This window comes from Novosphingobium sp. SG754 (assembly GCF_013149315.1).
In the GTDB taxonomy this organism is placed as follows: Bacteria; Pseudomonadota; Alphaproteobacteria; order Sphingomonadales; family Sphingomonadaceae; genus Novosphingobium; species Novosphingobium capsulatum.
This window is the reverse complement of the sequence record NZ_JABGCC010000003.1, coordinates 1-115343: the sequence shown is the minus strand read 5'-3', so window position 1 is coordinate 115343 and position 115343 is coordinate 1. Positions and strand designations below refer to the sequence as shown.

Here is a 115343-nt window from a genome sequence, read left to right as displayed (position 1 = left end):
ATCGTGGGATCTACGCCACCGAATTCGATGGCGGGCAGGTCGATATTGTCACCGGTCGGTTCAACTTCACCACGATCGAGGCCTGGCTGGTCGAAAAGGGCCGATTGGTTGTGCCCTTGCGCGGCGCCACGTTGATCGGCGTGGGTCATGAGGCGCTGCGCCACGTCTCGATGGTCGGCAATGACCTCGCGCTCGACAGCGGCATGGCGACCTGCGGCAAACAGAGCCAGTCGCTGCATGTCAGTGTCGGCCAACCTACGCTGCGCATCGACCGGATGATGGTCGGTGGGCAAGCCGGCTGACCTTATTTCCCCCCGAAAGGATCACTTCATGCGCAATGCCAACGAGCAGGATTTCGACGAGATCGTCATGAACAGCGACAAGCCCGTGCTGGTCGATTTCTGGGCGCCCTGGTGCGCGCCGTGCAAGGCGCTCGCTCCGACGCTCGACGAGATAGCCGAGGAATATGCCGAAGAGATGGAGATCGTGAAGGTCGATATCGAGGCCAATCCCGGCCTGGCCGAACGTTTCGAAGTGCGCGGCATTCCGCTGCTGATGATCGTGAAGGACGGGGCGGAAACCGCGCGGACGTTTGGCACCCTGTCGCGCAGCCGCCTCGACGCCTTTGTCGATGCGCATGTGGGGGCAGAGTAAGTGGCGGTGATTGCGTTTCACGGCGACCCCCTGGTCAAGGCGCAGGCGCTCGATCGCCTGCAGGGGCATGTCGCAGCGGGTAGCTTCGTCTATTTCCCGGCCTGGGAAAACGGAAACGCGAACGTTATCGGTGCGGTCGTCGAGGCCGATGATACGCCCGCCTATGCCGAGCGGCTGGGATACCCGCTTGCCTTGGCTGAGACCCTGCCGATGCTGGTCAACGGCTTTCGTCCGCAGCCTGAGGCGGTGCGTTTCGCGCTAGCCTGGCTAGAGCGGACACCGGTGGGCGCCGATCTTACGACGATCGTTTCGCAGCTCGTGCTTGACCTGCTCGCCAACGCGGACCTGGTGAAGCTGACTGAACGATATCCCGATGTCGAGCAGAGCCGGCAGGCGATCATGGCGCTGCACCGCCGCGCGATCGACGGCGACGAACCCGATCGCAAGACGTGGAAAGCCGCGCGCCTCGCCGCCGTGGCTGCGACGGATGCTGTCGATGAAGCGGCGCTGGAACGCCGGGCCGCACAGGTCGTGGAAGCTGCGGCTTGGCCGGGCACCATGCGGACCGTGCTGCGCGACACGCTGAACGGGCTGGGCACCGCCGAACTCCATCTGTCCCTGTCCGAGGCTGGCTGGACCGAGGAAAACGAGAGTCGCGTCTTCCATATTCGCCAGCAGGCAGAGACCGACGGATACAAGGCCGAACTTTCCGGGCTCGACCGCGTGCTGGCGATCCTGGACGCCGATCATCCGGCGCTGGCAGAGCAATTTCGCGTGCGGCTGGATCTCATGGAGGAATCGAGCGCGCGATATCGGGCCCTGGCCTGGAAGGCGATCGAACTGATGGAACAGGCGCCGATCGCCGCAACACGGCTTGCGGCGCAATGACGCTGGAACACGAAATCGCGGGGGTCGCCGAGGTAGACAGCCGGCACAGTAAGGTGCTGATCATCGGCTCTGGCCCGGCAGGATACACTGCGGCTGTCTACGCCGCGCGAGCGGCACTGGCGCCCACGCTGATCGAAGGGCCGCAGCCCGGTGGGCAATTGACCATCACCACCGATGTCGAGAACTGGCCGGGCGACGCCAGCGTGCTCGGTCCCGATCTAATGGCGCGGATGGGTGAGCAGGTGCGCCACGCGGGGGTCGACGTGGTTGGCGACGTCATCGTCAAGGTCGATCTGGGGCGGGCGCCGTTCCTGGCAATCGGTGATGGCGGCGTACACTATACCACCGACACGATCGTCATCGCCACGGGTGCGTCAGCGCGCTGGCTGGGGCTGGCCAGCGAAGCCGAATTTCGCGGGCGCGGCGTATCGGCCTGCGCTACGTGCGACGGATTCTTTTATCGGGGGCGGATTTGCGCGGTCGTCGGCGGCGGCAATACGGCGGTCGAGGAAGCACTGTACCTGACCAATTTCGCCGAGAAGGTCTATCTGATCCACCGCCGCGACACCTTGCGGGCCGACCGGATTAACCAGGCACGTCTGCACGCCAATCCCAGGATCGAGATGGTGTGGAACGCCGAAGTGGTCGAGGTGCTGGGCAACGGCGCTGGTGTAACCGGCGTGGCCCTGCGCGACACGCGTGATGGCGCGGTGTCGCAGCTGGCGGTGCATGGGCTGTTTGTCGCGATCGGCCACGATCCGGCCACTGCCCTCTTCCAGGGGCAACTGCACATGGACGAGGAGGGCTACATCCTCGTCACCCTCGGTTCCACCGCAACCAGCGTGCCCGGTGTATTCGCGGCGGGTGATGTGCAGGACAAGCAGTTTCGCCAGGCCGTTACGTCTGCCGGCATGGGCTGCATGGCTGCACTGGAAGCCGAGCGCTACCTGGCCGGGCACAATAGCCATGCGATCGCAGCCGACGGCGCCGACACCGGCCTGACGGTCTGAAAGGGACATCGATGACACCGAACCCGCTGCTCGACACGCTGGCACTGCCGCGTTTTGAGGATATCCGACCTGAGCACATCGTACCCGCGCTTGATCAGGCGATTGCCGAACACCGCGCAGTGGTTGCCAGGATCGTCGAGACCCGGCCGACCCGATTTGCCGAGGCATGGATGCCATTGGAACGCGCCGACACGGCGATTGCGGGCATCTGGTCTGCCGTGTCGCATCTTCACGGCGTTGCCGACACGCCTGATCTACGCGCGGCCTATGCTGCTGGCGAAGTGCTGCTGGTGGAAAACCACCTCCAGATCATGCAGAACGAGGCGCTCTATGCTGTGCTGGTCGCGCTGACCCGGACCGGCGAGTTTGCCGGGCTTGCCGATGCGGATCGCGCCGCCGTGCTGCACAGGGTCCGCGACTTCACGCTCGCCGGCGTGGCCCTCCCGTCTCAGGATCGCGCACGCTTTGCCGCGCTTTCGGTGGAACTGTCGCAGCTCTCGACCGCGTTCGGCAATGCCGTGCTCGATGCGACCGACGCCTGGTTTGAACATATCGCGGACGAAGCGCTGCTCGCCGGGCTTGCGGATACGGACAAGGCGATGTTCGCCGAGGCGGCGCGGGCCAAGGGCCTTTCGGGGTGGGTCGTCACGCTGCAGATGCCGAGTGTCAGCGCCGTCCTTACTTTCGCGGCAAACCGCGACCTGCGCGAGCGTGTCTATGCCGCCGCCGGCACGCGCGCCTCGGACCAGGGGCCCCATGCCGGGCAGTTCGACAATTCGCAGCGGATCGCCGATATCCTCGTGCGGCGCCACGAGGCTGCCCGGCTGCTCGGCTTTGCCGACCCGGTCGAATGGTCGCTTGCCACCAAGATGGCGCCGGGCGCAGGCGAGGTCATTGCTTTCCTTCGTGATCTTGCTGACCGCGCGAAACCTGCCGCAACGGCAGAGATCGCTGCGCTGGCCGGCTATGCGGCGGCATATCTGGGCATCGCCGACCTGCAACCGTGGGACATCGCTTATGTCGGCGAGCGGATGCGCGAGGCGCAGTATGCGATCGACGAGCAGCAGGTGCGCGCCCATTTCCCGGTGGAGCGCGTCGTCGCGGGCTGGCAGCGGCTGCTCTGCCGCTTGTTCGGCATTCGCCTGACTGCGCGGCCCGACATTGCCGTCTATCATCCCGATGCATGCTATTACGACGTAGCCGACGAACAAGGGACGGTCTTCGCGGGCGTCTATGTCGATCTGCATGCCCGCCCGGGCAAGCGCGGTGGCGCCTGGATGGCGCAGGCGCGGCCCCGGCTGAACGACGGCAATGTCCGGCGCGTGCCGGTTGCCTACCTCGTCTGCAACTTCGCGCCGAAGACGCACGATGCGCCTTCGCTGCTCAGCCACAAGGAGGTAGTCACCTTCCTGCACGAGACCGGGCATTGCCTGCATCACCTGTTCACGCGCGTTGACCGCCCCAACATTGCCGGCACCAACGGGTTCGAGTGGGATGCAATCGAACTGCCCAGCCAGTTGATGGAGGATTTTGCGTGGGATCGCGCCACGTTGCGCGACATGTCGCGCCACCATGAAACCGGTGCGTCGTTGCCCGATGCGGTGTTCGACACGCTCGTTGCCGCGCGTCATTTCCTGTCGGGCATGTTCATCGTGCGCCAGGCCGAATTGGCGCTGTTCGACCTGTTCCTGCATCTCGGAACGCTGGGAAGCGACCCGATCGAGGTGATCGCGGCGGTGCGCGACGAGGTGGCCGTGGTGCATCCACCGGCCTGGCACCGCTTCCCGCATGCCTTCACCCATATTTTCGCGGGCGCCTATGCATCTGGCTATTACAGCTATCTCTGGGCAGAAGTGCTGGCTGCCGATGGGTTCCAACGCTTTGCCGAGGCCGGCACGATCGATCGCGCCACGGCGGAAAAGCTGCGCGACGACATCCTCGCACGGGGTGCCAGCCGTTCGGCAGCGGAAAGCTTTCGCGCGTTCCGGGGGCGCGATGCACAGCCGCATGCGATGCTGGCGCGGCACGGACTGGTCCGTGTGTGATTGCCGATGCGGGCGGCGTCCTTGTGGGCGTCGCCACGCATTGGCCTTCGCCACGCGCGCTCCAACTTCCCTCCACATTTCCTCCATTGAAGCTCGGTACGGCGGGCCGGCTCAACGCGAGGAAATCCCATGGCGACAAGAGAAGGCCCGATAAAGTCGACACGCACGCCGATCTGGATCGGATTGGGCGGCGCCGGCGCAGCCTTGCTGGCCACCGTCATCAACCCCCTGCTCGGCTCGGAAGCCAACGAGCAGGTGCAGATCTTCTTTAGTGAAACCGCGAAGTACATCGCCTTTGCGACTACCTTCTTCGTGGTGTTCTGGGTGCTGCTCGACAAGCCCCTGAAGAAACGCAAGCTGTCGCGCAAGCCTTGGCCCAAGCCCAGCCAGGTGTTTCGCGAGGCGCTGTTCAGCACCTGCACGCAGGTGATTTTCATTGCTGTCGATATCTGGACGGCGTTTCTCGTCCCGGCATCGGAAAAAAACAGCTATAGCGACATCGCCACCCACGGGTGGGCCTATTACGCGATGATCCTGTTCTTTGTGTTCGTGATCCACGATGCGTATTTCTATTGGATGCATCGCATCATGCATCACCCGAAGCTGTATGATCGGGTGCACAAGGTTCACCACGAGAGCACCGACCCGACGCCTTACTCGGCGTTCCACTTCCACCCGCTGGAGGCGCTGGGCGAAGCAGGCGCGGCGGTGGCCATGCTCCCCCTGTTTCTCCTCTTGCCATGGCACGTTTCGATCCCGGTGGTCTGGGGGCTGGGCCAGCTGGCGTTGAATGTGATCGGCCACCTTGGTTATGAGGTCTATCCGTCCTGGTGGCTCAAGGTTCCGGTGCTGAAGTGGAAGAACACCGCGATGCATCACTACATGCATCACCAGATGGTCCGCGGAAACTATGGATTGTATTTCCGCTGGTGGGACAAAATCTGCGGGACCGAGTTCAAGAACCTCGAAACCAAGTATGACGCCCTGTTCAAGGACGCCAAGGTGGCCGAAGTTCCAGCCGGCCAGCCGGCGGGCCAGGCCTGATCGATGCTGCTCGCTGCTTGCTTGCCCGACGGAAGGCAGCAGCAGCGAGAGGTCTAATTTGGGTTGGTCACTGGCGGGTCGTAAACCAAGTGCAACCCCAGCGCGGCGCCCAGCCCGCGTGGACAAATCCAGCGCTTCTGGAACGACCGAAACTGGTGGCTGGCTGCCGAATGCGCAATGACGGCAGCCAAGGTGCAAGTTATCAAGCTGGACCCCGGATCAAGTCCGGGGTGACGAAGAATTTGAGAGAATATATGTACTTATCGTCACCCCGGACTTGATCCGGGGTCCAGCTGTTCTGCTTGTGTAAAACGCCAGCATGGCCGCAACTGGCGTTTCCGGGCATCGCATTCGTCCACAGACCCTAGTCGTCCTGCGACAGTCTCACGACGACCTTGCCGATGGCCGAACGGTTGGCCAGCCGCGCGATCGCGGCGCCGCCTTCGGCGAGGGGGAAGACGCGGTCGATCCGTGGCTTGATCTGTCCGTTCTGCCACCAGTGCAGCAGTTCGCGCACATGGGCGCGATGGCGTTCCGGTTCGCGGGAAACGAAGCCGCCCCAGAAAACGCCGCGCACGTCGCAGGCTTTCAACAGCGTCAGGTTGAGCGGCAAATGCGGTATCCCCGCCGGGAAGCCGGTGACGAGGTAGCGACCTTCCCAGGCAATGCTGCGGAGCGCCGGCTCGGCATAGTCGCCACCCACGGGATCGTAGATCACATGCGCGCCGTGTGGGCCCACGGCCGCCTTGAACGTTTCGGCCAGCGCCTTGGACGCGGCCTTGTCCAAGGGGCCTGACGGATAGATCACCGTGCTGTCGGCCCCGGCCTGGCGCGCGGCGGCGGCTTTTTCCGCGCTGGAAACGGCAGCGACAACCGTGGCGCCAAGCGCCTTGCCGATCTCGATCGCAGACAGGCCGATGCCGCCCGCCGCGCCCAGGACCAGCAGCGTTTCACCAGCCTTGAGTTGCCCGCGATCCTTCAGCGCGTGGATCGTGGTGCCATAGGTGAACACGAGCGCGGCGCCTTCGACCGGATCTGCGCCGTCGGGCAGGCGGATGGCCGAGGCGGCGGGAACGATGACCTGTTCGGCCAGCCCGCCCCCAAGCGTGATCGCGATCAACCGATCGCCGATCGCCCAATCCTCCACGCCCTCGCCCAGCGCATCGACGACACCGCAAACCTCCGATCCCGGTGCGAAGGGGCGGGTTGGCTTGAACTGGTACTTGTCCTCGATGATGAGCACATCGGGATAGTTGATGGCGCAGGCGATGACGCGGATCCGCAGTTCCGATCGACCGGGCTGCGGTGTTGGCAGCTCGGCCAGTTCCAGCGTTTCAGGGCCGCCGGGCGCGCGCGAGATGAGCGCCTTCATCACAGCACCTCGAACAGGCCGGCCGCGCCCATGCCGCCGCCCACGCACATCGTCACGACAACGTGCCGCGCACCGCGCCGCTTGCCCTCGATCAACGCGTGACCGACCATGCGTGCGCCCGACATGCCATAGGGATGGCCGATCGAGATGGCGCCGCCATTGACGTTGAGCCGGTCATCGGGAATGCCCAGCGTGTCGCGGCAATACAGCACCTGCACGGCAAAGGCTTCGTTAAGCTCCCACAGCCCGATGTCGTCCATGCCAAGGCCGAACCGTTCGAGCAGCTTGGGCACTGCAAAGACGGGGCCGATGCCCATTTCATCGGGCTCTGTGCCGGCCATTGCCATGCCGACATAGCGGCCGAGCGGCGTGAGCCCGCGATCGGCAGCCAGCCTGGCTTCCATGACCACGCAGGCCGAAGCGCCATCGGACAGTTGCGATGCGTTGCCCGCGGTGATGACACCGCCTTCGACCACCGGCTTGAGCGCGGCGAGCCCATCTGCCGTGGTCTCCGGGCGATTGCCCTCGTCCTTGGTCAGCGTGACGTCGCGGTGCGAAATTTCGCCGGTGGCCTTGTCGGCGACGGCCATCGTCGCGGTTACGGGTACGATTTCCTGGTCGAAGGCCCCGGCGGCCTGGGCCCTGGCCGTCTGTTGCTGCGAGCGCAACGCATAGGCATCCTGCGCGGCGCGCGAGATGCCATAGCGCTTGGCGACAATCTCGGCGGTCTGAAGCATCGGCATGTAGATGTCTGGTACCATCGCGAGCAGCGCGCGATCGGGCTCCACCCGCATTTGCGGCGTCTGCACCAGCGAAATGGATTCAACGCCGCCGGCAACGACCACGTCCATGCGATCGACGATGACCTGCTTGGCAGCCGTGGCGATCGCCATGAGCCCGGAGGAGCATTGCCGGTCGATGGTGAGGCCCGAGACCGTTACCGGCAGGCCAGCGCGCAAGGCGGCGGTGCGCCCGATCGTGTGCTGCACGCCCTGCGGCAAGGCAGAGCCGATGATGCAATCGTCAATTTCGGCCGGGTCCACGCCGGCCCGCTCGACGGCGCTGCGGATCGCATGCGCGGCGAGCGTGGGGGAGGGGGTGGCGTTGAACGCGCCGCGATAGGCGCGGCCGATCGGGGTACGGGCGGTGGAAACGATGACGGCTTCGCGCACGAGAATCTCCTGATTTTTTAAATCGTGAATTGGGTGAGCCACATGGCGGCAAGAGCAGGCTTGGCGTGCCCCTCGATCTCGATCGAGACATCGAGTGTCTGCTGAAAGCGGCCGGGCGCCTTCTCGGTGATGTCGACAAGTGTCGACGCCAGGCGAATCCGGCTGCCAGAGCGAACCGGCGAGATGAACCGCACGCGGTCCAGCCCATAGTTCACGCCCATCTTGACAGGCGGCATGGCGGGGCGGGTGATCGAGCCATCGAGCCAGGCGAGCAATGACAGGGTGAGGAAGCCGTGCGCGATCGTGCCGCCGAACGGCGTTTGCGCCGCGCGCGCCGGATCGACGTGGATGAACTGGTGGTCGTGCGTCGCTTCGGCGAAGAGATCGATCATCTTCTGATCGACGATGACCCAGTCCGAATGGCGGGTTATGCCGATCTCTGCCTGGATGGCAGCGGTAAAATCGGTCATGCGAATGCCTCTTCCGGCAGGTTGCGCACCAGATCGCTGTGCGTGTCGACCACGCGGAGCCACGCCAGCGCCTGTGGCAGTTCGGTTTCGGCCATGAAACGGCACGCAGCGAGGATGCCGGGGCGCAGCGGACTATCGACGGCGGCCTTCCCGGCCTGGTCCAACCACAACCACATCACGACACCGTGGCCGAAGGCGCGCAGAAACAGCGTCGCATCGTCAAAGGTGTCAGCGCCGCTGCGCTTCTGCAGCCCGGCAATGGTCTGTGCCAGTCGGTCCCAGAAGGCAGTCAGGGCAGTGGCGCAACCGGCCAGGGCGCTATCCGCGCATACCGCCGTGGCGGTGATCCTGTCGCGCAGCATGGCAAGGCCGCGCCCGTCGGAAAACAGGATCTTGCGTCCCAGCAGGTCGATCGCCTGGATGCCCGTGGTGCCTTCGTGGATCGGGTTGAGGCGGTTGTCGCGGTAGAGCTGCTCGACATCGAAATCGCGCGTGTAGCCGTATCCGCCCAGAACCTGGATGGCGAGGTCGTTGGCGGCGAGACCGAACTCGGACGACCACGTCTTGGCCACCGGGGTGAGCAACGCGAGCAGCGCCTCTGCATCCTCCCTCGCCTGATCGACAAGGTGCGCGCAATAGAGGCAGAGCGCGATCGCACCCTCGGCATAGACCTTTTGCCGCAGGATCATGCCGCGAACGTCGGGATGGTCGATAATCGGCAGCGGATCGCCGCCCTTGGTGCCGACAGCGCGGCCTTGCACCCGTTCGCGCGCATAGCGCAGCGATTGGCGATACCCGCGATAGGCCAGGGCGGCCGCGCCCATGCCAACCCCGATCCGGGCCTCGTTCATCATCATGAACATCTGGGCCAGCCCCTGGCCCGGCGCGCCGACGCGCCATCCGATCGCGCCCTCGCGCTCGCCGAAATTGAGCAGGCAGTTGGACGTGCCGCGAAAGCCCATCTTGTGGTTGAGCCCGGCCACGACGACATCGTTGGGCGATCCATCCGCAAGCCATTTGGGCACGACGAACAGCGAGATGCCCTTCGATCCGGCCGGAAGCGCGCCATTTTCGTCGGTGATCTTGGCGAGGACGAGGTGGACGATATTCTCGCTCACATCCTGGTCGCCGCCCGAAATCCACATCTTGTTGCCGGTGATCCGATACCGGACGCCGTGCTCGTCCTCGCCATCGGGGGCGGCGCGGGTGCGGATATCGCCCAGGCTCGAACCGGCTTGCGGCTCTGACAAGCACATCGTGCCAAACCAGCGCCCTGCGATCTGCGGCCGCGCGAACCGCGTGATTTGCGCGGGCGTGCCGAACGCGGTGATGAGACGGGCATTGGCCGTCGTCAGCATCGGATAGGCAGAGGTCGACACATTGGCTGCGGCAAAGACCGCATACAGCGCCAGCGATGTCGTCGTGGGAAGAGCGAGCCCGCCCAGCTCTTCGGGGAAGCTGATGCCGAACAGGCCGAGTTCGGCATAGCGGGCCAGGGCCTGCTTGATCGCGGGCAGAATATGCACGCCATCGGTGTCGAGCGTTGGTTCCTGGAGGTCGGCCTGGCGATAGTGCGGCATGAATTCGTCTGCCGCGAGCTTGTGCGCCATTTCCAGCATGGCGAGGAACGTGCCATGGTCATCCCCGCCCAGTGCATCCAGCCAGTCGCCCAGCTGGAAGGCAAGCAGTGCGGCCGAGGGCAATGCGTCGCTGCTCATCAGGCGTGCCCCAACGCGATGAAGCGGCCAAGATGATGGTCTTCGTCGCCGAGCTGGTGGCCAATCATCGTCAGCCGCTTGGCGTAGTGCGAGAGTGGCAGCTCCCACGTCATGCCGATGCCGCCGTGCATCTGGATGGCTTCCTCAGCCACCAGCGTGCCGACGCGGCCGATCGTGTACTTGGCGGCCGAGACGGCACGCTCGCGGGTGCGCCGATCCTGGCCCAGCGCATCGGCGGCGCTGATCGCGGCGGAGCGCGCCAGCTCGATCTCCAGCGCCACGGTGGCCATGCGATGTTGCAGCGCCTGGAACTTGCCGATCGGCACGCCGAACTGTTTTCGCGTGCGCAGGTAATCGAGCGTTGCGGTCTTGAGCACGTCCATCACCGCGACGGCCTCCCAGGCAAGCGCGACGATGCCGGCGGCGATCGCCTGCTCGATGAGGGGGAAGCCGTCCTCGGCCACCAGCGTGGCAGGCGTGTTATCGAGGACCAGCTCGCCGCCGCGCCCACCATCGACCATGGGATAGCCGCGCACCTGGGCCGCCGCCTTGTCGAGAAGGAACAGGCCGATGCCGGCTTCATCGCCCGGTGCGCCGGCGATCCGCGCCGAAACGAGAATGCGATCGGCCGCCTCGATCTGCGGTACGACCGCCTTGCGACCATGGAGCGCCCAGCCCTCGCTGTTGGGCAAGGCATGGGTTTCGACGTCGTGGAGATCGTACCGGCTCTGCGGCTCTTCATGCGCAAAGGCGATCAGGGTAGTCCCGGCGATCACCTCGGCCAGCACCTCGGCCAGCAGCGCGTCCTGCCCGCCCGCTGCCTTGGCCAGTGCCTGGCCGGCGATCAGCGTGCCGAGGAACGGCTCGACCACGAGTGCCTTGCCCAATCCTTCGAACACGGCCGCAATGTCAAAGCCGGTGCCGCCAAAGCCGCCCGCTTCCTCGCCGAACAGGGCGCCCACGACACCCAGTTCCGCCAGTTCCGCCCAATGCGTGCGTGACCAGCCTTCCGGCGACGCGCTGATCTTGTTGCGGATGTCGAACGGGTAACGCTGCTGGAGGTAGCGGCCGAGCATGTCGGCCAGCATCTGCCGATCTTCGCTGTGGTGGAAATACATGGCTCAGAGCTCCAACAGGGCTTTGGTGATGATCTCGCGCTGCACTTCGTTGGAGCCGCCGAAGATCGAGAGCTTGCGGTTGTTGAAATAGTCCACCGCTACTGGCGCGGCATAGTCCGGCCCGATCGGCGCGCCGTTGAAGCCCTCGTCCAGCGCCTCGCTGACAAAGGGCTGGGCGTATGGCCCCAGCGCGCGCCGGGTGAGGCTGGTGATCTCCTGGCGGATCTCGGTGCCGCAGATCTTGAGCATCGCGCTCATTTCCAGCGGCGCCGACCCGCCGCTTCCCGAAGCGGCCAGCACGCGCAGGTTGGTGAGCTTGAGGTTCTCGAGGTTGATTTCCAGCCGGGCGAGACGCGCGGCGAACAACGGGTCTTCCGCGAGCGGCCGGCCCCCCTTGCGCTGGCTCTGCGCGATTTCCTTGAGGTGGTTGAACGCCGCCATCGAGCCGCCAACCCCGGCCAGGCCCGCGCGCTCGTAAGTCAGCAGGTATTTGGCATAGGTCCAGCCCTTGTTCTCCTCGCCAACCAGGTTTTCCGCCGGCACGCGCACATCGGTGAAGAACACCTCGTTCACCTCGTGCTCGCCGTCGAGCAGGATGATCGGGCGAACTTCGACGCCAGGCGTTTTCATGTCGATCAGCAGGAACGAGATGCCCTCCTGCTTCTTGCCCTCGGTCGAGGTGCGCACCAGGCAGAAAATCATGTCGGCATACTGGCCAAGCGTGGTCCAGGTCTTCTGGCCGTTGACGACGTAGTGGTCGCCATCGCGCACCGCGCTGGTTTTCAGGCTGGCAAGGTCAGAGCCGGCACCAGGTTCGGAATAGCCCTGGCACCACCAGTCGGTACCGTCGAGGATACGCGGCAGCCAATGATCCTTTTGCGCCTGCGAACCATATTTGATCAGCACCGGGCCAAGCATCGAAACGCCGAACGGGACGATGCGCGGTGCGTGGGCCAACGCGCTTTCGATGTCGAAGATCGCCGCTTGCGCCACCGACCAGCCGGGGCCGCCATATTCCTTGGGCCAGTGGTTGGCATACCAGCCGCGCTCGTTGAGGATGGCGTGCCATTCGACCATGTCCTGCTTGGTGAGCCGCTTGCTGGTGCGCACCTTTTCGGCGATGCGGGTGGGCAGCCGATCCTTCAGGAAAGCCCTGACTTCCTCACGGAAAGCCATTTCCTCGGGCGAGAAGTGGAGATCCATCAGATCAACCTTTCAAACAGGCCGCCATGCGGCTGGCGGGGGGCAGGGGCAGGGCGGAGGCCGCCGCGACAAGCGGAGCAGGGCATCAGGCCACGCCCGCCTGGGCGTTATCGGCATGGGTGGCACGGATGAGCTTCTTGTCGATCTTGCCGACGCTGGTGCGGGGCAGGCCCTCGACCACGGCAAAGCGCTCCAGCTTGGCATAACGGGTGATGGTGCCTTGGCTGATCGCTGCCTCGATCGGCGCGTTGAGCGTTTCGAGCGTCAGCGCGGCGCCGGGCCGTACGACCACGACCGCCAAGGGCCGCTCGCCCCATTTGGCGTCTGGCATGGCCACCACTGCCACTTCCACCACACCTTCGGCAGTGGCGACGAGTTCCTCCAGCTGGATGGAATCGATCCATTCCCCGCCGGTCTTGATCACGTCCTTCAGTCGGTCGCGGATGCGGATGTAGCCATCGGGATCGATCGTCGCGATGTCCTGCGTGTGCATCCAGCCGCCGTGCCACAACGTTTCCGAGGCCTTGGCATCGCCGGTGTAGCAGGGGGTAAGCCAGGGCGCGCGCAGCACCAGTTCGCCGCGCGTCTGGCCGTCATGCGGCAAATCATTCATGTCATCATCAACGATCCGCGCAGAAATCAGCGGGGCCGGGACCGTTGCGGTCAATGCCTGGATTTCTGCCGCGTCATCGCCTTCGGTGCCGGGGCGGATACGCGCGACCGAGACCAGCGGCCCGGTTTCCGACATGCCGTACCCCGCGATCAGACGCATGCCCTTGCGGCGCCCTTCGGCGCAGAGTTGCGGCGACAATGCCGATCCGCCCACGGTGATCGTCCAGCCGCTGACATCGGTGCCGGTCTTTTCGGCCGCATCGAGCAGCATCCGCAGGATGGTCGGCACGCAGTGCGAATAGGTCACCTTGTGCTGCGCGTGCAGCCGGCACAGCATCTCGGGCTCGTACCGACCCGGATAGACTTGCGTCATGCCCAGCATCGTCGCGACATAGGGCACGCCCCAGGCATGGACGTGGAACATCGGCGTCAGCGGCATGTAGACGTCTTTGTAGGCAAAGCCGGTGCCGTCGGCCGCGCCGAACGGCGCGTTGCACGCCAGCGTGTGGAGCACCAGCTGGCGGTGGGTAAAGCACACGCCCTTGGGATTGCCGGTGGTGCCGGTGGTGTAAAAGGTGGTGGCAACGGCGTTTTCGTCGAAGTCCTCGAACGGATAATCCGGCGAAGCTGCGGCCGACAGCGCTTCGTACTCGCCCTTGGCATAGGCCGGCAGCGCGCCTTGCGTGCCATCCATGATGGCGACCACCGCCTTTACGCCGGGCAGCGATGGCAGCACGGCTTCAACCAGCGGAAAGAAATCATGGTGGACGAGCAGGATCTCCGCCTTGGCGTGGTTCAGCGTGTAGGCAACCTGCGGCGCGGGCAGGCGCACGTTCACCGTCTGCAGCACCGCGCCCATCATCGGAACGGCGAAATAGGCCTCGAGATAGCGGTGGCTGTCCCAGTCCATCACCGCGATCGTCATCCCCTGCTCGGCACCCAGGTCCGCCAGCAGCGAGGCGAGCCGGCCGACCCGCCCGGCAAACTCGCGATAGGTCCAGCTGCCCTGGTCGCGATAGACGATCCGCCGGTCGCTCGCCGTGGTCAGGGCACTATCGAGCAGGTGGCGGATGGTCAGCGGGAAGCGATAGGCCTCGGTCGCCGGTTCAGCGAAGCGTAGCGGCATGATGCTCTCCTCTTGTCTTGTCTTTTTTGTGCGTCGCTTATCGGTCGAGCGGCTTGCCTTGCGCGGCGCAGTCCAGCAGCAGCGGCGACAGCATGAATTCGGCGCCCAGCGCTTGTTGGTAGCGTGTCAGGGCCTGCGCGATCTTGTCCAATCCGACCGTGTCTGCCCAGAACATCGGCCCGCCCTTGTGACGCGGCCAACCATAGCCATAGTTCCACACGACATCGATGTCCGACGCGCGTTGGGCGATGCCTTCTTCCAGGATCTTGGCGCCTTCGTTGACCATCGAGTACAGCGTGCGCACCATGATCTCCTCGTCGGAAATATCGCGCGGGACGATCCCGGCCCTGGCGCGGAAATCATCGATGATCGTCGCGACGACCGGCGATGGCGTCGGCCGCCGCTTTTCGTCGTAATCGTAGAAGCCGGCCTGCTTCTTCTGGCCCCAGCGCCCCTCGGCGCACAGCGCGTCCTGAAGGCTTTCGATGCGGCTGGGATCGCGATGCCAGCCGATATCCACGCCGGCGAGATCGGCCATCTGGAACGGCCCCATCGGCATGCCGAAGTCGGTATGCACGCGATCGACCTGTTCCGGCGTCGCGCCTTCCAGCAGCAACGCGTTGGCGTTGGCCTGGCGCGGGATCAGCATGCGATTGCCGATGAAGCCATAGCAGACCCCCGCAACCACCGGCACCTTGCCGATTTTGCGCGCGATATCCATGCCAGTGGCCAGCGCATCGGGCGCGGTTTTGGCGCCGCGTACCACCTCGACCAGCTTCATCACGTTGGCGGGCGAGAAGAAATGGAGGCCGAGCACGTCCTGCGGGCGCGTCGTTGCCGCCGCGATTTCGTCGATCGAGAGATAGGAGGTATTTGACGCAAGCATCGCGCCCGGCTTGGCGATGCCGTCGAGCCTGGCAAAAATCTCCTTCTTCACGTCCATGTTTTCATAGACCGCCTCAATGATGAGGTCGCAGTCGGCAAGCGCTGAAAAGTCGAGCGTCGGGGTGACAAGGCCCATCGCCTTTTCGACCTGCTCGGCGGTGAGCCTGCCCTTGGCGGCAGTCGCCTCATAGTTCTTGCGCATGACGCCGATGCCACGGTCCAGCGCATCCTGCGCCATCTCGACCATGGTTACCGGGATATGCGCCGAGAGGAAATTCATCGAGATGCCGCCGCCCATCGTGCCCGCGCCGATCACGCCGACCTTGGTGATCGGGCGGAGCTGGATATCCTTGGGCAGGCCATCGATCTTGGCCGCGGCGCGCTCGGCGAAGAAGACGTGGCGCAGCGCCTTGGACTGCTCGCCGGCGACGAGTTGCTGGAATAGCGCGCGTTCCTTTTCCTGCCCTTGGTCGAGCGGCAGTTCGGTTGCCGCCTTCACCGCCGCGATGCAGGCTTGGGGCGCGTCGAGGCCCTTGATCTTGCGGGCATTTTGGGCCGCAAACTGTTCAAACACTGCCGGATCGGCCGAAACCGAACGATCGCCGGTGCGGCGGGGCGCAGTGAGCGTGCGGGCATAGGCGATCGCCTCGGCGGCAAGGCTTTCGTCACTTTCGGCCAGTTTGTCGACGAGCCCGGCCTGCGCCGCCTTGCTCGCCGCGATCGGCGTGCCCGAGACGATCATGCCAAGCGCGGTTTCCACGCCGACGAGGCGCGGCAGCCGTTGCGTGCCACCGGCACCGGGCAGGATGCCAAGCGAGACTTCGGGCAGGCCCAGCCTGGCCTTGGGGCTGGCGATCCGGTAATGCGCGCCCAGCGCCACCTCCAGCCCGCCGCCCAGCGCCATGCCATGAATGGCGGCGACCACCGGCTTGGCGCTCGCCTCGATCGCATCGACCACCTGCGGCAGCCAAGGATCGACCGGCGGCTTGCCAAACTCGGTAATGTCGGCGCCACCCGAGAACATCTTGCCGGCGCCGCGAATGACGATCGCCTTGATCGCCGGATCGCCCTGCGCATCGGCCAGCGCCTTGGCCAGCCCCTGGCGGACCTGCGCGCCCAGTGCATTGACCGGCGGGTTGGCCATGACAATCTCGAGGACGTCGTCGTGAAGCTTGGTCTCGATCATGGGATATCTCTCGTCAGAAGGACGTCTCGCCCAGGCCGCGCGGCCGGGCGAAGGGATGGGAGGAGGAGAGGCCGGCATCGACGACCAGGGCATGGCCGTTGACGTAGCTGGCTTCGTCGGACGCGAGGAATGCGACCGCGGTGGCGATCTCGATGGGCTGGCCGCCGCGCTTGAGCGGGTTGAGTTGCCCCAGTTGGTCGCTTTTGCCCTTGGCGCGGGCGCGTTCGTAGAATGACTGGGTCATGCCCGTCTCGATCAGGCCAGGGCACACCGCATTGACGCGAATGCCCGATCCGCTGAGCTGCTGTGCCGCAGTCTGAACAAGATTGATCACCCCCGCCTTGGATGCGGAGTATGCCGGGCCACCCGCGCCGGCCCGCAGCCCTGCGACCGAGGCGGTACAGACGATCGCACCGGCGGTTCCGGCATCGAGCATGGCCTTGGCGCCATGCTTGATGGCAAGGAACGGACCGATCAGGTTGACCTGCAGCAGGGCCTGCCAATCTTCCACCGACTGGTCGAAGATGCCGGCCATGCCGCCGCTGATCCCGGCATTGGCAAAGATCACATCGATCCCGCCATGGGTCTGGATTGCGGCGGCGATCATCGCGATGACATCGCCCTCATTGCCCGCGTCCCCGCGCATCGCGGTAATCGCGGGATGTGCGGCAGCCGTCGCTTCCACGCCATCGGTGAGGTCGACCGCCAAAACCCTTGCGCCTTGTTCGGCAAACAGGATGGCCGCGGCGCGGCCAATTCCCGATGCCGCGCCGGTGACGAGGACACTCTTGCCGGCAAACCGCGCGTTCACAGGCCGCCCCGGATAGTCGTGCCACCGTCAACGACAATGCCCTGGCCGGTGACATAGGCGCCGGCTTTCGAAGCGAGGAAGACCGCCGCGCCCGCGATCTCGTCGGGCTCGCCAATGCGGCCGAGCGGGGTGACGCGCTTGAGCGCGGCCTCTGCCTCCGGGTCTTCCCACAGCGCCTTGGCAAAGTCGGTGCGGATCACCCCGGGTGCGATGGCGTTGACGCGCACGTTGTGCCTGCCAAATTCGATCGCAAGGTTGCGGACCAGCTGGAAATCGGCGGCCTTGGACACGTTGTAGGCGCCGATCACGTCGGACCCGATCAGCCCGCCGATCGAGGAGACGATCACGATTGCGCCGTTCTCGCGCTCGATCATTTCGGGCACGACCATGTTGACCAGCCAGTGATTGGCCAGCACGTTGTTGTCGAAGATCTTGCGGAACTGCTCGTCGGTGATCCCCGCCATGGGCCCGTAATAGGGGTTGGAGGCCGCGTTGCAGACGAGGATGTCGATCTTGCCGAACCGCTGGCGCGTTTCCGAGACCAGCGCCTGCAGCATCGCCTTGTCAGAGATGCTGGCCGCGATGGCGATGGCGCGTTCCTCGCCATGCGTGGCGTTGATGGCGTTGGCAACTTCCTCGCAAGCCTGCTGCTTGCGGCTGGAGATCACCACCTTGGCACCGGCATCGGCATAAGCCTCGGCGATGGCGCGCCCAATGCCGCGCGACGATCCGGTGATGATCGCGACTTTGCCGGTCAGATCGAACAAGTCCATGTTTTTCGCTCTCCTTATGCGGTGGCGCCGGCCTGGCGTGCTTGTGCCCAGGCGGCCTGGGCCAGCGGCCGCAATTTGGCGACGGCTTCTGCGGCCCTGCTGCTCGAGGCATTGCCATCGATCAGACGCTTCTTGATGCCCTGGACGATGCCGACCAGGCGGAACAGGTTGTAGGCAAAATACCAATGCAGATCGGGCAAGGCGTCTCGCCCGCTTGCCGCGCAATAGCGGTCGACCATGGCGCCAAGCGGCGGCAGCCCTTCGGCCGCGAGATCGAGGCCGGCGAGCCCCGACCGCCCGTCACGCGGCATCGCCCAGTTCATCGCGAAATACGTGAAGTCGGCCAGCGGATCGCCGATCGTGGTCAGCTCCCAATCGAGCACCGCGGCCACCTTGGGGGCAGTGGGGTCATAGATCAGGTTGTCGATCCGGTAGTCGCCGTGGATGATCGCGGTGCGGGTCTGCGCGGGCACTGTACGCGGCAGCCAATCGATCAGCTTGTCCACCTCGGCAATGTCGTCCGTCTGCGCGGCGCGATACTGCTTGGTCCAGCGCTGGATCTGCCGCTCGAAATAGTTGCCCGGCGGTCCGAAATCACCGAGCCCGACGGCCTGGTGATCGATCGCGTGAAGCGCCGCCAGCGTATCGACCATCGCCTCGTAATAGGCATGGCGATCGGGCTTGGGGATATCGGGCAGCGTGCCATCCCACAGCGTGCGGCCCTCCACCAGTTCCATCAGGTAGAAGGCGGCACCGATCACGCTCTCGTCCTCGCACAGCGCAATCGGACGGGGCACGGGAAATCCGGTTGGGGAAAGGGCCGAGATCAGGCGAAATTCACGGTCGACCGCATGGGCCGACGGCAGCAACTGGCCAAACGGCTTGCGCCGCAGCACGAAATTTCCGGCCGAGGTTTCGATGCGGTAGGTGGGGTTGGACTGCCCGCCGGCAAACTTCTCCACCGCGCGCAGCTCGGCAGAGGTGGCCTGTTTCAGCCATCCCGCCAGCTTGTCCTGGTCGAGATCGCTCATCGCGCGGCGTCACGGTATTTGCCGAGTTCCGCGCGGGCGATGGCGCGGGCGTGCACCTCGTCAGGGCCGTCGGCAAGGCGCAGCGTGCGGATGTTGGCCCAGTCTGCCGCCAGCTGGAAATCGCCCGAGACACCAGCGCCGCCATGGGCCTGCACGGCATCGTCGATGATTTTCAGGGCCATCATCGGCGCCTGCACCTTGATCATCGCGATCTCGTTGCGGGCGGCCTTGTTGCCGGCGCGGTCCATCATGTCGGCCGCCTTGAGGCATAGCAGCCGCGTCATCTCGATGTCGATGCGGGCACGGGCGACGCGTTCCTCCCACACACTGTGTTCGGAGAGGCGCTTGCCGAACGCGGTGCGCGATACCAGCCGCCTGGCCATGGCCTCCAGCGCCTCCTCGGCGGCGCCGATCGTGCGCATGCAGTGATGAATGCGGCCCGGCCCGAGCCTTCCCTGGGCAATCTCAAAGCCGCGGCCCTCGCCCAGCAGCAGGTTTTCCGCCGGCACGCGCACATCGGTCAGCGTGACCTCGGCATGGCCGTGGGGGGCGTGGTCATAGCCATAAACCGACAGCAGCCTCTCGACCTTCACGCCGGGCGTATCGACATCGACCAGGATCATCGCCTGCTGGCTGTGCGCGGGGGCATCGGGATCGGTCTTGCCCATCACGATCGCCAGCTTGGCGCGCGGGTCGCCCATGCCAGACGACCACCACTTGCGCCCGTTGATCACATAATGATCGCCGTCACGCCGGATCGTGGTGCGGATGTTGGTCGCATCGGACGAGGCGACCTCGGGCTCGGTCATCAGGAACGCCGAGCGGATGGTGCCCTCCATCAGCGGCTTGAGCCAGCGATCCTTCTGCGCCCGCGTGCCATAGCGGTGCAGCACTTCCATGTTGCCGGTGTCGGGCGCCGAGCAGTTGAACACTTCCGAAGCCCAGCCGATGCGCCCCATCTCTTCGGCGCAGAGCGCATATTCAAGATTGCTGAGCTGCGTTCCCTCGAACACGAAGCTGTCGTCCACATGGCTATGGCCCGACGCCGGCGGCATGAACAGGTTCCACAGCCCGGCAGCCTTGGCCTTTGGCTTGAGCGCCTCGATCGTTTGTGATGGCGTCCAGCGATCGCCGGTGTTCACCTCTGCCTCATAGGCTTCGACCTGCGGCCTGACGTGCGCGGCGATAAAATCACGCACCGCGCCTTGGAAGTGCCGCTCACGTTCGGTGAAGGTGAAATTCATGGACCTCTCCAGAGGCTGGCCGACTCAAGGGCCATACCCTAAGTTCTAATTATGCCTGACCATGACGCATCTCTGCAGACCTGTCCAGCAGGACTCGACAAGCAAAACGAGATATATTGCGTAAAATCGGCACGGCTCGTCGCTTTGTCAAAACTGACCCGATATTCGAATCGCAGTTTGGGGTGGTGCAATCTGTGGGTCGACAGCCGCGGCGCGAGTGGCGATAAGGCATGCATGTGCGACACCATCCCCCCCATGCCTGGCGCGGAAACCGGCGCTGTCTTGGTCGATAGCGCGACCCGCTTTGACAGGCAGAAGCAGCGCATCGTCGATGCGGCGACGGCGCTGTTGAACGACAAGGGCATGCGCGGGATGACGCTGTCTGACGTGGCGACCGAACTGGGCCTGAGCACGACCAGTGTGACCTACTACTTCCGTCGCAAGGAGCAGCTGCTGACGGCGGTGTTCGAAGACACGCTCGGCCGGCTGGCAGCGATGGTGGATGCAGCGCAGGCAGAGGCGACGCCCCGCGCGCGCGTTGCCCGCTACGTCGAACTGCATTTCGAGCACTTTGCGGGAACCCTGCGTCAGTCGGAACGGCCGCTGGCAAACCTTTCCGAAATCCGCTCGATGGACGAGCCGGCGCGATCATCGCTGATCGAGCAATATCGCGGCACGCTGCGGGCGATCCGCAGTTTCTTTGGCCCGGCCCGCGATGCCTCGCACCGCGACGTGCTGATTGCGCGCGCGCACATCCTCAACGAGGCGCTGCTATGGCAGCGCACATGGCTCGGGCAGTTCGCGATCGGGGATATGCCCAATGTCCGGCAGCGTTTTTTCCGGATTCTCGACGGCGGTATCGTCACGCCCGGCACGGCCTGGGACGTTCGCGTGTTCACGCCGGGGGCGGTAACCGATGCCGGCGACCAGGAAAGCTTCCTGCGCGTGGCAACGCGTTTCATCAATGCCACCGGCTATCGCGGCGCGTCCGTCAAGCGGATCATGGCGGAATTCAATCGCACCAAGGGCAGTTTCTACCATCATCTCGATTCCAAGGATGATCTGGTCGTCGCGTGCTGGCGGGCCAGCCACCGTCGCCTGGCCGATTTGCAGACCAGGGCCAGGGCCGAGCAGGCATCGGCGTGGAAGCGGCTTTCCGCCACGGTGCAGTCGGCGCTGCAGTTGCAGTTTGCCGACGAGTTCCCGCTGCTGCGCGTGACGGCCTATCAGGCGATGCCGCCTGCGGTTCGCGCGCTGGCGCTGCGCTATGCCCAGCGCACGGCGCTCGGCATGATGGGCGAGCTGGTGGAAGGGATGGCCGAAGGCGCCGTTCGCCTGGTCGATCCGTTCATCGCCGCACAGTTTCTGCTCGCGGCAATCAACGCGGCCTACGATCTGCAGGGGTGGCGCAAGGATCGCTCGCTGGCCGTGGTGATGGATGCCTACAAGTCGGTATTGGGCAACGGCTTGTTCGCCCCGGAGTGAGGGGAGGGCCTTTCCCGCGCCGCTCGGCTGGCTTGTATAATATAGTCAGGGCTATAATACCTGCGGCTATGTCGCAATCGCTGGGCAACAATGCATGACCGAGTCCGGGCCCCTGGTGCTGGTCGTCGAGGACGAGCAGAAAATCGCTGACATTATCCGGGCCTATTTCGAGCGCGAGGGCTACCGCGTGGTCCGCGCCGCAGATGGGGAGGAAGGCGTCCAGAACCACTACCGGCTGGCCCCGGACCTCGTCATCCTCGATGTTAAGCTGCCCAAGCTCGATGGGTTTCAGGCCTTGGCGCGGATGCGCGCGCATTCCGACACGCCGATCATCATGGTAACCGCGCTGGGCGAGGATTACGAACGGCTCGCGGGGTTGCGCATCGGGGCAGACGACTATGTCGTCAAGCCGTTCAATCCGGCCGAACTGGTGGCGAGGTCTGCCGCCGTGCTGCGCCGGGCAAGGTCGCAAAGTGTGCCGCAGCGGCTGCGGATCGGGGTGATCGAGATCGATTGCGATGCGCATCTCGTGTCGGTTTCCGCAGGCGAGGGGCCGCGCCGCCTGATCGAGACGACCATCACGCAATTTCGCTTGCTCGAATATCTCGCCCGCGCGAGCCCGCGGGTGGTCGGTCGCGGCGCGCTGCTCGATGCCTGCCTGCCGGAAGGAGAGGCGCTTGAACGGACCGTCGACAGCCACCTGTCGAAATTGCGGCGCAAGCTGGAGATGGCCGGGGCCGGCGACGTGCTCGAAAGCGTGCGCGGCGTCGGCTATCGATTGTCGGCGCGATGATGTGGCGCACGCTGCGCCTGCGCACGCAACTGGCGGCGGCGATGATCCTGGCCATCCTGCTGGCCATCCTGTTCGGCTATGTCGGGCTCAATCTCTTCGCGCGATGGCAGGAGCAGATGATGCTCAATGCGCTCGATCCGGTTGCGCGCCAGACGCTGATGGAGGTCAACGCCGGGGGAAGACCGCCGGCGGCAGCCGCTGTCGCGCTTTACAAGGAACGGGTGCGGATCGCGCAGACCATCGACCACGAACAGAGCGTGCTGCTGATCGGATTGGCTGCGCTGGCGTCGATGTTCGGCATCGCGGTTGGCCTGGCGCTGGCCACCCGCCTGGCCCGCCCGATCGAGGCAGTGAGCCACGCGGCGCGCGCGATCACCTCGGGCGATCTGTCGGCGCGGGCGGCCGAAGGGCCGCCGGGCGCGGGCGAGCTACGGCAATTGCTGTCCGATTTCAACAGCATGGCCGAGGCGCTGGAAGCCTATGACCGTGATCTGCGCGAAGGCTCTGCCGCCATCGCGCACGAGTTGCGCACCCCGCTGACAATCTTGCGCGGGCGGCTGCAAGGCCAGCTGGATGGCGTGTTTGCCACCGATGGTCCCGCGATCGCCGCGCTGATCCAGGAGGTGGATCTGCTCGCGCGCATCGTTGAGGATTTGCAGACGCTCAGCCTGGCCAATACCGGCCGTCTCGAACTGAATGTGCGTTTGGCCGATATGGCGCTGCTCGCCGCCACGCACCTGCACGCCCTCGAGCCGATCCTGGCCACGGCCGGTATGCGCCTGGAAACGCGCCTCGCGCCGACCCTGGTCGAGATGGATGAGCAACGGCTGGGACAGGTCCTGCTCGCGCTTGTCGACAACGCCCGCCGGCATGCCGCAACAGGTGGGGTGGTCGAAGTCGAAACGAAAATTGACGGCGCCAGCGCCTTGCTGATCATTACCGATCGTGGTCCCGGTCTGCCGTCGCACGAGCCCGATCAGGTTTTTCGCCGCTTTTGGCGGGGTGAACCGTCGCGCAGCCGGGTGCACGGAGGCAGTGGCCTTGGCCTCGCAGTGGTGAAAGCGGTTGTCGAGGCGCACGGCGGGACAGTCCTGGCAGGCGACCGCCCGGATGGTGGCGCGGTGTTCCAGGTACAGTTGCCGCGGCAGCAAAGGCGGGGCAAAGCCTGATACGCTGCCCCGCCGTGGCCAAACCGGCAGGACCTCAGCTGTCGTAACCGGGCAAGCGGCGATCGAGCTGGCGCAGGAAACCCGGCCAAGCCAGCATCGCCGATTTTGCGCGTCCGGTACTCACCTGCTGCCGCACTTCTTCCTGCGCAGCGGCCGGCGCGAGCATCACCTTGTCCCGCCCGATCGACAGCGCAGCCACCTGCTGGGCACATGCCTTTTCAAGGTAATACATGCCGAGCCACGCCTCTGCCGCCGTTTCTCCCACCGCAAGCGTGCCATGGTTGCGCAGGATCATGGTCTTCTTGTCCCCCAGGTCGGCGACGATCCGCTCGCGCTCCTCAAGATTGAGCGCGATCCCTTCATACCCGTGGTAGCTGATCGAGGGCAGCGCGATGAGCGCATGCTGCGTCAGTGGCAGAAGCCCCTCGCTATGGGTGGACACGGCAACGCCGTGATCGGAGTGGAGGTGCATGACGAAACGGGCGTCTTCGCGCGCGCCGTGGATCGCCGAATGGATCGTGAAGCCGGCCGGGTTGACCTTGTATGGCGTCGGCTCGATGATCTTGCCATCCAGATCGATCTTGACCAGCGACGAGGCCGTGATCTCTTCGAAAAACATCCCATAGGGATTGATCAGGAAGTGGTGATCATCCCCGGGCAGTCGCGCCGAAATGTGGGTATAGATCGCGTCATCCCAGCCGTGCAGGGCGACAAGCCGATAGAGCGCGGCCAGTTCTACGCGGATCTGCCATTCCTGCGATGCGGTATCGGTCTGTGCGGTTGTCCGGTCTGCCGGCGCGAGCGTGTCCATTTCAGTTCTCCTGTCCATCAATCGCTATCGTTATTACAACCGCGGCGCTGATCCCGGCTGGGCCTCGCCGCGCCCAGTTTCCGGGCCGCTATGCGTAGTGCGCATGCTACCGCACCGGCTTGACCCAATCAATAGCGATAGCTATTAATATGCGTGCCCGCCGCTTTGCCGGCCCGGAACCGCATTTCACAGGGTTAAGATCGCCGAGGCGCTGGGGCAGGGGTGGTGTTGGGCCACAGCAAAGGACAGCGATAGCATGCGGCTGGGTAACGCAGCGCGGATAATGCCGCGCGAGGACGCGATCGATCCCGATCTGCCGATCATCGATCCGCACCATCATCTTTGGCAGGACCATCCCGAAAGCCACTATGCGGCAAAGGCGGTGCATCCGTTCAACGATATCTTTGCCCAAGACCCCGTGTATCTGCGCGACGAGTTCCTGGCGGACTTGCGCACCGGCCATAACATCATCGCCACGGTCTATGTCGAATGCGGCGCATTCTACCACGAGCACGGATCGGAGAACGATCGCGCGCTGGGTGAGATCGAACGGGTAGAGGAAATCGCACAGGCATGCGCGGGCGATCCTTCGGGAGGTCAGCCGTGCGCGGCGATCGTGGGCTATGTCGATCTGACCAGCGATGATGCCGCTGCGGCGCTGGCGCGCGCGAAAGCGGCCGGCGCGGGCAAGCTCCGCGGCATCCGCAACATCGGCCCGCATGACGACGAACGCGTGCTCGGCCCCGTCGCCCCAGCGCCCCGTGGGCTCTATGGCAGCGACGCCTTTCGGCGCGGCTTTGCCGCATTGGCCGAGGCAGACCTTTCGTTCGATGCCTGGGTATTCGCGCCGCAGATCGGGGAAGTGACGGACCTCGCCCGTGCGTTTCCGCAGGTGCCGATCATGCTGGATCACGTTGGCACGCCGCTGGGGATCGCGCGGCATCGCGGCACGCTGGCAGCGACCTTTCCCGATTGGCAACGCGCCATCCGGGAACTGGCGACCTGCCCCAACGTCCACGTCAAGTTGGGCGGGCTGGGCATGCCCTTCACGATGCTCGACGGCCTCGGACCCACGCAACGCGTTGGTTCTGAGACTCTCGCGCGCCTGTGGCAGCCCTATATCGAAAGCTGCATCGAAGCCTTTGGGCCGGACCGTGCGCTGTTCGAAAGCAACTTCCCCGTCGACCGCTGGGGCGCAGACTATGTCGAAACCTGGAACGCGTTCAAACGTCTGACGCGGTCCGCCTCGGCAGACGAGAAATCGTGGCTGTTCGCGCGCTCTGCTGCCAAATTCTATCGTCTCGACGTTCCCATCGCCTAACATACCGTCGACCGCCAGTAACGGTCCTGTTGCGCGCCCAAATAAGAAGGCCTGCCCCGGCATGCGGTCGGAGCAGGCCTTCTCGCGACGGCGGTCTGCGCGCCTGCGTATCAGGCGGGGATCACGCCAGCCGCAGGCAGAACCGCTTCTGCACCGGTTCGGTCACTTTCCAGGTTCCGGTGAACCCTGCCTCGACCATGAAGGCATCCCCGGCCTTGACGCTGACCGTCTCGCCGCCATCCGCAGTCAGTTCGATCGCGCCTGCGATCAGATAGATATATTCGTGATAGGGCGTGTTCTCGGAATGCCAGGTGCCGGTGGTGGAATGCCAGGTCCCGGTCACCATGGTCTTGTCTGCCGTCTGGAATTCGAGCCACGTCTTCATCGTGGGAGACCCTTCGACAGGTTTCCAGTTGTCAGACGGGTTGGGATTGAAGAGCCCGGTTTCCGGGGCCGAAATTGCAACGCTCATATCGCATCCTTTTCATGCGTGCTTGGGCAGGTCGAATTGGAATTGTGGGAGAAATTATTCAGCGCGGCGCTGCGCCGGTTTACTCCTGGCTGGCGTAACCGAGCACGGCCTTCACCTCGACGAACTCGTGGAAGCCGAAATCGCCCCATTCGCGGCCATTGCCGCTGCGCTTGTAGCCGCCGAATGGCGCCATCAGATCGCGCGCGCCATTGATCGATACCTGGCCCGCGCGCATCCTGGCTGCTACCTTGCGCGCCGTGTCGATATCTGCCCCGCTGACATAGGCGGCGAGCCCATATTCGGTGTCGTTGCCGATTTCGATTGCCTCGTCGAGCGTCTGGTAGGCCATGATCGACAGGACGGGACCGAAGATTTCCTCCCGCGCGATGGTCATGTCAGGCGTCACGTTGGCGAACACCGTGGGCTGGACATAATAGCCCTTGTCCAGGCCTTCGGGGCGCGCGACCCCGCCGGCGACCAGCGTTGCGCCTTCATCGATGCCTGACTGGATAAGCCCGCGAATCTTGTCGAACTGGGCCTGCGAGGCAACGGGGCCGATCTGGGCGTTGCCATCAGGCGGCCCGACCGTGATGCTGCTTGCGGCAGCCCGCGCACTCTCGATCGCTTCGGCCATGCGCGCGGCCGGCACGAGCATGCGCGACGGCGCATTGCAGGACTGGCCGGAGTTGATCATCATGCCCTGCACGCCGCCGGCAACGCTTTGCGGCAGATAGGCATCGTCGAGCACGATGTGCGGGCTCTTGCCGCCCAGTTCCTGCGCCACCCGCTTGACGGTTGCGGCGGCGTTGCGCGCCACTTCGATGCCTGCCCGCGTCGATCCGGTGAACGACACCATGTCGACTTCGGGATGCGAGGAAAGCGGCACGCCCACACCAATGCCGTCGCCATGAACCAGGTTGAACACACCAGCGGGAAGCCCGGCGGCCTCCAGGATCTCGGTGAAGATCTGCGCCGAAAAGGGTGCGATCTCCGATGGCTTGAGCACCATGGTGCAGCCTGTGGCAATGGCCGGCGCCACTTTGCAGGTGATCTGGTTGAGCGGCCAGTTCCACGGCGTGATCAGGCCGCAGACCCCGATCGGCTCGCGCGCGATCAGCGTCTGTCCGCGCTCCTGGGTGAATGGAAACGTCTTGAGAATTTCCAGTGCGGTGGCGAGGTGCGCCAGCCCGATCTGCACCTGGGCATTGCGCGCCAGCGAGACCGGCGCCCCCATTTCCTCGGTCACGGCGGCGGCAAGATCGTCGGCGCGCTTCTGGTATTCCGCCAGAATGCTGCCCAGGATGGCGAGCCGGTCTTCCCGGCTGGTGGCAGACCAGCCAGGAAAAGCGCGCCGCGCTGCGTGAACGGCCTTGTCGACGTCGGCAGCGGTGCCCAGCGCAATACGGCCGGCGACCGCCTCGGTCGCGGGATTGAGGACATCGAGGGTCTCTTGGCCTGCCGGTTCAACCCATTGGCCGTCGATGTAAAATCGTGTGTACTCGCGCATGTCGGCTCCTCTCAAATCGGCGTGCCCGCGGTTCATCCGAACCAGGCGGGGGTGGTTGTGTATAGAGTAGCTATAAATATCGTTGTTAATCGTGCTGGCGCTGCGTCGGCAAGGCGTTGTGCAGTCAGGTTGCTGGCACGAGGCGAAGCGGAAAGCGCTCCATCTGGCCCATGGCGTGCGCCGGAATCCATTGCGGCGCTGCCGTTCCGGGGGTGAGCGTCAGGCCGCGGGCCATTACCGCGTCGAGCAGCACTTCGATCAGCATCACGGCCACATACCGGCCAGGGCAAATGTGCTGGCCACCGCCGAACGTCGTGCTGCCCTTGCGCGAGCGATCGAGGTCGAAGCGCAGCGGGTCGGTCACAGCCGCTGGGTCGAAGCCGCCGATGCCCCACATCAGCGAGACGATCGCGCCGCGCGGTATGCGCACGCCCGCGAAGATGACCTCCTCCATCGCCCAGCGGGGCAGGTGGATCACGGGCGGCTCGATGCGCAATGCTTCGAAGATGGCACTGGTCACAAGTTGCCGGTCAGTAACCACCCGCGCCAGGGCGTCTGGATTTTTCAGTAGCGCGAACAGCGTGTTGGCGGCGCCAAGGGCCGCGGTATGAAAACCGTCGATCAGGTTGCCGGCCAGCATGGCGCCAACATCGCGCGGGACGATTCCCGCCTCGTCGGGATCGTCCGGCAGTTCGATCCGCCGGAGGTCGTCGGCCAAGGCAACGACGAAGAGATTCTCGCCCCGACGAAGGCTGCGCTCGGCCGCTGCCCTGATCACGCGCCAATATCCGCGCATGGCGTTGTCGAGCACGATGTAGTCTTCGGCGTTGCGGTCGAAGTGAAAAAGCCGGGTCAGGTCCTGCGTATAGGCCTGCATCGCCACGATTTCGTCGGCGTCCATCTCCAGCATGCGGCCCCAGAACCCGCAGGTGAGCCGTTCGGCGACGTCGCTCATGACGTCTATCTCGCCAAAAGGCGCAAGATCATCGAGGATTTGCTGTACGGTTTCCTCCGCCACCGGCCGCATCGCGCTCACCTCTCTGGGGCCGAGGCGGGAAACCAGCGCCTTGCGCACCGGCCGATGGATCGGCGGATTGGCGGTGAAGACCTGGTTTGCCACCACGCGCGCGACTTCGGCACCCAATGGCGGCGTGGGATCGTCCATCCGCGTGAGCGATTCGCCAAACAGCACACCGGCGGGAACGTTGCCGATCTGGGGCAGGGCGCCCAGTTTCTGCAAATCCGCATTGCGGAAAACCGCCAGGTTCCCGTCCTGGTCCTGAAGGAAACGAGGCTCCGGGCCGGCAAAAACGCGCTCTGCAAAGGGGCGGATGCTATCGCGGCCGCCGGTGAAACCGAACTCGGCAAGCGTTCCCAGGCTTCCGATCTCGACACTGTCCATTCGTCGCATCCCTTCTCGTCAAGCGCGGCTGCAGCGTAGCGTATGCGGCTGGCATAAACAATAGTCTGGACTATTCTATTGGCTGCGGTATCTGTGCATCTGGATGGAGCGAATCGTGCCTTTGAAAGGCGCTTTCGGCGGCGCGTTTCGCGCAAGGAGGGCTCATGAGCGATCAAACCGAAAAGCAGGCAAGAAACCAGCTGGCAGAGGCTTACCGACGGGTTGTGGACCTCGGCCTGACCGAGCTGTCTTCGGGAAACCTGAGTGTCCGTTTCGGTAATGGCATGCTTATTTCACCGGCGGGCGCTGATGGCGACAATATTTGCGAAGAGAGCATTGTCTATGTCAACGCATCGGGGGACTGGGATAAAAGTCTCAATCCGTCGAGCGAGTGGCAGTTGCATGCCGGCATATATCGCAACGATGTCAATACCACAGCAATCGTGCACACGCACTCCGACAATTGTGTTGCGGTGTCGTGCCATTGCCATTCGTTGCCGCCGTTTCACTACCTTGTCGGCCTGTTCGGTGGAGACGACGTTCCGTGCGTGCCTTATTCGACCTTTGGCAGCGAAACGCTGGCGCAAGATGTCTCGCACGCGCTGATCGACCGCTACGCCTGCCTCATGGCCAACCACGGCATGACCGCGCGCGGGCCTTCGATGCCCATTGCGATGATGTTTGCCCATCGGCTCGAGATTCTTTGCCGGCAATATCTCCTGGCGCAGCAGTTGGGTGAGCCAAACCACCTGTCGGCCGAAGATATGGACGCGTTTCGAGAAAAGATCTCGAAGATTTCATACGGACGATAGGGTATATCTTCTTCAGGCGGAATTTTCCGCAACCGACTGAAAATCATCTGCACCGCCGTCGTTTGTTGAAAGCTGATGAGTGCGTGATTTTATTATGTCGACCGTAGCGGATGATTTCTGTTGCTTCGTTGCAAATGGGGTTGGCCTGGTTCGATATTTCCGGCCTTTGCGGAAAGCGAATTGACAATCTCGCAAACTCAAAATTACATAGTCCACACTATCATTGTCGAGGTTTCTATGGATCGTACTGCCGATCGCGATCTCAAGGCTCGCGCATTCAAGGTCATTCCCAACGGCATGTATGGCCACGAGGCGGTGCATGCGCTGCCTGCCACGTTCCCGCAGTTTTTCGAGCGAGCGGAAGGCGCATACATCTGGGATGCCGATGGCAACCGCTATCTTGATTTCATGTGCGCCTATGGGCCGAGCTTGCTGGGGTATCGGGATCAGCGGGTGGACGCGGCGGCCGCTGCGCAGGCGGCAAAAGGCGACACCATGACCGGACCATCGCCGGTGATGGTCGATCTTGCCGAAGCACTGGTTTCGATGGTGACCCATGCCGACTGGGCGATGTTCTGCAAGAACGGCACGGATGCCACCAGCATGGCGATGGTCGCCGCCCGCGCGCAAACCGGCAAACGGATCGTGCTTCTGGCCAAAGGCGCCTATCATGGCGCGGCGCCCTGGTGCACGCCCAATCCCGTTGGCGTCGTGGCCGAAGATCGCGCCATGCTGCGCTATTACGAATACAACAATGCCGAGAGCCTCGAGGCCGCGGTTCGTGATGCCGGCGAAGACCTGGCCGCTATTTTCGCCACGCCGTTCAAGCACGATGCCTTTTTCGACCAGGCGCTGCCCGATCCGGTCTATGCGCGCCGTGCACGGGAGCTGTGCGACGAAACCGGGGCGATGCTGGTTGTCGATGATGTGCGCGCCGGTTTCCGGCTGGCGCGGGATTGCAGTTGGTCGCTTGTCGGCGTGCAGCCCGATCTGAGCTGCTGGGGCAAGGCCGTGGCGAACGGACAGCCCTTGTCCATCCTGCTGGGATCGGATCGCTGCCGCAAGGGCGCTGGCTCGATCTACGTTACCGGCTCCTATTGGTTCGCGGCCGTGCCGATGGCAGCCTCGCTCGAGACGCTGCGCATCATCCGCGAGAGCGATTACCTTGAACAGATGATCCGCATGGGTGACCGGCTGCGGGCCGGGTTGGCCAGCGCTGCCGAGCGGCACGGGTTCGGCCTGCGCCAGACGGGGCCGTCGCAAATGCCGATCATGCTTTTCGACGACGATCCCGATCTGCGCGTCGGCTTTGCCTGGGCAGAAGAGATGCTGCAGCGCGGCGTCTATATTCATCCCTGGCATAACATGTTCATCGCCGCCTGCATGACGGAAGCTGACGTCGATATGGCGGTTGCTGCGGCGGATGGGGCGTTTGCCGCGACCCGGGAGCGCATGGCCGAGTTGCAACCTTCGCCGGTGATCCTGGCAATGGCAGCAGCGAAAGCTGCGGAAGAACTCCAGGCCCTGGCCTGAACGCAAGCTGCGAGGAACAACCATGGACCAGTCGATTGATCTTCTCACTGTCGGCCTGCTGACAGTCGATATCGCGGTGCGGCCGGTGAACGAGTTGCCGCCGATCGATAGCGGCATGTTGGTGGAATCGATCCTGCTCTCCCCTGCGGGAACGGCCGGCGGGGCTGCCATGGTCGCCGCAAAGCTCGGGCTGAAGGTCGCCCTTGCATCGGCAATCGGTGACGATCTGCAGGGAGTGGCGGTTCGCCATGGCCTGGAAAAGGCCGGGGTCGATCTTCGTTTCCTCGTCACCAACGAGCAGTTTCCCACCTCGTCGACGGTGCTTCCCGTGCGCAGCATCGGCCAACGTTCGACCTATCATATGGTCGGCTCGAGCATGGTCACGCCCCTGCATGAGGACCTGGCAGCGGCGCTGCCCCAGATCCGGGCCATTCATTGGGGAGCGGTAAACTTCCCTGGCATTGGAGAACAGGCTGTCGCGATCCTGAAGGCGGCAAAGGCGGCGGGCGCGTTCGTGACCTGCGATCTCGTTTCCCCGCGTGAGGGGACGATGGAGGATCTTGCCCGCATCCTGCCTTATGTCGATCTCTTCATGCCGAGCCTTGCCGAAGTGCTGCACCTGCACGGCAATGACGATCTGCGCGCGGCAGCCGATCGGTTCATTGCAATGGGCGCGGGGGGATGCGTCTTCAAGCTTGGCCACGAAGGCGCCATCCTGTTGAAGCCGGATTACGCGGTGCAGGTGCCCGCTTTGCCCATCGATCCTGTCGACACGACAACCTGCGGCGATTCCTTCTGCGTGGGGTTCCATGCCGGGCGGCTGCGCGGCCTTGATGAAGAAGCGTCGCTTCGTTTCGCGACGGCAACCGCGGCGCAAGTGGCGATGGGCTTGGGCACGGTCGGCGCGCTGTCCAGCTTTGACGAAACCATGGCGCTGTCGCGGAGTGTCGGCGCGTCTTCCTAGCGATTGCTGGATATTGCCCGGCACTGCGGATAGTGGATCAGGAGGTAATCTGAAAGTTCAAGGAACAGCGATGGCACGGCCGAGAAGAGCAAAGAGCGGGAGCGACCAGGATGTCGAACTCAATACCAAGCTCGCGCCGTCGCAGGATCGCTCCAAGGTCACGTTTGAAATCATTCTCAAGGTCGCCGGCGAGTTGCTTGGCGAGGTGGGCATCGAACGTCTTTCGACCAATATGATCTGCGAGCGTGCGGGACTGACCCCGCCTGCGCTTTATCGGTATTTCCCAAACAAGTATGCCATTCTCAGGGAGATGGGCGATCGGGCGATGAAGGCCGAGGATCGTGTCGTGTTCCGCTCGATCGCGACCGGGCAACTCGGTTTCGATGGTCCGCTCGAGCAGGTTGTCGAACATCGTCTGGATCTTTTGACGAAGGTGCGGCGGGCCGCGCGCAGAGTTCCGGGCGGCGAATGGATCTTGCGGGTCATGCGGGCGGTACCCGTGTTGCAAGAGGTGCGGATCAGCTCGACGCAGGCTGTTTCCGACGTGCTCTTTGCCAAGCTGCACGCGCAATATCCCGGCGTGGACGAAACGCGGTTGAGAGCCGCGACCCTGCTGAGCACGGCGCTAGGCAGTGCGACGAATGATCTGATCTCCGACATGCCCGAGTGGGGCGACGAGATCGGGCGCGAGTACGCGAACATGGTCAGTCTCTATTATCGCAACCTGCTGGGTGTGACCGTCGAGGCAGCAGCAGGCGACGAGAAGGCAAGTTGACCCAGGGCGGCGGTGGGCGTTGCGCGCCACCCGATGGCCATACTGTGTTGCCGATGCCGACGGAGCGAAGTTTGGAATAACAGTACCTTGACCTTGCAAAAAGGAGCGGCACGGTGACAGCAGATAGCCAGGCGAACGCGGGGCGAAGCGCCTCCAGCCGGGGCGCAATGGCAGCGGCGCTCTTGATCGGTACGGTCGGGCTCGTCATTGCCGGCGTCCAGCCGGTCTTCTTCGGGGCGCTGCTCGCCGCTGACCGTCTTTCGGCGGCCCAGGTGGGCCATGTCGCGGCAGCCGAACTGGTCTCGATCGGTATCGGCGTCGTCATTGCCGAGTCGTTTCTCGAGCGCGTTTCGGTCTGGCTTTCCACGCTCGTTGCCCTGGCGCTGGTCGCGTCGCTCAATTTCGCAACGGTTTGGACCAGCGGCTTGGGCGTTCTTTTCGTGCGTGGGCTGGTCGGCCTGTCGGCGGGTGTGCTGGTGTGGATGACCACCGGCGTCATTGTCCGTTCCGCGCGCCCTACGGCGTTGTCGGCTGCGTTTCTGTTGACCCAGGCGATCGTTCAGTTCGCCACCTCCACCGGCCTTGCCATCGCCGCTCCCAATGCCCGCGATGGCGTGCCGGTAACGATCGCCGTCCTGGCGGCTGCCGCGATGCTGCTGGTTCCGTTGCTGCCCAAGCGCTTGAATCCGCTGCCGCGTGATCCCGCGCAGGTATCGGGTCTGCCCCCGCTGCGGGGGTGGGTTGCCCTGGCGGCGTCGCTTTTGATCCAAAGCTGCATCGTTGGGGCATGGGTCTATTTCGAGCCGCTTGGCCGCCAGGCCGGCATGACACCGCAGCAGGTTGCGTTTGCGGTGCCGGCGTCGCTGGGCGCGCAGGTGGTGGGTGGCTTTGCCGCGATATTTCTTGCCCGGCGCCTGCCTTGGTTTGTCTCGCTGATCGTCTCGAGCGTCGCATTGAGCGCCGTGCTGTTCATTTTGTCCACTCCGCCAGGGGCCACCGTCTTTTTCGTGCTCGAAACGCTGTTTGGTGCGGTATGGATTTTCATCACCCCATTCCTGACGCCGTTGTCGATCGAAAACGACCCGACGCGCCGCACGGCACTGTTGGTCCCGTCCGCGGTCCTGGTCGGATCAGGGTTGGGGCCGCTCGCTGCATCCACGCTGGCTGATGATGCCAGCGCGGGCCGCGTGCTTCAGCTGTGCGCATTGCTGGCCATTGGCGCGACTCTGCTCATCGTCGGTCTCTATGTGACGCGATCACGCGTCGCAGGCGGTCAGGCCGCGCCCCATGCATGATCGTCAGGCACGTCGAAAGCGGCCAAAAATAACGATTGCATAGACTATCATAATATAAGGGAATCGGCGGTGCTCGGGGCTGCTTTTCAGCAGCGTCGCGGGCCTGTGCCGCAGCGTCACCGATCCTGCAGCGATCATTCGTGATTCGATTCGCCAAATTTGCGGCGACATCGCCAGGGCGCGCCAGTCGGGCAGCGAGCCTCCAATCCGCAGTGATCATGCTATTGTGCTGTAAATAGACACAAAAAGTGGCGGTTCCCCAGCGATCGAGTCGCCCTTTTGCCGGGTTTGGACGCGGCGTCGGCGGTCCTGCTCCAATCGGGACTACGGCGATAATTGCTGCGTTTGGGCACCGGGAAGGCGATACCGGATAGCTGGATTTTCGGCGGTCTTGTGCGGGTTGCGATGGGTCCAATCACGCTAAATCCGCCGCCCCATTATTCCCCTATTGCCAAGGTATGTCGAACATGTTTCAATAGCACTAGCTATCGCAATGAGGCTGCATTCGCCCACTGCGAAAAGGCCACGGTCCACAACAAAATATGAGGGGGGCTTATGTCCGAGCAGTTGCTAAATCGAACGCTGTTGATGACGAGCGCGATGATGGTTCTGGGATATGCTGGAAGCGCTGCCGCCCAGGCGGCCCCTGCGACCACGGCGGTAGCCGTGGCCCCGGATTCCAACCAGGTCGGTGTGATCGTGGTCACGGCGCAGCGCCGAAACGAAGATATTCAGAAGGTGCCGGTGTCCGTCCAGGCGCTGTCCGGCCAGGACCTCCAGTCGATCGGCGTCAAGAGCACCGAGGATATCGCCCAGGCGACCCCGAACCTCATGATCCAGAGCCCCATGGGGGTCGGCAATCAGCCGTTGATCAGTATTCGCGGCATTGGCCTCAATGACTTTGACAGCAACAACGCTGGCCCCAACGGCGTCTATATTGACGATGTCTATATCAGCGCGCCCTCGGCGCAGAGCTTTGCGATTTTCGATCTCGACCAGGTGCAGGTGCTCAAGGGGCCGCAGGGCACGCTCTATGGGCGCAATACCAGCGGCGGCGCCCTGCTGTTCACGTCGAAAAAGCCCACCGACCAGCTGACGGCCGACGTCCATATCGAGCAGGGCAACTATAACACCACGTTTGTCACCGGCGCGGTCGGCGGGCCGATTACGGACAATCTCAGTGCGCGCATTGCGGTCGTCTACAATCATTCCGATGGCTTCATGCACAACGACTTCTACGGCATTTCCGCCAATGGCACGAACAGCAAGGCCGTGCGCGCACAGTTGCTGTGGAAGCCGACGCCGAACCTGAAAATCCTGCTCAGCTCGACCGCCGGCCTGGTCAACAACGTGCCCAACGAATATCGCCATATCGGCACCTTGAAGCCTGGCACGCAAAGCGATCCGGCGCCGGTGGTGTGCTCGGTCACCGATGCCTATGCCGGCAACTGCGTCGATATGTTCGGCTTCGGCACGCCGTCCAACTTCTATCGCGGCCAATACAACCGCACCCAGTATCTGCGGAACCTCAATCTCAACGAAACCGCCCGGATCGACTACGACCTCGGCCGCGTGACGTTGACCTCGATTTCGGCCTTTCAACACAACGACAAATACTTCCCCGAGGACAGCGACGCCAACCCGGCCAATCTGGTCGAAGCGACATTTGGCGTGAAAACCAACACCTACACCGAGGAATTGCGTGCGGCGTACACCTCCGCAAAATTCAACTGGGTGTTCGGCCTGTACTACCTCCACGAAGATCTCCGGCAGGATCAACCGCTTGATCTCTTCATCGATGGTGATCTCTACGGCGGCTTCGGCATTCCGGCCGGCGCCGGCAATTTCGATGGCATCGCCCAGCGTGCCTATGACCACAGCCATCAGAAAACCGATTCCGTGGCTGCGTTCGGCCAAGCCGACTATACGCTCGGCAACGTGACGCTCACGCTTGGGGGCCGGCTGACTCACGAACGCAAGACGTTCGAGTATGACGCGTCGCGGCAATACCAGTCCGGCGGTCGCGGCAATTTCGGCCCGCTGGAAGGGTTCATTTCTTCGGACCAGACCCAGACCAACACCAACGCCACCTGGCGCGCTGCGGTCAGCTATCGCCCGACCGATGCGATCCTGACTTATGCCAGCGTCGCAACCGGTTTCAAAAGCGGTGTGTTCAACGGCAGCTTCCTGAGCAGCGACCCCGAGCAAGCGCTGTTTCAGCTGCAGCCGGTCAAGCCCGAGCGGGTGACAGCCTATGAAATCGGGGCGAAGACGAGCTGGTTTGATCGCCGGCTGATCTTCAACGTTGCCCTGTTCTACAACGACTATATCGACGAGCAGATCTTCGCGCAGGTTCCGCAGACCGTGAACACCGCGGCCGGGCCGATCCAACAGATCACACAGGTTCTGGCCAATGCCCACAAGGCACGTACCGAGGGCGTCGAGGTGGAACTGACCGCCGCCCCTGTTCGCGGCTTGACCTTCACCCTGGCGCCGGCGTGGCTCAATGCCAAGATCATCAGCGCAGGCTTGCCGATGTTCGAGGGCGCCACGCCGCTCGATGGCAATCGTCTTGCCAATGCGCCCCGGTTCAGCTTTTCCGGAACCGCCAGCTACAAGATTCCGCTCGACGCGTTGAATGGGGATCTCAATTTCCGCTGGAATTCAAGTTATCGCAGCTTCCAGTATTTCGACTCGACCAACGACCCCTATATCACCCAGAGCGGGTACTGGATTCATAACCTGAACATCGTTTACCAGAACAAGCATGGCTTCGATATCGGTGCTTATGTCCGCAACGTTGCCAACAAGAAGTACGCGATCGGCGCGGCCGACCAGACGGCGCCGTTCGGGATGATTACGCAGACGGTCGGGGCGCCGCGCACCTATGGCGTGCAGGTTTCGTTCCATTATTGACCATCGTTGCAAGCATGGGTCGGCCAGGACGTGTGATCCCGCCGGCCCATGCGTGATGGATCTTTTGCAGGAGTGTTCGGCACGATGCCCTGGATGGCTGTTCGCGCTGCTGCGCTGATCGTGGCTGCCTTTGCGGCAGGAGCGCCGGCGGGCGCACAGGTATGGCGGGCGAGTTGGACGGCATCACCCGCGCCGTCGTTGCAGGCGGGCCCGGGTGTTCCGCCGGAAGTCGTTAGTCCGGTCATCGCGAACCAGACGATCGTTCAGGTCATCCGCCTGAGCGCGGGTGGCGATGCGGTTCGCCTCCGCCTGTCCAACGAGTTCGGTGCGGCGCCGTTGCACATTGGTCGCGTGACGGTTCGCCTGCTCGATGCGGCAGGGGCGAAGACGGTTGGCGAGCCGCGGGTGGTGACCGCCAATGGCAACGCCGACTTTACCGTGGCGCCCGGATCACCGCTGGTCAGCGATGCCATCGCGATCCGCGTTCCCGCGCGCGCCCAGCTCAGCGTGGCGATATACGTCGCAGACGAGAAGGTCGCATGCACGTGCCACGCCGATGGGCAGGCCTATACGCTGCTCTCGCCACCCGGCGATTACACCACGCGTGCGTTTACCCCGGCGTCCCGCTCTCCGGCGCGCCCGTTCTTGACGGCGGTCGAGGTGCAGGGCCCACCGGGCCGGGTAATCGCGGCATTGGGGGACTCGATCACCGACGGCTATATGTCGACCCCCGGCGCCGACCGACGGTGGCCAGACTTTTTCGCCGCGAGACTGCATGGCACGGCGGACCTTGCGTCTGCGGCGGTGGTCAACGTGGGGATCAGCGGCAATCGCGTCCTTGCGCCTGATCCTGTGGCGATCTTCGGGGTTCCAGCCCTGGCGCGGCTCGATCGGGATGTGTTTGCCATGACCGGGGTTACCGACCTGATCGTGTTGGAGGGTATCAACGATATCGGCAGCGCGCCCGAAACGCCGGCCGCCGCGCTGATCGCGGCCTATCAACAGATCACCGCGCGGGCCCACGCCCATGGGATCAAGGTTCACCTGGCGACCATACCGCCGTTCGAAGGCGCCGACTATTATTCCGAGGCGGGCGAAGCGACACGCCAGGCGGTGAACGCCTGGATCAGAAACAACCCCGGCGATGGCCCCGTGATCGATTTCGACGCGGTTATACGCGACCCGCTTCGTCCCAAGAGGATGCGAACGGATCTGCAGTCGGGCGACTGGCTACATCCCAACGATGCGGGCTACCAGGCGATGGCCGATGCCATCGCAATAGACATGTTTCGGAAATAGTGGACAAGCCCGGCGCGGCGATCGATCCGCGCCGGGCTCGCGGCCTTATTCGGCAGCCTCGATCAGCCTGGCAACACGGCGGCGGGCCAGCACGGCGCCCTTGTCGATCGGCAGCATCTTTGGCCCTAGCGACCACAGGTCTGGCGTTCCCATCTGCCGCTGGACCTTCTCGATCATCGGTTTGTCCTCGACCTGGAAAGCGTGGATCAGCTGTTCGCGCAGGACAGCGTTGAACGCGGCGTCATTGATCAGGAAATTGCGCGTGTTGCAGCTGAAATAGTGCGTGCTGGTCAGCGTTTCGGGCGTCATGTTGTGCAGGTTGAGCGTGTCGATGCCGCGCTCGGGCTTGCCCACCGGATGCCCGCCAGCGCGCAGGACCATCAGCGCCGGCGCATACCAATCCACCTCGGTCCACAGTTTGGCCGGCGATTCCAGGTTGAAGGCCGGCGGCGCATCGTCGCTGTCCGAACGCCAGGCGATGGAGAAGTGATCGGCATGTTCTTCCACGGTCGACTTGGCCCGCGTGTTGAACCCGCTGCCCAGGCTGCTGGCGTGCAGATAATCGGCGTGGCTCAGATCGAGGATATTGTCGGCGAGCAGTTCGTAGTTGGCCTGGACCGCGGTGTGCAGGCGCAACTGTGCCGTTTCCGGCGCGGCATCGATAAAGGAAAGATCGGGCAGCAGGTTTTCGTCCGGCTCTTGTTGGCCGACCCAGATCCACACCGCCTTATGCCGCTCCAGCACCGGGAAACTGGCGACCGCAAGCGTCGAGGTCGCCGCGCCGTGCGGGTTGCGGACGCATTGGCCGGCGGTATTGAACACCAGGCCGTGATAGGGGCACGCGATGGTGTCGCCTTCCCGCTTGCCTTCGCTGAGCGGCGCAAAGCGGTGGGGGCAGCGATTGTCGAGCACGGCCATCTTGCCGGCGTCGGTGCGGAAGGCGACCATGGGAATATCCAGCACCGTGCGGGTCAGCACGGCACCATCGGCAATTTCATCGGCCCAGGCGAACTGATACCAGCGGTTTTGAACAAAGCGAGCCATCACGTCATCTCCACTGCTGCGTTGGGCGCCTTGTGATCGGCCACGATCGTGCGCTCCTCGACCACGAACAGCGCTTCCTGCCGGCGGTCCAGCAGGCCAGAAAGGTGTGATTGGGGTTCCTCGATCACCACGCGATAGGCATCGATCGCGCGCCACGTGTCATCACTGTCGAACCACAGGCTTTCCACCCCGGCAAAGGGGCTGAGCGGCGCATTGGCGATGAAGTTGGCGGGAAGGTTGGCGTCGGCCTCTCCCGCGATGCTGATGCTGCGGGTCATGCGCCGGAGGAACGGGGCAAGGGCCGGATGATCGGCGATGCGGCCGGCCTCCTGCGCCCAGGCCTGGGCAAACGCGGCAGGCGGCGACGCGTTGTTGCTGGCAATGAACCGCATGAGCTTGAGTGGGGCGGCGCCCGGCACGCGTACCCCAACCTCCTGCGTCCGGGTGGCCAGCAGGATGATGGCACTGTGGCAGACGAAGTTGAGCTCGTCGGGCTGGATGGTTTCGCGGTAATAGGGATCGGCGATCGAACGGGCAAACGCTGCCCCGTCGGGAAAGCTGATCTCGCTGAACGAGTCAAAGTCGGGCCCGGCCACCCATCCTGCCGCATGGGTGCCATAGACTGCATCGAGAACGTGATTCTGGATGTAGCTCGTCATGTAGCCGGGGTTATGCGCCACCGTTGCACCATGAACCTGCTCGGCATAGCGGGAATAGTCGCGGTGAGTCATTCCCGCGCGGCGGCGCCCGCCGATGATCATCTTCAGCATCACGTTCTCTCCGGCTTGATCAGTACTTGTATCCAAGGCGCACGCCATACGTCCGGGGCGGGGCATAGACCGACGACAGCACACCGCCGGCTGGCGCCACGTACTGTGTGAACAGTGGCACCGCCTGGTTCGTGATGTTGCGAATATAGCCGGTGATCGACCAGCGTTCGTCGGTCGATCCGAACGTGGCCGAGGCATCGAATGTCCAGAACGAACCGCTGTTCTGCTGCGCGAGATATTCGAAACCGACGACGCTGTTGGACCGGTAGCGGGCATCGCCGTTCAGCACGAGCTTGCGATCGCCGAGCGGAATCGTCTGCTCGATCCCGCCGTTGAGCGACCAGCGCGGCGAATTGTAGCTGGGCTTGCCGGCGCAATCGATCGCGTAGACAGCCGCGCCGCCCGCAGTTGTCGGCGTTACGGCACAGCCCACGGCCGGCGGGGGTGAAGCCGCATCACGGGGCGTGTTGTAGGTATAGCTGGTGGCCTTGGCGTCGAGATACTGGACCGTCCCGCTCAACCGCGTGTTGCGCGTAACCAGAACCTGCGCTTCCACATCGACACCCTTGATGGTCGAGGTGCCGATGTTCTCTGTAAAGTAGTTGGTGGCGTTGTTGGCATCCAGGCCATAGTGCGACACCTGCTGGTTGCGATAGCGCCAGTGGAACAGCTCGATGTTCAACTGCACGCGGCTGTTGAAGAACCGGTTCTTCGAGCCGAGCGTCCACGCCTCGACATATTCCGGGGCGAAGGTTTCGTGCCCTGGGGCGTTGGAGAAGCCACCCGAGCGATAGCCCGTTTCATAGCTGGCGTAGAGCAGCGATGCGCGCGCGACATCGTATTCGGCGGCCAGGCGATAGGTCACGCGGCCCTTGCTGATCGCGGCATTCACCTGGTTGGGAATGTAGAACAGGATATTGCCGGCCGAACCATAGGGCACCGCGTTGGCTGGCCCGGGCAGGGCAGGTACACCTGGCACCTGGGCAAGGGTCTGGACAACCGGCAGCGATGGCCCGCCAAAGCAGCCGGTGCCGAACGGCGGCGGCGCATTGTTGCACAGTTCGACGAGCGTGTCGGAGCTACCGTTGAACGTCTTGCTGTCGTGCGTGTAGCGCCCGGCCGCGACAAACCGCAGCGCATCGCCAAGATGGGCGGTTACCCGTCCAAAGGTGGCGTAAGACTTGGTCTTCGACGTGAAATCCTGGAAGGAGATGATCTGGTACTGGTTGATGCCATACTGCCCCTTGACGGTTTCGTCGAAGTAGTAGCCGCCGATCAACCAGTCGAACGGACCGACCCGCGGACCTTGGAAGCGCATTTCACCGCTGAACTGGCTGTCGTTCTCGCGGTTGAGCGACCCTCTGAACGACGGGCCGTTGAACAGGTTGTCGAGTTTGGAGTGCCGGTAGGCCGGCACGATAGTGAGCGTGCCGCCGGCCAGATCGGCATTAACCTCGCCGGTCAGGCCCCAGTAGGTGTTGTTGAGATAGGGGCGCACCAGCGGCGCCGGATTGATGAACGTGCCGGGAATGACCGCTTGCGCAAAATAGGCGCTGCCCGAACGCGACAGGAGGCCGCTGTACGGATCGACGTTTGCCGGCGCGAACGTGTAGTTCGCCGGGGATGTCGCGGTTGCGGGCGTGCCCGGCGTGAAGTTTTCCGTGCCGACATAGCTGCCGCCAACGCCCCGGCCGCCCTGATGCGAATAGTCACCGCTGATCCTTACGGTCACGCCGGGGCTCGGGCGGACGAGCAACTGGGCGCGGATGGCCTGGCCCACTTCATCAGACGTGCCGTCCTGGTTGTAGCCGTCCCGGTTCACGATCTTGCCGGCCAGGCGGAACGCGGCATTGTCACCGATCGGCAGATTGGCCGCTGCTTCGACGTCAATGGCATTGTAGTTGCCGAAACCGCCCGAAAGCGAGACGGACCGCTCGCCCAGCTTGGGCTTGGCCGGAATGACGTTGATGGCCCCGCCCGTGGCGTTGCGGCCGTACAGCGTGCCTTGCGGCCCCTTGAGCACCTCGATCCGTTCCAGATCGAAGAACGTGCCGGTGGTCGATGTCGGCCGTCCCAGATAGACGCCATCGAGGTTGAACGCGATCGCCGGGTCGGAATAGCCGTTGTTGGTGAAGTTGCCGACGCCGCGCACGAAGAACGTGGTGTTGGCGCCGCCGCCTTGCTGCACCGTCAGCGCGGGAACCGTGGCGTTGAGCGTCGTTGCCGTCACCACCCCGGCGCGCGTCAGTTCCCCTGGCGAAACGACATCGATCGCCACGGCGGCGCGCTGCGCGTTTTCGACCCGGCGCTGCGCCGTGACGACGATCTCGGCAAGCCCGGTGGTTTGCCCGGATGGTTCGGCCTGGGTAGTGGCTGCAGGCGCCACGGCAGCGCCAGGCGTGGCGACTTGCGCGGCAGCGGTCATGGGAAGCGACACCGCCGCAAACGCAGTGCCGACCAGCAATAGTGCCTTCATCATTTCTCCCCTTCGTGGCTCTCTTGGGCCTTGTTGGGGTGATTAAGCCTGGTTTGCCGGGGTTGGGCAAATTGCATGTTCGCACCACATTATTCGCATAGTGAATGATCTGGGCATTTCCCTCGTTTTCAGTGATGATCCCTTGCTGCTATAGCCGGGGGCATGACGGCTCCGCTCAACCTGGCTTCGCTCGACCTCAACCTGATGGTCATCTTCGATGCGCTGATGAAGGACCGCCATCTCTCGCGCGCCGGCGATCGGGTCGGGCTGAGCCAGCCAGCGATGAGCCACGCCCTGCGTCGCTTGCGCGGGGTACTGGGCGACGATCTGTTTATCCGCCGCGGCGGTGCCATGGACCCAACCCCACGCGCGCTGGCTCTGGCCGACCCGATCGGCGGTGCGCTCGACCGGCTGCGCGCCGCGTTGGACACCGAGCCCGAGTTCGAGCCGGCCACGGCGGAGCGCAGCTTCACGCTTACCATGTCGGATGCGAGTGCAGCGCACCTGCTGCCCAACCTGATTCCCCGCCTGCGGACCAGCGCTCCTGGCGTGGACATCGACCTGCTGGCATCGGGCGCGCGCGAGGGGACCGAGCACCTGCTATCCGGCGCGGCCGATCTTGGCCTGGGCGTATTTCCCAACCTGCCCGAACGCCTGCACTGCGAGCCTGTCCAGACGCTGAAAATGGTCTGCATCGCCGATCGCGCGCACCCGGCACTGTCTGGCGGAATGACGCTTCAGGCTTTCCTGACGCTGCCGCATGTCGGCGTGGATATCGGCCAAGGTACCGGGGCGAATGTCGACTCGCTCATCGAAACCATGGGCCTGCGCCGCCGCATCATGCTGCGCGTGCCGCATTTCCTGATCGTTGCCAGCGTCGTGATCGGGTCAGATCTTCTCGCAGTCGTGCCATCGGCGATCCTGCGCGAGGAGGAGAAGGCCCATCTGACGATCCACGAGCTGCCGGTTGCCCTGCCGGAAATTGCCATCCACATCGCGTGGCGCGCGCGCCAATCGCAGGATCCCGCCCTCCGCTGGCTGAGGAAAGCGGTGGCAGAGGCCATACGTCAGCCGTTCTGGAGAGCCACGCCGATCCAGAATTGCGCCTGCCGCTGATTGGCCGTGGATCAAGGCACTCAAAAACCCGTCTGTTAACAATTCATTCTTGCGGCCGATGTACCCTGAAATGGGAGTTGCTGCGGGCAGACACGGGATGGACGACCTCCACGGCAAGAGTGCGGTCGATCTGCAGTTCGCGCTGATCGATCAGGCGCTGGACAAGAGAGGCTTTGCGCTGCGCTTTCCGCGCGTGCTGGAAGAGCAGTTCGAGCAGGAGACCGGGCCGGTGCGGGTGCGCTGGTATGTGCGCATGGCGCTCTTGTCCCTGGCGCTGTTCGATTCGCTTATCGTGCTCGACTATTTTTCCCTGCCCGATGCATTTGGCTTGGCGTTGGTCCTGCGGTTCGGGCTGGTGACCAGCCTGACGGTCGCGGCAGTCTGGATAACCGCGCGCCATCCTCCCGCCGCCGTGCGCGAGGGGCTGCAGGTGGCACTCTCCACGATCATGGCGCTTTCCATCTATATGCTGGTTGTCGCCAGTGCGAGCCCGCTGCGCGAGAACTATCATCTGGGCATCCTGTTCGTCATGATGTTCACGGTGATGATGCTGCGCCTGCGATGGCGCTACGCCCTCTTGGCAGCGGCCACCACGGTGACTGTCCAACTCCTGACCCTGGCCAGTCTCCAAGACGCCTCGGTACAGTCGAAAGGCGCATCCGCCTTCCTCTCGCTCGCCTTTGCCGGTTTCGCGCTGGTGGCGCTCTACAGCCTGGAAAAGATGGAGCGGCGCGGCTGGCTGCGTTCGGTTCGCGATCGCCTGTGCGCGCAGGTTTTCGAGGAACTGTCGATCATCGATCCGCTGACCGGGCTGGGCAATCGGCGTGCCCTGGAACAGTGGGTCACTATCCAGCGGCAGGTTCATGTCGGCCGGCCGGTATCCGTGGTCATGGTCGATATCGATCACTTCAAGGCCTATAACGATACGTTCGGCCATCTTGCCGGGGACGACTGCCTGCGCCGCATTTCGGGGTTGCTGGTATCCGAGGCGCGCAAGACGGGTGACCGGGTATGCCGGTTCGGCGGGGAGGAGTTCATTGTCTTCCTCATCGACATCGATCAGCCGACCGCGATCCTTGTTGCCGAACGCATGCGGCGCGAAATTGCCGCGCGGCGCATACCGCACAGGGCACCGATCGGGCCGCCCTTTGTCACTGCCAGTTTCGGCATTGCGACAGGCGCATTGACGGATGATTTCGATCTCAATGTGCTGATCGAAGGCGCCGACGCCGCGCTCTACAAAACCAAGCAGCGCGGGCGCAACTGCATCGAGCCGCCGCTGCTGGGCCTGGCCGAGCCCTTGCACGCCACCGGCTAAGTGCTGGCGCTGCCTTCCTTGCCCCTGCGGCGGTCAGCCGACCAGCAAGGCGTCAGGTCGAAGGGAACAGCTCGGGATGGGACAGAAGCCGGCGCTGGCGGGCATGGAGGCCCATGACGATGACCAGGAAGCCGAGAAGACAGGCGCCTGCGACGATCAATGCCCCTCTGCTGTCGGTGGCCGTAACGCTCAGGGCACACAGCAGCGGGCCAAGGCTGGCACCGAGCGCCTGGGCGCCGGGGACGAGCAAGGTGGCCCGCCGGGTGGGATCGACTTCGGCGGTGAAGTTGAGCTGATACGGCATCAGCAGGCCCCAGAACACGCCGAAGCAGACGGCGCACAGCGCAAAGCCGATGGGCCCGGGCAATTGAAACAGGATGACGATCAGCGCCGCGTTGCACGCCACCGAAATGCCGTAGACCCGGAAAAACGAAACCTTCGGCGCGATCGCGGCGGTCAGCAGCGACCCCACGATCGAGGCTGCCACCGTCACTGCAAGGACGAGGCCGATCAGGTCTGATCCGAGGTGGGCTTCCGTGCCGATTTGCCCGAGGTAGGAAAAGAAGCCGAAGACGAAGGCGTAGACCAGCACCACGCCCAGCAGGCTGAGCGCGCCGGCCGGTGGCAGCTTTTGCGCGGGCTCCCCATCGGACTGATCGTCGGCGACGGCGGGCAGCCGGTTGGGCACGCCAAGCACGAAGACCGCCGCGAGCGTCGACGTGCCGGCCAGCGCCAGGAACCCGCCGTTGGCGCCCCAGGCCGGCATCAAGGTGAGCGGCAGGAGCGCCGAAAACGCCACCTGGACCAATCCCTGCAACACCATCAGCACGGCGCCGAGCTTGGAGGGATTGCGCGAGCGCGCCAGCAGAAGCGAAGGGATCGACAGCAAAACCCCCGCGCTGAATCCGGCGATCCCGCGATCGACGTACAGCAGCGGCGCTGCATGGCGCATGCTCATCACGTTGGCAGCGATCAGCGCCATGGCCGCAAGCAGCCCGCGCAGCCGCAGATGAACCGGCTGGAGCCTGGCACTGGCCAGCGCCACCCCGGAGGCAAGAGCAAGGAACTCCACCGTCACCGCGCCGCCCAGGCCCGCAGCCGATATCCGGCCTTCGTTTACCAATGCCCCGAACAGCAGCGGCTGAATGCCGGCGATCACCAGGGCAAAGGTCCCCACCGCCATCACCGCTGCAAGCTCGCGGTGCGACGGCGGATCGAGCAGCCAGGCCTGCCGACGCTTCACCGATGTAGCCATACGCGCTCTCCTCGCCGGTGGACCGCCGACGCATGGAGGCTAGCTAAAACTATACACCTGTCAATGGCGTGTCGCCGCCGTCCGGCTCATGACGTGGTCAAGCGGCTCATGCCGGTGAGGATCAGGGCAGCTTCCTTGAACAGGGTCGAGCGGGCAACCCGGTCTTCTTCGAGAGCCAGTTCATCGACCACGAAGCCGAATTCGGCGCGAATGCGCAGCCTGGCCCACAGCGTTTCATCGGAAAGGTCGGTGATGGCCGGGCGGTAAAACCGGAACATCTGGTCGGTGAACCGCCGCTGCCATTCCAGCCGCACATGGGCAAGATGGGGCAGCGCGCGCATCGCGCGGATGGTCCACACGCCGCCGGGCTGCGTTTCGATGATCTCGGACGCGGTGCGAAACCAGTCTGCCAGCAGGATCGGGTTTTCGCTGGTGTCCAGCGTCGCGCCATTCTTGAAAAGCCAGACGGCAAAGGCATCGAACTGCCGCTTTTGCAGCCGCGTGGCGAGTTCCTCGATGATTTGATACTTGTCATCGAAGTAGCGATAGAGCGCTGGTGGGGTGAGCTGCGCGCGTTCGCAGATCGCGTTGGTCGTCAGCCGCTCGAACCCGACTTCGCCCAGCAATTCGCCGGCCGCGGCGATTAGCTTCTCGTAGGTTTCGATCGCCCTGCGCGAGCGCGGAACCACCTTCGTGTCTTCCAGATCCTGGTTGCGCGCCGCGTCTCGCTTTGGAGTCGCGCGGGGGCGTGCGGCCTTGCTTCCAGCCGACGATGCGCGCGCTTTCTTGAGAACTTTATTCTCGCCTGTCGCTGTGTCTGCGACGGTTTCCGTTTTTCCTGCCATGCCTTCCCCTAACCGAAAAAGCGCCGCCACGCGACAGCTGGCGGTGGGAAATGCATCCATGCCCCCCCTGTCGATCGGCCTATTGCCAAATGGATAGTTTTAGCTAACTTGTCGCAAACAGATGAGGAGCAGATCGATGGGGAGAAGCACCAAGACCAATCGCATGATCGGCGCAGCAAGCGCGACGGCGCCCATGGCACTGATCGTCGCAGCCTTGCTACCCGGCCATGCGCTGGGCCAGACCGCACCGGCTGCTGCGGGCCAAACCACGCCAGTGTCGAGCCAGAGCGGCGCTGTCGGCCAGGGTGATATCGTGGTCACGGCACAGCGTCGTAGCGAGAACATTCAGGACGTGCCGATCACCATCGAGGCGTTCTCGGGTGACTCGCTCAAGAAGCTGGGCGTCGAGGCTGCCGCCGATCTCGGCAAGATTGCGACCAACGTTGTGGTCTCCCTGCCGCAAGGCGCAGGAAACCAGCCCGCGATCACCATCCGCGGGATCGGGCTGAACGTGAACAATTCCAACAATTCCGGGCCGAACGGCATCTATGTGGATGAGTTCTATCTCAGTGCTCCCACCTCGCAGGCCTTCGCGATGTTCGATCTGGATCGTGTCGAGGTGCTCAAGGGGCCGCAGGGGACGCTCTATGGCCGGAATACCTCGGGCGGCGCGATCAACTTCATCACGGCCAAGCCGACGAATACGTTCGAGGGCTATCTCGATGCGCGCTACGGCAATTTCGATACCTCGCAGATCAGCGGCGCGGTCAGCGGCCCGCTGAGCGACACGCTCTCGGCCCGCTTTGCCTTTGTCCGGAACTATTCGGAAGGGTACAATTACAACACGTTCCTCAATCGCCGTCAGAACGGCGCCGATGATGAGTCCTTCCGCGCGTCGCTGCTCTACAAGCCGACGCCGGATCTGCGCATTCTTGTTGTCGGGCATGTCTCCCATGTCGATCGGCTGCCTGACAATTACGCGCATCTTGGCGCGTTCGAGCCGGGCTCGGTCGAAACCGGATCGCCCGTGGTCTGTTCGGTTGCTGCAACCTATGCCTCGCAGTGCGTCGACATCTACAACCAGCCGAGCGACCCCAAGCGCTATTCCATCGCGTCCAGTCGGACAGAGCATCTGAAAGTGACGGACAGGGGCGTTGTCGGGCGGATCGAATGGTCGCCGGGCACGATCACCGTCACGTCCGTGACTGGCTATAATTACAACCAGCGCATCCTGCCCGAAGACAGCGACTCCTCGCCCTATCGCGAGTTGGAGGTGAACTGGGGCAACAACAGCAACGAGTTCACCCAGGAATTGCGCGTCAACCAGACCAAGGAAAACTACAACTGGGTGGCGGGTGTCTATTACCTGCACGAGCGACTGAACCAGAACCAGGATTACGCGCTTCTGCTCGACATCGACCGGTTTTACGGTCCTGGCGCGGGCGATGGTCTGGCCAGCCGGCAGTTTGCCCGCAATACGCAGGTGACAGACGCCTATGCCGCGTTCGGGCAGGGCGAATACAACCTGACCCGCACGCTGCGCCTTGTGCTCGGCGGCCGGTTTACCCACGAGCGCCGTTCGTTCCTGTTCAACAGCCAGGTGCAGTACCAGAGCGGCGGCATGGACAACTTCACGCCACTGGCTCAGGTTGCCGACAGCACGAGCCGCCTGCAGAATTCCGCATTTTCCTATCGCATCGGTCTGAATTTCAAGCCGATGCCTGGCGTTCTTGCCTATGCGACCCTGACGACAGGCTTCAAGGGCGGCGATTTCAACGGCGGCTTTCTCAGCCCCGATCCCGCCCAGGCCGCCTATCAGCAGCGCCCGGTGAAGCCGGAAAAGGTGACAACCTACGAAGTGGGCATCAAGACGACGTTCCTCGATCGCGCCGTCACGTTCAATGCCGCGCTGTTTTACAACGATTATCGCGACATGCAGCTGTTTGCCCTGGTGCCTAGCCCGATCGGGCCGCTCAATCTTGCGGCCAATGCCGAAAAGGCGCGCACCTATGGCGCGGATATCGACCTGACCGTTCGCCCGGTCCGCAACCTGACATTGAGCGCGCAGGTGGGTCTGCTGAACACCAAGCTCGTACGGTTCCTGCTGGTGGCCGATCCCACCGTGCCGGATTATTCGGGCAACCAGCTGGCGTTCTCGCCCAAGTTGAGCACGTTCCTGCAGGCGCAGTACCATATCCCGATCGGCGAAAGCCAGGCGATAGATCTGCAATACAGCGCCACCTACAAGGGCCGGCAGTTCCTGGACGCGACCAACGATCCCTATACGACGCAGCAGGCCTATTGGACGCAGGACGCACGCGTCGCGCTGACCATCTCGCAGCTCGAGCTGTCAGCCTTCGTGCGCAATCTCGGCAACACCTACTACGCCACCGCTGCGTTCAACAGCATCAGCCCGTTCGGCTACGTCCAGCCCAACTATGCGCCGCCGCGCACCTATGGCGTTGGCGCGAAGATAAACTTCTGATCCAGGCATAATCCCTCTTCAGCGAGCGAACCACCATGACCCATACCCTGACGCTGCTGGCCGACGATCTGGCCTTCGGCGAAGCGCCACGCTGGCACAACGGCGCGCTCTACCTTTCCGACATGCACGCCAACCGCGTGCTGCGCTATTCGGAAAGCACCGGGTGGGAGGTTGTGGCCGAACACGATGGTCCCGTCTCTGGCCTGGGCTGGTTGCCGGATGGCGACATGCTGGTCGTGTCGATGCACGACCGCAGGATCCTGCGCCACCGCAACGGCGTGTTCGACGTGCATGCCGATCTTTCAGGCATTGCCACGTGGCACGCGAACGACATGATCGTGGCGCCAGACGGGACTGCCTATGTCGGCAACTTCGGCTTCGATATCGACACTCATCCCATTTCGCCGTGCACCGCGAGCATCGCGCGGGTTACGGCCGATGGCACGGTGTCGACGGCGGCGGCCGGATTGTGGTTTCCCAACGGCATGGTCATCCAGCCCGACGGCGCCACGATGATCGTTGCCGAAAGCGGCACGCGCGTGCTGACCGAACTGACGATCGCAGCCGATGGCGCGCTGGTCGAACCGCGGCTCTGGGCGCGATTGCCCGACGATGCCCTACCCGACGGCATTTGCCTGGATGCCGCCGGCTGCGTCTGGGCTGCCTCGCCTACATCCCGCGAAGTGCTGTGCCTGCGTCGGGACGGCGAAGTGGTCGATCGCATCGCGACCGAGCAGGAAGCGATCGCCTGCGTGTTCGGCGGTGAGGACCGGCGCACCCTGTTCATCCTTACCGCCGACAGCAGGACGCCGGCGATCGCGCGCGACGTGCGGACGGCCCGGGTCTATGCCGTGCGAATGGACGTGGCCGGCGCCGGCCTGCCCTGACCGATCATCGTTGCAGAAGGTGCCTCGGTCCGCGCACGCGGGCCGAGGCACGCTGTTTCAGGCCGCTTCGCTCTTGCTCTTGCGGCGCTCCGCCAGGTTATGTGCGCCCAACTGCTCGGCCTGGCCGGCAATCTTCAGCAGTTCGGCCGCATTGCCACCCAGCCGCCGCACGAACTTGGCACGGTCTGCGGGCATGAACACCTCCAGCTTGCGCCGGCGCATCGCCTCCAGCACCACTTGCGCGACATAGTCGGCACTAACCGCGTCAGAGAGGAATGCCATGGGCACTTCGTCGCTGGACGCCTCTGCCTCCAGCATCGGCGTTTCCGTCGATGTGGGGTGGACGATCGTGAAGTTCAGCGGCGAATCCCGCTCTTCCATGGCCAGGCCAAGGTGGAAAGCGCGCAGCGCGAACTTTGCCGCGGCATAGCTGGCGAGCCCCGGGAAGGGCAGGAACGCGGTCATGCTGCACACCGTGACGAAGTGTCCATGCCCCTGTTCCCGAAAGCGCGGCAACGTGGCGACCATGCCGCGCATTGGCCCCATGGCATTGACTTCGAGTGTCAGCGCATGATCGTCCATCGCCACGTTGCGAACGTAGCCGGTCCGCACGATCGCCGCGTTGTTGATCAGCACGTCGAGCCGGCCGTACTGCGCCCATGCCAGGTCGAGCGCCGCAGACCATTGCGCGTCCGAGGTAATGTCGAGCGCGACGCTTTGCGCGCGCTCGCCGATGTCCTGGGCAACGCGTTCCGCGCCGGCAACATCGATGTCGGCGATCAGCACCCTGTGTCCCTGCGCGGCAGCAGCGCGCGCGATGGCAGCGCCGATGCCGCTTGCGCCACCCGTCACAAGGACAATCTTTTCCTTCGTCTTCCGCATTCGTCTTCCTCTCTGAACCGACGGCAATGGCACCCCCGCCCAAATGGGGCCGGCGTGCCGCCTGCGCGGAGACTCTCGCAAGCGGCGCAGCCCTGACGGAGGTGCCCCCAAGCCTTGGTAGGGCGTCCACGCGCGGATTGACAGATAAAAAATATAGTGAAAGCTATACAGATTGAATGGTCTGCGGATATGATGGTTCGTCCGGTGCGGACAGGAGAAGGAAGATGGGGATGGCGGAGCCAGAAGCACTCGCGGCAACAGCCGTCGGCGGCGGGCATTTTCGGATCAGGGGATTGTCGCATCTCGCGCTCGTCGTGGCCGACGTGGCGGTGACCACGGCCTTTTATCGCGATCGCCTGGGCATGGCGGTGATCCACGACGGCAGGGCCGAGGAGGTGCCGAACGCAAAGGGTATGATCGGGCAACTGCTGCTGGAACTGGAGCAGCGCGAGGCCAAGGCTGGCACCGATACCATCACGCCTGCGCTCACCGTGGACGATATCGATGCCGCGTTCGCGGCGCTGGCCGATGTGCGCATCGGCGTGGCGGACCAACCCGATGAGATGTTCGGCGTCCGCTATTTCTCGGTCCGCGATCCCGATGGGCGCGCGGTTGAGCTTATTGCCTTCCCCAACGGGGAGGCTGACCTGGGCGCCTTCGGGCGCAAATTCTTGGAAGGCAGCGCCGCATGACCCAATCGCTTTCACCCGAAGCCCGCCTGGAGGAACTCGGCCTCGTGCTGCCGCCGGCGATCCCCTCCATCGCCAACTTTGCGCCTGCCCTGCTCGATGGCGGCTTGCTCTATCTTTCCGGGCAAGGCCCGCGCGATGCGGCCGGCTACCGCTTTGGCAAGGTCGGTGCCGACGTTTCTGCGGACGAAGCGCGCGAGCATGCCCGGCTGGTGGGCCTTTCGCTGCTTGCCGTCATACGCCAGGAACTCGGCTCGCTCGATCGCGTCCGGCGCGTGGTGCGCCTGTTCGGCATGGTCAATGCAACGCCGGACTTCGTGCTGCATTCGCGTGTGATCGACGGCTGCTCTGACCTGATGTGCGCGGTGTTCGGCGAGGAGGCTGGCCGCCACGCGCGATCGGCAGTGGGCGTGGGCTCGCTGCCGGGGAACATCACGGTCGAAATCGAGGCCGTTGTCGCGGTGCATCCATGAGCGGCGCAGAGCAGACCCCGCTGCGCTTCGATGGTGATCTGTCGGGCACGCTCATGCCCTGGGACAAGGGGGTGCCGGGGGGCGGCGGACCGATCCCGCTGGCAGACGTGGCGGGCAAGCGCTGGAATCTCTTGCGGGAAGACCTTCCCCTGCCGGTCGCGGTGCTGGACGGAGAGAGCCTGGAGCGCAACAGCCGCTGGATGCGGAGCTTTGCGGCCGAGCACGGCGTGGCGCTGGCCCCGCACGGCAAGACCACGCTCGCCCCGGCGCTGTTCGACCTGCAGATGCGCGATGGCGCGTGGGGGATTACGGTATCGACACCCCACCAGATCGCCGTTGCCGTGGCGGCCGGGCATCGGCGCATCTTTGTGGCGAACCAGCTGATCGGGCGCAGCGGCATCGCCTATGTGCTGGATCAGCTTGAGCGGGATCCTGAGCTTGCCATCTATTCGCTGGTCGATTCGCTCGATCTGGTCACACAGCTCGCCGCCGTCGCAGCCGGGAAAGGCGGTCGTCGTGCGCTGCCGGTGCTGGTCGAAATGGGCTTTGAAGGCGGGCGCACCGGATGCCGAACGGTGGAGCAGGGCCTTGCCGTCGCGCGGGCAGTGGCTGCCTCGCCGTACCTCGAACTTGCCGGGGTCGAAGGATTTGAAGGTATTATCCGCAAGGCGGACCTGGAATCCACGCTCGACGCCGTGAACGCCTTCCTGGGCCAGGTTGTTATGCTTGCACAGGCGTGTGACCGGGAAGGGCTGTTCGCCTCGGACGATGTGCTGCTGAGCGCGGGCGGATCGGGCTTTTTCGATCTGGTCGTTACCGCGTTCAACGCCGCGCGGTTGCAGCGCCGTACCACCACGCTGCTGCGCAGCGGCTGCTACATCACGCACGACTCGGGCCTGTACACGTTCCTCTTCTCCCTGCTGAACATGCGGGCGCCCGAACTGCTGGCCGAGGATGCGCCTAGCCCGGCCTTGCGCGTCTGGGCCTATGTGCAATCCATGCCAGAGCCCGGCCGCGCGATCGTCACCATGGGCAAGCGCGATGTCGGCTTTGACGAGATGCCCAAGCCGGAACTTTGGCATCGCCCCAGCGCAGACATGTCGGCGCCGCAGGCGCTCACGCCAGACCATCAGGTCATCGCACTCAACGACCAGCACGGGTTTCTCGATATCCCGCGCGATTCCCCGCTGCGGGTGGGCGACATGATCGGCTTCGGCATCTCTCATCCGTGCCTCACTTTCGACAAGTGGCGGGTGCTGCACGTGATCGATGGCGCGTTCAACGTCGTCGGATCGATCCGGACCTATTTCTGAGCACACAAAAAACTGGAGAGGAATTATGGCAAACCCGCTTATCGAACGCCTCAAGCGCGGCGAAGTCTGCGTCAACGGGTGGCTGCTGGCACCTGACAGCTATGTTGCCGAGATCATGGCGCAGACCGGCTGGGATAGCCTGACGATCGATCTGCAGCACGGGCTGCATGACTATCGTTCGGCAGTAGAGAGCCTGCAGGCCCTGCATGGCCGCGGCCCGGTGCCGCTGGCGCGCGTGCCGTGGAACGAGCCGGGCATCATCGGCAAGATCCTGGACGCGGGCGCATGGGGCATCATCTGCCCGATGGTCAACAATGCCGAGCAGGCGCGAGCGCTGGTGGATGCCTGCCTCTATGCGCCGCAGGGTGCCCGCTCCAACGGGCCGGTTCGCGCCGGTTTCTATGGGGCGGCGTCGCCCTATCAGGGGATCGCCAATGCCAATGTCCTGGTTCTGCCACAGATCGAGACGGTCGAGGCGGTGGAGAATCTGGAGGCGATCCTCGATGTGCCGGGCATCAGTGGCGCCTATGTGGGGCCGAGCGACCTTGGCCTGGCGATGGGGCTCGCGCCCGTGCTCGATCGTCAGGAGCCGGAAATCCTGGCCATCTACGATCGCGTGATCGCGGCCGTGCGTGCGCGCAATCTTGTCGCTGGCATCCAGAACGGAACGGCCGCCTATGCCGCGGAAATGGCGGCGAAAGGCTTCCAGATCGTGACCGTGGCCACCGACGTCAATCTGATGGGCATGGCCGCGTTCCAGGCCGTGACGACGACGCGCTCGCTGATCAAGCAGTCGGCATCCGCAGACGCCGCGACCGCCTGATCATGACCAAGAGCTGGTGCGCGGCCTGGCCCGCGCACCAGCTCTTCCGTCAGTCGCGGTAGCTGGGATCGATGCGGTCGAGCTTGCGCAGCAGCGCCGGCCATGCCAGCCGCTCTGCCACCAGGCCCATGCCGGCAGGCGATGATTGCAGCGCGACCTTGGACAGCGTCTCTGGCGGCGGAGCATGCAGCGCATCGCGACCGGCCGACAGCATCAGGACCTGCGCCTCGCAGGCGCGCTCGAGGAAATAGAGACGCAGGAAGCAGGCAGCGACGCTCTTCCCGACCACCAGTGTGCCATGGTTGCGCAGGATCATCAGGTTGGCGTCTCCCAGATCAGCCACCAGGCGTTCCCGCTCCGCCAGATCCACCGCAAGCCCTTCATATTCATGATAGGCCAGGCCGCTGCCGGCGATCATCGCGGTCTGGGTGTGGGGCAACAGCCCGCCCTCCATGGCCGAAACAGCCTGGCCATGTGGGGTGTGAAGATGCATCACCGCGGCAGCGTCCTCGCGCGCCATGTGGATCGCCGAATGGATCGTGAAGCCGGCGGGATTGACCGGGTGCGGCGTCGGGCTCACCGGATTGCCATCGACATCGATCTTCACGAGGCTGGACGCGGTGACTTCCTCGAACATCAGGTCGTATGGGTTGATCAGGAAATGATGCTCGGGGCCGGGGATGCGCGCGGACAGATGGGTGAAGATCAGGTCGTCCCAGCCGAAATGGGCGACGAGCCGATAGGCCGCGGCCAGGTCGATGCGGATCTGGCGTTCCGCCGCTTCCACGGAATCAGGGGCTTGCGTGGCGTTCAGGGTCATGCGTCTCTCCAGTGGTTATTGGCGCAAGGATGCCACAGACCGGCTGGTCGCTTTGTCGATTGGCCGACATTCCTTGCGGCCCGAGGATGATCGAATGACAAAGGAAGCGCAGTTCCTTGCGGCCATGCAGGGCAAGAGCGAATGGTTTGCGAGCCTGGCCGATCCGATCCAGGCGCAGCTGGCCGCCGCCGCGCAGGTGCGCCGGGTCAAGGATGGCGAGGCGGTCTATCGCCAGGGCGATGCGCCCGACGGGCTGTACGCCATGCTGCAGGGCCGCGTTCGCCTGATCGCGTGGAGCCCGGGCGGCGTCGGCTGCCTGCTGCTGCTCGCCGCCGAGGGCATGTGGTTCGGCGAAGTCTCGACCATCGATGCCGCGCCCCGCCAGCAGGACGCGATCGCGCAAGGGGCTTGCCAGGTTGCCCGGATACCGCTTGCCGCGATTGCCGAGATTGCCGCACAGCAACCCGAACTGTGGCGGCATATCGGCCGGCTGGCCTGTACGCATCAGCGCCAGGCGATCAGCCACATTCAGGATCTCCTCAGCCTGCCGCGCGCCGCCAGGGTGGCCAAGGTGCTGCTCGCCTCAAGCGCGGGTGACGATGCGCCGGTGGCGATGACCCAGGACGAACTTGCCGGCACCTGCGGCATGGGACGGCAGACTGCCAATGCCATTCTGGGCACGCTGGAGCAGGCCGGCATGGTGCGGCTGGGCTATCGCGTGATCTGGATTCTCGATGCGGAACGCCTGGCGCGCGTCGCCATGGGCGAAATCTGCCGCACCAACAAAGAATAGTATTTACTATATGAAATTTTGCGGTAGCGTGCGGCAACAGGCACACCGCTTGCCGGCGGGCAGGCGTCCACCGCGCGGCGAGCCAGGGAAGGAATATCTATGTCTGTTGCCGGAACATGGAACATCATCGTCAACTCGCCGATGGGGCCAATGAAAAGCGTGACCACCTTCACGGTTTCGGGGGATAGCCTGACCGGCACCGCCACCGATGCAGATGGCGCGCCGCACCCCATCCAGGACGGCAAGATCACCGGCGAAAAGGCGAGTTGGAAGATCGACATCACCAATCCGATGCCGCTCTCGCTCACGTTTAATGGCACCGTGGCCGAAACCAGCCTGAACGGCAGCGTTTCGGCCGGCCCGTTCGGCGCGTTCTCGTTCACCGGCGAGCGCGGCTGAGCACCTTTTAGCGCACCTGCTTCGACCCTGGCGGGCCGGGGCGGGCGCGGATCATCCACCCATCCTTCCACGTCCGGTTCCGGCGCGCCCATCGCCCCGGGGCTTGCTTGTCCGGGACAGCGTTCCATGTCAGCGCAACCATTGCAGGGCGACGTCACGCGCCGGTCGATCAGTGACCTTGCGGACCTGCCCCATCCGTTCGAAGCGGGTTTTTCCGAGGATTTCGCCGCGCTGTTCGGAACTGCCGAACGGCTGTTCAAGGCGGGTAGCAAGCGCATTGTCGTGTTTCGTGGCGAGGATCTGCGCAAGATCGCCGCGCTTCCGGCGGTGGGCAACATGCCGCTTCGCGCCCTTGCCGAGCGGGCGATGGAAGAGGCGGGGGACGATCGGGCCGAGCACGACCAGCCCGATGTGTCGAACTTTGGCCGCATCCTCTTCAATCAGGTGTTCACCGCCAATCCGCCGCTCCACGGCCCGACCCGCCAATTGCTGGCCAAGCCATTCGGCATGAAGCAGGTGGCCGCGTTCGACGATCTGGTGCGCGGCGTGGTGGACAAGGTCCTGGCCGAGGTTGCCGGGGCGGGCGAGATCGATTTCGGGTTCGACTTTACTGAACAGGTCACCGCAGGATTCTGGGGCGCGCTGATCGGTCTTACGCCATCGGAGCAGCGCCAGGTCGTCGAGCAGGTGCGCGCGATGACGTCGTTCTTTTTCCTCGTGCGCACCGCTGCCGAGACGGTTGAGGCCAACGCGGCCATCGGCGCCTATCTGTCGCTGATGGCCACGGCGATCGAACGGACATTGGCCGAAGGCAACAATCCGCTGCTCGCCACCATGGCGGCGGAGTTCGATGCGGTCACGATTGAAGGCAAGCCGGAAAGCGTGGCGCTGTCGCTCGCCGCCAATCTGATCGACGGGTTCCATACCGCCGCGCTCGCTGCCGCCAACGCCACATATCAGCTGCTCCGCCATCCCGCTGCGGCGGCAGAGGTGCGGGCGGACCCGCAGCGGGTTGGCGCCGCGATCGATGAGGGCATGCGGATGTCGTCCCCGGTCATCGTGACACACCGCTATGCGCTGGAAGACTTCGTGTTCGACGACATGCTGGTGCCGGCCGGAACCGCGATTGCCATGCTGTGGGCGGCAGGCAATCGCGATCCCGATATTTTTGACGATCCCGGCACATACAGGCTGGAGCGGATGCGGCGCTATGACGCCACCTTTGGCGGCGGCATCCACCTGTGCCCGGGCCGCAATATCGCCCGGTTGATGGTTCATCGCATGCTCGCCCGGCTGTTCGCCCCTGACGTGCGGATCGAACTGGCCGGGCCGGTGGAGTGGATCACCCAGTCGACCATGCGCCAGCCTTACCGCATGCCGGCGCGGATCGACATGGTGCCAGGCTAGGCTGTTTATGGCCTAAAATTCCGCCAGCAGCCGCCCCAGACCGGAAATGCGGTCCTTGATGCCGAAGCTGCGGAGCGCGTGCCAGTAGGTGGCGGTGTTGATCGCGATCACCGGCTTGCCGAGGCGGGCCTCGTGCCGCGCGGCGATGTCGACCATCGACAGGTTGGTGCCCACCTGCACGATGGCGTCCACATCGTCGCCATCGAGATGGTCGATGACAGCGTCGAGCCGATCGGGCGTGACTTTGGCGATATCGGTCCAGCGGCGGCATTGCAGCGGGACATCACGCTTCACCGCAAAGTCGCTTTCCTCGAGAAACCGGCGGACTTCGGCGTTGGCGACAGGATAATAGGGCGAGACGAAGCTCACCGATTTTGCGCCATAGGCATGGAGCGCGGCGGCAACCGATTCGGCGCCGGTGGACGCGCCTACGCCCGCCACCTCCTGAACCTGCGCCTTCCATGTCCGTGCGCCTTCGACGCCGCCGTAGAAGGTGACGGCCGACATGCCGAGCACGAGGTAGTCGGGCTTGCAGGTCATTACCGATCGCACCGCATCGAGGGTGTTTTGCGCAATCGCAGTGGTGCCGGCGATGAAGTCCTCGTTGGTGAGGGCGTAGGGGTCTTCCACCCAGATGCGCGAGACGTGGTTGGTCACGCCATCGGGGCGCATCCGCTCCATATCGGGTTGGACGACGGTGTTGGTCGAGGGCGCGACCACGCCGAACAGCGCGCGCCAGCCCAGTACGTCGGTCATTTTTGCAGGTCTCCTGTAGTCACCACGCCGTCACGCGATCTGCGCGGCGAGGTCGAGGCTTTCGAACATGGCCTGGCGCAGCATGTAGGCGCGGCGCTTGTCGTCATCGGCCAGGATATCGAGCATGGCGCGGCGACGGGCTTCATGCGCATTGTCCTGGTTGCCGCGGATGAATTCCATGTTCTGGCGGGTCTGCGTCTGGGTGAACGTGTGCGTCACCGTGCGACGCTGGCGGTCGAACAGCGCCAGGCCTGCCTCGGCACTCGTGTTGCCGGTGATTGCCGGCGCCAGCTTGTCGAACAGGTTGAACGCGTCATGGATGCCCGAATTCATGCCGAAGCCGCCGAGCGGGTTGTTGAGGTGGGCGCTGTCGCCGATCAGCATCACGCGGCCTTCGCGGAACGACTTGGCGACGCGCTGGTGCACCCGGTACAGTGTGCGGTGTCGGGTTTCCACACTCGCGCCGTCGCCGGTGATGCGGTCAAAAATGGCGTTCTTGTTGGCATCCGAGCGCAGCGTCGTCTCGTCCACATCGCCGTTGACCGGCACCAGCACCCGCCACAGCGAGGGCACACGCAGCAGCACCAGCCACTCGGCGGGGTCGCTGACGTAGTTCACGTAGGCGAGGTTGGGCAGGTAGTCTGCCAGCTCCACCTCGGTGGACAATGTCAGGAAGCGCTCGGGATAGGTGAAGCCATCGAATTCGATGCCCAGCCACTTGCGCACGATCGAATTCGCCCCGTCGGCGCCGATCAGGTAATCGGCGCGGATCGTCTCGACGCCGGTCATGGTTTCTACCCACAGGTCGACCCCGGCCTCGTCCTGGCGGAATGTCAAAAGGCGGCTGTTGAAGCGGATGTCGGCGTGCGGCAGTTGGGCGAGACCTTCCGCCAGTGCGCGCGAGAGATGATACTGTTCGCACTGGATACGGAAGGGATAGCGCGTGACGTCGGCGATCTCGGAGAGGTCGAACGCGATCACTTCGCCGCTGGCGCGGTCGCGCCAGTGGAACACCGGTGCTTTCAAGCCACGATCGAGCAGCATTCGGGTGATGCCGATGCGGTCGAGCATCTCGAGCGTCGGGGGATGAAAGGTGGATGCGCGCAAGTCTTGCGCGCAGTCGGCGCCCGTCTCGAGCACGATTACCGAGATACCTTCCTGCGCCAGCAGAGTCGCCATGACCGTGCCGACGGGTCCGGCACCGGCGATGGCCACCTGGCAGCGATTATGCCCTGTCATTTCCGCATTCTCCGATCAGCACCGGCCCATCGCAGGAGCCGGTGAACACCCGGCGGTTATGAACGCGACCACGGTGCCAGGAGCAGGACGCGGGCACTCTATCCACCTGCCGGTTAGGCGATCAGCACGCGTGTTTTTCCAACCACTTGGCAGCGCTGGAGAGGCTTGGCCCGGGCGGCTGGCTCACCGCCTGTCGGCGATTTTTGGGGCAAGCGGCGGCGCGCGCAGCCGCGCATGCGAACGCCTTGGCAACGGGCCCTGCAGTTCGGGGTCGATGGAAAAGGCAGGCAATTTCGATGGCGGACCCTCTTTTGCGTGCGCGCCTGGCCGAGGGTCGCTTCTTCATGGTGCCCGGCGTGCAGGACATGATCGCTGCCGTGATCGCGCGAAAGGTCGGTTTCGAGTTTGTCTACGGCACTGGCTACTGGCTGACTGCCTCGGCCTTTGGCCTGCCCGACGCCGGCATCGCGACCTATACGCAGATGCGCGACCGGATGGAGACCCTTGTGCGCACCAGCACCGCGGCTGTCATTGCCGATGGTGATACCGGCTATGGCGGCCTTATCAACGTGCATCACACGGTGCGCGGCTATGAGGCCGCCGGGGTCACTGCGATCCAGCTTGAGGATCAGGAGTTTCCCAAGAAATGCGGGCATATGCCCGACAAGCGGATCGTGCCGGTGGAGGATATGGTCGAGCGCATCAAGGTTGCCTGTGCGGCACGGCGCAGCCGCGATTTCGTGGTGATTGCCCGCACCGACGCGCGCCAGTCCGAAGGCGAGCAAGGGGTGCTGCGGCGGCTGCGCGCCTATGCCGAGGCCGGGGCCGACGTGCTCTTTCCCGAAGCGCTGGTCGATGAAGAGGAAATGGCACGGGTCTGCGCCGAACTGCCGCTGCCCTGCATGGTCAACATGGCAAACGGCGGGGCCAGCCCGATGCTGGAGCCGACGCTGCTGGCAAAGCTGGGCTTTGCCTTTGCGATCTACCCCTCGCTGACCAGTCTGGCTGCGGCGCAGGCGATGGAGACCGTGCTGCGCGCGCTCAAGGACACCGGCGCCGCAGACCCTGAGGGACTGTTTGATTTCAGGGAATTTTCCACATTGATCGGGATGGACGAGGTGCGCGAATTCGAACGCCGATGGGCGCGGCCATCCGTCTAGGCGCCGTGCAGGATGGCACGATCTGGGCATGGTGCGAGGCGTGATTTATCCGCCTGTCGGATAAAACCTTGATGAAATCGGTGAAACGTCATTTTCTCGTCACTCTTTGATCCGGGTCAAAGACGTGGGGAAATTGGTCACATGGAAAAAGGCGTTCCGATTCGGTCCATCACCCGCTCGATCGCGGCGCTGCGCGCGATCAATCGGGCAGGTTCGCTCAACATGATGGAGATCGCCAAGGCGTCGGAAGTGCCATACGCCACCGCCTGCCGGATCGTGCAGACGCTGCTGTATGAAGGGCTGATCGAGCAGGAGCCGGCGCGCAAGCGCTACCGTGCGACGATGCTGGTGCAGACGCTGGCCACCGGATACCAGCAGGACGATGCGCTGGTTCGTGCCGCGCGGCCGCACATTGTCGAGTTGACGCGCCGGTTCGGTTGGCCCGTGTCGATCGCCGTGCGGGTGGGGCGCGAGATGATGCTGCGCGATTCCACGCATTCCAACTCGTCGCTCACGTTCGAGCACTATTATCCGGGCTTTACCCTGCCGATCCTCGACAGCGCGTCGGGCAAGGTCTCGATGGCCTTTGCGCCGGACGAGGAACGCGAGATGATCCTGCGCTTCATGCGTGTGTCGCAGGACATCGACCTCAATTACCTGGCAACGGCGGAAGTCGGCCTCGATGTCGAACGCATCCGGGCAGATGGCTATGCCGTGCAGGGGCGCAACTATCATAACCTGACACCGGGCAAGACCTCGTCGATCGCCGTGCCGATCTTCCGCAACGGTCGCTTCGAAGGGGCAATGACGCTGGCATTCTTCGTGGCGGCGATGAAGCTGTCGGAGGGGATCAACCTCTATCTGGCTGACATGAAGGCGACCGCCGACGCGATCAGCCACGCGCTCAGCAACGAGGTCATGGGTCATGCCTGACCAGGCGTGGGCCTGATGAAAAAAGGGGGCGGCATCCACGATGCCGCCCCCTTTTTGTCGCTCGCCCGGCCTCAGGCGTCGCGCGTCAGCTGGCCAGGAATGTGGCTTTCATGATTGGCGAGATACCATTCGGCGATTTCCTCGCGGGTGGCCCACCACACGCCGGGCAATGACTTGGCGTGCGCGATGAACTCGCGCAGCGCGCGCACGCGGTGTGCACGGCCCGATACGTGGGGGTGCAGGCCGACGTTCATGATCCGCCCGGTTTGGGCACCCTCGGCATGGAGCACGTCCAGTTCCTCGATCAGTGCATCGCGGAACTGGTCGGTGGTGTAGTTCTTGCGGGTGATGAAGGTAAAGTCGTTGATCTCGTTGGAATAGGGTACCGAAACGATCGGGCCGTGCGGGGTGCGCAGCAGGAACGGCTGATCGTCGTTCATGATGTCGCAGTAAAAGGTGCAGCCATATTCGGCGAGGATATCGGCAGTCTGCATCGTGCCGCGCAGCGACGAGGAGAGCCAGCCCTTCGACTTGCGCCCGACATAGTTTTCGAACTGCGCCAGGCTGCGCAGCACGATCTCGCGTTCTTTCTCGGGTGCTTGCGCAAAGCTGGTGAGCAACTCGCCCTGTTCCCAGTTGTGCGTCAGCAGCTCCCACCGGCGTTCGAGCACCGCATCGGTCATCGCTTTGCGGCGTTCGAACGTGACGGCATTGGTGGTGCAGCTGGCCTTGACGCCCAGTTCGTCGAACAGCTCGATCAGCCGCCAGATGCCCACGCGCTGGCCATATTCGCGCCAGGTATAGTTGGGGAAGTCGGGTGTATTGCCGGGCAGGGTGTCGGGCAGGATCGACGGACCACCGGCGTAGTAGGGCTTGTCGGTGTCCTTGGTAAGATCCCACGTTTCCAGGTTGAAAGTCAGGATCAGCGCGACGCGGGCCCCGTTCGGCCAGATCAGGGGCTTGCGCTGCGGCAGCGGGACGTAATCGTATTCCATGGTGCAACTCTCTGCTGAAACCGGGACCGCACCCCAATGGGGTGCAACGGGACGAATACCTACCTTTGCGGCCGTGGTGTCGATCCGGTCGCCCGCGATGACCACCAGTCGGATAGGCCGGGCGGGAAACCGGGCGCACCCGGGCCGGATGCTAGCTTGAAGGTGAATCGCCAAGGCTTTGCAATGGCCTGCATGCACGAAGGGAAGGCACGCCGATGCGCGACAATGATGATCTGATGGCCAACTATCGGAAAGCCTATGACAATCGCGTGGGATTTGGCCACCGTCCGGCGCTGATCCTGATCGATTTCTGCCAGGCCTATTTCGAGCCGGGCAACCTGCTGTACGCGCCCGTGGAAGCCGCGCTGGAATCCGCGCTGCGCCTGCGTGCGCTCGCCCGCGCGGCGGGCGTTCCGGTGGTTTTGACCAACGTGGTCTATCAGGCCGGTGGCTTGGACGGCGGGCGCTTCTTTGAAAAGGCAGTGCCCTTGCGCAATTTCCTCAAGGGCAGCCCCACTGCCGCGTTCGGCCCCGGGCTTACCCCCTTCGCCGACGAACTGGTGGTCTCGAAACAGTATCCCAGCGCGTTCTTCGCCACCTCGCTCGCATCCACGCTGACGGCGGCAGGCATCGATTCCGTGATCCTCACCGGGCTGACGACATCGGGCTGCGTGCGCGCCAGTTGCGTCGATGCCATGTCGCACGGCTTTCGCACCGCCGTGGTGGCCGAGGCCTGCGGCGATCGGCATCCCGACCCGCACGAGGCCAACCTGTTCGACATGAACGCCAAGTACGCCGACGTGGTCAGCGAGGACGAAGCCGCGCAGTTCCTGCGCTCGCTCGTCTCCGGGGCCGCAGCGGTATGACCGCGCCTGGCGCCGCGCGCGTGGCCCTGGTGACCGGCGCTGCCGGGGGGCTGGGCAGCGCGATCGTCGAGCGCTTCAGCGCCGATGGCTATACTGTCGAGCGCGCCGACCAGATCCGCCCGGGCGGGGCAGAAGACATGCGCGCCCACGTTTGCGACGTGCGTGATCCCCGCGCGTGGGAGGGGCTGGCCGCAAGGCTTGCGGCGCGCCATGGGCAGATCGATGCGGTGGTTCACGCCGCTGGGTGGTATCGTCCGAACCTGCCCTTTGCTGAACTGTCGCCCGATCTGTGGCACGACCATCTCGCCGCCAATCTGCACAGCGCCTACCTGGCCTGCCGGTTCCTGTTTCCGCTGCTGTCGCGCCACGGCTCGGTCCTGCTGTTCAGCTCCACCCTGGCCAGCCGACCGACGCCACTCTCGCTGGCCTATTCAGTGGCGAAGGCAGGCGTCGAGACCCTGGTCCGCGGGCTCGCTGCCGAGGCGGGCGCCAAGGGCCAGCGGATCAACGCCATTGCTCCCGGCCCAGTCGACACCCCGATGTTGCGTGGCAATGCCTTGGGCGCGGAAGGCGCGGCGGCCCTGATGGCCCGCCTGGAAGCGCGCGTACCGGCCGGGCGGCTGGTTACCCGTGAAGAGGTGGCGGCGCTGGCCGCGTACCTGTGCTCACCCGCTGCAGCGATGGTCAACGGGGCAGTGATCCCGCTCGATGGCGGCCAGGGTATCTGAGACCAGACGCCCAGCGTCACGCCCTTACGGCAATCCCCCCATTACCCAGCGTCAAAACCCTTCCGCCCGCGCGGGCACGGACGGAAGGGCATGGTCGATGCAGGGCGGACTAGAGCTTGTAGGATACCGCGATCTTGACCAGGCGCGGCTCGTTTTGCAGGCGCGACTTGCGGTTGACGCCATAGTTGGAGCCGGTGACGTAGAAGCGATTGTTGGTGAGGTTGTCGGCCGACAGCGTCACGTCCAGCTTGCCGTTGTCAGAGGTCCAGCCGACTGCGGCATTGAGCAGCGTTTGCGCCGGCATCTGCGAAATCGCGACGAGGCCCGGGTCCACGTTGTAGGAACTGCGATAGGCCAGGCTGCTCGACGCGTGCAGCGTCCCCATACCCTCGCCGCCCAGGCTATGGCGTGCGTTGAAGCCGATGTTGTATTGCCACTTCGACACACGGGGCAGGGCATCGGCGTTGGCGCGCGCGGCGGCGGTGTTGGCGTTGAGCTTGAGGTACTTGTCCAGCGTCAGCGATCCGTTGCCGAACAGCGTGAGGCCATGGACCGGCTCGGCCGTCACTTCCAGTTCGGGGCCATGGACCAGCGCCGTGCCTGCGTTCTGCGTCACCACCGAGGTGCCGATGTAGGTGTTGGTCTGAATTTCGCCAAAGCGATTGACGAACCAGTCCGCGTTGACACGCAGGTGATGGTCGAAGAATTCGCTCTTCATCCCCGCCTCATAAGCGGTCACCGTCTCGGCGCCATAGGGCGTGTTGAACAGCGTGGGGTTGGCAACGACCGAGGCGTTGAAGCCGCCGCTCTGGAAGCCGCGCGAGATGCTGGCGTAAATGAAGATGTCCCGGGTCGCCTGGAAATCGATCTCGCCCTTAGGGCTGAAGTTCGTGAACGACAGGTGCCCGCCAACGGCGGTCAGCGTCTGGCTGGGAAGGAACAGGCCGTTGGACAGCGTGGCGTCGATGTCCTTGGTTTCGCGGGTGTAGCGGCCGCCCAAGGTCAGCGAGAAACGCGGGGCAAAGCGCCAGGTCGCCTGGCCAAAGCCGGCATAGCTGTTGGTGACCTGGTGAATCGTGTCGGGCAGGACCTGGTAGCCCAGCACGTTGTCGTTGAAGACCTGGCGGATCGTCTCGTGGAAGTAATAGCCACCGAGAATGAACTGGACGTTCCCGCCGACATCGCCCGAGAGCTGCAGTTCCTGGCTGAACTGGTGGTTGATCATGTCGCTGCGGCGGTCGAAGCCCGCAGTGTAGGCGCCGGTGGTGGCATTGACCTGCCCGCCATAGACGTCGAAGCGGAAGCGATCGTCGCCGCGGATGTAGCCGGTGATCGCCTTGAGCTTGAGGCCATTGTCAAAGTCATAGCCCAGCGTCAGGTCGGCATTGATCTGTTCGTTGAAACTGGAAGACGGGATCGGGCTGATGTAGGTGCCAAAGGCGCCGCCGGTTTCCTTGAGCCCTTCGGTGAAGTTGATCTGCGCGGCGCCGTCGCCCTTTTCATGGGTGTAGGATACATTGGCCTTGGCGCTGAACGGACCGTCGCCGATCCAGGCCAGGCCAACACGCGCGCCATATTGTTCGTCCTTGCCGCGCTTCCCGCCGATCGCGGGCGCATCATAGTAGTCGCCCTTGTACTGGTGGAAGCCCGAGACGATCACGGCCAGCTTGTCGGGCGCGATCGCGGTGGAGAAGGTGGCCTTCTGGTCGTTGTAGTCGCGGCTGCCATAGCTGCCCTCGGCCGAGCCGAACGTGGTGCCGTCGGCCTGCTTGCGCACGACCTTGACCGCGCCGGTCAGGTTGTTGCGGCCATAGAGCGTGCCCTGCGGTCCGCGCAGAACCTCGATCCGGTCGATATCGTTGAACAGCAGGTTCGTGCCGGAAAGGCGCGCGTGGTAAACATCATCGACATAGAAGCCGACCGCCGAATCCGTGAAGGCGAAGCCGGCGTTGGCCTGGCCCGCGCCACGGATGAAGGCCGCCACGCTCGATGAACTGGCCAAGGCCGACGTGAACGAGACGTTGGGCACATGCTGGGCCATGTCGAGGACCGAGCTGACCTGCATGGTCTTGAGGGAATCGCCGGTAAAGGCGGTGACGGCGACCGGGGTGGACTGCAGGTTCTCGCTGCGGCGCTGCGCGGTCACGGTGATCACCTGCAGGCCGTCGGTGGCGGCTTCGTCCTGCGCGGCGCTGGCATTCTGGGCATAGGCCGAAGGGCTCGCCGTCAGGATGGCAAGCCCGGCCCCTGTCAGCAGGAGGCCCTTGAAGGAGAGTGCAGTCCTCATGTTGTCCTCGTCTTTCTCGTTGTGACGCCTTGGCAGCGTTTCACCGATGAATAGGCCCTATCAGCGGCGCGAAGGCCCGATGCTTGCGCAAGACTCTCCGACTGGCGATCAGCCCCGCGTAGGTGATGTTGCGTTGCGGCAACATTTTCCTAGGATCGGCTGGCAAACGGCACAGGAGCAGGCGGTACATGGATCAGCGCGTTGCAGCAAAACCGCAGGCGACGGCAACGCCATCGGCCCTGTCGGAATTTCGCCGTGGGTGGAGCAGCGTGCTGGCTGCCGCGCTGGGCGTGGGCGTGGGCACCACCGGGCTGCCGTTCTACAGTTTCGGCCTGTTCATTGCGCCGCTCTCCGCCGCCTACGGCTGGTCGCGCGGCCAGATCGGGCTGGGCATGACCTGCCTCAGCCTGGGCGCAATCCTGCTCTCGCCGTTTCTGGGAACGGCGATCGACCGGCTCGGCGTGCGCCGCATCGCGCTCGTGTCGCTGGCAGGCCTTGCCGTCGGCTTTGCCTTGCTGGCCGCTGCGCTCGGCTCGCTGCCGGCCTTCTATGCGGCCTGGATCGCGGTGGCATTTCTGGGGGTTGGCACAACGCCGATCACGTGGACGCGCCCGATCGCGCTGCTGTTTGATCGCGGGCGCGGGCTGGCGTTGGGCCTCACGCTGCTGGGCACTGGGCTTGTCGCGCTGACGGCGCCGCCGCTGCTGGCCGCGATCATCGCCACCTGGGGGCCGCGCGGCGGCTATCTGGCGATGGCGGGCGTGGTCGTGCTGGTGGTCATGCCAGTGGTCGCGGCCGGCCTGCGCGAAGGCCCGTCAGGGCGCAGCGACGCCGTGCCGCACCCCCGTTCTGGCCTGACGCGCCAGCAGGCACTGCGCTCGCGCCAGTTCTGGCAGATTGCCATCGGCGTGTTCCTTCTGATCGTGGCCCAGTCGGGCGCGACCGTTCATCTCGTGCCGTTCCTGGCTGACCACGGTCTTACCCCTGGCCTTGCCGCCAAGATGGCAGGATCGCTTGGGATTTCGGTCATCGTCGGGCGCGTGGTGATTGGCCTGCTGCTCGATCTGCTGCCGGGCACCCTGGTGGCGCGCTGCGTCCTGCTGATGCCCGCCGCTGCCTTGGCGCTGCTGTTCCTGGCAGGGCCTTCGCTGCCGATGACGGCCTTGGCGATCCTGCTGCTGGGGTTTGCCGCCGGCGCCGAGACCGATCTGGTTGCCTACCTGACGAGCCGCTATTTCGGGATGCGGGCCTATGGCGCGATCTATGGCCTGCTCATGTCCTGCTTTTCGCTGGGCGCAGCCCTGGGCGCGCCGCTGGCGGGCTGGTCGTTCGACTTGACGAAAAGTTATGACGGCGCAATTTTCGGCGGCATCGCCTGCTTTGTTGCCGCTGCGGTGCTGCTGGGAACGCTGGGCTCCTATCCCACAGACCGCGTGGACGAAGAGCCGGCCTGAACAGCGCCGCGATCCGGGATGCGGTCAGGCCAACAGCCCAATCGCCATCGTCAGCAGCCCCAGCCCGGTTGCCATCATCAACCGCAGCCGCTGCCATCCTGCGGGCCACTGCACGTGCCGCGCCAGCGCGCGGTCTGCCAGCGGGCTGGCCAGGATCAGCAGGCCAAGCGTCATCAGTTCCGGCCGTGGCCAAGGGGCGCCGACGCACCAGGGCAGCAGCATGGCCCAGCCGATCAGGCTGGGCACCACGGCCAACACGTGGAACCAGGCTTCCTTCACCCCGGCCAGCATGCCGGCCATCCACCACAATCCGCCCAGAAACGACAGGATCAGCGCGGCATAGCAGCAGGCGGCGGCCAGCGCGGTCCAGCGATCCTCGCCACCATGGAGCACCATCAGCAGGCAGAACGCCTGCGGCGCAATGCCGGCAAGGCCAAGGACAACGAGCGGGCGGGGCAGGGCAACGGTCGACATGGCCGAGCAAAGCACCATTACCGCCCCGCCCGGCAAGCTGCCCTTTCAGGCGAGATCAGGATTTGGGCAGGGCATAGGCAATGATGGAATCGCCCAGCCGCGTGCCCAGCGAACCGTGGCCGCCGGCCACCACCACCACGAACTGCCGCCCGCTGGCCGGAGAGCGATAGGTCATCGGCGTGGCCTGGGCCCCAGCGGGCAGCCGTGCGCGCCACAGCACGCGGCCGGTGGTGGTGTCATAGGCGCGCAGGTAATAGTCGAGCGAGGCGGCCATGAACGAGAGCCCGCCGCCGGTCATCATCGGGCCGCCCAGCGAAGGCACGCCCAGCTTGAGCGGAATGGGCAGCGGCGTTTCATCGCGGATCGTGCCATTGGCATGGCGCCATGCCACCTTGCCGGTGACAAGATCGATCCCCGCGACATAGCCCCACGGCGGTGATTGGCACGGCAGGCCAAGGCGCGAGAGGAACGGCCCCATCGACACGGCGAACGGCGCGCCGGCGTTGGGGTTGAAGCCATGTTCGGCCGAGCCGCCACGATCTGATGCACCCGCCGGCCCATCCTTGCCATTGCCGGCGCCCGGCCGCTGCGGGATCAGGCGATCGACAAAGGCCATGTAGTTGGGGTGGGCAAAGGCCACCTGCCGCACCGGATCGATGGCCAGGCCACCCCAGTCCATCACCCCGAAATTGCCGGGAAACACCAATGTGCCGCGGGTCGAGGGCGGGGTGAACGGCCCCTCGTGGCGATAGCGGCGAAAGGCGATGCGGCAGGCCATCTGGTCAAACAGCGTGGCGCCCCACATGTCTGCCTCGCGAATACGCGGCGGCATCAGCGAGATTGCCGAAACCGGCTGGGTAGGCGAGGTGAAATCGCCTGGCGCTGCGCCGCCGGGCACGCGCATTTCGTGCACGGGCTGGACGGGCAAGCCGGTGCGGCGATCGAGCACGAAGATGTTGCCAGTCTTGGTCGATTGGACCAGCGCGGGCACGCGGCCCTTGCCGGGAATGGTCAGGTCAACCAGCGCGGGCTGGGCCGGCACGTCCATGTCCCACAAATCGTGGTGCACGGTCTGGAACACCCAGCGCGCCTGGCCGGTCTTGATGTCGAGCGCCAGGATCGAGGTGGCAAAGCGCTCGGTATTGGGCGGGCGGTTGCCGCCCCACTGGTCGATCGCGCCCATGCCCATCGGCAGATAGATGAGGCCAAGGTCTTCGTCGGCCGCCGCCGTGCTCCAGCTGTTGGGGGTGGAGGGCACGGGGGGATGGTTGGGGCCCAGGGGCGCTGTGTCTTCCGGCCGGCCGGGATCGAACGCCCACACCGGCTTGCCGGTGGCGATGTCAAACGCCTGGATCGCGCCCGAGGGCATATGGATCGATGCGTTGTCATAGATCGCCCCGCCCACCACGACGAGGCCGCGCGTCACCAGCGGGGCCGAGGTGAACTGGAACCAACCGGGCTTGAGGCCGGGGCCGGTGACGGCAAGGTTGACCGCGCCACCCTTGCCAAAGCCGGGGCACAGGCGGCCGGTATGCGCGTCGAGCGCGATCAGGCGGGCATCGGCCGTGGCCATGATGATCCGCTGCGGGCACGATCCATTGGCGCTGCGCGTGGCGCCGGGCCAGTTGGCATCGTGATACGATACGCCCCGGCAGGTCAGGTGCTGAACATGGCTGGGCACCTGCATGTGCGGATCATAGCGCCAGCGCACTGCCCCGGTTTCGGCGTCGAGCGCCAGCACGATATTGTGCGGGGTGCAGGCATAGAGCGTATCGCCGACCTTGATCGGGGTGAGTTCATAAGTGATTTCTTCCGGGTCCCCCGGGCGGCGGCTGTCGCCGGTGTCCATCCGCCAGACCTGCTTGAGTCCGCTGACATTGGCCGGGGTCAACTGCGCGAGCGGCGACCACTTGGTGCCGGCCCAGGTATGGCCATAGGCCAGCCAGTCCCCGGCGTCGGTGCCGGCGGCCAATGCCGGCGCGGCGCCACGCGCACCGGGCAGGGCGCCGTCCCATTCGTGCGGACTGCGCAGCATGGCGGCAAGGCCGATCGCGCCCGCCAGGATCAGGGCCAGCGCCAGCGGCCCGGCATTGCGCCACCAGCCCGCTTGCGTGGGCGCCAGTCGCCGCGTGATCCAGGGCAGCAGCAGCAGCGCGCCTAGGATAAAGATCACGTCGCCACGCGGCACCAGCGCCCACCAGTCCAGCCCGATTTCCACCAGCGCCCAGGCCAGCGTGGCCACCACCAGCGCGGCATAGAGGTGCAAAGCAGCCGCCTTGCGGCGCCACAGCAGCACGGTGCAGGCGATCAGGGCCAGCCCCGCCGGAGCATAGAACCAACTGCCGCCTTCGATCGCGAGCCACAATCCCCCGCCCAACAGCACCAAGCCGCACAGGGCCAGGACGATCGCCATGATCGCCAGGAGCTTAGAAGTCTTGCCCATTGCTGCTGTTTCCCTGTCTTCGCCGGTGGTTATGGGGCGCCAGGAGAGAACTCGTATTTGCACCCATTTATCCCTCAATTCCGCCACTTTTTTGGCAGCGATCTTCTGCATGGTACCCTAAGCGATACCCTCAAAATTTTCTTGGGGAGGTTTGAGTTCTTGGTGCCATCGAATCACCTCGCCGAGGGCGCAGCGTAACTATTACGGAGTCCGGACCGTGAAGATACAGTTGTAGGATAGTGGCGCCGGAACCTGGGGCCGCTGCATCATCGAATATGATGGGCCGAGCTACTTTTATACGATTCATCAACGATTGCACTTACGCTTCTCACGCCGACATCGTGTCACACGGCGTGCAAATTTGGTTTGACGCACATTCCGTGCAATTCGGCTCATGTTGGCGCCATAACCCTGGCTTTGAGCAGGTCGATTTTGGCGCGCCCAGTACCATCTGGCGCGTGATGACCTTTAAGCGGTTGACCTTGCCCTCGACCTGACGGCTGGACCGCGGCGTCGAGATCGCGGCGGCCATCGCATCCTTGTCGGCCTCGACGCTAGCGGCGAACGCAGCGAGCTTGGTCTTCGCCGCCATGGCGATCCACGGATCGAGCCGTGCCTTCTCCTTCGAGCGCATCATCGCGTGGAAGCGATCAAGCGCATCGCGTGTGGCGATCAGCGCGGGCACGGCCTTCTCAATCACTGCGTTGATTAGGGCGGCCTGGGCCGAATCGGCATTGCGATCGGTAGTCTGGGATTAGTTCGGCCTATCGGTGACGCGCTTTACATTGAGACGCAAGCTGCAGGCGATGGGCTAAAGAAAGCTGTCCGTCCGTCCCCGTCGCCCTGGGGCCATATCGCCGGCCAACCTACGGAGTCAGCGGCTCGCTGAATGTGTACCGGGGGCAAAGCACGTGCGTGCAACGGAACCGTCAAAACGACAACTGCAGTCTGACGCCATTCCCGCTGATCGGCAGATCCACTAACATACGCTCGTATCGGCTGTGAATCGACGTTGAGGGCATCGCACCGTCCGAGCAAATCGCGAGGGTGGCCGCCAGCTGGCGTGACATGTCGACAATCCCGTTGACCACAATCCAGCGTTCCACGAGCAAACCTGGTAGCCGCCAGTTCGGCGGCGTGAACAAATTCCACAACCCCTTCGGGGCTGGACCTAAAATCGCCATTTCCGCGTCGGCTCGTCGCACAATATTCCCGATATTCCGCTTCCTCGCCTCCTTAAACTGGCGGTTTTTTCCTTCAGCCGTGGCGCTGTGGAATTTGTCCACGCCGCCTAATGTCCCATGCTTTTGAGGCAATTGCTGTGCACTCAATGCTGAACCCCAGTGGAGTGGGGTGGATAATGCGCGGAAATGCCAAATTCGAAAGGAATGTGAGCCAGGTCTACCTTTGAACGCCTAGGGACAACCTTGATTGTTACCGATTGGCTACCTTGAGGATTACATTGCGATATTCTGCCGCTCTGGAAAGTCTGCCTGGTTGGCGCGGATGAGCTTTTCCATCGCGATGCCGGCCTCGTCGACCATGCCCGCTGCAACGGCATCGAACAGTTCCCAATGCTCGGCAATCGTATCCCGTGGCTTAGAGCCGCTGTTGCCCTGGAATTCGGTGTACCACAGCACAAAAGTACCGAGGCTGTTGCCGAGGTTGACCAGCGGCGGATTACCCGTCGCCTGCACGATGATGCTGTAGAACCGGCGGTTTGCCGCCTGGCCTTCGTCGGTGGCGAGCGTATGGCGTTCCATCGTCTGGAGCGATTTGCGCATATCGGCGATATGGTCGAGCGTGCGGCGCATCGCGGCCAGGCGCGCCATCGCCGGCTCGATGATCAGGCGCATTTCGAACAGCCCATCCAGCACCGATTCGGAGGCGCCGCCTTCAAACATCCAGGCCATCACGTCGGGATCGAGCATGGCCCAACGCGTGATCGGCAAGACGATCGTTCCCGTGCGTTGGCGGGATTCCACCAAACCCTTGGCGGTGAGAATACGGATCGCCTCGCGATAAGCGCTGCGCGAGACGCTCAACTGCTCGCTCGATTCGATTTCAGTGCTGAGGATATCGCCGGGCTGGTGCCGGCCGGTGACGATCGCGACTCCCAAATCATGGGCTATGCTTTTGTGAAGGCTTGATTTTTTCTTTCGGCCGCCACCTTTCGCCGAAGGACTCGCAGGATGGGCTGCAGCAGTCATATCTTGTTCTTCCAATTTGCGGGGCAGATCATGGAGCCCGACAGCATCGCAATATCAGCCGGCGCGGGTTAGCGGAACCTCATCACGGACTGTCATTACCCTGACAATTCATGCTGCCCTCAACCGTGCAATGCATAGTCACCAAAAGTGCCCCGATGGCAAGCCGTTGAGCGGGCAATTCGATGATTTATAATGCACTGAATCAGAAGGAATTGCACGTTTAGCCTTGGCAGATATCAGGCGATGGCGTGCACCCATGTTCCTTGCAATCGATGTCATTTTATCGCTCGATTGGCTTATATCCGGGAAAAGCTAAATCGAATCGGCTTGAAAAAGCAGACATTATATGGTTAGTCCGCTGCAGCAGGCGCACGAATGCGTCACAATTGGAGCTGGAAATCGCCAGCCCAGGCCGGGAGAGACATCTGATGACCGCTGAAGTATCGCGCCGGAGCATGATTGCAGGCACAGTGGGCGTCGCGGGAATGCTGCCAACCCTGGCTAACGCCGCCACCGAAGTTGTCAAAACCCAGACGAGCGCGAACGGCTTCGTGATCCCGCCCGATGCGCGGCCGCCAAGTTTTGAATTTGCCTTTCAGATCCGGATCGAACTGGGCGAGCGGCTGCGCTATGGGCCGACGTACTGGGGCTTTGATCGTGGCTACGTCGGCGTTCTTGGGGGCACGGTGACGGGGCCGCGTTTTTCCGGAAAAGTCATTCCGCACAGCGGTGGCGATTGGCCGACCATCCGGCCCGACAACAGCGTGCGTTTTGATGCGCGCTACCTGCTCCAGGCAGATGACGGCACTATCGTTGCGCTTCACAACACCGGAATCCGCCACGCCGACAAGGCTGTGCTGGATCGCATGCAGCGGTACGAACACGTCGATCCGTCGGAGTATTACATGGGGCTGACGCCTCGCTTCGAAGCGCCCGAGGGGCCCCATGAATGGCTCAGCCAGACTATCTTCGTGGGCAAGGCGGATCGCGACAAATCGCACTCCATCTTCACCTATTGGGCACTGGTGTGACAGGGCATCGCGTCGGCGCCCGCTCGGTGAGCCGTTCGGAAGCCTGACGCCCATTGGGTTGCTGTAAATTCAATTGTCCGGTTTTTTATAGATGTTCGGCGATTTGCCGATATCCAAATCTCAGAAAGACCGGGCAGGGCCGCCATTCTCGATATTTTCAAGCAACGGATGGCGGGCCGCAAGCCCGATCTAGGAGAGACACGTGCACGACGAACGCACCCTGCCGGTCAGCGAAAAGCCTTGGGTGGCCAGCGATCGCGACGCCTATCCCGATACTGTCCATTTTCGCGGCCTTAACACCCCGGTTGGCATCGAGGCCTCGGTGCCCGGCCTTACTGTGGAAGGGACGCTACCGTCCGGTTTGGAAGGATCGTTTTTCCGGGCCGTGCCAGACCCGGCCCATCCACCGATGTTTGCCGACGACAACATCCTGTCGGGCGATGGCATGATTTCCCGCTTTCGCTTCAGGAAAGGTGCGGTGGATTTCGACATCCGCTACGTCCAGACCGCGCGCTATCTCGCTGAGCAACACGCTGGCCGGGCCTTGTTCGGCGGCTATCGCAATCCGTTCACCGATCACCCCTCGGTGGCCGAAACCGATCGTACCGTCGCGAATACGACGCCGCTGTGGCACGCCGGGCGCCTGTTCATGACCAAGGAGGATGGTCTCCCCTATGAGATCGATCCGGACACGCTGGCCACCAAGGGGGCATGCGATTTCGACGGGGCGTTGCGTTCGCAAACCGTAACGGCGCACTCTCGCGTCGATCCCGAGACCGGCGAATTGTTCCTGTTCGGTTATGAAGCCGATGGCGCCTGCTCGCGCGACGTTTCCTATGCGGTGCTTGACCCGCGCGGGCATCTGATGCGCGAGCAGTGGTTCAAGCAGCCTTATCACGGCATGATCCATGATTTTGCCATCACGCGCAGCCGCGCGATCTTCCCGTTCTTCCCCACTACGACCGATCTCGACCGCTTGCGGGCAGGGGGGCCGAAATGGGCGCACGACCAGAACCTGGAATGCTGCGTGGGGATCATGGGCCGAGACGGCGACGTGGCGGGAATGCGGTGGTTCAAGGGTGCCAAGGGCGCTTCGGCCTTTCACATCATGAATGCCTTTGACGAGGGCGATGTGGTGCACCTGGATCTGTTCGTTTCGGAAACCAATGCGTTTGGCTTTATGCGCGAGGCGGGCGGTATCCATATCGATCAACGCGCCATTCGCGGGGGATTTGAACGCTGGACGTTCGACCTGGCTGGCGAGGGCGAACATTTCACGGTGACGCCGCTCGGGCCGCCCGGAGACATGCCGCGGATTCGCGATGCGGATTGTGGGCGGGACTACAAGACCGGCTGGTATCTCTCGATGATCCCGCAGGGTGGGCCGCCGCTTCCGGGTGGGCCAGTGGGCGCTGCCTTCAATTGCCTGATCCGCATCACGCTGCCGCATGGCGAGATCGACATGCTGGCGCTGCCGCCGGGCCATGCTGTCAGCGAGCCCGTTCACGTTCCGGCGACAGAGCCCAACGGCAGTGAATGGCTGTTGTGCATTGTCGACAAGGCCAATGGCGACGCGGGTTTTCAATCCGAACTGTGGGTGCTCGATGCCGATCGGCCCAGCCGCGGCCCGATCGCCAGGGTGCATGTCCCGCTTCCGTTGCGGGCGCAAGTCCATGGGTGCTGGGTTCCTGCCACTGTCCAAAGCCCAGCCAGTCAAATGACGCGATAACGACCATCGCGTTTTTGTGTCCAAAGATTCAATCGATTGCACGTTTAACGGCAAACAAGGCGGCCAGAACCCGCCATTATTAGGAGGGGAGTTATCATGACCGATAGAATTAACGCTTCGACGTGGCGCAAGACCTGGCTGCTGAAGTCTGCGGCGCTTACCACATTTGCCACTGTGCTTGCTTTCCCGGGCAGCACTTGGGCCCAAACCGCGCAGAGCCCGGCTGAAGAACCGCAAGGCGCTGCGCAAAACACCGCCACCACCGAAGGGGCGATCGGCGAAATCGTCGTTACCGCGCAGTTCCGCGCGCAAAGCGTCCAGCGCACGCCGCTGGCGATCACGGCCCTTTCGGCCGAGACGATGTCGGCACAGGGCCTGACGAACGTGAGCGACATTGCGGCGCAGGCGCCCAACGTTGTCTTGCAGCCGGCGCAAGCGGGTGCTGGCCCGTCGGTACAATCGTTTATCCGCGGCGTAGGCCAGGTCGATTCCAACCCGGCGGTGTCGCCCGGCGTGGGCACCTATATCGACGACGTCTATTACGGTTCGATCGCCGGGGCGAACTTCGATCTTGTCGACCTTGACCGCGTCGAGGTGTTGCGCGGGCCTCAGGGGACGCTGGCGGGGCAGAACTCCATCGGTGGTTCGGTCAAACTCTATTCCAAGAAGCCGACCGGTGATGGCAGCGGCTATGTTGCGCTGTCCTATGGCCGGTTCAACAATGTGCGGGTCAATGCTGCGGCGGATATCCCGCTGGTCCGCGATCGTCTGTTCATGCGCATCACCGGGGTTTCCGATAGCAAGGATGGCTATGTCACGCGCTATGACTTTGCCTGCACCCATCCCCGCACGGCGGTCCCCTCGTTCGGCTCTTCGGGCGATTGCAAGCTGGGCACGCTGGGCGGCAAGTCGGTAACGGCGGGCCGCGTACAGTTGCGTTGGGTTCCCAGCGACACGCTCGAGGTCAATCTGGCCGGCGACTACATCAACGACAATTCGGAAGGCACGCCGCAAACGCTGCTCTATGCGCAGAACCCGGGGCAAACGCCCAAAACGAGCATCAACGGCGTAAGCCTTGGCACCGCCAGCGGCGCATCACAGTTCATCAGCTATTCGCCCTATGGTGCCTATGCCACCGATCCGTACAGCAAGAGCGCCTATGTAAGCTATGCGACGTATTGCGATCCGTCGCCCAGCGACAAGACCGCGGCCTATTGCGTCCAGCCGCGTTCGGCCACGCATGGCGGTGGTGGTTCGCTCACCATCGACTACAAGATCGGCGATCATGTCTCGCTCAAGTCGATCACGGCCTATCGTCGTCAGCGCATGGACTATGTCGATGACAGCGACACCACCCCGATCGGCGGCGCATTGCTGACCAATGCCTTGACCTATCGCGAATTTACCCAGGAACTCCGTCTCAATGCCGGCTTGTTCGACAACCGCATCAACCTGACGCTGGGCGGGTTCTACATGAACGAGAAGACCAAGCTGGATTCGCGCATCGATATCCCACCCTTCGATTTCCTGGGGCGTGATCGCGTGCCCGCCACCACGTATGCTGCGTTCGGCAACATCGACTGGAAAGCGACCGACAAGCTGCAGCTGATCGGTGGCCTGCGCTATTCCAAGCAGGAAAAGACCTTCAACTTCGGGCGCCTTGGCGTGCCGGGGTCGGTCGCTGGCTTCCATCCCGATGGCCCGCCCTATTTCCCGTGCCCGCAGGCAGGCGGAACCGTGGTCAACGTGGCAGTCTGCCCGGTTAACGGTTTGTCGGGCACGTTCAAGGGAGACAACGTCGATTATCGCGTGGCCGCACAGTATCAGTGGACGCCGACGTTCATGACTTATGCTTCGGTCGCAACCGGCTTCAAGGGTGGCGGGGTCAATCCCCGGCCGTACAACCTCTATCAGGTTATCCCGTTCGATCCCGAACGGCTGACCTCGTATGAAATTGGCTTCAAGAGCGACCTGTTCGATCGCCGCCTGCGCGTCAACGCCAGCCTGTTCTACGGCAACTATACCAACCTGCAGCTGCCGGTCAGTTCTTGCCCGGCCAATCCGGCCTATCCGAACGTTCCGTTGGCCAGCTATGCCCAGCCATGCAGCGCCCTGCTCAACGCCGGCAAGGCCCGGACCCAGGGTGGTGAACTCGAAGTGACCGCCCGTCCGATCGACAAGCTCACGCTGCAAGGGACCCTCGGCTATCTCGACATCGGGTTCAAGTCGCTGCAGGCTGCGGCCATCAGCGCGGGGACGACACTCAATTCGCAGTTCCCGCTGGCATCGAAATGGAAGGCTAGCGCAAGCGCCCAATATCGGATCGACACGGAATCTGCCGGAGCGATCACGCCGCGCCTCGACATGACGTACCAGTCGAGTTTCTATACCTCGATCCCCAACACCACCTTCAACAAGGTGCCGGGCTACACCCTGCTCAACGCCTCGCTCGCGTGGGAAGCGCCCGACGGCAAGTGGATGGTGATCGGTAACCTGATGAACCTTACCAACAAGCTGTACTACTATGCGCTGCTCGATGCGCGTGCCGTCAATGGCCTGGTGACCGGCTTCCCGGCCGCACCGCGCCAATGGCGCATCACGGTCAAGCGCTCGTTCTGATCGATCGGATCGGGAGCTTCTCCATCTGGTAGAAGCTCCCGATCTCCTTTCCTGCATCTTCCTGTTTGGATACTCCGATGGCCCTGTCTTCCCTGCTCTTCCTGGCTGCGGCCGCCAGCGCGCCTGCCGCAGTGCCGCCTAGTGTTACGGTAACCCCGCCCGCCGCACGTGTGGTGGTCCTCGCGGCCAAGGATCAGCGGGCTCTGCTCGCCAGTGCCGATCGCAAGCTGGCGGCGAACAAACGCCTGGTGTTTGATATGTATCGGATCGTGCTGCAGGCCGGAGACACCGACCGTGCGCATGAATTCATCGCCACGGACTACATCCAGCATAATCCGAATGCCGCGCAGGGGCTCGCCGGGCTCATCGCCTATGTCAAGGCGACCCGGCCAGTGCGGCCGGTGCTCGATCATCTCGAAATCCCGATGATTCATATCATGGCAGAGGGCGATTATGTGACGATCGCATTCGCACGGCCAGAAACCGACGCGGCCGGGCAGCGCTATGTCACCACCTGGTTCGATCTGTTCCGCATTGCGCATGGCCGGATCGCCGAACACTGGGACCCGATGCTCCGCAGCGATCGCAAGATCGATCCCAACAAGCAGAAGCTGCCCTGAGCAGCGCATGCGGCATCGGGCGGAGCCAACCGCCCGATGCCGCCCACTTGGCGCTTAAAAGCCCTTGCGCTGCACAGTCCACGCCGGATCGACGCAGAGGCGGCACATCGGGCCCGTGAACGTTCGCCCAGCCGCTGCATTGCCATCGAGTTGCCAATCCAGCCAGTCGAGTGCCACCTGCGCAACGCGCCCGCCATATGGCTCGTCCATGCTGCCGCGATGGCCGAGCTGGATATTGACCATAGCCACCGGCACACGGCTGATCCGGCGGAAATCGTCCATCCCGTTATCGTAGGCAATGTCGCCCGGGCCGCCCATGATATAGAGGACCGGGGTATGCAGGCGCTCCAGCGCTTGCTTGGGTGTCGTCAGCCCGGGAATGAACGGCGTCCCATCCGGAAAAATGCCGCTGTTGTGGATGATGACGGCATGGACGCGCGGATCGGACGCGGCATCCAGCGCTTGTACGCCGCCACAACTGTGCCCGGAAACTGCAACGCGGCGCGGATCGATCCTTCCATAGAAATCACTTCCCGGCCGGGCGTTTTCGGCAAGAATCCAATCGAGGCCCTTGAGGATATCCGCCGGCATCGTCGCCACCGGGCGCAACGCGTGATCAGGCATGATCCCGCGCAGCGCAGCAGGTGCGTCTGGCCCGGTCAACGCGGTGCCGGGCGCAATGGCGACATAACCATGCGAGGCAATTTCAAGCAGGTGGAGCCGCGCGCTGGCCGCATCGGCCGAGCATCCGCTGTTGCCCCACAGCAGGACGCCCAGCTTGCCACCATCCTTCGGGAGCGAGGCCGGGCGATAGACAAGGTGGTTGGGGAGCGTGGCGCGGTTTTCTACGATAGCGGGCATCGGGCCAGTACCCGGCAGGTCTGGCAACGCGAAATAGCCCGCATAGCGCGCCAGTTCGATCGGCGAGGGACCGCCGGCTGGCGCTGGTGGCGTCTGGGCACTGCTGGAGAGCGGCATGGCAGCCACGGCGCCCGCAATCAGTGCACGGGACCAACACCGGGTTCGCTTTGTTTCGGTCATCGCTGTTGTCCTGCCTGATTGCCTTGCTGGCTTTGATGCATTGCTCATGGGCGAATCCAGGGCCCGGGAGGCCTTGGCTCGAAGCGATCGAGTTGCTGCGAACCGAACGGCAGCATGGTTTCGCGATCGGCACGATACGGATCGGACAAGACACGGATGGTCTTGCCGATCACCATCGTCGATCGCGTCGCAACGTCAAAACGCTGCCATGACGGCAGTCGCGGCCCATGGGGCACGCCCGTGTGGGCAAAACCTGCCCAAGTGCCTGACATCGTGTCGACCAGCCGCAGCGCCTCTGCCGATGGCGTGACATAGCGCCAGGCCGGCAGCGTGCCGAAGATGAACGGAACTTCGGCCACATGCGGGGTCACGTCATGAAATGCGCCGACGGTCATGGGATAGTCGAACGCGTAGAGGTGGGCGGGCGCTCCGCCTTGCGCTGCCTTGTGCTCGGCAAGCAGAATCGCATCGAGCAGATAGCTGCGATCGGTGGTCAGCCGCGCGAACAAGCGGCCATTGTCGAGCGCGGGATAGCGCGCTCGATAGGCTTGAATAACCGCCTCGGCATGGCTGGACGGCAGAAATGGTTCCAGCTGCCGCCGCAACTCCGCTTCGCCAAGCGTGGCATAGGCAGGGTCGGCGCCAAGGAACAGCGCTGTTTCATCGCGCGCCGTTCCGACGATGAGTGGCACATGGGCACTGGGGGCCAAGCCGCCAGGATCGACGGGCTGCCGGGGCAGTACCACGCCATCCACATTGGGCCGGAACTGCCCCATGGCGTTGCGCACGGTGATGCCCGCTGCGGTGACCGTCGCCACGGGAATATCGGCAAGTTTGCTCACTTCACCGGCATTCAGCCCAAGCGTGTGCAACAGGCGATCGGCCCGCTCGAACGAAAGGTCGGCATCATCCATGCGCAGCGCTGGCCCGCTTTCCGACGCACAGCGATGGAACAGGCCCGCCGCGCCCGGCACCGCCAGCATCACGCTGGCCTTGCGCCCTCCGCCCGATTGGCCGAAAATCATCACGCGGTCAGGATCGCCGCCGAATGCCTCGGCATTGTGTCGCACCCATTGCAGGGCGAGGACGATGTCGAGCAGCCCGGCATTCCCCGAAGCGGCGTACTTCTCGCCCCCGGCGTGGGCGAGATTGAGGTAGCCAAAGACATTCAGGCGATGGTTGATAGTGACGACGACAACGTCCTGCGTGCGGGCGAGGAACGCCCCATCGGTGAGCGGATCGAAGCCCATGCCGGCTTCCCATCCGCCGCCGTGCAGCCATACCATGACCGGCTTGCGCCCCTTGAGCGCGCCGGTCCACACGTTGAGCGACAGGCAGTCTTCCGAAGCCTCTGGGGTGGAGCCGTCATGGCCCTTTTGTGGGCAACGCGGGCCGATCTCGATGGCCGGGCGGATGCCACTCCACGGTCGACGCAGGCGGGCAGGGAGGAACCGGGCCGCTCCTCCGGTTGGCTCGCCATAGGGAACGCCGAGGAAACGGTGCACCCCGTCAGCCAGCACGCCCGCAACCCGGCCAGCGGTCGTCCGCGCCACCGATGTTGCCGCCGCACCATGTGCAGGGCGATCAAACGCCATGAGCGCGGCACAGCCAAGCGTCGCGCCCATCGCGCTGCGGCGGTCAAACAGCATGGCGTATTTCCTTTCGCTTGGCCGGCTTGCCAGCTGGCGTATCGGCCGGGTCGCGCCCGATCATCATTTCAGGTTCTTGCGGGCGATATGCCAGCGGGTGTCGCGGCACAGCCCGCAATCCGGCCCCGAAAACAGCGATGCAGCGGCGCGATCACCCCTGAGCCGCCATTGCAGCCAGTTGACCACCACGCTGCCAAACGTGCCGCCACCCGGCTCAAAGTAGGTTCCGCCATGGCCGACCCCGTCCGGATAGGCCCAGACCGCTGGAATGGAGGTGATGCGCTCGAAATCGTCACGGCTGTTTTCGTGCGCGCCATCTGACGCGTCACCGCCGATATAGAGCACCGAGCCGTGGAGCTTGGCCAGGCTCGCCTTGGTCACCGGAGCGCCGGGCAAGCCACCCGTGCCCTTGTTCCAGACCCCACTGTTCATGACCAGCGTGGTCTTGATCCGTGGATCGGCGGCGGCTGCGATAGCCTGGAGTCCTCCGCACGAGTGACCCATCACGGCCACGGCAGCGGTATTCACCTTGGCAAACAGCGCGCTTTTGCGATCGCGGTTCTGCGCTGTCGCCCAATCGAGCGCGTCGGTCAGCTGGGTATAGTTCGACAGGGCCGGGGCGGTCATGCTCACTGGCGGCGGGGGCATGCCCTCTTCCGAGCCACCCTCGATCGTGGCGGGCCCAATCCCACCGATCGAGATCACCAGATACCCGTGCGAGGCGATCTCGGTCAGAAACGTCCGGTAGCGGTTGCCATAGGCCATGCATCCGCCGTTGGCCCACAGCACGACCGGCAGCTTCGATTGAGTGGCGAGATGGGCCGGCGCGAATACCGTGTAGCCGGGAAACGATGCCGCCTGCTCCATCACGGCTGGAAAGCGGCCGCTACCGGCCGGCGCGCGCGCATCCACCCGCGCCAGGTCGGGCTGGGGCGGCGCTGCCGCCATGGACAGCACGGCGCAGATCGCCGCTATGCCAGTTGAATATTTCTGCATCATCAGGGATCCTCTCGTGGCCTCGTCAGCCTTGCCGAAACCATAGCGAGAATCTTGCTGCAATCAATTGCATTTTCTACCATTTGATATAAATGGACTGGGAATAAGCGAGAGAGGATGCAGCGATGGACGGAGGCAGCCGGCGGGCAGCAGGGTGGACGCGCCGCGCAATACTGCCTGCGCTTGGCCTAGCCGCGGGGGCCTGCGCAACCGGCCCGGCGCTGGGGCAGGTACTGCCCAGAGGATTGCAACTGCCACCGCTCCCGGCGTCATGGAACAGCGTGGAACGCGTGCCGCTGTGGCCAGGGGCAGTGCCGGGCACGGGGTTCCAGGCGCAGCCTTTGCCCGCTGGCTTTCCCGACATCCTGATCCGCAATGTCGCGCGCCCCGAAATCCGGGTCTTTCCGCCACCAGCAGGCGTGCCATCCAACGGCCTTAGCCTGCTTCTCCTTCCCGGCGGGGCCTACAGCTGGGTGTCGATCCTCAACGAGGGCATCGAGGTTGCCGCGCGGTTCGGCGCGATGGGCTATACCACGTTTGTGCTGGTCTATCGCTTGCCGGGCGAGGGGTGGGAGCAGCGCGCAGACGTTTCGCTCGCCGATGCGCGCCGCGCCGTCCAGGTCATCCGCCTTGACGCGGCGCGCCGCCAGCTCAGGCCTGACGGCATCATGGCAGTGGGATTTTCGGCCGGTGGGCATCTCGCGGCATCACTCGCCACCGGCTATGGCAATCGGGTTTTTCCAGCGGTGGACGCGCTGGATGATTCCGATGCACGGCCTGCTGCCGTGGCGGCGATCTATCCGGTCATCAGCCTTTCCCCGGACCTCGGCCACCATGATTCGACCGCCAATCTGCTCGGCGCCAATTCGACGGCGGAGCAGATCGCGCGCCACTCCCCAGCCTTGCACGTGACCGCCGATACGCCGCCGATGTTCCTGGCGCATGCCCTGGATGACCCTGCGGTCAAACCGGAAAACACGCTGGTGATGATGCGTGCGATGACGGCAGCGCAGCGGCCTGTCGAGGTTCATATGTTCGAAAAGGGCGGCCACGCCTTTGGCGCGGGTCGGGCCAATCAACCCAATAAAGCCTGGCCGGATCTGTTCCATGCCTGGGCGCAGACGCAGCTTTCCTGAAAACCCGTTACACGATTGGAAATCGATCATGGCACTCGAGATCACGCGCCGGAATCTTGCGCAATGGGCCGGCAGTTTGGCCGTCAGTCAGTTGGTGCCTCCCATCGCCCGCGCGGCGGCCGGATCCGCAGCTGGCGGCGCGCTCACCCCGGGCGATGCGCTGCGCTATGTAAATCCAGCCTTGCGCCCGTCGGCTGAAATGGTTGCCCGCATGAGTGCCGAACACGGCACGCCCAACGACAGCACCCTGGCTGAACTGCGCCGTCCGCACCCTGAATTCATGCCCAAGCGACTGCCCGATGTTGCGGTGGAAGAGCGCCTGATCCCCGTTCCAGGTGGCGCGCCAGCGGTAAAGGTGTTTGTCATCAACGCCCGCGCCGGCAGCAAGCGACCCGCCATCGTGCACATGCATGGCGGCGGGTATATCGCCGGCACAGCCGCCTTCGAGGTGGGCAAGCACCAAGCAGTGGCCAAGGAACTCGATTGTGTCATCGTTACGGTGGATTATCGCCTCGCCCCCGAAACCCGTTTCACCGGTTCGGTCGAGGACAACTACGCGGCGCTGAAATGGGTGCATGACAATGCAGCCGCGCTCGGTGTCGATCCTAACCGCATCGCCATCATGGGTGAAAGTGCCGGCGGCGGCCATGCCGCGCGTCTGGCGATCACCGCGCGCGATCGCGGGGAGGTGCCCGTACTGTTGCAGGTGCTGATCTATCCGATGCTGGACGATCGCACCGGCAGCACTGTTATTCCGCCGTTCCCGCTCGGTTCGATTGGCTGGGATGCGCCCAGCAATCGCTATGGCTGGTCCTCGTTCTTGGGCATGCGGCCAGGCGGTGCAAACGTGCCGGCGGCAGGCGTTCCTGCTCGTGTCAAGGACCTGGGCGGACTGGCGCCGGCGTTCATTGGCGTTGGTGGCATCGACTTGTTCGTGTCTGAAGACGTTGCCTATGCGCGTCGGCTGATCGAGGCGAAGGTGCCATGCGAATTGCTGGTGATCCCTGGTGCCTATCACGGCTTTGATGTTGTCGCTGCCGATACGGCACCGGCACGCCAGTTCACCAAGGCCAAATTCGATGCCCTTCGCCGCGCGTTCGGCAATTCGGATGTTTAACGTGACGGGGGTGGCGCTGTTCTCGCCGGCTCAATTGAGGTGGTGCCGGAAATCTGGACAGGGTGCCGGCCAAGTGGCGCAATCGCGCTTTTCTGCATACTGGCAGGTTATCTTGTGCCGCGAGCACGTACACCAGATGAAAAGGCGGGCAGCCTGGCGCAAACCACGCTGCCCGCAGGACGTGAGGTTATCGCGCCGGCGCCCTGTTCGGCTTGAGGTTCCGGTGCGGCGTCCCCCAGGGTGTTCGCGTGGCGCTATGCCTCTGCGCGTTCGGCGCGGATCATGCGATCGAGCATCTTGCGCACTTTCACCGGCGCGACGTCGTTGGACATCAGCACGGGGTTGAGCGAGAAGAACTCGGCATCGCCCATTTCCTGCTGCACTGCTTTAACCAGCGGACCATCCTCGTCTTCAAAGGCGGCATGCATGCCGGCGATCTTGGCGGCGTTGTAATCTGCATCCTCCACCACGTGATTGCGCCGCGTGGCGAAGAAGTAGTGGGTGGAGAAGGCATCGGCGGGCGTGCAGCTGTGCAGGTCATATTGGTCGAGCGCGTCGTCGAAGCGGTCACTGTCCTGCACCGCGGCAACGGTAAGCTGAATGTTGGCCGGCGCGCTCCAGGTGATGTCGAAAAACTGCCTGGCCTCGTCTTCGGGACGCGGCAGGAACGGGGCGAAGATCATCATCGCCGGCTGTTGCGACCATTCCCAGCGCGCGCTCACGTTCTTTTCGGTTTCGCGCAGTTGCGGCACGATCGGCGATAGCTTGCCGCGCGTGGTGATGATCTCGCCATGGACGTGGTCGATGTGGCTAAGGTCCATGACATTGTCGATGATCAGCTCGTAATTCACCGGCAGGTGCATGTAGGTGTAGGCCACGGCATTTTCGTGCCCGATGTCGAGCGGGGAATAATCGGGCAGCAGGGTGAGATCGGGTTCGGATGCGTCCATCCAGATCCACAGGAAGCCGTGGCGTTCGACCAGGGCAAAGGTATCGACCTGCGCTGCCTTGGGAATATGGCCAGTGCCATGGGGATTGTGGGTGCATTGCCCCTGCGCGTTGAAGCGCAGCGCGTGGTAGGGACAGGCCACCTCGTCGCCATGGCGCGTACCCATGCTGAGCGGGGCAAAGCGGTGCGGGCAGCGATCGTGCAGCGCCACTGCGGTGCCATCGGCCTGGCGATAGATCAGCACTGATTTGCCCAGCAGCTTGCGATGGAACAGTTGCGCGCCGTCCACCTCGGTGGACAGGGCGGCGATGTACCAGGCCTTCATGAGGAAATGATCACGGGTTTTCATGGCAAGACCTCTCCAATCTAGATTTCGATGACAAGGCGCGGCGTGCGCGCGCGCGAACAGCAGGGCGTGAAGCAGTCGTTGGCAGCCTGTTCGGCCGCGGACAGGTACATGTCGCGATGGTCAGGAATGCCGGCAAGCACAGTGGTGAGGCAGGTGCCGCAGATGCCCTGTTCGCAGGACAGCGGCACTTCGATCCCTGCCTCGGCCAGCGCGGTTGCCGCGCTTCGGCCAGAAGCAACGGGCACGATTTGCCCGGTTCCGGCGATTTCTATCTCGAAGGCATCGCCCGGATCCTGCACTTCCGGCGCGGAGAAATGCTCCACGTGCAGGCGCGCTTCGGGCCAACCGGCCGCCCGCGCCGCGCCGATCACAAAATCCATGAAGCCGGCCGGGCCGCAGGCATAAAGGTGGGCCTGCGGATCGGTCTCTGCCAGCACGCGCGCCATGTCCAACCGCGTCTGCGGCACATCGTCGAAATGGTAATGCACGTGGTGGGGCGCGTGCGAGTGCGCGATGCGTTCGCGAAACGCGATGCGCGCGTGCGTTCTGGCGCAATAGTGCAGGGCATAGGGCGTGCCGCTGCGCGCCAGATGATCGGCCATGGCGATGATCGGGGTGATGCCGATGCCGCCGGCAAACAGCAGCGCGGGCTCTCCTGGCACCAGGGCAAAGAGATTGCGCGGCGCGCTGATTTCCAGCACGTCGCCCACCTTGACCTCTTCGTGCACATGGCGCGAGCCGCCGCGCCCGGCGGTCTCGAGCAGGATGCCCAGTTCATAGACCGTTGTGTCGTCCACCTGGCCGCACAGCGAATATTGGCGGATCATGCCATTGGGCATTTTCAGGTCGATGTGCGCGCCCGGTTCGTATGGCGGCAGGCTGGCGCCGGGCAGCGGCGCGAGGACGAGGCCGACAATCCCCTCGGCTTCCTCGCGCCGCTCGGCGACCCGAACGGAAATCCATCCGTTCATGCAACGGTCTCCGCCACGTGGTCCGATGCTTCCTGCTCCAGCAGCTTGTCGAGCACCCACAGCATGCGGCCGGGGCCGGCATCGTGGACGATGTCGATTTGCGGGGCGTCGGGATATTGCAGTTGCCGCTCGCGCTGACCTTCCAGAATGCGCTTGTCTTCGAGAAAGGCATCGAGGTTGGTGGCATGCATCAGTTCGACGATGCCGGGAAACCAGGTGGCCTTGCTGGTGCCCCACGAGAAGTAATAGTCGATCGATCCATCGTCGCGCGGCGTGACAGCCTGGCTGGTAAACGTATCGAGCAGCAAGTCTCCGTTGCTCTCTCCCGACGTGGCATCGCCGGCAGACTTGATGCGGAAGCTCATGATGAAATTGCACGGCACGGTAAGCGTGACATGCACATCGATATCGAACCGTGCCGCCGGATCGAACAGGTGCTTGGCAAAGTTGGGCGCCGGTACGCCGCGCACGGTGTAGCGCGTCTCGATCCCGCGCGGCAGGTTCTTGTGGCGGGGGCGGATCAGGCTCCAGTCGTCAGACCCGCCAAAGGTTTCGCCATGCACCCAGGATACGTGGCTGAGATCGGCCAGGTTGGCGATTTCCTGCCGGTAATTGGTCTCGATGCGGATCGCGTTGGTTTTGAGCACCCAGTCGGGATCGGTCGGCCCCACCGCCTCGCAGATCAGCGCGGGGTCGGCCTTGGCGGGATCACCCAGCCAGACCCAGATCCAGCCGTCCTTTTCCACCGCCGCGAGCGTCGGCACATCAGCGCCAGGCGGGATCTTGTCCATGCCGGGCACCTGGCGGCAGCGGCCATCGGGGCCGAACAGCATGCCGTGGTACATGCAGCGCACGGCATCGCCTTCCTTGCGGCCAAGCGAGAGGGGGGCGGAACGGTGTGGACAGCGATCCTCCATCGCCACCAGCGCACCTTGCGGCGTGCGATAGAGCAGGATCGAGCGGCCCGCGATCTTGCGCACGACAAGATCGCGGCTGCCGAGCCCGACATCGGTGCCCCAGCCGGCGCAATACCAGCAGTTTTGCAGGAATGTTTCAGTCTTGGTTGGCATGGTCAGAACTCCACGCCCAGCCGGGCATACCACTCGGTGGGACGGTTGTAGGTGCCGAAGATGAGGCCGGCGGCCTGGAGATTGCCGCTGACGATGTAGCGATCGTTGGTCAGGTTGCTGCCGCCCACCGTGGCGCTCCAGCGCTTGTCCGGGGCCCGATAGGTGAGGCTGGCGCTGAGCGAGTCCACGCCCGGGCGCTGGAGCAGGAGCGTGCGCTCGGTATCGTTCCACAGGCTGCTGGTGCGGGTATAGTCGAGCAGCGCGACAACCGAGCCGCCGTTGCCCAGGCGATATTCATAGCGCGGGCTGATGTTGAACTTCCAGTTCGGGGCCTTGGGCAGCGGGGCGCCGACAAAGACGCCGGCCTGCAGCGTGTTGGGGGCCACCACGGCGCCCGGCAGCACGCTGGTATACTTCGCCTGGGTGTAGCCGATCGAGCTGTTGATAGTGAGGCCCGCGACCGGGGCGAGCAAGGCCTCGACCTCGAAACCCTTGATGCGGGCATCGCCGGCGTTCTGGATGGTGGGCGAAATGCCAAGCTGGAAATTGAGCTGAATATCGGAATACCGTGTGGTGAACACGGCAGCGTTGATCTGCAAATGGCGATCGAGCAGTTCGGACTTGATCCCGGCCTCGAACGTCTCGGCCTTTTCCGGGTTGAACGTGGGCGCATAGTTGAGCGGCGCGGAAAGTCGCGTGGTCCAACCCCCGGTCTTGTAGCCCTTGGACCACGAACCGTAGACCATCACATCGCGTGATGGGTGCAACTGGATGCCCAGCTTGGGCGAGAAGTTGTTGAATTTCTGATGCTGGTCTTGCGAAACAAAGAAGCGCAGCGGCTGGTTGGGATCGGGGAACCCGAGCAGCGAGGAACAGGGATTGCCATAGGTCGTGCAGCCGCTGACCTTGTAGAAAAATCCGTTGAGGTCGCTCTGGCCGCCGTTGAAGGTCTTCTTCTCGTTGGTATAGCGCCCGCCGACGGTGACCGAGACAAGCGGTGAGATTTCATAATCAACCTGCCCGAAGAAAGCATAGTTCTTGGTGTCGAGATAATTCGGGCCATCGATCTGGATCAGGCCTTGGTCGAACGTCACATAGTCGTTCATGTGGCTGCGTTCTTTGAAGTAATAGCCACCCAGAACGAACTTGAGCTTGTTGTCGAGGGTCTGGCCAACCAGCTGCAACTCCTGGCTGAATTGCCAGTTCTTGAGGCCGAAAGAGAATTCCAGGATGTTGAGCGGCGAGCCATCGGCATCGAGGCCGGTTGCCCAGTCGAGATCACGATAACCCGTGATCGATTTCAGCGAGAGGCCATCGGCCAGTTCGTAATCGACGGTGGCGGAAAGCCCCCAGGCCTTCATCTTCGAAAAGTTGATGCCGGTGGCATAGCTGGTATCGATGCTGTTGGTAACGAAGCGGTCGTCATACGGTAGGCGGTTGTTGTTCGGATCGGCATCGACATTCACGCCGCCGATACCGCCGAGCATCTGCCCCGGATTGAGCGGCGTGCCGCGCGAACCGCACAGCGCGCTCAGCCCTGCTGCGGCCAGCCCCGCCTGCGGGGTGTTGATGCAGGTGTTGTAGAGAAAGGCCAGCGTCGAAGGCATGCTGGATGTCGTCTTGATCAGCTTGTTGGCCGTGCCTTGCTGGTTCTGCCGCATGTAATCGCCCGAGACGCGGATGGTCAGGCGGTCTGTCGGGCGCCACACCATCTTGCCGCGCAGCGACCATTCGCTTTGCCCGCCTTCCTGGGCGGAGCGATCGGTACCGTTGGCACGGAAAGCGGATTCCGGATCGGTGGCGTAGGTCGCCGCGCCAGGATAGGGAATGCGGTTGAGATAGCCATCGCGGTGGCGCGAGGCGCCGGTTATCGCGAAAGCAAGCGTGTCGGACACGGGCAAGTCGACACTCGCATTCATGTCGAGCCGATTGTAGCGGCCGGTGGTGATGTCGCCGCGAAACGACGTGGTGTTGCCCGGATCGCGCGTGACGATCGAGATCGCGCCGCCGATCGTGTTGCGGCCAAACAGCGTACCCTGCGGCCCCTTGAGCACTTCGATGCGCTGCACATCGGGCAGATCGAGATTGGCGCCCACGGTGCGGGCAAGATAGACGCCATCGAGATAGACGCCGACGCCTGGATCGAAGTTGGCGGCAAAGTCGCTTTGGCCGATGCCACGGACATAGGCTGACAGGACCGAGGACGAACCCGAGAACGGCGAGCCAGCATCGAGCGTCACGTTGGGCGAGATGTTCGAAAGGCTCGACACATCAGCCACGGCGCGCTCTTTCAGCGCATTGCCGGCAAAGGCTGAAATGGCGATGGGCACGTCCTGCACGTTCTGCGCACGCTTCTGCGCGGTGACGACGATTTCAGCGATGCCGGTATCGGCGGCAGGAGCATTCTGCGCGGTGGCAGCCGGTTCGGTGCCGGCTGTGGTTTGGCCCATGGCGGGAGTTGCCAACGCCGCAGACAGCATGGCGGTCCCGGTGAGCAAGGCTGCTTTGATCATTTCTACCCCTCCGTAATGGCCCCCGTTGTTTCGGAGTGCCGTTGCGCAGAGTGTAAGAGCAGGGAATGTGCCAGTTTAAATAAGGGCATGAAATAATTGGCATGATGCGCGAGATCGTTCGTGTGGCATGAGAACTGTTGCGCAAAATTGGCCATTCATTATGCTGGAGTTGTATAAAAACAAACACAGGGGAGAGTGATGCCCAGCGAGCATCCTTCGCATCCGGCCTGGGCCGGAGAACGCGATGCCGCGCGCGATCTGGCGCGCAAACTGGTCGTGGCCGGTGAGCCATCGTTCGACGATCTGTGGAAGTCCTTCCACTACGATCCCGATCGGGCCGAGATCACGCTGAACGGCCAGCGCATGGTGCTGACCGACAACAATGCCCTGGCGATCATGCGGCGCGAGCTGGTGTCCTCTTTGGGTTATGACAAAGCGCGCGGGCTGGTGACGCGGATCGGGTACGGCATCGGTTCGGCCGATGCGCAACTGGCACTGGACCTGCGCAAGGAAGATGACATTTTCGCTGGCTTCGCCGTCGGGCCGCAGCTTCATGCGCTCAAGGGATCGGTCAAGGTCGAGCCGCTGGTGTTCGAAGCGGATCGCAAGACCGGCCATTTCTACAGCGAATATCATTGGCACAATTCTGCCGAATGCCTGTCGCACCGGCAGGAACTGGGCATCACGCCCTATCCCGGTGGATGGCAGCAGGTGGGCTATGCTTCGGGCTATGCTTCGGCCTTTTTCGGGCGGGCGATGATCTTTCGAGAAGTGCAATGCGTCGCCATGGGGCACGATCGCTGCTTCCTCGTCGGCAAGGCGGCCGAGCAGTGGGAAAACGCCGACGAGGAAATGCGCTGGTTCCGCGCGGAAAACTATGCACAGCGACAGGGCGAGGTGGCGGCGGGAAAGCTGCTACCCGATGAAGACCTGCGCATCGGTCAACGCTCCATCGTCGGCGCCTCCTCGGCGTTCAACCTGGCGCTTCACCTCGTGAACAAGGTGGCGAGAACCGATGCGCCGGTACTGTTCACCGGCGAAAGCGGCGTGGGCAAGGAGGTGTTCGCGCGCGAATTGCACAAGCGCAGCAACCGTGCCGATGGTCCGCTGGTGTCGGTCAACTGCGCCGCCATTCCCGAAACGCTGATCGAGGCGGAATTGTTCGGCGTGGACAAGGGGGCGTTCACCGGCGCTACGGCGTCGCGCCCGGGGCGCTTCGAGCGGGCCGAAGGCGGAACCCTGTTTCTGGACGAAATCGGCACGTTGTCGTTCGCGGCTCAGGCCAAATTGCTGCGCGTGCTGCAAGAAGGCGAATACGATCGCGTGGGTGGCAGCCGGCCGCTGCGCACCAACGCCCGGCTTGTGGCTGCAACCAATGCGGATCTGCACCGGGATGTGGCAAACGGCACGTTCCGGTCAGACCTGCTGCACCGGATTTCCACCTTTCCGATCACGATCCAGCCGCTGCGCCGGCGCCGCGCCGATATCCCGCTGCTGGCCAACTATTTCCTGCGCAAGATGTGCGCCAAGCACGGGCGCACCCAGGTGGCGTTCGACGATGCGATCATTCGCCATTTCCTGGAATACGATTGGCCGGGCAACATTCGCGAGATGGAAAACCTGATCGAGCGGGCGGTGATCCTGGCCGACGATAACGAGCTGATCGGCATCCACCACGTCACGATGACGGCGCAATCGTTCGACGGCGGACACACCGATGGCGGCGATGGCGACGGGCGAGCCGGTGAGCCATTTTCCGCCTATGTGATGGATCGCATTCGCCGCGGGGCGTCTGGCCTGCCCGAAGCGTCCGATAGGATCGATGCCCTACTGCTCGATGCGCGCCTGACCCGCGACGAGGTGGTAGACCGTCTGATCGGCGCAACGCTCGTGGCCACCAACAACAACGTCACCGAAACGGCGCGGCGCCTTGGCATGACGCGCTCGCAGGTCAACTATTGGTTGCGCGGGCAACGCGGGGCATCGTCACAGTTCGCCTGACAAAGGCGCGTCATGGCTCCAATCGCGGTATTTGCGGCGCACAACCTCGGTCATACTGGCAATATCGGGCGAAAGATCGCCCACGCGGTGGCTCATGATGATCGGCGATGTCGCAGGCTCGGCCAGTTCGCGAAAGGCAACGTCGTGGCTGCGCGCGCGGCGCACCGACTCCGGGACGATGGCCATGCCTTCCTCCGCCGCGACAAGGCCAATGGCGATCTGGAGTTCGCGCGCCTCGTGGACGATGCGTGGTTCGATCGCCTGGTCGCGGAACAGCGATAGAACTTGGTCGGCATAGCTTGGGCGCGGAGAGCGCGGATAGAGAATCTGCGGCTCGTTCGCCAGGTCGTGCAGCGAGATCGGCCCTTCACCGCGCGCCAGGGGATGGTCGACCGGGAAGGCGGCGATCAACCGCTCGTTGTGCAGAACGATGCGGCGTACGGCCGGATCGTCGAAGCGGATGCGACCAAAGCCTACGTCGATGCGCCCGTCCTTCAGCTGTGCGATCTGTTCGAGCGTCGTGCTTTCGACCATCACGATCTCGACATCTGGCGCCACCTTGCGGAACTCGCGGATCATTTCGGGCAGCCGGGCATAGATCGTGGAGGCGACAAACCCGATGACGAACCGCCGCCGGCGGCTGGTGGCGGCGGTCTTCACCATCGTGTCGACATCCTCCATCCGCGCCAGCAATTGCACGGCCTGGGCATGGAGCAGGCGACCAACCTCGGTAAGGCGCAGCGGCCGCATCGTGCGATCCAGCAAGGGCGCGCCGACATGGGCTTCGAGCTGTTGGATCGCGCGCGACAATGGCGGCTGGGCAATATGCATCCGCTCGGCCGCGCGGCTGAAATTGCCTTCGTCGGCAACGATCACGAAATAGCGCAAGAGGCGCAGGTCCAGCATGGTTCATACCTATCAGGTATAGAGATTAGACCCAATAGATGTTGGATTGCTTCCGGCGCAAGGCTTATCGATCATTGAAATTCTGCTGTTTGGGGCAATTTCTGCAATGGCAACGCTGAGTCGGGCTGATACCTTCATTGTCGATGTGCCGACGATCCGCCCGCATGTCCTGGCCATGGCGACAATGCATGCACAATCGATGGTGATCGTGCGCCTGACCGACGCCGACGGCATCGAAGGCGTGGGTGAGGGCACGACGATCGGTGGTCTCAGCTATTGCCCGGAAAGCCCCGAAAGCATCAAGTCGGCGATAGACACCTATATCCTGCCCGTGCTGGAAACCTGCGATATTGCGCAGGTCGGCGCGACCATGGCCAAGGTTTCCGCCAGTGTGCGCGGCAACCATTTTGCAAAATGCGCAGTGGAATCCGCCTTGCTCGACATCGCAGGCAAACGCCTTGGCGTGCCGGTCTCGGCGCTGATTTCCGGGGGAGCGCGGCGCGATCGGCTGCCCGTGGCCTGGACCCTGGCCAGCGGCGATACCGGGCGCGACATTGCCGAGGGTGAGGAAATGCTCGATCGGCGCCGGCACCGCATCTTCAAGCTCAAGATCGGCAAGCGTGCGGTGCGCGATGACGTTGCCCACGTCGGCGCGATCTGCAAGGCGCTGGGCGATCGCGCCAGCATTCGCGTCGATGTGAACCAGAACTGGTCGGCAACGCAGGCCAGCCTGGGCATGGCGATGCTGCACGATGTGGGCTGCGATCTGGTCGAGCAACCGATCGCGGGCGATGACATCGCGGCGATGGCCCGCCTGACCGCGCAGCAGACGATCCCGCTGATGGCCGACGAAGCCTTGCACGGGCCGCGCAGCGCACTGCGCATCGCCTCGGCCGGCGCGGCCGATGTGTTTGCGCTCAAGATCGCCCAATCCGGGGGGCTGTTTGCTGCGGCCGAAGTTGCGGCAATCGCCGCGGCCGCAGGCATCGGTCTCTATGGCGGGACGATGCTCGAAGGCAGTGTCGGTACGGCCGCCTCGGCCCATGTCTTTGCCACCATCCCGCATCTGGCCTGGGGAACCGAGTTGTTCGGCCCGCTGCTGCAGACCGAAGAGATTCTGCGCGAGCCACTCGACTATCGCGACTTCTCGTTGGGCGTGCCCGACGGGCCAGGGCTTGGCATCGCTTTTGACGAGGACAAGCTCGCCTTCTTCCGGCGCGACCGCGACGGGCCGCGTCTTCATCCCGTCAGTGCAGGAGCCTGAAACCCATGCTGTTCATGGTGGAAATGGACGTCAACATCCCGCTGGGCTTCGATGTTGATGAAGCGACGCGGATCAAGGCTGAGGAAAAAGCCTATTTCCAGCAGCTTCAGGCGGCAGGGACCTGGCGCCACATCTGGCGCAAGGTGGGGCTTTATTCGAACGTCTCGATCTTCGATGTGGAGAGCAATGCCGCGCTTCATGACACGCTGATGGCGCTGCCGCTGTTTCCGTTCATGACCATCAAAGTGACCCCGCTGTGCCGGCATCCCTCGTCGCTCCACGACGACGATCGCTGAGCGCAGCGTACGAAAACCGGGCATAAAAGACATCCAGGAGAGTGAACATGGACACCAGCTTCGTCAAATCGCCAGAAGTCCAGAAGCTGCTCGATCGCGCGGCGGGCATCGAGGAAAGCGGTGGCAACCCGCGTCTCAAGGCTATCATGCGCGACCTTATCGAAAGCGCCATGACCGTGATCGTCAAGCATGACGTGTCGGAGAGCGAATTCTGGTTGGCCGTCAAGTATCTTGCCGAAGGTTCCGGCGAACTCGGGCTGATCGTACCGGGCATCGGGCTTGAGCATTTCATCGACCTGTTCCTGGATGCCAAGGACGCGCAAGCCGGGCGGGTTGGCGGCACACCGCGCACCATCGAAGGGCCGCTCTATGTGGCCGGTGCGCCGCTGGTGGAAGGCGATGCCGCGCTGACGGTCGATCCCGACGACGGCGCCCACACTCTCTACATGAGCGGCGCGGTAACTGGCCCCGATGGCGAGCCGGTGGAGAATGCGATCGTGCATGTCTGGCATGCAAACAGCCAAGGGTGGTATTCGCACTTCGATCCAACCGGCGAACAGACCCCGTTCAACAACCGCCGCCGCATCAAGCTGGGCAAGGACGGGCGCTATGCGTTTCATTCCAAGCAGCCGAGCGGCTATTCGGTGCCGCCCGGTGGCGCAACGGACCAACTGATGCAGGCCTTGGGCCGGCATGGCAATCGCCCGGCGCACGTGCACTTCTTCATCGAGGCACCGGGCTATCGCACCTTGACCACCCAGATCAATTTCGGCGACGACCCCTTTGCAGCCGACGATTTTGCCTTTGGCACGCGCGAAGGCCTGCTGCCTGTGCCCAATCGCCAGGGTGATGCGGCATATATCGCGTTCGATTTCCAGTTGCAGCGAGCCAGCGATGCCGAAGACGAGGGTTTTTCCGCCCGCGCCCGTGCTGCTGCCGAACCAGTGGATGCGGCATAACGCACCGCCAGGGCGGATAACGCGCATTCTTCGGCTAAAGGTTTCGATACGACATGGACAAGATCTACGCCAATCCTGCCGCTGCGCTTGATGGCCTTCTGTTTGACGGGATGACCATCATGTCGGGCGGGTTCGGGCTTTCGGGCAACCCCGAAAGCCTGATCCCCGAAATCCGCCAAAGCGGGGTCAAGGATCTGACGATCATTTCCAACAATGCCGGTGCCGATGGCTTTGGCCTGTGGATGCTGCTGGAAAGCCGGCAGGTGAAGAAGATGATCTCGTCCTATGTCGGCGAAAACAAGTTGTTCGAGAGCCAGTACCTGTCTGGCGAACTGGAACTGGAACTGAACCCGCAAGGGACGCTGGCCGAGCGGATCCGCGCCGGCGGCGCGGGCATTCCGGCCTTTTACACGAAAACCGGGGCCGGCACTGTCGTGGCCGAGGGGAAGCCGGTGGACGTGTTTGAAGGCGCCGAATATGTGCGAGAGACCTGGCTGCGGGCGGACCTCTCGATCATCAAAGCCTGGCGGGCGGACCCCGCGGGCAATCTCATGTATCGCAAGACGGCGCGCAATTTTAACCCCAACATGGCGACGGCCGGCAAAGTGACCGTGGTGGAAGTGGAGGAAATCGTGCCTGAAGGGACGTTCGACCCCGATGGCATCCACACACCGGGCATCTACGTCGACAGGATCGTCCTCGCCACGATCAATGAGAAGCGCATCGAGAAGCTGACCACGCGTCAGCGGGAGAGTGCATAATGGCCTGGACCCGCGACGAGATGGCCGCCCGCGCCGCCCGCGAACTGCGCGACGGATATTATGTGAACCTGGGCATCGGCATTCCCACTCTGGTGGCCAATCATGTGCCGCCCGGCGTGAACGTAACCCTGCAATCGGAAAACGGCATGCTGGGCATCGGACCTTTTCCCTATGACGGGGAAGCAGACCCTGACCTGATCAATGCCGGCAAGCAGACGGTGACCGCGCTCCCGACCAGCAGTTTCTTCTCTTCGGCAGACAGCTTTGCCATGATCCGGGGCGGCCACATCGACATGGCCGTGCTTGGCGCGATGGAGGTCTCGGCCCAGGGCGATCTCGCCAACTGGACGATCCCGGGCAAGATGGTGAAAGGCATGGGCGGCGCGATGGACCTGGTTGCGGGGGTCAAGCGTGTGGTCGTGGTCATGGATCATGTTGCCAAGGACGGCAGCCCCAAGATCCTGCCTGCCTGCACTTTGCCGCTCACCGGCAAGGCGGTGGTGGACCTCATCATCACCGATCTCGCTGTTATTGCGGTCGATCGCGGCAAGGGCGCGCTCACCCTGATCGAATGCGCAGCGGGTGTAACCGAGGCGGAGGTGCTGGCCAAGACGGCGGCGCCCTTGGCGCTTTCCCTGACCGCGTCAGAGCACGCACCGACCGCATCAAAGGAATTGGCATGCCGTTCCTAGCGCGCCCTGGCGCCCGGCTATACATCAAGCACGACGGGCGCGATCAGGCGCCCGGGCTCGTTCTGCTCAACAGCATCGGCACCGACATGGACCTGTGGGACGCCGTCCTGCCGCATTTGCGCGATCGCTTCGCGCTGCTGCGGATCGATACGCGCGGCCATGGCGCTTCGCTGGCCGATCCGGGGGACTACAGCCTGGCGCAATTGGCAGACGATGTGCTGGCCGCAGCCGACGCCGTTGGATTTGCGCGCTTTGCCGTGGCGGGTGTTTCGCTCGGCGGGATGATCGCCATGGAACTGGTGCTGCGCGCGCCGGGCAGGGTAAGGGCCTTGCTGCCGATCTGCACTTCGGCAACGATGGACCGCGCCGCGTGGGACAGCCGCGTTGCCACCGTGCGCGAGCAAGGCATGGCCGGAATCGTCGATCTGGCGATGGGGCGTTTCCTGTCCGATGCTGCCGATCCGGCCATCTATCAAGCGGTGCGGCGTCAACTGCTTGCCATGGACGCGCAAGGCTATGCCGGCTGTGCCTGTGCCATTCGCGACATGGCCCTGGCCGACCGGCTCCACGCCATCGCCTGTCCGACGCTGGTAGTGACCGGCACGCGCGACACCTCGACGCCGTTCGAGGGCCATGGCGAACACCTGGTTGCGCGCATTCCCGGCGCGCGCCATGTTGCGCTGGCAGCGGCGCACCTGGCCCCGCTAGAGGCGGCAGAGCCGCTGGCCGCGACCATCGCCGCCTTTCTGGAAAGCTGATACCGCATGCCCGATGCTTTCATCTGCGACGCCATCCGTACCCCGATCGGCAAGCTCAACGGATCGCTCGCCACCATCCGCGCCGACGACCTGGCGGCTTTGCCGCTCAAGGCGCTGATGGCGCGCAACCCGGGGGCAGACTGGGCGGCACTGGACGATGTGCTGCTTGGCTGTGCCAACCAGGCGGGCGAGGACAATCGCAACGTGGCCCGCATGGCCGTGCTGCTGGCGGGCATGCCCGAAACGGTGCCGGGGGTTACCGTCAACCGGCTGTGCAGTTCCGGTCTCAACGCGCTGGGCATGGCAGCCCAGGCGATCCGTGCAGGGGACGCGGATTTCCTTATCGCGGGTGGCGTCGAGAGTATGACGCGCTCGCCCTACGTCATGGGCAAGGCGCATAGCGCATTCGCGCGCGACCAGAAGATCGAGGACACCACGCTGGGCTGGCGCTTCATCAACCCCGCGATGAAGGCGGCCTATGGCGTGGATACCATGCCGCAGACGGCCGAGAACGTCGCCGAGCAATGGCATATCAGCCGCGAGGACCAGGACCGCTTTGCCCTGGCCAGCCAGGAAAAGGCACATCGCGCCACGGTCAGCGGGCGCTTTGCCGCCGAAATCGTGCCCGTGGCGATCCCGCAGCGCAAAGGCGAGCCGATCCTGTTCGATGCAGACGAGCATCCGCGCGCCACGACGCTGGAAGCGCTCGCCGCTCTCAAGCCCGTTGTGAAGCCTGGCGGGACGGTGACGGCGGGCAATGCATCGGGCCTCAACGATGGCGCCGCAGCCATGCTCGTTGCGACAGAGGCAGCGGCTGCGGCGCATGGCCTGACACCGCGCGCCCGCGTCATCGGCATGGCCGCCGCCGGCATCGCGCCGCGCATCATGGGCGTCGGCCCGATCGAGGCGGCGCGCAAGGTGCTGGCCCGCCACGCGCTGCGGATCGACCAACTCGACGTGATCGAACTGAACGAAGCCTTTGCCAGCCAGGCGATCGCTACCTTGCGCGATCTTGGCATCGATCCGCTCGATCCACGCGTCAATCCCAACGGCGGGGCGATCGCGCTGGGTCACCCACTGGGCATGTCTGGTGCACGGATCGCGATGACCGCAGTGGAGGAACTGCACCGCAAGCAGGGCCGCTATGCCCTAGCGTTCCTGTGCATCGGCGTGGGGCAGGGGCTGGCGGTTCTGCTAGAGCGTGTCTGAGCGGAATACCGGCAAGCGCTGAAAAGTGCTAATATGAAAAGAAAATCCACCCGCTTGATAAGCCGGTATATCCGCTTCTTGCCGATGCTCACGCATCGCTTCACCTCGGCGATCCGCAGAAGCCGGACATATTCCTCCGACGATCGCGTCATTTTGAACTCTTGCGATCGCGGCTTCGCGGGCGCGGACGAAGCCGCGATCGCTGTCCAGAAAGGCGGATATGGGTCTGTGGCGAGAACGGTCTGCGGTCGATCCTGCCCGGATCGAGCAGGGCCTTGTTACGGTCCTGGCCCATCACAAGGCTACCGAGGCAAGCTTCGCCAAAGGCTGGCCAGGCTTCTTCCCCGCCTTCTGCGAGCCGGGTCAGAAGCCAGACCACGTAAGGTCAGGACCTGGGGCAGGGGCTTCTGGAGCGCCATGAAGCTGGCGCCGGATTACTGGTCGGTGATCGCCGAGGACGAACGAACCGCCACGCTCGTTGCCCTGTTCACCGGCTTCATGGACATCGGCGAGCCGTGCGATGAACGCGACGACGCCAACACAATCCGCGATGAGCACGCAGCCCTCATACCCTGCGCCCTAGTTGGAATGCGCAAGCTCGCGCTCATGCGCGAGGACAAGAAACCCGCTCTCCGCGCCATGCAGACTGGCAAGACAGGTCGAAACGCGGCTGGGGCATGAAGTACAAGCGCTGCTGTGCGGCAGCCCGACGCCGCGTCAACGCCGCCTTCCGTTGGCGCTTACTATGAAACACCAGAAACATGCACTGCCCCGCCAAGTGAGAGCAAGCATTGCCAGGGCCGTTTGGCCCAATGTGGTGGTGCATAGCGTGCAACTCCGATCGACCCACGCAGCGCGATCTGGTCAGAGCCGGGCTGACAGTTCCTTGAGAAGCGCCAGGAACAGATCGCGATGCTCTGGCCCGATGATGCTGTCGATCCTGGCGTTGTGGGCCGCTGCCTTGAGTTCCAGCTCGGCGAGTTGGGCCTCGCCAGCCGCGCTCAGTTTGAGGCGGAAATTGCGGCGGTCGATCTCGTCGCGCTCGCGCTCGACCAGCCCTGCCTTGCCGAGTTCACGCAAGGACGCGGTCAGGGTGGATTTGTCGCGCCCGCTGGCCGCGCTCAGTTCGGTCTGGTTGATGCCGGGGTTGTCGTAAATGATCCGCAGCAGGGCATACCAGCCCGGCCAGATGCGGATTTCGCCAATGCTGCGGGAATAGGCGGCAAACGATGCCTCCTGCGCGCGGCGCAGATGATAGGCGATGACCTCGTCGAGCCCGCGCGTCCATTGCCTGTCTTCGGTAGCTACGGCCGCTTCACCGCGCCGCTTCTTACCGGCCATGGACCACCGCTGGCGTGACCCGCACAACGAGCGCCGAATCAACATGACAGCTACTACATCGCGGCATCAATGGTCCCAAATCCGGCAGACGGTCCGGATCGGTCGCACGGCTGGCACGGCGGAGTCAAGCTTGGCGGAAATGCCGAGCAATCACCGGGATGGCACATGGCGCACGATCAGGGCAATCGCTGCCAACACCACCACCATCACCCCTGCGATCGCCCAGTGAAAGCCGGCCATGCCGAGCGCGCCAACCACCATTGCCCCCAGCAACGCGCTGGAAATCGCGCCAAGCCGGCCAATCCCGGTTGCCATGCCCACGCCACGCGCGCGGGTTGGCGCCGGATAGATGTTCGACGCCAAGGCATAGAGGCTGGTCTGGACCCCGTTCACGCAGCCGCCTTCGATCGCGATGAGCGCGAATGTCGCGGCAAGCGGCAGGCGTATATTGGCCAGCAAGGCCAGGGCCGCAGCCGCGCCAACCGCCACCAGCGCCATCGCCGCCATCACCCAGCGCGAGCCGAAGAGGGCAATCAACGCGCCCCCCAGCAGGGCTGTGACAACCCCGCCCATGTTGAACGCCGCCAGACCTTCAGCGGCCTGCGCCACACTCAGACCGCTCTCTGCCAGCAGCGTGGGCAGCCAGTTGAACGCGGCATAGACGGACACCAGGGAAAAGAAGAACGCCGCCCACAACAGCATGCTGTCGGCGCGCAACGCCGGGGCCCAGACGGCCGACAGCGGCGCGGCAGCACCCTGCGATCGGGCTGCGGCCCGTTCGGGCAAAACCGCATCGCCCAGGCCCATCCGGCGCAGGCTGCGCAAGACAACCGCGGGGCTCGCGCCGTTCGAGAGCAGGAACGTCACGGATTCCGGCACCGCCAGCATTAGCAGAAGTGCCAGCGCCAAGGTGCAGGCGCCGGCCAGCACAAACAGTGCCTGCCAGCCCATCACGGGCAGGATCGCTGATGCCGCCATGCCGCCAACCACGCCGCCCAGCGGCACGCAGACGATCGAGAGGATGACCGCCAGGCTGCGGTGGCGTGCCGGCGTAAATTCTGCGGCCAGCGCGGCAACAGTGGGGAAAGCCGCCCCCAGCCCGAGGCCGGCGGCAAACCGCAAGCTAGCCAGTTGCAGCGGCGTGTGGACAAAGCCGATCAGCAAGGTGCCCGCACCAAACAAGGTCGTGCTGGCCACCAGGGCAGCCTTGCGACCGAACCTGTCGCCCACAACGCCGCCGCTGATCGCCCCGATCAACATGCCAACCTGCGCAGCCGCCAGCGCGCTGCCCAGCGCCGCCTTGGGCAGGCGCCAATCCCTCATCAGGCTGGGCAAGGCAAAGCCCAAGGACTGGTTGTCAAACCCATCCAGCAGGATGGTGAGCGACACCAGCGCCAACAGCAGCTTTTGCCGCCAGGCCCAGGGTCGGTCATCAATTACCCCCGCAACGGACGAAGGCGCCTCTCCCAACGCCATCAGCCCAGCCTCGCCTCGACGACCACCGCGCGGCGCTCGTTCTTCAACACCGCGAAAGCGTCGCCCAGCACGGTGGCAAGGTCGCTCTCGCGGTCCACGACGAAACTGGCCGCACCGCCCGATGCCGCTGCAATCGCGCCGTAATCAGGCGCTGGCGTAAAACTCAAATCAAGGTCGGCGGCCTTGCTGGCATGCCCATCGGGATGAACCGCAAGCGCTGAATGGCGCGGCGCATTCCAGCCGTCATTGTTCAGCACCACTTGCAGGAAAGGCGTGGCATAGCGGCGCGCAATCCAGTGCACGCTGGACGGCACGGTAAACATATAACAGCCATCACCCGACACGGTGATCACCGTCGCTTCGGGATTGGCCAGCTTTGCCCCGATTGCCGCGCCGCCGTTCCAGCCCAGCGATCCGCCGCCGCTGGCAAACATGCTGCCAGCACGCACGGGGGCCAGATGATCGAACACCGGCTGATAATTGGTGATGCCTTCGTTCATCACGATGGTCTGGCCATCGAACTGCTCGCGCAGGGCCGCCATCAGGCGGGCGATCGTAAGCCCCTCGCCCGCGAACACTTCCTGCGCGACGCGGGCGCGACGCGCAGCACTGCGCGCGGCATAGTGCCCGGTCTTTTCGGCCAAGGCAGCGGCATCCGTGTCCAGTGCCGCTGCTGCATCGCCGATGGCCTGCAAGGCTTGCGCGGCATCAGCGCGGAAACTGCGGTGCGGCTCGATATACCATAGCGGCATCTGCTCCTTCAGCGGGTCGATGTCGATGTGATAGATTTCGGCCGCTTCGGACGGGGTGTTCTTGATCGGAATCCACGGCACGTCGCAGTCTACCACCAGCACCAGATCGGCAGCGGCAAGATCGGGGTTCTGCTCGGGATTGTTCCAGTAGTTGCCAAGATAGAACGGGTTGTTGTGCGGCAGGTTGACGTAGCTGGGCACCGATTCCACCACGCCCGCACCCACCTGGGCACACAACGCCGCCAACACGTCAACCGCTGCCGGATTACGGCCGAGATAGGACGTGACGATCAACGGGCGCTTCGCCTTGACCAGCCGCTCGGCCAGAAAGCGCGCATCCTGCGCTGCCAGCGCGCAGGGCGTCACCGGCTGCCAGCGTGCCATGTCCACGCTTACCGGCTCGCACGGCGCCTCCAGCACTTCGCGTGGGGCCATCAGATAGACGGGGCCCTTGGGGTCAGACCTGGCAAATTGCATCGCGCGATGAACCAGTTGCTTGACGTTTGCGCCGGTGCGGATTTCGTTGTCATAGCGCATGTAGCCGCGCACCAGCCCGCGCTGGTCGTGGACATCCTGAATCCACTGGATGAACTCGTTGCGGCTGCCGAGCATTTCCCCGTCCTGGGTAAAGGGCGAAGAACCGGCGAAGATCAGCACCGGAATGCGCGCCTTGGCGGCATTGTGCACCGCGCCAGCCAGGGCCTGCGTCCCGCATTCGACGTGGATGATGACGGCCTGCGGCTGACCACTAATCTGGGTATGGCCATGGGCAATGGTCAAGGCCACCATCTCGTTCGGGCAGGTCACGATGGTCGGAACGGCCCGCCCGTTTGCGCGCGCTTCGGCGATCGCCTCTACCAGCCCCGGATGATCACTACCCAGATTGACGAACGCGTGCGTGATGCCTTGCTCGACAAGGGCTTCCAGAAAGGCAGTGGCGGTGGTGTACATCACGAACTCCGAACGATGTGGTCGATGCTGCGCAACAGCGCGGTGCAATGGGCAAGTGCGTGCGTCGTCATGCCGTGGCGGTGGGCTGCGGCCAGCAAACCACCCTGAATGGCATCGACTTCGGTGGGGCGGCCGGCCTCCACATCCTGCAGCATGGACGGCTTGTGGGCGCGGTGATGGGTCATGGCAAAGGCAACGGCTTGGCGCACTCTCTCACCGTCGACCGCCACGTCGTTGGCCAGCGCGATGGTGATTCCTTCCGCCACCACCTGCAACGCGAGATCACGAGCGGGCGCGAAGTCACCGACCTCGCCCACTGTCATCCGCGTCAGGGCGCAGATACCATTGAGCGCAGCGTTGAAAATCACCTTTTCCCAGATCGCGACCTTGACCGAAGGCTCGGCGCTCGCGCCAAGGTCCGCCTCGGCCAATGCGGCGGCAACCCGGTGAATGGCGGGGGTATCCGCGCCTGTCAGGCTCCAGAACTTGACCATGCCATGGCCCGCCACGTGGATGCGCCCATGGCCGAGCAAATCGGCCGGCCAATTGGTAATACCCACCAGCACTCGATCAGCGCCGACAACGCCTGCAATCGCGACACCGTTGCCCAGGCCGTTCTGCAGCGTGAGCACCATGCCATCGGGGCGCAACGCGCCAGCGTTCTGTACCATGGCAGCGGCGGTATGCTGGGCCTTGGTGAACAGGATCAGCAGATCAGTCTCACCCTGCGCCACGCCGGGCAACGCCGCCGCGCAACAGGCGGGGATGTCGTTTTCCCAGACGCCATTGGCGGCAATGGCCGCGACCCGCGCGGGGTCTGTATCGACGAACACCACCTGATGGCCGGCCCGGGCCAAGCGCCCGCCAAACAGGGTGCCCATGGCGCCTGCCCCCACAACCATGATCTTCATGCCGGCGTCTTTCGGATAAGGGCCATCACCACCCGCTGCCCCACTGATAGGGCATGTCCTGGCGGATCACGTTGATCTCTTGGATCTTGCCGTCGGCGATCTTGAAAACCTCCTGGATCAGCGTGTCGTGCGGGCGGCTGAACAGCGGCACAACGGACTGCGGGCCGCCGGGAACGGCCCCGGTGATCGCGGCGCTGGCCTTGGGCTTTGACACCTCGATCACCATGGCGCCGACCACGATGCCGCGTTCCACATCGACGATGGGGAAGCGGCGCTCCTTGATCTTGTCCATGTAGGTGTAGTCGCTCATTACGTTGCAGGCCCAGGTGTTGCCCAGCGGGTTGAGCGAGGTCTGGTTGCCGTTTTCATAGCGCCGGCACCCCAGGGCAGACTGCACCCCAGCCCCATCGTGGCGCTGCAAACCCTCGAAATAGCTGTCGGCAATGGCGATCAGTTGCGCGCGGGTGGAACGGCTCTGCTCCGGCAGAATCTGCTCGAAATAGGGGTTGGGCGCGGCAAGGCCCGGCACACCGCCAGCAGGCCGGTCGCCGATCACCTGCTCGATCTCGGTGATCTGGCGATTCTTCACCGCCAGCCGTAGCCAATAGGCGCCGCGGCCACCCGCCTCGGTCGCAACGCCCAGCATGGCGACCTGCCCGGTGGAAGGATCGGCCAGGATCTGGCGATAGGTGATGCCGTCCACCAGCTTCCAGAAATAGTCCGATTGGGCGGGCGATACCCGGCCGTTGACGGTTTCCCTGGTGCCGGCCGCGATGGGCTGGCCAGCGCGATCGTGCGTTGGAATGGCGTCGATATAGCTTTCCATCATCGCGGTCAGGCAGGCCCGGTCACACGATGCGGCAGGCTCGGCTTGCAGGGGGGCCATTGTGGCCAGCGCCATCGCGCCGGCCAGCGCGAGACTGGCGATTGAAATCTTGGTCATGGTCGAAGCTCCCCATGCGAAAAAGGCTGGCGCCACAAAGGGCGCCAGCCAACAGGGTCAAAACTTGAAGCGAATGCCGGCGGTCATATAGAGCCCGATGACATCATAGAACTGCGACAGGGTGGAAGACGGGGCAATGCCAAAGGTGGTGGCACCCAGCGGCGGGGCCTTGTCAAACAGGTTGTTGGCCGAGGCAAACACATCGACCCCCTCCAGCTTGCCGCCCAGGTGATAGGTGACATTGAGGTCGGTATACCACACCGCGCCGATATGGTTGTTGGCCACGAACGAGGGCGTATAGGTGCTGTCGATCGCGCGGCTGCCGATCAGCCGTTCTTGCACCAGCACATTCAGCCGGCCAAGGTCGATATCGGCGCTGGCCGTGCCCTGAAAGGGCGTTTGGCTGGCGCGATCGATCGGCGCGGAACCCGGCGTCGTGGTTTGCAGCTTGGTGACGTAGGACGCCAGCGCCCGCAGCGAAACCCGGCTCGGCTGGCCGAACACCGTGCCGATGCCAAAGCCATAGTTCATTTCGACATCGAAGCCGCGCGTCTTCAACGTGGCAAGGTTGAGATTGGGCGTGGAGATCACCGAGATGGCGCCGCCATTGCGTGTGATCAGCGCACACAGGGCCGCATTGCCCGCGGCGCACTCATCCACCGTCTGCTGGTTACTGAGGCGGGTGATCGCGCCATTGATGCTGATGTCGTAATAATCGACCGATGCGCTGAAACCGCGCCAGAAGCTGGGGGTGAGCACCGCACCGATCGTGATGGTGTTCGATTTTTCCGGCTTCAGGTTGGGGTTCCCGGGCAACTGGATCGTCGCCGTCGCCGAGGCATTGGCATTCTGGCGATCGATTACCGTGGCAATCGTCTGCGCCTGAGACAGGTAAAGTTCGCCGAGGTTGGGCGCGCGAATATCGTGCGAGACCGTGGCACGCAGGCGCAGATCGCTTGACGGCATAGACCAGGCCCGCCTTGTAGGTCCACACCGTGCCGGCGTTGGAATAGTGCGTGACGCGGGCAGCGCCGTTCAGTTCCAGTGACTTGGCAAAGGGCTTGTCGGCCAGGAGCGGAATCTGTGCTTCGGCAAAGGCTTCGTCCACCAGATAGCTGGCATTGACCGGCGAGGAGTTACCCAGGAAATAGCCGCCCTGGGTGCCCAGCAGGCTGCCGGGAAACCCTTGCGCGCCATTGCCGGTCTGGGTGATGGTGGCCAGCGAGGGCACCACTTGCTTCAGGCCTTCGCGGCGGTGTTCGGCGCCCACGGCCACCTGCACCTTGCCGGCGGGCAGTTCCAGCGGCGACCCACGCAGCGTGGCCGCCAGTACATCCTGCGTGACAGTCTGGTTGGCATAGGCATTGCCGGCAATATACTGGCGCGCCGCGGCCGACGGGGTGCCGGCGCCAAACAGGTTGATGGGCACGCAGCCATTGCCAGGATTGCTGAGCGTCGAGCGGCAGACGATCTGGTTGGTGGCCGGGTTCACCACCGCATCAACCGCGTTGTAGAGATTGGCTGTGATGATGCCGTTGGCGGCGGTAAAGTTGCCCTGCGTGCGGCCATGCTGGAAATAGGCGTCCCAGTTCCAGTTGGCACCGATGCGGCCCCGCGCGCCAATGACGCCGCGCACCACCTCGGTTTCGACCTGCTTTTGGTAGACCCCAAGGTCAATGTTGTAGCGGCCCATCTTGAAGCTGCTGCCAGGCGCCATTTGCGAGGCGATGCTGGCCGGCAGATAGGCATTGTCGGCAAAGATCGTGTAAGCCGTGCCGTTCACGCCATAGCTGTTGGCACCGGCATTGTTGGTGATGTAGGTATGGGCATAGTTGCCCTCGGCGAACACCTCGATGCTGTCCTTGTCGCCATAGGCAACGTGGACAAAGCCCACCTTGGCATCCAGCGGCGTTTCCAGCGTGCCGGTTCCAACCGGACTGGCGCCATCCCCGCCCGACATCGAACCCGACGTGCGGTTGGTGCCAAAGGTGAATGGCGCGGTTGCCCCGTTCGGCAGGAACTGCGTTCCCGCCAGCGGGCCCGACACGATCAGACCGCCTGTGGTGGCATAGGGAAACACCACGTTGTTGGCCACGATCAGCGTGGGGTTGGTGGGCGATGCCGGATTGGCTGGCGACACATTGGGGTTGTTGACCAGGAAGCTGCCAAGACGCTGCCACGCGCGGTTCTTGCCGCCGATGTTGTAGCCTTGGGCGCCAGTGTCCTTGGTGTAATCAAAGCTTGCAACGACGCGCAGCTTGCCATCCAGGAACGACGTGCCGCCGGCCAGCGAGAGACGGGTGGTCTTGCTGTCGCCGTAACGGCTGATGCCTTGCGAGGCGAGGCCCTTGAGCCCGGTAAAGCGATCGTCGAGGATGAAGTTGGTAACGCCCGCGATGGCGTCAGAACCATAGGCCGCCGACGCCCCACCGGTCACGACTTCCACGCGCTTCATCAGCAACTGCGGGAACAGGTTGATGTCGACCGCGCCGGCATCTTGCGTCGACACGAAGCGGCGGCCATCGAGCAGCACGAGATTGCGGTTGGTGCCCAGGCCGCGCAGGTTGAGGTAGCTGTGCCCGGCGTTGGCTGCCGCACCACCCGCCGTCCGCGAGTTGGACCCGTTGAAGCTGGGCAGTGACAGCACGCCTTCGGCCAGGCCACGCGGCGAGGAATCCTGCAGGCGGTCGGCCGACATCACGGTAACAGGGGTTGGCTGGGCATTGCCATTGCTGGCAACGCGCGACCCGGTCACGACAATCTCCTGCGCCACGGCCGCATCCTTGGCCGCCTGATCCGGCGCCTGGTCTGCCGCTTGTGCCTGCGCCGACGCGGCCCACAGTCCCGCTACGATCATCGCGGTCACGCTCGCCGATATCCGTGCATCCATCCCTGCAAGTCTCATTTTTGCTCTCCTCCAGGCCGTCGATTCGTTCACGGCCTTGGCGCGCTGATACAGCATTTTAGTTTGACGACAAACTAATTATGCCCCAAGCTGTCAGCCGGAAAGTTTGAGGAGAAGATCTGGTGACCTTTACCCGTTTGAACCCGATCACCGGCGAAGTGGCATCAACGGCGCGCGCGATGACAGCAGCCGACGTGCCCGCAATTGCTGCGGCCGCAGCGGCCGCACAGCCCGCGTGGGCCGCGATGGGCCCCAATGCGCGGCGCACGGTTTTGATGCAGGCAGCAGATGCCCTGGTGGCGCGCAAGGATGATTTCATCGCCGCGATGATGGCCGAGATCGGGGCAACCGCTGGCTGGGCGGGCTTCAACCACATGCTGGGTGCCAGCATGATCCGCGAGGCAGCGGCCCTCACTACGCAAATCGCGGGCGAGGTTATTCCCAGCGACAAACCGGGTTGCCTGGCGATGGCGCTCAAGGAGCCGGTCGGGGTCATCCTCGGCATCGCCCCCTGGAATGCCCCGATCATTCTGGGCGTGCGCGCGATTGCCGTGCCGCTGGCCTGCGGCAATGGTGTGATCCTCAAGGCGTCGGAACAATGCCCCCGCACCCACACGCTGATCATCGACAGTTTTGCCGCTGCCGGCCTGCCGGAAGGATTGGTGCAAGTCGTCACCAACCGACCCGAGGATGCTGCCGATGTCGTTGGTGGGCTGATCGACGCGCCACAGGTCAAGCGCATCAACTTCACCGGCAGTACGGCGGTGGGTCGCATCATCGCTAAGCGTGCGGCTGAAAACCTCAAGCCATGCCTGCTCGAACTCGGCGGCAAGGCGCCATTCGTCGTCTGCGCCGATGCCGACCTTGACGAGGCGGTCAAGGCCGCCGCGTTCGGCGCCTATTTCAACCAGGGCCAGATCTGCATGAGCACCGAGCGGATTATCGTAGTCGATGCCGTGGCCGATCAATTCGCCGCAAAATTCGCTACCAAGGTCAAGAGTTTGACCGCTGGCGATCCACGTCGGGGCAAGACTCCATTGGGCGCTGTGGTCGATGCCAAGACGGTCGCCCATTGCCTCTCCCTGGTCGAAGATGCCGTCGCACAAGGCGCGAACCTTCTCGTCAGCGGCGAGACGAGCCAGAACGTCATCATGCCCGCCCATCTGGTGGACAACGTGACCACCGACATGAAGCTGTTCCGCGACGAGAGCTTCGGCCCGGTCGTCGGCATCATCCGCGCCCGCGACGAAGACCACGCGATCGAGCTGGCCAACGACACCGACTACGGCCTTTCCGCAGCGATCTTCACCCGCGACGCGGCCAAGGGCCTGATGCTGGCCAAGCGCATCAAATCAGGCATCTGTCACATCAATGGCCCCACCGTGCACGACGAGGCGCAAATGCCGTTCGGCGGGGTAGGCGACAGCGGCTATGGCCGCTTCGGCGGGCGCCAGGGCATCGACAGCTTCACCGAAACCCGCTGGATCACGGTGGAAACCCTGCCCTGCCATTATCCGATCTGAGCGGAACCAGCGCGCCGATGCAGATAATGCTCGGTATTGGCGGGCCCGGCTCCCGAGCCGGGTAGCCGCGCCGGGCCATATGGCGGCCGTCGTCCCTCCGCTGGGCATCGCCAATCTTTGGGTTGCAAAAGCATGTGGTGTTCCGGCTTAGATGCACGCATCCGCGTAGCTGGGAGAGTGGCGCGATGCGTTTTGACAAACTGGATCTCAATTTGCTGGTCACGCTCGATGCGCTGATCGAATTGAAGAGCGTTTCCAGCACGGCGGAGCACCTGAACCTGACCCAATCGGCGGTCAGTGGCGCGCTCAAGCGGCTACGTGAATATTTCAACGACGAGCTTCTGGCGAGAGACGGCCGCAGCATGGTGCTGACCGGCAAGGCCCAGCAGCTTGCCCCTGCCATTCGCGCGATTCTGCTACAGGTGCGATCCACCATTACCAACCCATCCGAATTCGACCCGGCCACCGCGGTTCGGTGTTTCACGCTGGGGTGCTCGGACTATGTGGCGATGATCGTTGGTCACGACCTTGCGCTGCAGGTTCAAAACGAGGCGCCGGGGATCAGTTTCAAGTTCCTTCCCCCTGATATCAGCGCGCTGGAGATGTTCGAGCGTGGCGACATCGATCTTCTGATCGTTGCCGAAAGTTTCGCCAGGCCGGAACATCCGCGGCGCGTGCTGTTCGAGGATGACGCGCGGGCTGTCTGCTGGGCCGAAAATCCGACGATTGGCGATCACATCACGCTCGACCAGTTCCTCGACATGGGCCATGCCTGTGCCGAATTCAGGGGCGTTTCGCACCCATCCGTGTATGAAAAGCAGTTGACGGAAATGGGCATCCATCGCCGCATCGAGGTGTCGGTCGCCTCGTTCGCCATGGTTCCTTTTGCACTGGTCGGCAGCAGGCACATGGGCGTGATGCACCGCCGCCATGCCGAACGGTTTGCACGCATGTTGCCTTTGAAGGTTCTGCCTTTGCCCCTCGCGCTCAAGCCCGTGGTCGAAATTGCGCAATGGCATCGTCACCGGACATCCGATCCTGGCCTCGAATGGCTGCTGTCGCGGCTCGAAAGGGTGTTGCACACGATGGATGTCCACGCGGCATGAAGGCTGGCGCCATGCCGGCATCTATCATTTTACGTGATGTATCCGTACACGCCTTACGATTTTCCTGAAGTCTGGCTTCCTGACAAAACGCGGCCCGCAACGCGCGATGAAGCGCGGTGCCACCGTTCAGGAGAGCCCCCATGAATCACGCCCTGCTCATGCCGCCACCAGATTCACATGGCGTCGCGACCGATGGCTTTGGCGCACGGATAGAGCAGATACTGCCGCAGATCGCCGCCGGGGCTGCACAAGGCGATGAGCGCAGTTCGCTTCATCCCGACAGCATCGCTGCCTTGACCCAAGCAGGTGTCTTCCGCGCTCTCGTGCCGGCAATGTATGGTGGCGACGAGGTCGATTTCATCGAATTCCTGGCCGGCGTGCGGCGCCTCGCTGCGGTGTGCCCTGCTTCTGGCTGGATCGCTGGTGTGGTTGGCACGCATTCGCACGGGATTTCCTATTACGGCAAACAGGCGCAGGATGACATCTGGGCCGATGGGCCCGACACCCGCATCTGCTCGTCGTTCGCGCCGGTAGTCACCGCGCAGACGACCGAGGGCGGCTATCTGCTTACCGGCGCATGGGACTTTTCCAGCGGTTGCGACCATGCTGCCTGGGCCCAGCTTGGATTTCGCGTTGAGGGCATGCCGGGCGTGTCATACCTTGGCCTGATCCCGCGCAGCGACTTCAATATCGTAGACAACTGGGACACGGTTGGCATGCGTGCCACCGGCAGCAAGCGGGTGGAAGTGCGCAACGTGTTCGTGCCGCAGCATCGCTGCTGGGGTCCGGGCATGTTCGCGCCGCCAGCAGAACCCGGTCTGCACGACCATTGGCTCTTTCGGATGCCATTTCTGGCCACTGCGGCCAACTTCGGCGCCGTACTGCTTGGTGCTGCGGATGGCGCCCTGGCTGCCTACCGCGAAAGTGTGCAGAAACGCATTCGCCCGCATACCGGCAAGCTGCGGATGGACAATCCCCTGTCATTCATCCGGCTTGCCGAAAGCCATATGGAAATCCGCGCTGCCAGTGCGCTGATCACCGCGCACTGGCAAGGCATTGTCGATCACGCCAAGGCGGGAACCCGTCCGGCGATGGACGAGGTCTTGCGCTCGCGTGGCGACGAAGCATTTGCCGGGCGCATGATCATGAATGCGGTTGACCGGCTGCTCGCCGCCGCTGGCGGAAGCGCGACATTCAAGTCGCGACCGTTGCAGCGCTATTGGCGGGACATCCATACTGCCGGCAATCACATGTTTTTCGATCTCGAAAATCGCCTGGTCATCGTCGGGCGCCATCTGGTCGGCCTTGAGCCGGACCCCGACTTACTGTGATTGATGCGTTAAGTCTCACCGCAGCAATCACGCCGGCATCAGCACCACGGCCGATCTTCACAGCACGCCGTCGATCTCCAGTTCGACCGCACTCGCCTTCGAGCGCCGGCGCCGCTGGCGGCGCCATACCGCGCTCATCGAACTGCTTGCGCAGCTCCCGGAGCTAGGTGAACAGTTGCGATGGGCTCAGCGTATGCCGGCGCGCCACCGCGCAAACCGTCTCGTGGCCTGAAAAGCTCTCGACCACGATCGATGCCTTCACTTCCGCCGGTCAATCCCGTCGGCGGCCTACGACAGTGAATACCTTGAAGCGCCGCACCCCCATAGCGCCAGCATCGTCACACGGCATCGTCATAGCACCTGTTCCCGTCGTTGGCCGACGCAGGAAGGATCATCGAGGCATGGCGGACGGACTACAGCGCCGTGCGTCCGCACGGCAGCCCTGGCGGGATGGCACCCGCTGAGTTTGCAAGCCCTCGCCAAGGCCATAAGGGCACCGGATCTAATTTATCGGCGGCCTAAGAACGGGAGGAGGGTCAATAATCTTAATTTCATCCCATAGAATTTATCAGAAGTCCGTTATTCAGTAGGAGAAGTAATAATACTCATATTTGTTATTTAATTTGCATAAAATTCAATAGGTTTTATAATAATGGCAATGCAGTGGTTGTTACCAGAGACTTGAGGTTATTATGGTGCCATTAGGGCGTACTAAGGGGGAATTTACTGGTGTGCGATAAATGCGTCGGAGGAGGGGAAAGGTCGCGATCGTCGATTCCGGCCTGCTGGAGTGCAGTTTTCATATCGGCGTAGCATCGGTCCGCTTCCGCATCGAACATGCCGGGCATGGCAGCCATGGCGCCAAAGACCGCGGTCAGCCCGTCACCACTTAGCCGCGCTATTAGTGGTTCCAGATCGTCCCGCTCCGGCCCTATGAACTGACCAGAGTTCATCTTCTCCATCAGAGCCACCAGGCGAGCATAGTCAGGATTGGAAAAGAGATCTGTGGCGTGCTGCAACTGGGCGTCCGTCAGTTTTCCGGCTTCCATGGTGATGGCGTCTTTCCACAAGACGGAAGGAACACGGGACAGACAGGACAGCATATCATCCGCGACATTGAACCGTCCCGGGTTTCCTGGAGGCTCCTATTTGTGAGATGGAGCTTTGGTGATGAGCAAAACCCGGAACAAATTTTCGCCTGAGGTGCGTGAT

100 protein-coding genes and 1 pseudogene (1 of these 101 running past the window's edge) are annotated in these 115343 nt (G+C 63.8%); 52 read left to right on the top strand and 49 right to left on the bottom strand.

Annotated features, from left to right (window positions below):
• The 6 genes from FHW97_RS08645 to FHW97_RS08620 form a co-directional block, all read left to right on the top strand.
• On the top strand, positions 1-302 hold the 3' portion of the coding sequence (locus FHW97_RS08645; RefSeq protein WP_171798705.1) for a metallopeptidase TldD-related protein. Its footprint begins 1159 nt before the window's first position; only the last 302 of its 1461 coding nucleotides appear in the window; its start codon lies beyond the left edge, outside the window; it ends in the stop codon at positions 300-302.
• A 28-nt stretch (positions 303-330) separates the two neighbouring features.
• A complete protein-coding gene (gene trxA, locus FHW97_RS08640) occupies positions 331-654 on the top strand; it encodes a thioredoxin (protein ID WP_022677741.1) in 324 nt (107 codons plus the stop codon).
• Between the two features lie 6 nt (positions 655-660).
• Entirely contained in the window at positions 661-1542 is an 882-nt protein-coding gene (locus tag FHW97_RS08635) for a hypothetical protein (RefSeq protein WP_171798704.1), read from the top strand.
• Positions 1539-2552: a thioredoxin-disulfide reductase gene (gene trxB / locus FHW97_RS08630; RefSeq protein WP_171798703.1), complete on the top strand. Its 1014-nt coding sequence runs from the start codon at positions 1539-1541 to the stop codon at positions 2550-2552. The genes FHW97_RS08635 and trxB overlap by 4 nt, the downstream gene beginning before the upstream one ends.
• An 11-nt stretch (positions 2553-2563) precedes the next feature.
• Positions 2564-4597, top strand: a complete 2034-nt coding sequence (locus tag FHW97_RS08625; RefSeq protein ID WP_171798702.1) for a M3 family metallopeptidase — start codon at positions 2564-2566, stop codon at positions 4595-4597.
• A 129-nt stretch (positions 4598-4726) separates the two neighbouring features.
• The gene (locus FHW97_RS08620) at positions 4727-5641 is read left to right on the top strand and encodes a sterol desaturase family protein (protein ID WP_082209250.1); all 915 of its coding nucleotides are present in this window, start codon (positions 4727-4729) and stop codon (positions 5639-5641) included.
• Between the two features lie 364 nt (positions 5642-6005).
• Here FHW97_RS08620 and FHW97_RS08615 read toward each other — a convergent pair whose 3' ends face one another.
• The 12 genes from FHW97_RS08615 to FHW97_RS08560 all read right to left on the bottom strand — a co-directional run bounded on the left by FHW97_RS08615 (position 6006) and on the right by FHW97_RS08560 (position 20362).
• Entirely contained in the window at positions 6006-7013 is a 1008-nt protein-coding gene (locus FHW97_RS08615; RefSeq protein WP_022677736.1) for an NADPH:quinone oxidoreductase family protein, read from the bottom strand.
• Complete coding sequence (locus tag FHW97_RS08610; RefSeq protein WP_062786832.1) at positions 7013-8185, bottom strand: acetyl-CoA C-acyltransferase; 1173 nt, start codon at positions 8183-8185, stop codon at positions 7013-7015. The genes FHW97_RS08615 and FHW97_RS08610 overlap by 1 nt, the downstream gene beginning before the upstream one ends.
• 17 nt (positions 8186-8202) lie before the next feature.
• Complete coding sequence (locus FHW97_RS08605) at positions 8203-8655, bottom strand: MaoC family dehydratase (RefSeq protein WP_171798701.1); 453 nt, start codon at positions 8653-8655, stop codon at positions 8203-8205.
• Positions 8652-10373, bottom strand: a complete 1722-nt coding sequence (locus FHW97_RS08600) for an acyl-CoA dehydrogenase (protein WP_171798700.1) — start codon at positions 10371-10373, stop codon at positions 8652-8654. The genes FHW97_RS08605 and FHW97_RS08600 overlap by 4 nt, the downstream gene beginning before the upstream one ends.
• Positions 10373-11491, bottom strand: coding sequence for an acyl-CoA dehydrogenase family protein (locus FHW97_RS08595; RefSeq protein ID WP_171798699.1), 1119 nt, complete (start codon positions 11489-11491; stop codon positions 10373-10375). The genes FHW97_RS08600 and FHW97_RS08595 overlap by 1 nt, the downstream gene beginning before the upstream one ends.
• A 3-nt stretch (positions 11492-11494) precedes the next feature.
• Entirely contained in the window at positions 11495-12694 is a 1200-nt protein-coding gene (locus tag FHW97_RS08590; RefSeq protein ID WP_022677731.1) for an acyl-CoA dehydrogenase family protein, read from the bottom strand.
• Between the two features lie 85 nt (positions 12695-12779).
• Positions 12780-14432, bottom strand: a complete 1653-nt coding sequence (locus FHW97_RS08585) for a long-chain-fatty-acid--CoA ligase (protein WP_169048498.1) — start codon at positions 14430-14432, stop codon at positions 12780-12782.
• A gap of 37 nt (positions 14433-14469) precedes the next feature.
• Positions 14470-16503: a 3-hydroxyacyl-CoA dehydrogenase NAD-binding domain-containing protein gene (locus FHW97_RS08580; protein ID WP_171798698.1), complete on the bottom strand. Its 2034-nt coding sequence runs from the start codon at positions 16501-16503 to the stop codon at positions 14470-14472.
• Positions 16504-16516: 13 nt separating this feature from the next.
• On the bottom strand, positions 16517-17314 hold the full coding sequence (locus FHW97_RS08575) for an SDR family NAD(P)-dependent oxidoreductase (protein ID WP_171798697.1): 798 nt from the start codon (positions 17312-17314) through the stop codon (positions 16517-16519).
• Entirely contained in the window at positions 17311-18087 is a 777-nt protein-coding gene (locus FHW97_RS08570) for an SDR family NAD(P)-dependent oxidoreductase (RefSeq protein WP_022677727.1), read from the bottom strand. The genes FHW97_RS08575 and FHW97_RS08570 overlap by 4 nt, the downstream gene beginning before the upstream one ends.
• Positions 18088-18101: 14 nt before the next feature.
• On the bottom strand, positions 18102-19118 hold the full coding sequence (locus FHW97_RS08565; protein WP_171798696.1) for a phosphotransferase family protein: 1017 nt from the start codon (positions 19116-19118) through the stop codon (positions 18102-18104).
• Positions 19115-20362 carry an acyl-CoA dehydrogenase family protein gene (locus FHW97_RS08560; protein WP_171798695.1) on the bottom strand — a complete coding sequence of 416 codons (1248 nt, stop codon included), beginning with the start codon at positions 20360-20362 and terminating at the stop codon, positions 19115-19117. The genes FHW97_RS08565 and FHW97_RS08560 overlap by 4 nt, the downstream gene beginning before the upstream one ends.
• A gap of 255 nt (positions 20363-20617) precedes the next feature.
• On the opposite strand from FHW97_RS08560, the gene FHW97_RS08555 reads away from it, so the two are divergent.
• The 3 genes from FHW97_RS08555 to FHW97_RS08545 all read left to right on the top strand — a co-directional run bounded on the left by FHW97_RS08555 (position 20618) and on the right by FHW97_RS08545 (position 23809).
• On the top strand, positions 20618-21847 hold the full coding sequence (locus tag FHW97_RS08555; RefSeq protein ID WP_171798694.1) for a TetR/AcrR family transcriptional regulator: 1230 nt from the start codon (positions 20618-20620) through the stop codon (positions 21845-21847).
• A 115-nt stretch (positions 21848-21962) separates the two neighbouring features.
• Positions 21963-22640 carry a response regulator gene (locus tag FHW97_RS08550; protein ID WP_370525372.1) on the top strand — a complete coding sequence of 226 codons (678 nt, stop codon included), beginning with the start codon at positions 21963-21965 and terminating at the stop codon, positions 22638-22640.
• Complete coding sequence (locus FHW97_RS08545) at positions 22637-23809, top strand: ATP-binding protein (protein WP_171796786.1); 1173 nt, start codon at positions 22637-22639, stop codon at positions 23807-23809. The genes FHW97_RS08550 and FHW97_RS08545 overlap by 4 nt, the downstream gene beginning before the upstream one ends.
• 34 nt (positions 23810-23843) lie before the next feature.
• On the opposite strand, the gene FHW97_RS08540 is transcribed toward FHW97_RS08545, so the two are convergent.
• A complete protein-coding gene (locus tag FHW97_RS08540) occupies positions 23844-24620 on the bottom strand; it encodes a class II aldolase/adducin family protein (protein WP_171798693.1) in 777 nt (258 codons plus the stop codon).
• 256 nt (positions 24621-24876) lie between these two features.
• Between FHW97_RS08540 and FHW97_RS08535 the strand changes: the two genes are divergently transcribed.
• Positions 24877-25941, top strand: coding sequence for an amidohydrolase (locus tag FHW97_RS08535; RefSeq protein WP_253941691.1), 1065 nt, complete (start codon positions 24877-24879; stop codon positions 25939-25941).
• A 121-nt stretch (positions 25942-26062) separates the two neighbouring features.
• Here FHW97_RS08535 and FHW97_RS08530 read toward each other — a convergent pair whose 3' ends face one another.
• The 3 genes from FHW97_RS08530 to FHW97_RS08520 form a co-directional block, all read right to left on the bottom strand.
• Entirely contained in the window at positions 26063-26413 is a 351-nt protein-coding gene (locus tag FHW97_RS08530) for a cupin domain-containing protein (RefSeq protein WP_022677720.1), read from the bottom strand.
• Positions 26414-26492: 79 nt separating this feature from the next.
• Positions 26493-27920: an aldehyde dehydrogenase family protein gene (locus FHW97_RS08525; protein ID WP_171798692.1), complete on the bottom strand. Its 1428-nt coding sequence runs from the start codon at positions 27918-27920 to the stop codon at positions 26493-26495.
• A 124-nt stretch (positions 27921-28044) separates the two neighbouring features.
• Positions 28045-29322, bottom strand: coding sequence for a cytochrome P450 (locus FHW97_RS08520; protein WP_171798691.1), 1278 nt, complete (start codon positions 29320-29322; stop codon positions 28045-28047).
• A 164-nt stretch (positions 29323-29486) separates the two neighbouring features.
• Between FHW97_RS08520 and FHW97_RS08515 the strand changes: the two genes are divergently transcribed.
• The 7 genes from FHW97_RS08515 to FHW97_RS08485 all read left to right on the top strand — a co-directional run bounded on the left by FHW97_RS08515 (position 29487) and on the right by FHW97_RS08485 (position 38916).
• Positions 29487-30134: a class II aldolase/adducin family protein gene (locus FHW97_RS08515; protein ID WP_171798690.1), complete on the top strand. Its 648-nt coding sequence runs from the start codon at positions 29487-29489 to the stop codon at positions 30132-30134.
• Positions 30135-30371: 237 nt separating this feature from the next.
• Positions 30372-31667 carry an aminotransferase class III-fold pyridoxal phosphate-dependent enzyme gene (locus tag FHW97_RS08510; RefSeq protein WP_171798689.1) on the top strand — a complete coding sequence of 432 codons (1296 nt, stop codon included), beginning with the start codon at positions 30372-30374 and terminating at the stop codon, positions 31665-31667.
• A gap of 22 nt (positions 31668-31689) precedes the next feature.
• Positions 31690-32631, top strand: a complete 942-nt coding sequence (locus tag FHW97_RS08505; protein WP_171798688.1) for a carbohydrate kinase family protein — start codon at positions 31690-31692, stop codon at positions 32629-32631.
• A gap of 70 nt (positions 32632-32701) precedes the next feature.
• Positions 32702-33406, top strand: coding sequence for a TetR/AcrR family transcriptional regulator (locus tag FHW97_RS08500; protein WP_062786678.1), 705 nt, complete (start codon positions 32702-32704; stop codon positions 33404-33406).
• A gap of 167 nt (positions 33407-33573) precedes the next feature.
• The gene (locus FHW97_RS08495) at positions 33574-34701 is read left to right on the top strand and encodes an MFS transporter (RefSeq protein WP_171798687.1); all 1128 of its coding nucleotides are present in this window, start codon (positions 33574-33576) and stop codon (positions 34699-34701) included.
• Between the two features lie 600 nt (positions 34702-35301).
• Positions 35302-37617 (top strand): TonB-dependent receptor, encoded by a 2316-nt coding sequence (locus FHW97_RS08490; protein WP_171798686.1) that lies wholly within the window; start codon positions 35302-35304, stop codon positions 37615-37617.
• Between the two features lie 93 nt (positions 37618-37710).
• Entirely contained in the window at positions 37711-38916 is a 1206-nt protein-coding gene (locus tag FHW97_RS08485; protein WP_171798685.1) for an SGNH/GDSL hydrolase family protein, read from the top strand.
• 45 nt (positions 38917-38961) lie between these two features.
• On the opposite strand, the gene FHW97_RS08480 is transcribed toward FHW97_RS08485, so the two are convergent.
• From FHW97_RS08480 to FHW97_RS08470, 3 genes are read right to left on the bottom strand one after another with little or no spacing between them, the layout of a single operon-like run.
• Complete coding sequence (locus FHW97_RS08480; protein WP_171798684.1) at positions 38962-39960, bottom strand: aromatic ring-hydroxylating dioxygenase subunit alpha; 999 nt, start codon at positions 39958-39960, stop codon at positions 38962-38964.
• Positions 39960-40730, bottom strand: a complete 771-nt coding sequence (locus FHW97_RS08475) for an EthD domain-containing protein (protein ID WP_171798683.1) — start codon at positions 40728-40730, stop codon at positions 39960-39962. Before FHW97_RS08475 ends, FHW97_RS08480 begins: the two co-directional genes overlap by 1 nt.
• Before the next feature lie 19 nt (positions 40731-40749).
• The gene (locus FHW97_RS08470; RefSeq protein ID WP_171792934.1) at positions 40750-43206 is read right to left on the bottom strand and encodes a TonB-dependent receptor; all 2457 of its coding nucleotides are present in this window, start codon (positions 43204-43206) and stop codon (positions 40750-40752) included.
• Between the two features lie 162 nt (positions 43207-43368).
• On the opposite strand from FHW97_RS08470, the gene FHW97_RS08465 reads away from it, so the two are divergent.
• The gene (locus tag FHW97_RS08465; protein ID WP_022677708.1) at positions 43369-44322 is read left to right on the top strand and encodes a LysR family transcriptional regulator; all 954 of its coding nucleotides are present in this window, start codon (positions 43369-43371) and stop codon (positions 44320-44322) included.
• 97 nt (positions 44323-44419) lie between these two features.
• Positions 44420-45640 carry a diguanylate cyclase gene (locus FHW97_RS08460; RefSeq protein WP_171798682.1) on the top strand — a complete coding sequence of 407 codons (1221 nt, stop codon included), beginning with the start codon at positions 44420-44422 and terminating at the stop codon, positions 45638-45640.
• Positions 45641-45692: 52 nt separating this feature from the next.
• Here FHW97_RS08460 and FHW97_RS08455 read toward each other — a convergent pair whose 3' ends face one another.
• Both FHW97_RS08455 and FHW97_RS08450 read right to left on the bottom strand, forming a co-directional pair.
• Positions 45693-46895, bottom strand: coding sequence for an MFS transporter (locus FHW97_RS08455; protein WP_171798681.1), 1203 nt, complete (start codon positions 46893-46895; stop codon positions 45693-45695).
• Positions 46896-46981: 86 nt separating this feature from the next.
• On the bottom strand, positions 46982-47584 hold the full coding sequence (locus FHW97_RS08450) for a TetR/AcrR family transcriptional regulator (protein ID WP_216647702.1): 603 nt from the start codon (positions 47582-47584) through the stop codon (positions 46982-46984).
• Positions 47585-47876: 292 nt separating this feature from the next.
• Here FHW97_RS08450 and FHW97_RS08445 point away from each other — a divergent pair, with 292 nt between their 5' ends.
• The gene (locus tag FHW97_RS08445; protein ID WP_171798680.1) at positions 47877-50225 is read left to right on the top strand and encodes a TonB-dependent receptor; all 2349 of its coding nucleotides are present in this window, start codon (positions 47877-47879) and stop codon (positions 50223-50225) included.
• Positions 50226-50260: 35 nt separating this feature from the next.
• Positions 50261-51112 (top strand): SMP-30/gluconolactonase/LRE family protein, encoded by an 852-nt coding sequence (locus FHW97_RS08440; RefSeq protein ID WP_062786705.1) that lies wholly within the window; start codon positions 50261-50263, stop codon positions 51110-51112.
• 57 nt (positions 51113-51169) lie between these two features.
• Here FHW97_RS08440 and FHW97_RS08435 read toward each other — a convergent pair whose 3' ends face one another.
• Entirely contained in the window at positions 51170-51994 is an 825-nt protein-coding gene (locus FHW97_RS08435) for an SDR family oxidoreductase (RefSeq protein WP_171798679.1), read from the bottom strand.
• A gap of 230 nt (positions 51995-52224) precedes the next feature.
• On the opposite strand from FHW97_RS08435, the gene FHW97_RS08430 reads away from it, so the two are divergent.
• From FHW97_RS08430 to FHW97_RS08415, 4 genes are read left to right on the top strand one after another with little or no spacing between them, the layout of a single operon-like run.
• Positions 52225-52686, top strand: a complete 462-nt coding sequence (locus FHW97_RS08430; RefSeq protein WP_171798678.1) for a VOC family protein — start codon at positions 52225-52227, stop codon at positions 52684-52686.
• Positions 52683-53156 (top strand): RidA family protein, encoded by a 474-nt coding sequence (locus tag FHW97_RS08425; RefSeq protein ID WP_022677700.1) that lies wholly within the window; start codon positions 52683-52685, stop codon positions 53154-53156. Before FHW97_RS08430 ends, FHW97_RS08425 begins: the two co-directional genes overlap by 4 nt.
• The gene (locus FHW97_RS08420; protein WP_216647701.1) at positions 53153-54469 is read left to right on the top strand and encodes an amino acid deaminase; all 1317 of its coding nucleotides are present in this window, start codon (positions 53153-53155) and stop codon (positions 54467-54469) included. The genes FHW97_RS08425 and FHW97_RS08420 overlap by 4 nt, the downstream gene beginning before the upstream one ends.
• A gap of 25 nt (positions 54470-54494) precedes the next feature.
• Complete coding sequence (locus FHW97_RS08415) at positions 54495-55292, top strand: HpcH/HpaI aldolase/citrate lyase family protein (protein WP_022677698.1); 798 nt, start codon at positions 54495-54497, stop codon at positions 55290-55292.
• Between the two features lie 49 nt (positions 55293-55341).
• Here FHW97_RS08415 and FHW97_RS08410 read toward each other — a convergent pair whose 3' ends face one another.
• The gene (locus tag FHW97_RS08410; RefSeq protein WP_171796776.1) at positions 55342-56112 is read right to left on the bottom strand and encodes a class II aldolase/adducin family protein; all 771 of its coding nucleotides are present in this window, start codon (positions 56110-56112) and stop codon (positions 55342-55344) included.
• 94 nt (positions 56113-56206) lie between these two features.
• On the opposite strand from FHW97_RS08410, the gene FHW97_RS08405 reads away from it, so the two are divergent.
• From FHW97_RS08405 to FHW97_RS08395, 3 genes are all read left to right on the top strand, one after another.
• On the top strand, positions 56207-56905 hold the full coding sequence (locus FHW97_RS08405; RefSeq protein ID WP_022677696.1) for a Crp/Fnr family transcriptional regulator: 699 nt from the start codon (positions 56207-56209) through the stop codon (positions 56903-56905).
• A gap of 99 nt (positions 56906-57004) precedes the next feature.
• Positions 57005-57304: a hypothetical protein gene (locus tag FHW97_RS08400; RefSeq protein WP_171798677.1), complete on the top strand. Its 300-nt coding sequence runs from the start codon at positions 57005-57007 to the stop codon at positions 57302-57304.
• A gap of 126 nt (positions 57305-57430) precedes the next feature.
• Positions 57431-58711 (top strand): cytochrome P450, encoded by a 1281-nt coding sequence (locus FHW97_RS08395; protein WP_171798676.1) that lies wholly within the window; start codon positions 57431-57433, stop codon positions 58709-58711.
• Positions 58712-58723: 12 nt separating this feature from the next.
• On the opposite strand, the gene FHW97_RS08390 is transcribed toward FHW97_RS08395, so the two are convergent.
• The gene (locus FHW97_RS08390; protein WP_171798675.1) at positions 58724-59467 is read right to left on the bottom strand and encodes an arylmalonate decarboxylase; all 744 of its coding nucleotides are present in this window, start codon (positions 59465-59467) and stop codon (positions 58724-58726) included.
• A 30-nt stretch (positions 59468-59497) separates the two neighbouring features.
• Positions 59498-60706, bottom strand: a complete 1209-nt coding sequence (locus FHW97_RS08385) for an NAD(P)/FAD-dependent oxidoreductase (protein WP_022677692.1) — start codon at positions 60704-60706, stop codon at positions 59498-59500.
• A gap of 146 nt (positions 60707-60852) precedes the next feature.
• Between FHW97_RS08385 and FHW97_RS08380 the strand changes: the two genes are divergently transcribed.
• Complete coding sequence (locus FHW97_RS08380) at positions 60853-61866, top strand: oxaloacetate decarboxylase (RefSeq protein WP_253941690.1); 1014 nt, start codon at positions 60853-60855, stop codon at positions 61864-61866.
• 141 nt (positions 61867-62007) lie between these two features.
• Positions 62008-62799, top strand: a complete 792-nt coding sequence (locus FHW97_RS08375; RefSeq protein ID WP_022677690.1) for a helix-turn-helix domain-containing protein — start codon at positions 62008-62010, stop codon at positions 62797-62799.
• A gap of 71 nt (positions 62800-62870) precedes the next feature.
• Here FHW97_RS08375 and FHW97_RS08370 read toward each other — a convergent pair whose 3' ends face one another.
• Positions 62871-63794 (bottom strand): polysaccharide deacetylase, encoded by a 924-nt coding sequence (locus FHW97_RS08370; RefSeq protein WP_171798674.1) that lies wholly within the window; start codon positions 63792-63794, stop codon positions 62871-62873.
• A gap of 215 nt (positions 63795-64009) precedes the next feature.
• On the opposite strand from FHW97_RS08370, the gene FHW97_RS08365 reads away from it, so the two are divergent.
• Complete coding sequence (locus tag FHW97_RS08365) at positions 64010-64660, top strand: isochorismatase family protein (protein ID WP_107717702.1); 651 nt, start codon at positions 64010-64012, stop codon at positions 64658-64660.
• Positions 64657-65388: an SDR family NAD(P)-dependent oxidoreductase gene (locus FHW97_RS08360; RefSeq protein ID WP_171798673.1), complete on the top strand. Its 732-nt coding sequence runs from the start codon at positions 64657-64659 to the stop codon at positions 65386-65388. Before FHW97_RS08365 ends, FHW97_RS08360 begins: the two co-directional genes overlap by 4 nt.
• Before the next feature lie 109 nt (positions 65389-65497).
• Here the strand turns inward: FHW97_RS08360 and FHW97_RS08355 are convergent, their stop codons facing one another.
• Positions 65498-67675 (bottom strand): TonB-dependent receptor, encoded by a 2178-nt coding sequence (locus tag FHW97_RS08355; RefSeq protein WP_171798672.1) that lies wholly within the window; start codon positions 67673-67675, stop codon positions 65498-65500.
• Positions 67676-67863: 188 nt separating this feature from the next.
• Between FHW97_RS08355 and FHW97_RS08350 the strand changes: the two genes are divergently transcribed.
• On the top strand, positions 67864-69129 hold the full coding sequence (locus FHW97_RS08350) for an MFS transporter (protein WP_171798671.1): 1266 nt from the start codon (positions 67864-67866) through the stop codon (positions 69127-69129).
• A 24-nt stretch (positions 69130-69153) separates the two neighbouring features.
• Here FHW97_RS08350 and FHW97_RS08345 read toward each other — a convergent pair whose 3' ends face one another.
• The 5 genes from FHW97_RS08345 to FHW97_RS08325 all read right to left on the bottom strand — a co-directional run bounded on the left by FHW97_RS08345 (position 69154) and on the right by FHW97_RS08325 (position 74271).
• A complete protein-coding gene (locus FHW97_RS08345) occupies positions 69154-69603 on the bottom strand; it encodes a DUF3429 domain-containing protein (RefSeq protein ID WP_107717696.1) in 450 nt (149 codons plus the stop codon).
• Between the two features lie 55 nt (positions 69604-69658).
• Positions 69659-72046 (bottom strand): membrane-bound PQQ-dependent dehydrogenase, glucose/quinate/shikimate family, encoded by a 2388-nt coding sequence (locus FHW97_RS08340; protein WP_216647700.1) that lies wholly within the window; start codon positions 72044-72046, stop codon positions 69659-69661.
• A 328-nt stretch (positions 72047-72374) separates the two neighbouring features.
• Complete coding sequence (locus FHW97_RS08335; protein ID WP_171798670.1) at positions 72375-72746, bottom strand: transposase; 372 nt, start codon at positions 72744-72746, stop codon at positions 72375-72377.
• A 229-nt stretch (positions 72747-72975) separates the two neighbouring features.
• Positions 72976-73332: a hypothetical protein gene (locus FHW97_RS08330; RefSeq protein WP_171798669.1), complete on the bottom strand. Its 357-nt coding sequence runs from the start codon at positions 73330-73332 to the stop codon at positions 72976-72978.
• 171 nt (positions 73333-73503) lie between these two features.
• Positions 73504-74271, bottom strand: a complete 768-nt coding sequence (locus FHW97_RS08325; protein ID WP_231627630.1) for a FadR/GntR family transcriptional regulator — start codon at positions 74269-74271, stop codon at positions 73504-73506.
• Positions 74272-74684: 413 nt separating this feature from the next.
• Between FHW97_RS08325 and FHW97_RS08320 the strand changes: the two genes are divergently transcribed.
• From FHW97_RS08320 to FHW97_RS08305, 4 genes are all read left to right on the top strand, one after another.
• Positions 74685-75287 carry a DUF3237 domain-containing protein gene (locus FHW97_RS08320; protein ID WP_082209109.1) on the top strand — a complete coding sequence of 201 codons (603 nt, stop codon included), beginning with the start codon at positions 74685-74687 and terminating at the stop codon, positions 75285-75287.
• Between the two features lie 202 nt (positions 75288-75489).
• Positions 75490-77016 (top strand): carotenoid oxygenase family protein, encoded by a 1527-nt coding sequence (locus FHW97_RS08315; RefSeq protein ID WP_370525374.1) that lies wholly within the window; start codon positions 75490-75492, stop codon positions 77014-77016.
• A 96-nt stretch (positions 77017-77112) separates the two neighbouring features.
• On the top strand, positions 77113-79635 hold the full coding sequence (locus FHW97_RS08310; protein ID WP_171798668.1) for a TonB-dependent receptor: 2523 nt from the start codon (positions 77113-77115) through the stop codon (positions 79633-79635).
• 77 nt (positions 79636-79712) lie between these two features.
• The gene (locus tag FHW97_RS08305; RefSeq protein ID WP_171798667.1) at positions 79713-80255 is read left to right on the top strand and encodes a nuclear transport factor 2 family protein; all 543 of its coding nucleotides are present in this window, start codon (positions 79713-79715) and stop codon (positions 80253-80255) included.
• A gap of 54 nt (positions 80256-80309) precedes the next feature.
• On the opposite strand, the gene FHW97_RS08300 is transcribed toward FHW97_RS08305, so the two are convergent.
• From FHW97_RS08300 to FHW97_RS08290, 3 genes are all read right to left on the bottom strand, one after another.
• Complete coding sequence (locus FHW97_RS08300) at positions 80310-81233, bottom strand: hypothetical protein (protein ID WP_253941689.1); 924 nt, start codon at positions 81231-81233, stop codon at positions 80310-80312.
• 107 nt (positions 81234-81340) lie between these two features.
• Positions 81341-82945 carry a carboxylesterase/lipase family protein gene (locus tag FHW97_RS08295; RefSeq protein ID WP_171798666.1) on the bottom strand — a complete coding sequence of 535 codons (1605 nt, stop codon included), beginning with the start codon at positions 82943-82945 and terminating at the stop codon, positions 81341-81343.
• A gap of 63 nt (positions 82946-83008) precedes the next feature.
• Positions 83009-83944 (bottom strand): hypothetical protein, encoded by a 936-nt coding sequence (locus tag FHW97_RS08290; RefSeq protein ID WP_022676246.1) that lies wholly within the window; start codon positions 83942-83944, stop codon positions 83009-83011.
• Between the two features lie 278 nt (positions 83945-84222).
• Between FHW97_RS08290 and FHW97_RS08285 the strand changes: the two genes are divergently transcribed.
• Together FHW97_RS08285 and FHW97_RS08280 are read left to right on the top strand one after the other, a co-directional pair.
• Entirely contained in the window at positions 84223-85077 is an 855-nt protein-coding gene (locus FHW97_RS08285) for an alpha/beta hydrolase (RefSeq protein ID WP_171798665.1), read from the top strand.
• Between the two features lie 28 nt (positions 85078-85105).
• Positions 85106-86194 (top strand): alpha/beta hydrolase, encoded by a 1089-nt coding sequence (locus tag FHW97_RS08280; RefSeq protein WP_171798664.1) that lies wholly within the window; start codon positions 85106-85108, stop codon positions 86192-86194.
• 254 nt (positions 86195-86448) lie between these two features.
• Here FHW97_RS08280 and FHW97_RS08275 read toward each other — a convergent pair whose 3' ends face one another.
• Genes FHW97_RS08275 through FHW97_RS08260 form a run of 4 tightly spaced genes read right to left on the bottom strand, consistent with a single transcriptional unit; the run spans position 86449 to position 92046 of the window.
• Entirely contained in the window at positions 86449-87492 is a 1044-nt protein-coding gene (locus tag FHW97_RS08275) for an aromatic ring-hydroxylating dioxygenase subunit alpha (RefSeq protein ID WP_022676243.1), read from the bottom strand.
• Positions 87493-87509: 17 nt separating this feature from the next.
• Positions 87510-88463 (bottom strand): PDR/VanB family oxidoreductase, encoded by a 954-nt coding sequence (locus FHW97_RS08270; RefSeq protein WP_171798663.1) that lies wholly within the window; start codon positions 88461-88463, stop codon positions 87510-87512.
• Positions 88460-89533 (bottom strand): aromatic ring-hydroxylating dioxygenase subunit alpha, encoded by a 1074-nt coding sequence (locus tag FHW97_RS08265; RefSeq protein ID WP_022676241.1) that lies wholly within the window; start codon positions 89531-89533, stop codon positions 88460-88462. Before FHW97_RS08265 ends, FHW97_RS08270 begins: the two co-directional genes overlap by 4 nt.
• A gap of 2 nt (positions 89534-89535) precedes the next feature.
• Complete coding sequence (locus tag FHW97_RS08260) at positions 89536-92046, bottom strand: TonB-dependent receptor (RefSeq protein WP_253941688.1); 2511 nt, start codon at positions 92044-92046, stop codon at positions 89536-89538.
• A 198-nt stretch (positions 92047-92244) separates the two neighbouring features.
• On the opposite strand from FHW97_RS08260, the gene FHW97_RS08255 reads away from it, so the two are divergent.
• On the top strand, positions 92245-94047 hold the full coding sequence (locus FHW97_RS08255) for a sigma-54-dependent Fis family transcriptional regulator (RefSeq protein WP_171798662.1): 1803 nt from the start codon (positions 92245-92247) through the stop codon (positions 94045-94047).
• Here FHW97_RS08255 and FHW97_RS08250 read toward each other — a convergent pair.
• On the bottom strand, positions 94033-94950 hold the full coding sequence (locus tag FHW97_RS08250) for a LysR family transcriptional regulator (RefSeq protein WP_171798921.1): 918 nt from the start codon (positions 94948-94950) through the stop codon (positions 94033-94035). The two genes, FHW97_RS08255 and FHW97_RS08250, sit on opposite strands and share 15 nt — an antisense overlap.
• Positions 94951-95059: 109 nt before the next feature.
• Here FHW97_RS08250 and FHW97_RS08245 point away from each other — a divergent pair, with 109 nt between their 5' ends.
• From FHW97_RS08245 to FHW97_RS08210, 8 genes are all read left to right on the top strand, one after another.
• Entirely contained in the window at positions 95060-96217 is a 1158-nt protein-coding gene (locus tag FHW97_RS08245; RefSeq protein WP_171798661.1) for a muconate/chloromuconate family cycloisomerase, read from the top strand.
• A gap of 5 nt (positions 96218-96222) precedes the next feature.
• Positions 96223-96513 carry a muconolactone Delta-isomerase gene (catC, locus tag FHW97_RS08240; RefSeq protein ID WP_169048538.1) on the top strand — a complete coding sequence of 97 codons (291 nt, stop codon included), beginning with the start codon at positions 96223-96225 and terminating at the stop codon, positions 96511-96513.
• Positions 96514-96560: 47 nt separating this feature from the next.
• Positions 96561-97472 (top strand): dioxygenase, encoded by a 912-nt coding sequence (locus FHW97_RS08235; RefSeq protein ID WP_171798660.1) that lies wholly within the window; start codon positions 96561-96563, stop codon positions 97470-97472.
• Between the two features lie 53 nt (positions 97473-97525).
• Positions 97526-98233: a CoA transferase subunit A gene (locus tag FHW97_RS08230; RefSeq protein WP_171798659.1), complete on the top strand. Its 708-nt coding sequence runs from the start codon at positions 97526-97528 to the stop codon at positions 98231-98233.
• A complete protein-coding gene (locus FHW97_RS08225; RefSeq protein ID WP_171798658.1) occupies positions 98233-98925 on the top strand; it encodes a 3-oxoacid CoA-transferase subunit B in 693 nt (230 codons plus the stop codon). The genes FHW97_RS08230 and FHW97_RS08225 overlap by 1 nt, the downstream gene beginning before the upstream one ends.
• The gene (locus FHW97_RS08220) at positions 98913-99683 is read left to right on the top strand and encodes an alpha/beta fold hydrolase (RefSeq protein ID WP_171798657.1); all 771 of its coding nucleotides are present in this window, start codon (positions 98913-98915) and stop codon (positions 99681-99683) included. Before FHW97_RS08225 ends, FHW97_RS08220 begins: the two co-directional genes overlap by 13 nt.
• A 6-nt stretch (positions 99684-99689) precedes the next feature.
• Positions 99690-100892 carry a 3-oxoadipyl-CoA thiolase gene (gene pcaF, locus FHW97_RS08215; protein ID WP_171798656.1) on the top strand — a complete coding sequence of 401 codons (1203 nt, stop codon included), beginning with the start codon at positions 99690-99692 and terminating at the stop codon, positions 100890-100892.
• 417 nt (positions 100893-101309) lie between these two features.
• Positions 101310-101573: a hypothetical protein gene (locus FHW97_RS08210; protein WP_022676231.1), complete on the top strand. Its 264-nt coding sequence runs from the start codon at positions 101310-101312 to the stop codon at positions 101571-101573.
• Positions 101574-101756: 183 nt separating this feature from the next.
• Here the strand turns inward: FHW97_RS08210 and FHW97_RS08205 are convergent, their stop codons facing one another.
• From FHW97_RS08205 to FHW97_RS22210, 7 genes and pseudogenes are all read right to left on the bottom strand, one after another.
• Positions 101757-102233 (bottom strand): MarR family winged helix-turn-helix transcriptional regulator, encoded by a 477-nt coding sequence (locus FHW97_RS08205; RefSeq protein WP_171798655.1) that lies wholly within the window; start codon positions 102231-102233, stop codon positions 101757-101759.
• 150 nt (positions 102234-102383) lie between these two features.
• The gene (locus tag FHW97_RS08200; protein WP_171798654.1) at positions 102384-103709 is read right to left on the bottom strand and encodes an MFS transporter; all 1326 of its coding nucleotides are present in this window, start codon (positions 103707-103709) and stop codon (positions 102384-102386) included.
• Positions 103709-105412, bottom strand: a complete 1704-nt coding sequence (locus tag FHW97_RS08195; protein WP_171798653.1) for a thiamine pyrophosphate-requiring protein — start codon at positions 105410-105412, stop codon at positions 103709-103711. Before FHW97_RS08195 ends, FHW97_RS08200 begins: the two co-directional genes overlap by 1 nt.
• Complete coding sequence (locus FHW97_RS08190; RefSeq protein WP_255476481.1) at positions 105412-106314, bottom strand: ketopantoate reductase family protein; 903 nt, start codon at positions 106312-106314, stop codon at positions 105412-105414. The genes FHW97_RS08195 and FHW97_RS08190 overlap by 1 nt, the downstream gene beginning before the upstream one ends.
• Before the next feature lie 34 nt (positions 106315-106348).
• Positions 106349-107266, bottom strand: coding sequence for a hypothetical protein (locus tag FHW97_RS08185; protein WP_171798651.1), 918 nt, complete (start codon positions 107264-107266; stop codon positions 106349-106351).
• Between the two features lie 57 nt (positions 107267-107323).
• Positions 107324-108232: a TonB-dependent receptor domain-containing protein gene (locus FHW97_RS08180; protein WP_253941686.1), complete on the bottom strand. Its 909-nt coding sequence runs from the start codon at positions 108230-108232 to the stop codon at positions 107324-107326.
• A 1432-nt stretch (positions 108233-109664) separates the two neighbouring features.
• A pseudogene (locus FHW97_RS22210) lies at positions 109665-110123 on the bottom strand (TonB-dependent receptor plug domain-containing protein); the annotation flags it as partial.
• A gap of 170 nt (positions 110124-110293) precedes the next feature.
• Here FHW97_RS22210 and FHW97_RS08170 point away from each other — a divergent pair.
• The 3 genes from FHW97_RS08170 (at position 110294) to FHW97_RS08160 (ending at position 114131) form a co-directional block, all read left to right on the top strand.
• On the top strand, positions 110294-111694 hold the full coding sequence (locus FHW97_RS08170) for an aldehyde dehydrogenase (protein WP_171798649.1): 1401 nt from the start codon (positions 110294-110296) through the stop codon (positions 111692-111694).
• A gap of 185 nt (positions 111695-111879) precedes the next feature.
• A complete protein-coding gene (locus tag FHW97_RS08165; protein ID WP_171798648.1) occupies positions 111880-112800 on the top strand; it encodes a LysR family transcriptional regulator in 921 nt (306 codons plus the stop codon).
• A 140-nt stretch (positions 112801-112940) separates the two neighbouring features.
• On the top strand, positions 112941-114131 hold the full coding sequence (locus FHW97_RS08160) for an acyl-CoA dehydrogenase family protein (protein WP_253941685.1): 1191 nt from the start codon (positions 112941-112943) through the stop codon (positions 114129-114131).
• Between the two features lie 163 nt (positions 114132-114294).
• Here FHW97_RS08160 and FHW97_RS22370 read toward each other — a convergent pair whose 3' ends face one another.
• Complete coding sequence (locus tag FHW97_RS22370; protein WP_107717648.1) at positions 114295-114393, bottom strand: transposase; 99 nt, start codon at positions 114391-114393, stop codon at positions 114295-114297.
• A 98-nt stretch (positions 114394-114491) separates the two neighbouring features.
• On the opposite strand from FHW97_RS22370, the gene FHW97_RS22365 reads away from it, so the two are divergent.
• Entirely contained in the window at positions 114492-114653 is a 162-nt protein-coding gene (locus tag FHW97_RS22365) for an integrase core domain-containing protein (RefSeq protein ID WP_082209106.1), read from the top strand.
• 179 nt (positions 114654-114832) lie between these two features.
• On the opposite strand, the gene FHW97_RS08145 is transcribed toward FHW97_RS22365, so the two are convergent.
• A complete protein-coding gene (locus FHW97_RS08145) occupies positions 114833-115180 on the bottom strand; it encodes a hypothetical protein (RefSeq protein ID WP_171798647.1) in 348 nt (115 codons plus the stop codon).
• Between the last annotated feature and the right edge of the window lie 163 nt (positions 115181-115343).

Coding starts and splice junctions, on each gene's coding strand:
- trxA (WP_022677741.1), top strand. CDS start 331: ATGCGCAATGCCAACGAGCAGGATTTCGACGAGATCGTCATGAACAGC.
- trxB (WP_171798703.1), top strand. CDS start 1,539: ATGACGCTGGAACACGAAATCGCGGGGGTCGCCGAGGTAGACAGCCGG.
- FHW97_RS08625 (WP_171798702.1), top strand. CDS start 2,564: ATGACACCGAACCCGCTGCTCGACACGCTGGCACTGCCGCGTTTTGAG.
- FHW97_RS08620 (WP_082209250.1), top strand. CDS start 4,727: ATGGCGACAAGAGAAGGCCCGATAAAGTCGACACGCACGCCGATCTGG.
- FHW97_RS08615 (WP_022677736.1), bottom strand. CDS start 7,013: ATGAAGGCGCTCATCTCGCGCGCGCCCGGCGGCCCTGAAACGCTGGAA.
- FHW97_RS08605 (WP_171798701.1), bottom strand. CDS start 8,655: ATGACCGATTTTACCGCTGCCATCCAGGCAGAGATCGGCATAACCCGC.
- FHW97_RS08600 (WP_171798700.1), bottom strand. CDS start 10,373: ATGAGCAGCGACGCATTGCCCTCGGCCGCACTGCTTGCCTTCCAGCTG.
- FHW97_RS08595 (WP_171798699.1), bottom strand. CDS start 11,491: ATGTATTTCCACCACAGCGAAGATCGGCAGATGCTGGCCGACATGCTC.
- FHW97_RS08590 (WP_022677731.1), bottom strand. CDS start 12,694: ATGGATCTCCACTTCTCGCCCGAGGAAATGGCTTTCCGTGAGGAAGTC.
- FHW97_RS08585 (WP_169048498.1), bottom strand. CDS start 14,432: ATGCCGCTACGCTTCGCTGAACCGGCGACCGAGGCCTATCGCTTCCCG.
- FHW97_RS08580 (WP_171798698.1), bottom strand. CDS start 16,503: ATGATCGAGACCAAGCTTCACGACGACGTCCTCGAGATTGTCATGGCC.
- FHW97_RS08570 (WP_022677727.1), bottom strand. CDS start 18,087: ATGGACTTGTTCGATCTGACCGGCAAAGTCGCGATCATCACCGGATCG.
- FHW97_RS08565 (WP_171798696.1), bottom strand. CDS start 19,118: ATGAGCGATCTCGACCAGGACAAGCTGGCGGGATGGCTGAAACAGGCC.
- FHW97_RS08560 (WP_171798695.1), bottom strand. CDS start 20,362: ATGAATTTCACCTTCACCGAACGTGAGCGGCACTTCCAAGGCGCGGTG.
- FHW97_RS08555 (WP_171798694.1), top strand. CDS start 20,618: ATGCCTGGCGCGGAAACCGGCGCTGTCTTGGTCGATAGCGCGACCCGC.
- FHW97_RS08545 (WP_171796786.1), top strand. CDS start 22,637: ATGATGTGGCGCACGCTGCGCCTGCGCACGCAACTGGCGGCGGCGATG.
- FHW97_RS08540 (WP_171798693.1), bottom strand. CDS start 24,620: ATGGACACGCTCGCGCCGGCAGACCGGACAACCGCACAGACCGATACC.
- FHW97_RS08535 (WP_253941691.1), top strand. CDS start 24,877: ATGCGGCTGGGTAACGCAGCGCGGATAATGCCGCGCGAGGACGCGATC.
- FHW97_RS08530 (WP_022677720.1), bottom strand. CDS start 26,413: ATGAGCGTTGCAATTTCGGCCCCGGAAACCGGGCTCTTCAATCCCAAC.
- FHW97_RS08525 (WP_171798692.1), bottom strand. CDS start 27,920: ATGCGCGAGTACACACGATTTTACATCGACGGCCAATGGGTTGAACCG.
- FHW97_RS08520 (WP_171798691.1), bottom strand. CDS start 29,322: ATGGACAGTGTCGAGATCGGAAGCCTGGGAACGCTTGCCGAGTTCGGT.
- FHW97_RS08515 (WP_171798690.1), top strand. CDS start 29,487: ATGAGCGATCAAACCGAAAAGCAGGCAAGAAACCAGCTGGCAGAGGCT.
- FHW97_RS08510 (WP_171798689.1), top strand. CDS start 30,372: ATGGATCGTACTGCCGATCGCGATCTCAAGGCTCGCGCATTCAAGGTC.
- FHW97_RS08505 (WP_171798688.1), top strand. CDS start 31,690: ATGGACCAGTCGATTGATCTTCTCACTGTCGGCCTGCTGACAGTCGAT.
- FHW97_RS08500 (WP_062786678.1), top strand. CDS start 32,702: ATGGCACGGCCGAGAAGAGCAAAGAGCGGGAGCGACCAGGATGTCGAA.
- FHW97_RS08495 (WP_171798687.1), top strand. CDS start 33,574: ATGGCAGCGGCGCTCTTGATCGGTACGGTCGGGCTCGTCATTGCCGGC.
- FHW97_RS08490 (WP_171798686.1), top strand. CDS start 35,302: ATGATGGTTCTGGGATATGCTGGAAGCGCTGCCGCCCAGGCGGCCCCT.
- FHW97_RS08485 (WP_171798685.1), top strand. CDS start 37,711: ATGGCTGTTCGCGCTGCTGCGCTGATCGTGGCTGCCTTTGCGGCAGGA.
- FHW97_RS08480 (WP_171798684.1), bottom strand. CDS start 39,960: ATGGCTCGCTTTGTTCAAAACCGCTGGTATCAGTTCGCCTGGGCCGAT.
- FHW97_RS08475 (WP_171798683.1), bottom strand. CDS start 40,730: ATGCTGAAGATGATCATCGGCGGGCGCCGCCGCGCGGGAATGACTCAC.
- FHW97_RS08470 (WP_171792934.1), bottom strand. CDS start 43,206: ATGAAGGCACTATTGCTGGTCGGCACTGCGTTTGCGGCGGTGTCGCTT.
- FHW97_RS08465 (WP_022677708.1), top strand. CDS start 43,369: ATGACGGCTCCGCTCAACCTGGCTTCGCTCGACCTCAACCTGATGGTC.
- FHW97_RS08460 (WP_171798682.1), top strand. CDS start 44,420: ATGGACGACCTCCACGGCAAGAGTGCGGTCGATCTGCAGTTCGCGCTG.
- FHW97_RS08455 (WP_171798681.1), bottom strand. CDS start 46,895: ATGGCTACATCGGTGAAGCGTCGGCAGGCCTGGCTGCTCGATCCGCCG.
- FHW97_RS08445 (WP_171798680.1), top strand. CDS start 47,877: ATGGGGAGAAGCACCAAGACCAATCGCATGATCGGCGCAGCAAGCGCG.
- FHW97_RS08440 (WP_062786705.1), top strand. CDS start 50,261: ATGACCCATACCCTGACGCTGCTGGCCGACGATCTGGCCTTCGGCGAA.
- FHW97_RS08435 (WP_171798679.1), bottom strand. CDS start 51,994: ATGCGGAAGACGAAGGAAAAGATTGTCCTTGTGACGGGTGGCGCAAGC.
- FHW97_RS08430 (WP_171798678.1), top strand. CDS start 52,225: ATGGCGGAGCCAGAAGCACTCGCGGCAACAGCCGTCGGCGGCGGGCAT.
- FHW97_RS08425 (WP_022677700.1), top strand. CDS start 52,683: ATGACCCAATCGCTTTCACCCGAAGCCCGCCTGGAGGAACTCGGCCTC.
- FHW97_RS08420 (WP_216647701.1), top strand. CDS start 53,153: ATGAGCGGCGCAGAGCAGACCCCGCTGCGCTTCGATGGTGATCTGTCG.
- FHW97_RS08415 (WP_022677698.1), top strand. CDS start 54,495: ATGGCAAACCCGCTTATCGAACGCCTCAAGCGCGGCGAAGTCTGCGTC.
- FHW97_RS08410 (WP_171796776.1), bottom strand. CDS start 56,112: ATGACCCTGAACGCCACGCAAGCCCCTGATTCCGTGGAAGCGGCGGAA.
- FHW97_RS08405 (WP_022677696.1), top strand. CDS start 56,207: ATGACAAAGGAAGCGCAGTTCCTTGCGGCCATGCAGGGCAAGAGCGAA.
- FHW97_RS08400 (WP_171798677.1), top strand. CDS start 57,005: ATGTCTGTTGCCGGAACATGGAACATCATCGTCAACTCGCCGATGGGG.
- FHW97_RS08395 (WP_171798676.1), top strand. CDS start 57,431: ATGTCAGCGCAACCATTGCAGGGCGACGTCACGCGCCGGTCGATCAGT.
- FHW97_RS08390 (WP_171798675.1), bottom strand. CDS start 59,467: ATGACCGACGTACTGGGCTGGCGCGCGCTGTTCGGCGTGGTCGCGCCC.
- FHW97_RS08385 (WP_022677692.1), bottom strand. CDS start 60,706: ATGACAGGGCATAATCGCTGCCAGGTGGCCATCGCCGGTGCCGGACCC.
- FHW97_RS08375 (WP_022677690.1), top strand. CDS start 62,008: ATGGAAAAAGGCGTTCCGATTCGGTCCATCACCCGCTCGATCGCGGCG.
- FHW97_RS08370 (WP_171798674.1), bottom strand. CDS start 63,794: ATGGAATACGATTACGTCCCGCTGCCGCAGCGCAAGCCCCTGATCTGG.
- FHW97_RS08365 (WP_107717702.1), top strand. CDS start 64,010: ATGCGCGACAATGATGATCTGATGGCCAACTATCGGAAAGCCTATGAC.
- FHW97_RS08360 (WP_171798673.1), top strand. CDS start 64,657: ATGACCGCGCCTGGCGCCGCGCGCGTGGCCCTGGTGACCGGCGCTGCC.
- FHW97_RS08355 (WP_171798672.1), bottom strand. CDS start 67,675: ATGAGGACTGCACTCTCCTTCAAGGGCCTCCTGCTGACAGGGGCCGGG.
- FHW97_RS08350 (WP_171798671.1), top strand. CDS start 67,864: ATGGATCAGCGCGTTGCAGCAAAACCGCAGGCGACGGCAACGCCATCG.
- FHW97_RS08345 (WP_107717696.1), bottom strand. CDS start 69,603: ATGTCGACCGTTGCCCTGCCCCGCCCGCTCGTTGTCCTTGGCCTTGCC.
- FHW97_RS08340 (WP_216647700.1), bottom strand. CDS start 72,046: ATGGGCAAGACTTCTAAGCTCCTGGCGATCATGGCGATCGTCCTGGCC.
- FHW97_RS08320 (WP_082209109.1), top strand. CDS start 74,685: ATGACCGCTGAAGTATCGCGCCGGAGCATGATTGCAGGCACAGTGGGC.
- FHW97_RS08310 (WP_171798668.1), top strand. CDS start 77,113: ATGACCGATAGAATTAACGCTTCGACGTGGCGCAAGACCTGGCTGCTG.
- FHW97_RS08305 (WP_171798667.1), top strand. CDS start 79,713: ATGGCCCTGTCTTCCCTGCTCTTCCTGGCTGCGGCCGCCAGCGCGCCT.
- FHW97_RS08300 (WP_253941689.1), bottom strand. CDS start 81,233: ATGCCGCTCTCCAGCAGTGCCCAGACGCCACCAGCGCCAGCCGGCGGT.
- FHW97_RS08295 (WP_171798666.1), bottom strand. CDS start 82,945: ATGCTGTTTGACCGCCGCAGCGCGATGGGCGCGACGCTTGGCTGTGCC.
- FHW97_RS08290 (WP_022676246.1), bottom strand. CDS start 83,944: ATGATGCAGAAATATTCAACTGGCATAGCGGCGATCTGCGCCGTGCTG.
- FHW97_RS08280 (WP_171798664.1), top strand. CDS start 85,106: ATGGCACTCGAGATCACGCGCCGGAATCTTGCGCAATGGGCCGGCAGT.
- FHW97_RS08275 (WP_022676243.1), bottom strand. CDS start 87,492: ATGAAAACCCGTGATCATTTCCTCATGAAGGCCTGGTACATCGCCGCC.
- FHW97_RS08270 (WP_171798663.1), bottom strand. CDS start 88,463: ATGAACGGATGGATTTCCGTTCGGGTCGCCGAGCGGCGCGAGGAAGCC.
- FHW97_RS08265 (WP_022676241.1), bottom strand. CDS start 89,533: ATGCCAACCAAGACTGAAACATTCCTGCAAAACTGCTGGTATTGCGCC.
- FHW97_RS08260 (WP_253941688.1), bottom strand. CDS start 92,046: ATGATCAAAGCAGCCTTGCTCACCGGGACCGCCATGCTGTCTGCGGCG.
- FHW97_RS08255 (WP_171798662.1), top strand. CDS start 92,245: ATGCCCAGCGAGCATCCTTCGCATCCGGCCTGGGCCGGAGAACGCGAT.
- FHW97_RS08245 (WP_171798661.1), top strand. CDS start 95,060: ATGGCAACGCTGAGTCGGGCTGATACCTTCATTGTCGATGTGCCGACG.
- catC (WP_169048538.1), top strand. CDS start 96,223: ATGCTGTTCATGGTGGAAATGGACGTCAACATCCCGCTGGGCTTCGAT.
- FHW97_RS08235 (WP_171798660.1), top strand. CDS start 96,561: ATGGACACCAGCTTCGTCAAATCGCCAGAAGTCCAGAAGCTGCTCGAT.
- FHW97_RS08230 (WP_171798659.1), top strand. CDS start 97,526: ATGGACAAGATCTACGCCAATCCTGCCGCTGCGCTTGATGGCCTTCTG.
- FHW97_RS08225 (WP_171798658.1), top strand. CDS start 98,233: ATGGCCTGGACCCGCGACGAGATGGCCGCCCGCGCCGCCCGCGAACTG.
- FHW97_RS08220 (WP_171798657.1), top strand. CDS start 98,913: ATGCCGTTCCTAGCGCGCCCTGGCGCCCGGCTATACATCAAGCACGAC.
- pcaF (WP_171798656.1), top strand. CDS start 99,690: ATGCCCGATGCTTTCATCTGCGACGCCATCCGTACCCCGATCGGCAAG.
- FHW97_RS08210 (WP_022676231.1), top strand. CDS start 101,310: ATGAAGCTGGCGCCGGATTACTGGTCGGTGATCGCCGAGGACGAACGA.
- FHW97_RS08205 (WP_171798655.1), bottom strand. CDS start 102,233: ATGGCCGGTAAGAAGCGGCGCGGTGAAGCGGCCGTAGCTACCGAAGAC.
- FHW97_RS08200 (WP_171798654.1), bottom strand. CDS start 103,709: ATGGCGTTGGGAGAGGCGCCTTCGTCCGTTGCGGGGGTAATTGATGAC.
- FHW97_RS08195 (WP_171798653.1), bottom strand. CDS start 105,412: ATGTACACCACCGCCACTGCCTTTCTGGAAGCCCTTGTCGAGCAAGGC.
- FHW97_RS08190 (WP_255476481.1), bottom strand. CDS start 106,314: ATGGTTGTGGGGGCAGGCGCCATGGGCACCCTGTTTGGCGGGCGCTTG.
- FHW97_RS08185 (WP_171798651.1), bottom strand. CDS start 107,266: ATGACCAAGATTTCAATCGCCAGTCTCGCGCTGGCCGGCGCGATGGCG.
- FHW97_RS08180 (WP_253941686.1), bottom strand. CDS start 108,232: ATGCCGTCAAGCGATCTGCGCCTGCGTGCCACGGTCTCGCACGATATT.
- FHW97_RS08165 (WP_171798648.1), top strand. CDS start 111,880: ATGCGTTTTGACAAACTGGATCTCAATTTGCTGGTCACGCTCGATGCG.
- FHW97_RS08160 (WP_253941685.1), top strand. CDS start 112,941: ATGAATCACGCCCTGCTCATGCCGCCACCAGATTCACATGGCGTCGCG.
- FHW97_RS08145 (WP_171798647.1), bottom strand. CDS start 115,180: ATGGAAGCCGGAAAACTGACGGACGCCCAGTTGCAGCACGCCACAGAT.